Annotated in this window: 99 protein-coding genes, 1 tRNA gene and 1 pseudogene (2 of these 101 running past the window's edge); 64 read left to right on the top strand and 37 right to left on the bottom strand. The window is 71.6% G+C overall.

Annotated features, from left to right (window positions below):
* Positions 1-999: the 3' portion of an acyl-CoA dehydrogenase family protein gene (locus OG251_RS08150; protein WP_326676524.1), read on the top strand. Its footprint begins 240 nt before the window's first position; only the last 999 of its 1,239 coding nucleotides appear in the window; the start codon falls outside the window, past its left edge; it ends in the stop codon at positions 997-999.
* A 40-nt stretch (positions 1,000-1,039) separates the two neighbouring features.
* Here OG251_RS08150 and OG251_RS08145 read toward each other — a convergent pair whose 3' ends face one another.
* Entirely contained in the window at positions 1,040-1,486 is a 447-nt protein-coding gene (locus tag OG251_RS08145) for a cell division protein SepF (RefSeq protein ID WP_326676523.1), read from the bottom strand.
* A gap of 309 nt (positions 1,487-1,795) precedes the next feature.
* Between OG251_RS08145 and OG251_RS08140 the strand changes: the two genes are divergently transcribed.
* The gene (locus OG251_RS08140; RefSeq protein ID WP_326676521.1) at positions 1,796-2,971 is read left to right on the top strand and encodes a DUF5685 family protein; all 1,176 of its coding nucleotides are present in this window, start codon (positions 1,796-1,798) and stop codon (positions 2,969-2,971) included.
* Positions 2,972-3,022: 51 nt separating this feature from the next.
* On the opposite strand, the gene OG251_RS08135 is transcribed toward OG251_RS08140, so the two are convergent.
* Positions 3,023-3,970 carry an ABC transporter substrate-binding protein gene (locus tag OG251_RS08135; RefSeq protein ID WP_326676520.1) on the bottom strand — a complete coding sequence of 316 codons (948 nt, stop codon included), beginning with the start codon at positions 3,968-3,970 and terminating at the stop codon, positions 3,023-3,025.
* Positions 3,971-4,474: 504 nt separating this feature from the next.
* On the opposite strand from OG251_RS08135, the gene OG251_RS08130 reads away from it, so the two are divergent.
* The 10 genes from OG251_RS08130 (at position 4,475) to OG251_RS08085 (ending at position 14,893) form a co-directional block, all read left to right on the top strand.
* Complete coding sequence (locus OG251_RS08130) at positions 4,475-5,341, top strand: amino acid ABC transporter permease (RefSeq protein ID WP_326676519.1); 867 nt, start codon at positions 4,475-4,477, stop codon at positions 5,339-5,341.
* Positions 5,338-7,191 (top strand): FAD/NAD(P)-binding protein, encoded by a 1,854-nt coding sequence (locus OG251_RS08125; RefSeq protein ID WP_326676518.1) that lies wholly within the window; start codon positions 5,338-5,340, stop codon positions 7,189-7,191. Before OG251_RS08130 ends, OG251_RS08125 begins: the two co-directional genes overlap by 4 nt.
* 42 nt (positions 7,192-7,233) lie before the next feature.
* Positions 7,234-8,121: an amino acid ABC transporter permease gene (locus OG251_RS08120; protein ID WP_326676517.1), complete on the top strand. Its 888-nt coding sequence runs from the start codon at positions 7,234-7,236 to the stop codon at positions 8,119-8,121.
* A gap of 17 nt (positions 8,122-8,138) precedes the next feature.
* A complete protein-coding gene (locus OG251_RS08115) occupies positions 8,139-8,891 on the top strand; it encodes an amino acid ABC transporter ATP-binding protein (protein WP_326681185.1) in 753 nt (250 codons plus the stop codon).
* A gap of 33 nt (positions 8,892-8,924) precedes the next feature.
* Positions 8,925-9,899 carry an ABC transporter substrate-binding protein gene (locus tag OG251_RS08110; RefSeq protein WP_326676516.1) on the top strand — a complete coding sequence of 325 codons (975 nt, stop codon included), beginning with the start codon at positions 8,925-8,927 and terminating at the stop codon, positions 9,897-9,899.
* Positions 9,900-9,914: 15 nt separating this feature from the next.
* Positions 9,915-10,991: an LLM class flavin-dependent oxidoreductase gene (locus OG251_RS08105; protein WP_326676515.1), complete on the top strand. Its 1,077-nt coding sequence runs from the start codon at positions 9,915-9,917 to the stop codon at positions 10,989-10,991.
* A gap of 14 nt (positions 10,992-11,005) precedes the next feature.
* A complete protein-coding gene (locus tag OG251_RS08100; protein ID WP_326681184.1) occupies positions 11,006-12,286 on the top strand; it encodes an NtaA/DmoA family FMN-dependent monooxygenase in 1,281 nt (426 codons plus the stop codon).
* Positions 12,287-12,290: 4 nt separating this feature from the next.
* Positions 12,291-13,115 carry a DUF1684 domain-containing protein gene (locus tag OG251_RS08095; RefSeq protein WP_326676514.1) on the top strand — a complete coding sequence of 275 codons (825 nt, stop codon included), beginning with the start codon at positions 12,291-12,293 and terminating at the stop codon, positions 13,113-13,115.
* A 250-nt stretch (positions 13,116-13,365) separates the two neighbouring features.
* Entirely contained in the window at positions 13,366-14,280 is a 915-nt protein-coding gene (locus tag OG251_RS08090) for a S1 family peptidase (RefSeq protein WP_326676513.1), read from the top strand.
* Positions 14,281-14,413: 133 nt separating this feature from the next.
* On the top strand, positions 14,414-14,893 hold the full coding sequence (locus tag OG251_RS08085; RefSeq protein ID WP_326676512.1) for a hypothetical protein: 480 nt from the start codon (positions 14,414-14,416) through the stop codon (positions 14,891-14,893).
* Positions 14,894-14,920: 27 nt separating this feature from the next.
* Here OG251_RS08085 and OG251_RS08080 read toward each other — a convergent pair whose 3' ends face one another.
* On the bottom strand, positions 14,921-15,820 hold the full coding sequence (locus OG251_RS08080) for a DUF4231 domain-containing protein (RefSeq protein ID WP_326676511.1): 900 nt from the start codon (positions 15,818-15,820) through the stop codon (positions 14,921-14,923).
* A gap of 357 nt (positions 15,821-16,177) precedes the next feature.
* Between OG251_RS08080 and OG251_RS08075 the strand changes: the two genes are divergently transcribed.
* From OG251_RS08075 to fxsT, 5 genes are all read left to right on the top strand, one after another.
* Positions 16,178-16,834 carry a hypothetical protein gene (locus OG251_RS08075; RefSeq protein WP_326676510.1) on the top strand — a complete coding sequence of 219 codons (657 nt, stop codon included), beginning with the start codon at positions 16,178-16,180 and terminating at the stop codon, positions 16,832-16,834.
* A 428-nt stretch (positions 16,835-17,262) separates the two neighbouring features.
* A complete protein-coding gene (fxsA, locus tag OG251_RS08070; RefSeq protein ID WP_326676509.1) occupies positions 17,263-17,427 on the top strand; it encodes an FxSxx-COOH cyclophane-containing RiPP peptide in 165 nt (54 codons plus the stop codon).
* 30 nt (positions 17,428-17,457) lie between these two features.
* Positions 17,458-19,764, top strand: a complete 2,307-nt coding sequence (fxsBH, locus tag OG251_RS08065; RefSeq protein WP_326676508.1) for a radical SAM/SPASM protein FxsBH, inactivated beta-hydroxylase extension form — start codon at positions 17,458-17,460, stop codon at positions 19,762-19,764.
* A gap of 91 nt (positions 19,765-19,855) precedes the next feature.
* Entirely contained in the window at positions 19,856-21,202 is a 1,347-nt protein-coding gene (gene fsxC / locus OG251_RS08060) for an FxsC protein (protein WP_326676507.1), read from the top strand.
* A complete protein-coding gene (gene fxsT / locus OG251_RS08055) occupies positions 21,199-25,134 on the top strand; it encodes an FxSxx-COOH system tetratricopeptide repeat protein (RefSeq protein WP_326676506.1) in 3,936 nt (1,311 codons plus the stop codon). Before fsxC ends, fxsT begins: the two co-directional genes overlap by 4 nt.
* 36 nt (positions 25,135-25,170) lie before the next feature.
* On the opposite strand, the gene OG251_RS08050 is transcribed toward fxsT, so the two are convergent.
* Positions 25,171-26,055, bottom strand: coding sequence for an alpha/beta fold hydrolase (locus OG251_RS08050; protein ID WP_326676505.1), 885 nt, complete (start codon positions 26,053-26,055; stop codon positions 25,171-25,173).
* Positions 26,056-26,431: 376 nt separating this feature from the next.
* On the opposite strand from OG251_RS08050, the gene OG251_RS08045 reads away from it, so the two are divergent.
* The 3 genes from OG251_RS08045 to OG251_RS08035 all read left to right on the top strand — a co-directional run bounded on the left by OG251_RS08045 (position 26,432) and on the right by OG251_RS08035 (position 31,320).
* A complete protein-coding gene (locus tag OG251_RS08045; protein WP_326676504.1) occupies positions 26,432-27,517 on the top strand; it encodes a S1 family peptidase in 1,086 nt (361 codons plus the stop codon).
* 340 nt (positions 27,518-27,857) lie between these two features.
* Positions 27,858-30,455, top strand: a complete 2,598-nt coding sequence (gene adhE / locus OG251_RS08040; RefSeq protein WP_326676503.1) for a bifunctional acetaldehyde-CoA/alcohol dehydrogenase — start codon at positions 27,858-27,860, stop codon at positions 30,453-30,455.
* Positions 30,456-30,708: 253 nt separating this feature from the next.
* Positions 30,709-31,320: a hypothetical protein gene (locus tag OG251_RS08035; RefSeq protein ID WP_326676502.1), complete on the top strand. Its 612-nt coding sequence runs from the start codon at positions 30,709-30,711 to the stop codon at positions 31,318-31,320.
* Here OG251_RS08035 and OG251_RS08030 read toward each other — a convergent pair.
* Positions 31,313-32,365, bottom strand: coding sequence for a DUF3533 domain-containing protein (locus tag OG251_RS08030; protein WP_326676501.1), 1,053 nt, complete (start codon positions 32,363-32,365; stop codon positions 31,313-31,315). The genes OG251_RS08035 and OG251_RS08030 overlap by 8 nt on opposite strands.
* A gap of 173 nt (positions 32,366-32,538) precedes the next feature.
* Between OG251_RS08030 and OG251_RS08025 the strand changes: the two genes are divergently transcribed.
* From OG251_RS08025 to OG251_RS08015, 3 genes are all read left to right on the top strand, one after another.
* Positions 32,539-36,021: a DNA polymerase III subunit alpha gene (locus tag OG251_RS08025; protein ID WP_326676500.1), complete on the top strand. Its 3,483-nt coding sequence runs from the start codon at positions 32,539-32,541 to the stop codon at positions 36,019-36,021.
* The gene (locus tag OG251_RS08020) at positions 36,018-37,016 is read left to right on the top strand and encodes a DNA polymerase Y family protein (protein WP_326676499.1); all 999 of its coding nucleotides are present in this window, start codon (positions 36,018-36,020) and stop codon (positions 37,014-37,016) included. The genes OG251_RS08025 and OG251_RS08020 overlap by 4 nt, the downstream gene beginning before the upstream one ends.
* Positions 37,017-37,223: 207 nt before the next feature.
* A complete protein-coding gene (locus OG251_RS08015; protein ID WP_326676498.1) occupies positions 37,224-38,132 on the top strand; it encodes an esterase/lipase family protein in 909 nt (302 codons plus the stop codon).
* 119 nt (positions 38,133-38,251) lie between these two features.
* Here the strand turns inward: OG251_RS08015 and OG251_RS08010 are convergent, their stop codons facing one another.
* Both OG251_RS08010 and OG251_RS08005 read right to left on the bottom strand, forming a co-directional pair.
* A complete protein-coding gene (locus OG251_RS08010; RefSeq protein ID WP_442818314.1) occupies positions 38,252-38,725 on the bottom strand; it encodes a lytic polysaccharide monooxygenase in 474 nt (157 codons plus the stop codon).
* A gap of 52 nt (positions 38,726-38,777) precedes the next feature.
* The gene (locus OG251_RS08005; RefSeq protein WP_326676497.1) at positions 38,778-39,476 is read right to left on the bottom strand and encodes a response regulator; all 699 of its coding nucleotides are present in this window, start codon (positions 39,474-39,476) and stop codon (positions 38,778-38,780) included.
* Between the two features lie 115 nt (positions 39,477-39,591).
* Here OG251_RS08005 and OG251_RS08000 point away from each other — a divergent pair, with 115 nt between their 5' ends.
* The 4 genes from OG251_RS08000 to OG251_RS07985 all read left to right on the top strand — a co-directional run bounded on the left by OG251_RS08000 (position 39,592) and on the right by OG251_RS07985 (position 44,254).
* Entirely contained in the window at positions 39,592-40,575 is a 984-nt protein-coding gene (locus OG251_RS08000) for a Bug family tripartite tricarboxylate transporter substrate binding protein (protein ID WP_326676496.1), read from the top strand.
* A complete protein-coding gene (locus OG251_RS07995) occupies positions 40,572-41,138 on the top strand; it encodes a tripartite tricarboxylate transporter TctB family protein (RefSeq protein ID WP_442818313.1) in 567 nt (188 codons plus the stop codon). Before OG251_RS08000 ends, OG251_RS07995 begins: the two co-directional genes overlap by 4 nt.
* A 3-nt stretch (positions 41,139-41,141) precedes the next feature.
* Positions 41,142-42,641 (top strand): tripartite tricarboxylate transporter permease, encoded by a 1,500-nt coding sequence (locus OG251_RS07990; RefSeq protein ID WP_326676495.1) that lies wholly within the window; start codon positions 41,142-41,144, stop codon positions 42,639-42,641.
* Positions 42,642-42,727: 86 nt separating this feature from the next.
* The gene (locus OG251_RS07985) at positions 42,728-44,254 is read left to right on the top strand and encodes a trifunctional class I SAM-dependent methyltransferase/NUDIX hydrolase/VOC family protein (RefSeq protein WP_326676494.1); all 1,527 of its coding nucleotides are present in this window, start codon (positions 42,728-42,730) and stop codon (positions 44,252-44,254) included.
* Between the two features lie 25 nt (positions 44,255-44,279).
* Here OG251_RS07985 and OG251_RS07980 read toward each other — a convergent pair whose 3' ends face one another.
* Positions 44,280-44,777, bottom strand: coding sequence for a DUF402 domain-containing protein (locus OG251_RS07980; protein ID WP_326676493.1), 498 nt, complete (start codon positions 44,775-44,777; stop codon positions 44,280-44,282).
* Positions 44,758-45,678, bottom strand: a complete 921-nt coding sequence (locus OG251_RS07975; protein ID WP_326676492.1) for a GNAT family N-acetyltransferase — start codon at positions 45,676-45,678, stop codon at positions 44,758-44,760. Before OG251_RS07975 ends, OG251_RS07980 begins: the two co-directional genes overlap by 20 nt.
* A gap of 69 nt (positions 45,679-45,747) precedes the next feature.
* On the opposite strand from OG251_RS07975, the gene OG251_RS07970 reads away from it, so the two are divergent.
* The gene (locus tag OG251_RS07970) at positions 45,748-46,122 is read left to right on the top strand and encodes a GntR family transcriptional regulator (RefSeq protein WP_326676491.1); all 375 of its coding nucleotides are present in this window, start codon (positions 45,748-45,750) and stop codon (positions 46,120-46,122) included.
* Between the two features lie 186 nt (positions 46,123-46,308).
* On the opposite strand, the gene OG251_RS07965 is transcribed toward OG251_RS07970, so the two are convergent.
* Positions 46,309-47,403 carry a DUF5925 domain-containing protein gene (locus OG251_RS07965; protein WP_326676490.1) on the bottom strand — a complete coding sequence of 365 codons (1,095 nt, stop codon included), beginning with the start codon at positions 47,401-47,403 and terminating at the stop codon, positions 46,309-46,311.
* Positions 47,404-47,601: 198 nt separating this feature from the next.
* On the opposite strand from OG251_RS07965, the gene OG251_RS07960 reads away from it, so the two are divergent.
* Both OG251_RS07960 and OG251_RS07955 read left to right on the top strand, forming a co-directional pair.
* Positions 47,602-48,411, top strand: a complete 810-nt coding sequence (locus tag OG251_RS07960; protein WP_326676489.1) for an SGNH/GDSL hydrolase family protein — start codon at positions 47,602-47,604, stop codon at positions 48,409-48,411.
* 277 nt (positions 48,412-48,688) lie between these two features.
* The gene (locus OG251_RS07955; protein ID WP_266929423.1) at positions 48,689-48,952 is read left to right on the top strand and encodes a hypothetical protein; all 264 of its coding nucleotides are present in this window, start codon (positions 48,689-48,691) and stop codon (positions 48,950-48,952) included.
* 45 nt (positions 48,953-48,997) lie between these two features.
* Here OG251_RS07955 and OG251_RS07950 read toward each other — a convergent pair whose 3' ends face one another.
* The 4 genes from OG251_RS07950 to hmgA all read right to left on the bottom strand — a co-directional run bounded on the left by OG251_RS07950 (position 48,998) and on the right by hmgA (position 54,032).
* Positions 48,998-50,194, bottom strand: coding sequence for a CaiB/BaiF CoA transferase family protein (locus tag OG251_RS07950; protein ID WP_326676488.1), 1,197 nt, complete (start codon positions 50,192-50,194; stop codon positions 48,998-49,000).
* Positions 50,195-50,462: 268 nt separating this feature from the next.
* On the bottom strand, positions 50,463-51,746 hold the full coding sequence (locus OG251_RS07945) for a type ISP restriction/modification enzyme (protein ID WP_326676487.1): 1,284 nt from the start codon (positions 51,744-51,746) through the stop codon (positions 50,463-50,465).
* 76 nt (positions 51,747-51,822) lie between these two features.
* Positions 51,823-52,653 carry a GntR family transcriptional regulator gene (locus OG251_RS07940; RefSeq protein ID WP_326676486.1) on the bottom strand — a complete coding sequence of 277 codons (831 nt, stop codon included), beginning with the start codon at positions 52,651-52,653 and terminating at the stop codon, positions 51,823-51,825.
* Positions 52,654-52,712: 59 nt separating this feature from the next.
* Positions 52,713-54,032, bottom strand: a complete 1,320-nt coding sequence (gene hmgA, locus OG251_RS07935; RefSeq protein WP_326681182.1) for a homogentisate 1,2-dioxygenase — start codon at positions 54,030-54,032, stop codon at positions 52,713-52,715.
* A 146-nt stretch (positions 54,033-54,178) separates the two neighbouring features.
* Here hmgA and OG251_RS07930 point away from each other — a divergent pair, with 146 nt between their 5' ends.
* From OG251_RS07930 to OG251_RS07890, 9 genes are all read left to right on the top strand, one after another.
* Positions 54,179-56,341 (top strand): right-handed parallel beta-helix repeat-containing protein, encoded by a 2,163-nt coding sequence (locus OG251_RS07930; RefSeq protein ID WP_326676485.1) that lies wholly within the window; start codon positions 54,179-54,181, stop codon positions 56,339-56,341.
* The gene (locus tag OG251_RS07925; protein ID WP_326676484.1) at positions 56,338-57,237 is read left to right on the top strand and encodes a hypothetical protein; all 900 of its coding nucleotides are present in this window, start codon (positions 56,338-56,340) and stop codon (positions 57,235-57,237) included. Before OG251_RS07930 ends, OG251_RS07925 begins: the two co-directional genes overlap by 4 nt.
* 20 nt (positions 57,238-57,257) lie before the next feature.
* Positions 57,258-58,550 carry a hypothetical protein gene (locus tag OG251_RS07920; RefSeq protein WP_326676483.1) on the top strand — a complete coding sequence of 431 codons (1,293 nt, stop codon included), beginning with the start codon at positions 57,258-57,260 and terminating at the stop codon, positions 58,548-58,550.
* Positions 58,551-58,597: 47 nt separating this feature from the next.
* Positions 58,598-59,218: a TetR/AcrR family transcriptional regulator gene (locus OG251_RS07915; protein ID WP_326676482.1), complete on the top strand. Its 621-nt coding sequence runs from the start codon at positions 58,598-58,600 to the stop codon at positions 59,216-59,218.
* Positions 59,219-59,354: 136 nt separating this feature from the next.
* The gene (locus tag OG251_RS07910; protein ID WP_326676481.1) at positions 59,355-61,589 is read left to right on the top strand and encodes a molybdopterin-dependent oxidoreductase; all 2,235 of its coding nucleotides are present in this window, start codon (positions 59,355-59,357) and stop codon (positions 61,587-61,589) included.
* 122 nt (positions 61,590-61,711) lie between these two features.
* Positions 61,712-63,157: a CitMHS family transporter gene (locus tag OG251_RS07905; RefSeq protein WP_326676480.1), complete on the top strand. Its 1,446-nt coding sequence runs from the start codon at positions 61,712-61,714 to the stop codon at positions 63,155-63,157.
* Between the two features lie 3 nt (positions 63,158-63,160).
* Positions 63,161-64,351 (top strand): MFS transporter, encoded by a 1,191-nt coding sequence (locus OG251_RS07900; RefSeq protein ID WP_326676479.1) that lies wholly within the window; start codon positions 63,161-63,163, stop codon positions 64,349-64,351.
* 160 nt (positions 64,352-64,511) lie between these two features.
* Positions 64,512-65,906: an aldehyde dehydrogenase family protein gene (locus OG251_RS07895; RefSeq protein WP_326676478.1), complete on the top strand. Its 1,395-nt coding sequence runs from the start codon at positions 64,512-64,514 to the stop codon at positions 65,904-65,906.
* Between the two features lie 151 nt (positions 65,907-66,057).
* A complete protein-coding gene (locus tag OG251_RS07890) occupies positions 66,058-67,137 on the top strand; it encodes a zinc-binding dehydrogenase (RefSeq protein WP_326676477.1) in 1,080 nt (359 codons plus the stop codon).
* 52 nt (positions 67,138-67,189) lie between these two features.
* Here the strand turns inward: OG251_RS07890 and ppk2 are convergent, their stop codons facing one another.
* The 4 genes from ppk2 to OG251_RS07870 all read right to left on the bottom strand — a co-directional run bounded on the left by ppk2 (position 67,190) and on the right by OG251_RS07870 (position 70,706).
* Entirely contained in the window at positions 67,190-68,194 is a 1,005-nt protein-coding gene (gene ppk2, locus OG251_RS07885; RefSeq protein WP_326676476.1) for a polyphosphate kinase 2, read from the bottom strand.
* Positions 68,160-69,146, bottom strand: a complete 987-nt coding sequence (locus tag OG251_RS07880; RefSeq protein WP_326676475.1) for a DMT family transporter — start codon at positions 69,144-69,146, stop codon at positions 68,160-68,162. The genes ppk2 and OG251_RS07880 overlap by 35 nt, the downstream gene beginning before the upstream one ends.
* A 144-nt stretch (positions 69,147-69,290) precedes the next feature.
* Positions 69,291-70,010, bottom strand: coding sequence for an ArsR/SmtB family transcription factor (locus tag OG251_RS07875; RefSeq protein WP_326676474.1), 720 nt, complete (start codon positions 70,008-70,010; stop codon positions 69,291-69,293).
* Between the two features lie 15 nt (positions 70,011-70,025).
* On the bottom strand, positions 70,026-70,706 hold the full coding sequence (locus OG251_RS07870) for a TetR/AcrR family transcriptional regulator (protein ID WP_073729075.1): 681 nt from the start codon (positions 70,704-70,706) through the stop codon (positions 70,026-70,028).
* Positions 70,707-70,771: 65 nt separating this feature from the next.
* Here OG251_RS07870 and OG251_RS07865 point away from each other — a divergent pair, with 65 nt between their 5' ends.
* From OG251_RS07865 to OG251_RS07855, 3 genes are all read left to right on the top strand, one after another.
* Entirely contained in the window at positions 70,772-71,923 is a 1,152-nt protein-coding gene (locus OG251_RS07865) for an acyl-CoA dehydrogenase family protein (RefSeq protein WP_326676473.1), read from the top strand.
* Between the two features lie 97 nt (positions 71,924-72,020).
* Positions 72,021-72,311 carry a YiaA/YiaB family inner membrane protein gene (locus tag OG251_RS07860; RefSeq protein WP_326676472.1) on the top strand — a complete coding sequence of 97 codons (291 nt, stop codon included), beginning with the start codon at positions 72,021-72,023 and terminating at the stop codon, positions 72,309-72,311.
* 92 nt (positions 72,312-72,403) lie between these two features.
* Positions 72,404-73,027, top strand: coding sequence for a TetR/AcrR family transcriptional regulator (locus tag OG251_RS07855; RefSeq protein ID WP_266808591.1), 624 nt, complete (start codon positions 72,404-72,406; stop codon positions 73,025-73,027).
* Between the two features lie 34 nt (positions 73,028-73,061).
* Here OG251_RS07855 and OG251_RS07850 read toward each other — a convergent pair whose 3' ends face one another.
* Positions 73,062-73,523, bottom strand: a complete 462-nt coding sequence (locus OG251_RS07850) for a MaoC family dehydratase (protein WP_073729078.1) — start codon at positions 73,521-73,523, stop codon at positions 73,062-73,064.
* Between the two features lie 208 nt (positions 73,524-73,731).
* Here OG251_RS07850 and soxR point away from each other — a divergent pair.
* Positions 73,732-74,202 (top strand): annotated as a pseudogene (gene soxR / locus OG251_RS07845) (redox-sensitive transcriptional activator SoxR); the annotation flags it as partial.
* A gap of 255 nt (positions 74,203-74,457) precedes the next feature.
* Complete coding sequence (locus OG251_RS07840) at positions 74,458-75,225, top strand: hypothetical protein (RefSeq protein ID WP_326676471.1); 768 nt, start codon at positions 74,458-74,460, stop codon at positions 75,223-75,225.
* A gap of 55 nt (positions 75,226-75,280) precedes the next feature.
* Here the strand turns inward: OG251_RS07840 and OG251_RS07835 are convergent, their stop codons facing one another.
* Complete coding sequence (locus tag OG251_RS07835; RefSeq protein ID WP_326676470.1) at positions 75,281-75,892, bottom strand: hypothetical protein; 612 nt, start codon at positions 75,890-75,892, stop codon at positions 75,281-75,283.
* Positions 75,893-76,160: 268 nt separating this feature from the next.
* Here OG251_RS07835 and OG251_RS07830 point away from each other — a divergent pair, with 268 nt between their 5' ends.
* Together OG251_RS07830 and OG251_RS07825 are read left to right on the top strand one after the other, a co-directional pair.
* The gene (locus OG251_RS07830; protein ID WP_326676469.1) at positions 76,161-78,989 is read left to right on the top strand and encodes a penicillin acylase family protein; all 2,829 of its coding nucleotides are present in this window, start codon (positions 76,161-76,163) and stop codon (positions 78,987-78,989) included.
* Positions 78,990-79,085: 96 nt separating this feature from the next.
* A complete protein-coding gene (locus tag OG251_RS07825; protein WP_326676468.1) occupies positions 79,086-79,565 on the top strand; it encodes a GNAT family N-acetyltransferase in 480 nt (159 codons plus the stop codon).
* A gap of 138 nt (positions 79,566-79,703) precedes the next feature.
* Here the strand turns inward: OG251_RS07825 and OG251_RS07820 are convergent, their stop codons facing one another.
* The gene (locus OG251_RS07820; RefSeq protein WP_326676467.1) at positions 79,704-80,972 is read right to left on the bottom strand and encodes an exo-beta-N-acetylmuramidase NamZ family protein; all 1,269 of its coding nucleotides are present in this window, start codon (positions 80,970-80,972) and stop codon (positions 79,704-79,706) included.
* Positions 80,973-81,145: 173 nt separating this feature from the next.
* On the opposite strand from OG251_RS07820, the gene OG251_RS07815 reads away from it, so the two are divergent.
* The 4 genes from OG251_RS07815 (at position 81,146) to OG251_RS07800 (ending at position 85,819) form a co-directional block, all read left to right on the top strand.
* The gene (locus tag OG251_RS07815) at positions 81,146-81,910 is read left to right on the top strand and encodes an SDR family oxidoreductase (RefSeq protein ID WP_326676466.1); all 765 of its coding nucleotides are present in this window, start codon (positions 81,146-81,148) and stop codon (positions 81,908-81,910) included.
* Positions 81,907-83,574 carry an AMP-binding protein gene (locus OG251_RS07810; RefSeq protein WP_326676465.1) on the top strand — a complete coding sequence of 556 codons (1,668 nt, stop codon included), beginning with the start codon at positions 81,907-81,909 and terminating at the stop codon, positions 83,572-83,574. The genes OG251_RS07815 and OG251_RS07810 overlap by 4 nt, the downstream gene beginning before the upstream one ends.
* Before the next feature lie 39 nt (positions 83,575-83,613).
* The gene (locus OG251_RS07805; RefSeq protein WP_326676464.1) at positions 83,614-84,207 is read left to right on the top strand and encodes a TetR/AcrR family transcriptional regulator; all 594 of its coding nucleotides are present in this window, start codon (positions 83,614-83,616) and stop codon (positions 84,205-84,207) included.
* A gap of 271 nt (positions 84,208-84,478) precedes the next feature.
* Complete coding sequence (locus tag OG251_RS07800) at positions 84,479-85,819, top strand: M28 family metallopeptidase (RefSeq protein WP_326676463.1); 1,341 nt, start codon at positions 84,479-84,481, stop codon at positions 85,817-85,819.
* A gap of 199 nt (positions 85,820-86,018) precedes the next feature.
* Here the strand turns inward: OG251_RS07800 and OG251_RS07795 are convergent, their stop codons facing one another.
* Together OG251_RS07795 and OG251_RS07790 are read right to left on the bottom strand one after the other, a co-directional pair.
* Entirely contained in the window at positions 86,019-87,233 is a 1,215-nt protein-coding gene (locus OG251_RS07795) for an acyl-CoA dehydrogenase family protein (protein WP_326676462.1), read from the bottom strand.
* 8 nt (positions 87,234-87,241) lie between these two features.
* Entirely contained in the window at positions 87,242-88,264 is a 1,023-nt protein-coding gene (locus OG251_RS07790; RefSeq protein ID WP_326676461.1) for a phosphotransferase family protein, read from the bottom strand.
* A 142-nt stretch (positions 88,265-88,406) separates the two neighbouring features.
* On the opposite strand from OG251_RS07790, the gene OG251_RS07785 reads away from it, so the two are divergent.
* Complete coding sequence (locus OG251_RS07785; RefSeq protein WP_326676460.1) at positions 88,407-89,696, top strand: glucarate dehydratase family protein; 1,290 nt, start codon at positions 88,407-88,409, stop codon at positions 89,694-89,696.
* A gap of 81 nt (positions 89,697-89,777) precedes the next feature.
* A complete protein-coding gene (locus tag OG251_RS07780; protein ID WP_326676459.1) occupies positions 89,778-90,710 on the top strand; it encodes an NADP-dependent oxidoreductase in 933 nt (310 codons plus the stop codon).
* A gap of 141 nt (positions 90,711-90,851) precedes the next feature.
* Here OG251_RS07780 and OG251_RS07775 read toward each other — a convergent pair whose 3' ends face one another.
* The 6 genes from OG251_RS07775 to OG251_RS07750 form a co-directional block, all read right to left on the bottom strand.
* Positions 90,852-91,163, bottom strand: coding sequence for a DUF202 domain-containing protein (locus tag OG251_RS07775; protein WP_326676458.1), 312 nt, complete (start codon positions 91,161-91,163; stop codon positions 90,852-90,854).
* Positions 91,160-91,555, bottom strand: a complete 396-nt coding sequence (locus OG251_RS07770; protein ID WP_326676457.1) for a YidH family protein — start codon at positions 91,553-91,555, stop codon at positions 91,160-91,162. Before OG251_RS07770 ends, OG251_RS07775 begins: the two co-directional genes overlap by 4 nt.
* Positions 91,556-91,606: 51 nt before the next feature.
* The gene (locus OG251_RS07765) at positions 91,607-92,134 is read right to left on the bottom strand and encodes an NUDIX hydrolase (RefSeq protein WP_385899152.1); all 528 of its coding nucleotides are present in this window, start codon (positions 92,132-92,134) and stop codon (positions 91,607-91,609) included.
* Positions 92,135-92,202: 68 nt separating this feature from the next.
* On the bottom strand, positions 92,203-92,976 hold the full coding sequence (locus tag OG251_RS07760) for a glucose 1-dehydrogenase (protein WP_326676455.1): 774 nt from the start codon (positions 92,974-92,976) through the stop codon (positions 92,203-92,205).
* A gap of 11 nt (positions 92,977-92,987) precedes the next feature.
* On the bottom strand, positions 92,988-93,635 hold the full coding sequence (locus OG251_RS07755) for a TetR/AcrR family transcriptional regulator (protein ID WP_326676454.1): 648 nt from the start codon (positions 93,633-93,635) through the stop codon (positions 92,988-92,990).
* A gap of 80 nt (positions 93,636-93,715) precedes the next feature.
* Positions 93,716-94,621 carry a DMT family transporter gene (locus OG251_RS07750; RefSeq protein ID WP_326676453.1) on the bottom strand — a complete coding sequence of 302 codons (906 nt, stop codon included), beginning with the start codon at positions 94,619-94,621 and terminating at the stop codon, positions 93,716-93,718.
* A gap of 223 nt (positions 94,622-94,844) precedes the next feature.
* Here OG251_RS07750 and OG251_RS07745 point away from each other — a divergent pair, with 223 nt between their 5' ends.
* Positions 94,845-96,500, top strand: a complete 1,656-nt coding sequence (locus OG251_RS07745; RefSeq protein WP_326676452.1) for an FAD-binding dehydrogenase — start codon at positions 94,845-94,847, stop codon at positions 96,498-96,500.
* Positions 96,501-96,655: 155 nt separating this feature from the next.
* Here OG251_RS07745 and OG251_RS07740 read toward each other — a convergent pair whose 3' ends face one another.
* Positions 96,656-97,084, bottom strand: a complete 429-nt coding sequence (locus tag OG251_RS07740) for an ASCH domain-containing protein (protein ID WP_326676451.1) — start codon at positions 97,082-97,084, stop codon at positions 96,656-96,658.
* A 222-nt stretch (positions 97,085-97,306) separates the two neighbouring features.
* On the opposite strand from OG251_RS07740, the gene OG251_RS07735 reads away from it, so the two are divergent.
* Complete coding sequence (locus OG251_RS07735) at positions 97,307-98,278, top strand: hypothetical protein (RefSeq protein ID WP_326676450.1); 972 nt, start codon at positions 97,307-97,309, stop codon at positions 98,276-98,278.
* 74 nt (positions 98,279-98,352) lie between these two features.
* Complete coding sequence (locus OG251_RS07730; RefSeq protein ID WP_326676449.1) at positions 98,353-99,924, top strand: APC family permease; 1,572 nt, start codon at positions 98,353-98,355, stop codon at positions 99,922-99,924.
* 170 nt (positions 99,925-100,094) lie between these two features.
* Here the strand turns inward: OG251_RS07730 and OG251_RS07725 are convergent, their stop codons facing one another.
* Both OG251_RS07725 and OG251_RS07720 read right to left on the bottom strand, forming a co-directional pair.
* Entirely contained in the window at positions 100,095-101,492 is a 1,398-nt protein-coding gene (locus tag OG251_RS07725; RefSeq protein ID WP_326676448.1) for a GntP family permease, read from the bottom strand.
* A gap of 11 nt (positions 101,493-101,503) precedes the next feature.
* Positions 101,504-102,013, bottom strand: coding sequence for a gluconokinase (locus OG251_RS07720; protein WP_326676447.1), 510 nt, complete (start codon positions 102,011-102,013; stop codon positions 101,504-101,506).
* Positions 102,014-102,143: 130 nt separating this feature from the next.
* Between OG251_RS07720 and OG251_RS07715 the strand changes: the two genes are divergently transcribed.
* From OG251_RS07715 to OG251_RS07705, 3 genes are all read left to right on the top strand, one after another.
* A complete protein-coding gene (locus tag OG251_RS07715) occupies positions 102,144-102,845 on the top strand; it encodes a FadR/GntR family transcriptional regulator (protein ID WP_326676446.1) in 702 nt (233 codons plus the stop codon).
* A 145-nt stretch (positions 102,846-102,990) separates the two neighbouring features.
* Entirely contained in the window at positions 102,991-104,076 is a 1,086-nt protein-coding gene (locus tag OG251_RS07710) for an S-(hydroxymethyl)mycothiol dehydrogenase (RefSeq protein WP_326676445.1), read from the top strand.
* Positions 104,076-104,705 (top strand): MBL fold metallo-hydrolase, encoded by a 630-nt coding sequence (locus OG251_RS07705; protein ID WP_326676444.1) that lies wholly within the window; start codon positions 104,076-104,078, stop codon positions 104,703-104,705. The genes OG251_RS07710 and OG251_RS07705 overlap by 1 nt, the downstream gene beginning before the upstream one ends.
* 9 nt (positions 104,706-104,714) lie before the next feature.
* On the opposite strand, the gene OG251_RS07700 is transcribed toward OG251_RS07705, so the two are convergent.
* Positions 104,715-105,653, bottom strand: a complete 939-nt coding sequence (locus OG251_RS07700; protein WP_326676443.1) for an RluA family pseudouridine synthase — start codon at positions 105,651-105,653, stop codon at positions 104,715-104,717.
* Positions 105,654-105,912: 259 nt separating this feature from the next.
* Positions 105,913-105,997 (bottom strand) — tRNA-Leu (locus OG251_RS07695).
* Positions 105,998-106,141: 144 nt separating this feature from the next.
* Between OG251_RS07695 and OG251_RS07690 the strand changes: the two genes are divergently transcribed.
* From OG251_RS07690 to OG251_RS07680, 3 genes are all read left to right on the top strand, one after another.
* Positions 106,142-107,506 (top strand): M20/M25/M40 family metallo-hydrolase, encoded by a 1,365-nt coding sequence (locus tag OG251_RS07690; protein ID WP_385732050.1) that lies wholly within the window; start codon positions 106,142-106,144, stop codon positions 107,504-107,506.
* Between the two features lie 141 nt (positions 107,507-107,647).
* Positions 107,648-107,881: a chaplin gene (locus OG251_RS07685; protein WP_073729137.1), complete on the top strand. Its 234-nt coding sequence runs from the start codon at positions 107,648-107,650 to the stop codon at positions 107,879-107,881.
* A gap of 139 nt (positions 107,882-108,020) precedes the next feature.
* Positions 108,021-108,803 (top strand): chaplin, encoded by a 783-nt coding sequence (locus tag OG251_RS07680; RefSeq protein ID WP_326676442.1) that lies wholly within the window; start codon positions 108,021-108,023, stop codon positions 108,801-108,803.
* 116 nt (positions 108,804-108,919) lie between these two features.
* Here the strand turns inward: OG251_RS07680 and OG251_RS07675 are convergent, their stop codons facing one another.
* Positions 108,920-109,108, bottom strand: a complete 189-nt coding sequence (locus tag OG251_RS07675) for a DUF5703 family protein (protein WP_299537643.1) — start codon at positions 109,106-109,108, stop codon at positions 108,920-108,922.
* A 47-nt stretch (positions 109,109-109,155) separates the two neighbouring features.
* Between OG251_RS07675 and OG251_RS07670 the strand changes: the two genes are divergently transcribed.
* Positions 109,156-109,815: a hypothetical protein gene (locus OG251_RS07670; protein WP_326676441.1), complete on the top strand. Its 660-nt coding sequence runs from the start codon at positions 109,156-109,158 to the stop codon at positions 109,813-109,815.
* Between the two features lie 68 nt (positions 109,816-109,883).
* Here OG251_RS07670 and OG251_RS07665 read toward each other — a convergent pair whose 3' ends face one another.
* Together OG251_RS07665 and OG251_RS07660 are read right to left on the bottom strand one after the other, a co-directional pair.
* Complete coding sequence (locus OG251_RS07665; RefSeq protein WP_326676440.1) at positions 109,884-112,214, bottom strand: helix-hairpin-helix domain-containing protein; 2,331 nt, start codon at positions 112,212-112,214, stop codon at positions 109,884-109,886.
* The gene (locus OG251_RS07660; RefSeq protein WP_326676439.1) at positions 112,211-113,194 is read right to left on the bottom strand and encodes an aldo/keto reductase; all 984 of its coding nucleotides are present in this window, start codon (positions 113,192-113,194) and stop codon (positions 112,211-112,213) included. The genes OG251_RS07665 and OG251_RS07660 overlap by 4 nt, the downstream gene beginning before the upstream one ends.
* Positions 113,195-113,333: 139 nt before the next feature.
* Here OG251_RS07660 and OG251_RS07655 point away from each other — a divergent pair, with 139 nt between their 5' ends.
* Positions 113,334-114,383 carry an LLM class F420-dependent oxidoreductase gene (locus tag OG251_RS07655; protein ID WP_326676438.1) on the top strand — a complete coding sequence of 350 codons (1,050 nt, stop codon included), beginning with the start codon at positions 113,334-113,336 and terminating at the stop codon, positions 114,381-114,383.
* Positions 114,384-114,589: 206 nt separating this feature from the next.
* A protein-coding gene (locus OG251_RS07650) for a ferritin-like domain-containing protein (protein ID WP_326676437.1) crosses the window boundary here: on the top strand, positions 114,590-115,343 show its 5' portion. Its footprint extends 35 nt past the window's final position; only the first 754 of its 789 coding nucleotides appear in the window; the start codon lies at positions 114,590-114,592; the stop codon falls past the right edge of the window.

Raw genomic sequence — 115,343 nt, 5'->3', positions numbered from 1 at the left:
CTCGGCATGTCCCTGAAGGGCTACGGCTGCGCGGGCGCCACGGCCGTCCAGTACGGACTGGCCTGTCTGGAACTGGAGGCGGCGGACTCGGGCATCCGCTCCCTGGTCTCCGTACAGGGCTCCCTCGCCATGTACGCGATCCACCGCTTCGGCTCCGAGGAGCAGAAGCGGCAGTGGCTGCCCGGCATGGCGGCGGGCGAGATCATCGGCTGTTTCGGCCTGACCGAGCCGGACCACGGCTCCGACCCCGCCGGGATGCGGACGTACGCCAGGCGTGACGGCGGCGACTGGGTCCTCACCGGCCGCAAGATGTGGATCACCAACGGTTCGGTCGCCGGGGTCGCCGTCGTATGGGCGCAGACCGACGAGGACGACGGCGGCGGCGGAATCCGCGGCTTCGTCGTACCGACCGACAGCCCCGGCTTCACCGCGCCGGAGATCCGGCACAAGTGGTCCCTGCGCGCCTCGGTCACCAGCGAGCTGGTGATGGACGGCGTACGGCTGCCCGCCGATGCCGTGCTCCCCGGCGCTCTCGGGCTGCGCGGCCCGCTCAGCTGTCTCAGCCACGCCCGGTACGGCATCGTCTGGGGAGCCATGGGCGCGGCGCGCGCCAGTTTCGAGGCGGCCCTCGACTACGCGAGGACGCGGGAACAGTTCGGCAGGCCGATCGGCGGTTTCCAGCTCACCCAGGCCAAGCTCGCGGACATGGCCGTCGAACTGCACAAGGGCATTCTGCTCGCCCACCATCTGGGCCGCCGGCTGGACGCGGGCAGGCTCCGCCCGGAACAGGTCAGTTTCGGAAAGCTCAACAATGTGCGGGAGGCGATCGAGATCTGCCGTACCTCGCGCACGATTCTCGGTGCCAACGGGATCTCGCTGGAGTACCCGGTGATGCGGCACGCGACGAATCTGGAGTCGGTGCTCACGTACGAGGGCACCGTGGAGATGCACCAGCTGGTGCTGGGCAAGGCGCTCACCGGTCTGGACGCGTTCCGGTAAACGGGACGCCGCCGGACCACCTGCCCGGCGAGCGCCCTGCTCAGCTCTGGTTGAAGAAGCCGTCGGCCTTCCGGCCGGCGGCTTCGCCGTTGAGGACCTGGGTGTCGGCCGGGGTCAGCAGGAAGACCCGGGTGGCCACCCGGTCGATCGAGCCGCGCAGCCCGAAGATCAGCCCCGCGGCGAAGTCCACGACACGTTTGGCGTCGGCGGGGTCCATGGCGGTGAGGTTCACGATCACCGGGACGCCGTCCCGGAACAGCTCACCGATGGCCCGTGCGTCCCGGAAGCTGTCCGGGGTCACGGTGGCGATCCGGCGGTCCTGCTCCTCGGCCGTCTCGGCGGCCACCTGCACGCGCGGGTCGGTCACCCACGCCTGGCCACCCGTCCCGGTCTCCGCACCACCGGAGTACTCGTCGTCGTAGTACCGCTCGTCGTGGTTGTCCTCTACGAGGCCCAGCCAGGCACTTGCCTTGCGCACCGATCCCATGGACGCCTCCTCTCACCGCGGTTCCTTGGCGTTCCGCATCTCTCTCGTATCCCTATGGTCGTCCATGATGCGGATACCGCGCCAAGTGGATAGTCGGCGCGCAGGGGATTCGTGACGGTACTGGTGCAGAAGATGTGGCGGTTCGTCAAGGTTCCTCCTGCATAAGGGCGGTCGCGGAAGGAAAATATGATGCTCCGGTCCGTACGGGTGACATGGGGGACGTACGGGTGAACGGACCACTCGATACGATGCACGCCGCGCAGGTGCACGAGTGGCGCGTACCTGTCGAACGGCTCTCGGGGGATCGTCGTGTTCGGAATCGTCAGGCCCTGTACCCATCGGCTCACCGAGGGGCTCAGGACCGAGTGGATGGCGCATCTGTGCGGGCTCTGTCTCGCCCTGCGCGCGGACCACGGGCAATTCGCCCGGATCGTTACGAACTATGACGGCCTGATCGTCTCGGTCCTGACGGAGGCTCAGGCCGGGCGCACCCCCGCGGGGCGGCGTACCGCGGGGCCCTGTCCGCTGCGCTCCATGCGGACCGCCCCGGTCGCCCGGGGCGAGGGAGCCAGGCTCGCCGCTGCCGTCTCGCTCGTCCTGGCCTCGGCGAAGGTCCGCGACCACGTCGCCGACCGGGACGGGCTGTTGGCGCGCCGGCCGGTCGCCGCCGCCGCCCGCAGGGTCGCGGCGGGCTGGGACAGGGCCGGTGCCCGCACCGGCGCCGCGGTCGGCTTCGACACCTCCTCGCTGGTCGACGCGGTCGACCGGCAGACCCGGATCGAGGCGCTCGCCGGCCCCGGCACCCCGCTGCTGACGGTCACCGAACCCACCGAGACGGCCACCGCGGCGGCCTTCGCGCACACCGCCGTACTCGCGGGCGTACCGCGCAACGCCGCGCCGCTCGCCGAGGCGGGCCGGCTCTTCGGACGGCTCGCGCATCTGCTGGACGCCGTGGAGGACCGGGAAGCCGACGCGGCGTCAGGCGCCTGGAACCCGCTCACCGCGACCGGTACCCCGCTCTCCGAGGCCCGGCGGCTGTGCGACGACGCGCTGCACGGCGTACGGCTCGCGCTGCGCGACGCGGAGTTCACCGACAGCAGGCTCGCCCATGCGCTGCTCGTGCATGAACTGCGGCGCTCCGTGGACCGGGCGTTCGGCTCCTCCTCCTGCTCGCACCGGGGCGCGTTCGGGCCGCCGCCCGGCAATCCGTACGCGCCGACGCCCGGCGGTCCGGCCCTTCCGCCCCAGCCGCCGCCCGAGCCGCCGCGCGACCGGCGCGGGCTGATCACCGGGTGCCTGGTGTGGGCCGGGCTCGCCTGCACCTGCCAGATGTGCTGCGGGTCCTTCGAGGACCCCTGGTCCCGGCAGGAACGCGACGGGCTCTGCCGCCAGGCCGACTGCGGCGACTGCTGCGAGGCGTGCGACTGCTGCAGTTCCTGCGGCGACGGGTGCTGCTGCGACTGCGACTGCGGGTGCGACTGCTGAGGCGGGCCCCGGAGCCCCGCCGGGCCTCCGGGGCGGTCGCCTGACGGCAGGTCACTTCAGCTCGGGCGGCGAGATCCGCGACGAGGTGATCGCCGACTCGGCGGTGCCCCACTTCTTCAGGATGCGGTCGTACGTACCGTCGGCCCGCAGGCCGTTGACCGCGGCCCGGAAGGCGGGCGCCAACGGGGTTCCCTTCTTGAACGCGAAGCCGACGTCGAGCCGCTTGAACTCATTGAGGAAGCGCAGCCCCTCCTGCTGCGTCACCGCGTAGCGCAGTCCGTTGATGGTGGACATCACCACATCGCTGCGGCCCTGCTGGAGGGAGATCCAGATGGCCGCCTGGTCGCTGTACGTCTTCACGTCGTACGCCTTCTTGCCCGCGTCCGCGCACAGGTGCTTGTTCTCCTGGAGCGTCACCTCGAACGTGGTGCCCGCGCCGGTGCCCACGGTCAGGCCGCAGAGCTGGGTGAGGTCGGTCACCTTCTCCAGCTTGCTGTCGTCGCGGACCGCGAACCCCTGGCCGTCATTGATGTACGTGACGAAGTCGATCGTTCTGCGGCGCTCGTCGGTGACCCCGAAGTTCCCCGTGCCCAGGTCGTACTTCCCGCTGCCCAGCGCCGGGAGGATCGCCTCGAAGGACGCGATCTCGCGCTTCAGCCTCAGCCCGAGCGCCCTGGCCACGGCGTCCGCGAAGTCGATGTCCGCGCCCGCCGGTGTCCTGCCGTCCTCCAGGTAGAACGCCCCGGGCGGGGTGCCGACGCTGGAGGCGATCCTGAGCGTGCCCGAGGACCGGACGTCCGCGGGCAGCAGTTCCGCAGCGGCCTCGTCCTTCTTGACCGCCGACACCACGTCCGCCGTCGGGATCCTCCCCTTGCCGGCACCCGCCGCCACCGGTCCGCCGCCCGGCGCCGCCGCCGGGTCCCCCGATCCGCACGCGGTGAGCGCGAGCGCGGCGACGGTGATCAGGGCGAAGGCGGCGGTGTGCCGGGTTCGGGGCATGGCGGGGCTTCTCCGGGTTCGTCGGTGTTCGTCGTTCAGCAGGGTTCGCCGATGACGTCAGGGCGCGAGCGGGTACGCCGAGCGGACTCCGGTGCGAGGACGGCACGGAGCGCGGGGCGGGGAATCAGCGGTACGAGGGGAGGGCGAAGCGGTGTTGTGTACGTGAGGGCACGCGGGAAAGGGGCGCTCGAACGCGGACAGGGGCGTGAGCGGGTGAAGCCGGAAGCAGGGAGTCAGCTCAACAGGAAGAGGACCACACGCGACCGAAGTCGATGTGGGAGCGGGTGACCAGCCACTGCTGCGAATGCATGGCCCAAGTGGAACAGGCATCCGGTTGCGCGTCAACCGGCCTGAGACGTCGGGCTCACAGTGTGGACAGGCTTGACAACGGACCGCGCACAGCGCTTATCTCGGAGGCGGACCGGCGCTGAGGGGCCCGGTCCACGTTGTGTTTGGTGTGAAGGCACGCCCCGTGTTCGATCTCTGCATCCACGGAGCCTTCGCATGCCCGCGCAGACAGATGTCCTGCCTCCCCCGCTCCCCGCACCGCCCGTCAAGACCGACGGCGACGTGGTGCCACGCATCGTGCCGGTCCGCCGAACAGGCCAGTGGGCAGCGGCCGTTGCCGTCCTCCTGCTCCTCGCCCTGGCGCTGGTCTCCGTCATCCGCAACGACGCCTTCCAGTGGGACGTCGTCGGCGACTACCTCACCACCGCCTCCGTCCTGCGCGGACTCGGTCTCACCCTCTGGCTCACGGCGCTCGTCATGGTGCTCGGCTTCGCGCTCGGTACCCTCCTGGCCATCCTCAGGCTCTCCGGCAACCGCGTGCTCCAGGCGGTCAGCTGGGGATACGTCTGGCTGTTCAGATCCACCCCGATCCTTGTCCAGCTGCTGTTCTGGTTCAACATCGGCGCCCTGTACCCGCAGATCCTCGGTGTCAGCACGGTCAACCTCCTCGGGCCCGTCACCGTCGCCGTCGTCGGACTCACCCTGCACGAGGCCGCGTACGCCGCCGAAGTGGTGCGCGGCGGCATCCTCTCCGTCGAGCGCGGACAGCTGGAGGCGGCCCAGTCACTGGGCCTGGGCCCCTGGCGCCGGCTCCGCCGGATCGTGCTCCCGCAGGCCATGCGCTCCATCGTGCCGCCCGCCGGGAACATGCTGATCGGCACCCTCAAGGGCACCTCGATCGTCAGCATCATCGCGGTGCAGGACCTGCTCTACTCCGTCCAGCTCGTCTACCACCGCACCTATCAGGTCATCCCGCTGCTGCTCGTCGCCACCCTCTGGTACGTCGCCGTCACCTCGGTCCTCGGCATCGGACAGCACTACGTCGAACGGCACTACGCACGCGGCACGGCGGGCACCCGATGAGCACCGCATCCGCCGCCACGCCCAGCCTCGTCATCATCGGCGGCGGGCCGCGCGGCACCGGCGTCATCGAACGCATCGCCGCCAACGCCGCAGGTCTGTACCCCGGCGGGCGCCTCGACATCCATCTCGTCGACCCGCACCCGCCGGGCGGCGGCCGGATATGGCGGCAGGACCAGTCGCCGCTGCTCTGGATGAACTCCATGGCCGAGGACGTCACCATGTTCACCGACGACACGGTGCGGCAGGACGGCCCCGTACGGCCCGGACCCGCCCTGGACGCCTGGGCGGAGGACGTCCGCGCCGGGCGGATCACCGTCGACGCCGAACCCGCCGTGCTGGAGGAGATACGGCAGCTGTACGGCCAGGACTTCCCCAGCCGCCGGCTCCAGAGCGCCTACCTGCGCTGGGTGTACGAACAGGCGCTGGACGCACTCCCGCCCGGCATCACCGTGCGGGAGCACCGGACCCGCGCCCTGGGCGTCACCGGCCCGCGCGGCGGCCGGCAGCGCGTCCGGCTCCAGGGCCGCGCCGCCCCCCTGACCGCCGACCTCGTCGTCCTCACCGTCGGCCACCTCGACGCCGAACCCGACGCCGAGCAGCGGGAGCTGAGCGCGTTCGCCGGCCGGCACGGGCTCGTCCACCTGCAGCCCGACTTCACCGCCGACAGCGACCTGAGCGCCCTGCCCGCGGGCGAACCCGTCATCGTCCGCGGCTTCGGTCTCGCCTTCATCGACCTGATGGTGCTGCTCACCGAGGGGCGCGGCGGCCGGTACGAGAACGGCGTCTACCTGCCCTCGGGCCGGGAGCCCGTGCTGCACGTCGGCTCGCGGCGCGGTGTCCCCTACCACTCCAAGATCGGCTACGGCTGGACGGGTGAGCGGCCGCCGCTGCCGCGCTTCCTCGGCCCCGGCCTGGCCGGGGAGCTGCTGGGCCGGCCCGGACCGCTCGACTTCCGGCGCGATGTGTGGCCGCACGTCGAGAAGGAGCTCGGCCACGCCCACTACCACCGGCTGTTCACCGCCCACCCCGAGCGCACCACCGTCGGCCGCGACGTCTTCGAGGACAAGTACGCCGCCGCCGATCCGGGCAGCGCCGAACTGGCCGCCCTCGTCGCCGCCGCCGTGCCCGACCCCGCGGACCGGCTCGACCTGACAGCGCTCGACCACCCGCTGGACGGGGTGCGCCACCCCACGTACGAAGCGCTCCAGGGCAGTCTGCGCGACTACATCACCGCCGACCTGACACGCCGTCACGACCCGGGCCACAGCACCGACCTGGCGGTGTTCCTCGGGCTGCTCTCCGCCTACGGGCAGCTGATCACGTTGGGCGACATCGGCAACTGGTGGCACGGTTTCTTCAGCTACCTGGCCTCCGGCCCGCCCGGCCCCCGGCTGGAGCAGCTCCTCGCCCTCTCCCGGGCCGGGGTCGTCCGCTTCCTCGGCGCCTCGGTCACCGTCGAGGCCGACGAGGAAGCGGGAGTCTTCCGGGCCGGCAGCGCCACCGTCCCCGCCGAACGCGTCGAGGCGCGGGCACTGGTCGAGGCCCGGCTCCCGGACCCCTCGCTCCGCCACACCGCCAGCCCGCTGCTGCGCGGCCTGTACGAGGACGGCGCCGCCACCACCGACACGGGACTGCTCTCCGTCGACCCGGGCGACAGCCGGATCCTGGACCGCGACGGCCGCCCGCACCCGCGCCGCTTCGCGCTCGGCCCCTACACCACCGCGCGCAGCAGCGGTGCCTTCACCCGGCCCCGCACCGGCGGCCCGGCCTTCGGCCAGAACGACGCCACCGCGCGCACCGCGCTGACGTTCCTGCGCGACCTCTCCTGTCGCGGCCGCCTCAGCGCCTGACCGCGGCCCACCTCCCGTACATATGTCGTTTAAGGAACCCTCATGTCGCTCACCAGCGATCCACCCATCGACAAAGAGACCGTTCAGGACCCCGTCACCGACTACAGCGGCTTGACCGTCGTCCCGGTCCGCCACCCCTGGCGCTGGGTTGCCGTCGCCGCGACCGCAGTCCTGCTCGCCCAGTTCCTGCACGGACTGGTCACCAACCCCGGCTGGGAGTGGGACGTCTTCGCCCGGTTCTTCACCGCCGCGACCATCCTCAAGGCCGTCTGGGTCACCCTCCAGCTGACCTTCTACGGAACCGCTCTCGGCTTCGCGCTCGGCATCGTCCTCGCCTTCATGCGCCTGTCTGCCAGCCCCTTCCTCAGGGCGGTCGCCCACGCCTACATCTGGGCGTTCCGCTCGATCCCGCTGATCGTCCAGCTGCTGTTCTGGTTCAACCTCGCCTATCTCTACAAGGAGTTGCAGTTCGGCATCCCGTTCGGCCCCGGCTTCTTCACCTTCGACACGATGAACCTGGTCGGCGCGATGAGCGCGGCCGTGCTCGGGCTCGCGCTGCACCAGGCGGCGTACGCGGCGGAGATCGTGCGCGGCGGCGTACTGGCCGTGGACTCCGGGCAGCTGGAAGCCGCGGCGGCCCTCGGCATCCCGCGGCTGCGGCAGCTGCGGCGGATCGTGCTGCCGCAGGCGATGCGCTCCATCCTGCCGAACGCCGCCAACGAGATCATCTCCCTCTTCAAGGGCACCTCGATCGTCTCCGTCATGGCGATCGGCGAACTCTTCTACCAGGTCCAGGTCGTCTACGGCCGCAACGGCAGGGTCGTACCCCTGCTGATGGTCGCCACCGTCTGGTACATCCTCCTGACCACCGTGCTCTCCGTCCTCCAGTACTACGTCGAACGTCACTACGCCAAGGGGGCCGTGCGATGAGCGCACCCAGCGATGCCATGGTCGAGATCCGCTCCGTGCACAAGAGCTTCGGCTCGCTCCAGGTGCTGCGCGGCATCGATCTGTCCGTCCGTACCGGAGAGGTCACCGTCGTCCTGGGACCCTCCGGCTCCGGCAAGTCCACCCTGCTGCGCACCATCAACCACCTGGAGAAGGTCGACCAGGGCTGGATCAGCGTCGACGGCACCCTGGTCGGCTACCGCAGGGAGGGCGACAAGCTGTACGAGCTGCGCGAACGCGAGGTTCTGCGCCAGCGCACCCGGATCGGCTTCGTCTTCCAGAACTTCAACCTCTTCGGGCACCTCACCGTCCTGGAGAACATCATCGAGGCACCGGTCTCGGCCCTGCGCCGCCCCCGGAAGGACGCCGTCGCCGCGGCCGGGAAACTGCTCGCCCGGGTCGGGCTCGCCGACAAGGCGGGGGCGTACCCCAAGCAGCTCTCCGGCGGTCAGCAGCAGCGCGTCGCCATCGCCCGCGCGCTCGCCCTCGAACCGAAACTGCTGCTCTTCGACGAGCCGACCTCGGCGCTCGACCCCGAACTGGTCGGCGAGGTCCTCGACGTCATCAAGGACCTCGCCCACCAGGGCACCACGATGATCGTCGTCACGCACGAGATCGGCTTCGCCCGCGAGGTCGCCGACACCGTCGTCTTCATGGACGAGGGCCGCATCGTCGAGCAGGGCCCGCCCGCCGACGTACTCGACCGCCCCGTCCAGGAACGCACCCGCGCGTTCCTCTCCAAGGTTCTGTGATCCCCGCCCGTGTTCCCGTCAAGGAGTAGTCACGTGTCCGTCCACCGCGCCCTCGCCGTCGCCCTCGCCACCCTCACGGCCACCGGGCTGCTCACCGCCTGCGGCACCAGCGACGCCGCCACCGACGTGATCAGGCCCGAGGGGCAGAAGGACACCGGGGTCAACATCGGCCCGGACCAGAACCGGATCAGGGGCAAGGAGGTGGCCGCCATCGCCGACCGGGTACCGGAGGCCGTCCGCCGGAGAGGCACGCTCCGGATCGGGGCGAGCGCCGACGCCTCACCGCCCCTCGGCTTCTACGCGACCGACGACAGGACCCGCATCGGCTCCGAGATCGACCTCGCGACGCTGATCGCCGACACGCTCGGCCTGAAACCGCGGTTCGACGAGGTGTCCTGGGAGAACCTCTTCGTCGGCCTCGACAGCTCCAAGTTCGACGCCGTCCTGTCGAACGTCACCGTCACCGAGGAGCGCAAGGAGAAGTACGACTTCGCGACCTACCGGCTCGACAACATCGCCTTCGAGGCCAAGAAGGGATCCGGCTGGAAGGTGAAGGGGCCCGCCGATGCCGCGGGGAAGACGATCGCGGTGTCCTCCGGCACCAACCAGGAGAAGATCCTCGTCGACTGGAGCGAGCAGAACGTCAAGGCCGGGCGCGAGCCGGTGGAGATCAAGTACTTCCAGAAGGACACCGACTACTACCTCGCGCTCCAGTCCGGCCGGATCGACGCCTATCTCGGCCCGAGCCCCTCCGCCAACTACCACGTCGCCTCGGCCGGCCAGTCCGAGATCGTCGGCACCCTGTCGGGCGGCGGCGACGGGCTCCAGGGGAAGATCGCCGCCACCACCAAGAAGGACAGCGGACTGGTCGGGGCGTACGCCGCCGCGATCGACCACATCATCGGCAACGGTTCGTACGCCGAGGTGCTCAAGCGCTGGGGGCTGACCAGCGAGGCCATCGAGAAGGCCGAGATCAACCCGCCCGGCCTCCCCAAGACCGAGAACTGACCCGAGAGGTCCCGCATGTCCGCCAACAGGCCCCTCCACCTGGCCGCCGAGATCGGTGGCCCGCCCCACTACGACGCCGGGCACTACCTCGCCCTCGCCCGGCTCGCCGAACGCGGCGCCCTCGACTACGTCACCCTCGGCGACTCCTTCGCCCGCCCGGGACTCGACGCGCTCTCCGTACTGTCCCGCATCGCCCCCGACACCGACCGCGTCGGACTCGTACCGACCGTCACCACCACCCACACCGAGCCCTTCCACGTCTCGTCCGCCGTCGCCACCCTCGACTGGGTGAGCCGCGGACGGGCCGGCTGGAACGTGGAGGTGTCCACGACGGAGGCCGAGGCCCGGCTGTTCGGCAGACGCGGCGCCGCACCCGCCGACGCGCTGTGGCGGGAGGCGGGGGAGACGGCCGACGTGGCGGCCCGGCTCTGGGACAGCTGGGAGGACGACGCCGAGATCAGGGACGTCGCCACCGGGCGCTTCATCGACCGCGACAAACTGCACTACGTCGACTTCGCGGGCAGCACCTTCTCGGTCCGGGGGCCCGCCATCGTGCCGCGCCCGCCGCAGGGCCGCCCGGTCGTCGTCCTCGACGGCACCTCCGCCGCGGCCCGCGAGCCGGCCGCCCGCCACGCCGATGTCGTCCACGCACGGGCCACCACCCCCGAACAGGCCGCCGCGATCCGTGACGACGTACGCCGCCGGGCCGCCGCTCACGGCCGCGACCCCGACACCCTGCGGGTCCTCGTCGCGCTCACCGTCGATCTGGGGGACGCCGAAACGGCGCCGGAACCCGGTCTGGAGAGCGGCCCGCTCCTCGCCGGGCGGGGCTCCTACTTCCGGGGCGGCCCTGTCGACCTCGCCGAACTCATCACCCAGTGGCACCGGGCCGGGGCGGTGGACGGCTTCCACCTCACCCCCATCACCCCGGGACGCGACCTCGAAAGGATCGTCAACGGCACCGTGGCACTCCTCCAGCACCGCAGTCTCTTCCGTACCTTCCACCCGGGTGGCACCCTGCGCGAACACCTGGGTCTCGCCCGCCCCGCCGCCCGGTACGCCCTCGCCCGGACCGCCGGGGAGGAAGCGTGAGCGCACCGGCCCGGATGCATCTCGCCGCCTACTTCCCGGGCGTCAACAACACCACCGTGTGGGCCGATCCGCGCTCGGAGAGCCAGATCGACTTCTCCTCCTTCGAGCACCTGGCCAGAACGGCGGAGCGCGGCAGGTTCGACTTCTTCTTCCTCGCGGAGGGGCTGCGGCTGCGCGAGCACAACGGCCTCATCCACGACCTGGACGTGGTCGGCAGGCCCGAATCCCTGACCTTGCTGAACGCGCTGGCCGCCGTCACCGACCGCCTCGGGCTCGCCGCCACCGTCAACGCCACGTTCAACGAACCGTACGAACTGGCCCGCCGCCTCGCCACGCTCGACCACCTCAGCGAGGGCCGCGCCGCCTGGAACGTGGTGACCTCCTCCGACGCCTTCACCGGGGAGAACTTCCGTCGCGGCGGCTACCTCGACCGCGCCGACCGCTACACCCGGGCCGCGGAGTTCGTCGCCACGGCCCGGGAGCTCTGGGACTCCTGGACGCCGGACGGGCACTCCCGGCCGTTCGCGCACAGCGGCCGGCACTTCACCGTCTCCGGGGAGTTCACCGTCCCCCGCTCCCCGCAGGGCCACCCGGTCGTCATCCAGGCCGGGGACTCGGACGAGGGCAGGGAGTTCGCCGCCTCCGCCGCCGACATCATCTTCACCCGGCACGGCACGCCGGAGGCGGGCCGCGTCTTCTACGCCGACGTCAAGGCGAGGCTGGGGAAGTACGGCAGGCGGCCCGCGGACCTCAAGATCATGCCCGGGGTCACCTTCGTCCTCGGGGACACGGACGCCGAGGCCCAGGAGAACGCCTCGGAGATCCGCCGGCAGCAGGTCTCCCCGCAGAACGCCCTTCTCGCCCTGGAACAGGTCTGGGGCCGTGACCTCTCCGCGTACGACCCCGACGGGCCGCTGCCCGAGATCGACCCGGACCCGGACTCCGCCCTGGTCCAGGGGCGGGTCCGGCACGAGGACCCGTTCGTGGTGGCCGCCCGCTGGCGCGCGTTGTCCGAGGCCAAGGGACTGTCCATCCGGCAGACGGTCATCGAGACGACCGCGCGGCAGTCGTTCATCGGCTCCCCGCAGAGCGTCGCGGCGGAGCTGTCCGCGTTCGTCGCCGGTGGCGCGGCGGACGGCTTCATCCTCGTACCGCATCTGACCCCGGGCGGCCTCGACGACTTCGTCGACCGGGTCGTCCCGCTGCTCCAGGAACGCGGAGTCTTCCGCTCCGAATACACCGGGTCCACCCTGCGGTCGCACCTCGGCCTGGCGGAACCGGTATGGAAAGGTTGAACGCATGAGCACGGACGCACAGCACAACCCGCAGGAAGGCCAGGAGGACCGGGACGCCCGGCAGGACTGGCAGAGCTGGCACGAGGAGCGCGTCGTCGCGGTGGCGGCACCGTACGGTCCGCTCTCCCTGGCCGGTACCCACTGGCTCTCCGACTACCCGGAAGGGCGAATTCCGGCCGTCCCGGGGCACTGGCGCGAGGACGGCGACGAGCTGGTGCTCACCGCCACGCCGGCGGACGGCCTCACGGTCGACGGCAAGCCGCTGACCGGGGACATCAGGCTCGGACCGGACCGTGGACCGATCGACTCCTCCCGGCTGGAGCTCGGCGGACGGCGGCTGGTCGTGCTGCGGCGAGAGGGACTCTGGGCGGTCCGTGACTTCGACCCGGACTTTCCGGCCCGGCAGGCATTCCGGACCATCGAGGCGACGTACGACGCGCGCTGGACGCTGCCCGGTACCTTCCGCCCGTACGCCGCCGACCGCACCGTCCGGGTGGAGAACGCCGACGGGGTCGAGCGGGGTCTCGGACTGGCCGGTGAGATCGCCTTCGAGGTGGACGGCACCGCGCACACGCTCCAGGTCGCGGTCGAGCCCGACGGCTCGCTGTGGGCCGTATTCGCCGACGCCACCAGCGGAAACGGGAGTTACCGCTTCCGTTTCCTGCGGCCCGCCGCACCGGCCGAGGACGGCAGCGTGAACGTCGACTTCAACCGCGCGCTGCTGCCGCCCTGCGCCTTCGCCGACCACTTCATCTGCCCGTTCCCGCCGCCCGGCAACACCCTCACGACCGCCGTCGCGGCGGGGGAGCGGAACCGTATCGACGCCTGATCCGTCCTACCGGGACACGGGCGTCCCCTTCCCGCCCCGGCAGCCACCGAGCTGCCGGGGCCGACCCGTGTGCGACGCGCGCGCGGCCGAAAACGCGCCCTTGCGCGGCTGTTTGACGCCCCCTGATACTCCCGAGCAGCGCTTGTCAGGAGCACGGCGCCCGGAATGTCGGACGTGTTCCTCGACTGCGCCTCACGGGTCCGGCCACCCCACAGGCAGGGCCCCCGATTCCCCTCGGGAGGAACGAGAAGTGAGGATCAAGCGCACCACCCCCAAGGGCACCGCGAGACGCAGCAGGGCCACCGCCGTCTTCGCGGGCCTCGTCGCCGTCGCCGCCCTCGCCGTCCCCACCGCCACCGCCGACTCCACCGGTAGCGCCGACTCCACCGGCACCTACAGCGCCTCGCGGCTGACCGCGGCGGCCGACGCCGTCCTCGGCGCCGATGTCGCCGGCACCGCCTGGAACATCGACCCGAAGACCAACCGGCTCCTGGTCACCGTCGACAGCACGGTCTCCCAGGCGGAGATCAAGAAGATCAAGGAGTCCGCGGGAGCCGACGCGGGCGCCCTGCGGATCGAGCGCACGCCCGGTAAGTTCAGCAAGTTGATCTCCGGCGGCGACGCGATCTACGCCGACAGCTGGCGCTGCTCCCTCGGCTTCAACGTCCGCAGCGGCAGCACCTACTACTTCCTGACCGCCGGTCACTGCACCGACGGCGCGGGCACCTGGTGGGCGGATTCCTCGCACACCACCGTGCTCGGCACCACCACGGGATCCAGCTTCCCGACCAACGACTACGGCATCGTGCAGTACACCAACAGCTCCATCGTCAAGGACGGTACGGTCGGCAGCCAGGACATCACCAGCGCGGCCGACGCCACGGTCGGGATGTCCGTCACCCGCCGCGGTTCCACCACCGGCACCCACGGCGGAACGGTCACCGGTCTCAACGCCACCGTCAACTACGGCGGCGGGGACATCGTCTACGGCATGATCCGCACCAACGTGTGCGCCGAACCCGGCGACTCCGGCGGCCCGCTCTACTCCGGCACCAGGGCGATCGGTCTCACCTCCGGCGGCAGCGGCAACTGCAGCTCCGGCGGTACGACGTTCTTCCAGCCGGTCACCGAGGCACTCAGCGCGTACGGCGTCAGCGTCTACTGACCCCGGCCCGTTCCCGATGTACCACATGGCGAGCCCCTGTCCGGATTTTCCGGGCGGGGGCTCCCGCTCGACCCGCGGCTTTTGAGAGGATGTCAGGACGGTCGGGCGCAGACACGCAGGGGGTTCCAGGTCCGTGAATCGCATCGGAGTGACCGGTCACCGTTCCATCCCCGCGGAGGCCCAGGCGCATGTGCTGGCCGGGATGCGGGCGGCACTGCGTGGCCCGCAGGGTTCCATGGAAGCACTCTCCAGCCTGGCGGTCGGAGCGGACCAGCTCTTCGCTGGCCTCGCGCTCGCCTTCGGGGCGAAGCTGACGGCGGTGATCCCCAGCGGCGACTACGAGGCGTGCTTCGACGACGAAGCCGACCTGGCCCGCTACCGGATGCTCAAGTCCCGCGCGGCCCAGGAGGTCCGGCTGGACTTCGCGCACTCCACCGACGAGGCGTACTACGCGGCGGGTGCCTACATCGCCGACCACTGCGACCGGCTGCTCGCCGTCTGGGACGGCCGCCCGGCGAGGGGCCTGGGCGGTACGGGCGACATCGTGACGTACGCCCGTACCCTCGGCCGGCCGGTCACCATCATCTGGCGCGAGGGCGTGGAGCGCGCCTGACGTCGACGGCACCCGACCGATGGAGCGTCACATTCGGTGCCTGGCAAGCCAGTCGGTGTGCTCCGGTGAGACGATCCGCTCGGTCTCGAAGACCGCGACCGGCCACTGCCGTTCGGTCAGGGTGGTCTCCATCGCGGCCTGCATGGACTCCAGGTCCTTCTCGACCAGCGAGTGCGCGGAGATCAGCGGGTGGTGGCGGCGCATCTCGTTCCAGGCGAGACAGGCGGCCGCGGCCGCGGACAGCGTCCCGGTCAGGGCGAAGGACCGCGCCGCCCCGAACGTCTGGAGCACACCGAGCACCAGGGCGGGGGTGGTCAGCGCGGCTATGGTGCTCGACCAGAGGAGCGCTCCGTGCCGCGACACCTGCTGGCGCCTGCGGTACCAACGCCGTTGCTCGATCAGCCGGTCCCGTATGTACGTCTCCTTGCGCACGGTGAAGGCCTTGTTCCGTAACTCGCGCATCGACTCCGTGATGAGACCGCCGCCGGAGTCGTCCGGATCGTCGCGGGGATCGGCCCACCCCACCTTCCGCAGCTCCTGAAGTCCCTCTTCGAGCCGGTTGGCGAACACCGCCTCCGGGTGCGGGGCGGTGGTGTCGAAGGGGGAGCCGTGGACCGCGTACCGCCAGCAGATCGACTTGATGAACTCCGCCGCGGACCGGTTGAGCTGCCAGTGGGACTTCGCCTTGCGGCGGGAGGCGGCGAAGGTCGTGACCAGGACGCCGAAGTAGGCCAGCACACCTATGGCGTCGAGCAGTTGGAAGGAGCCGCCGATCCGGGTGTGCCAGGGGAGGGCGGCGGGCACGGTGCCCACGACGAGCAGGGCCAGTTGGCCTCGGGTGGTGTTGACCGCTTCGCGCTGGCGTGCGATGGCGATGGCGTCCGTGCGGTGGAAGAGCGCGGGAAGGTCCTCGTTCCTGAAGACCATGGACCGAAGGGGTCCGGGAAGCGCCGTCATGTTCACCCCCGTCTGCAGTTATGAGCATGCTCGATCGCGCCGCCGGTCAGGGCACGCCTCACAGGTCCACGCCCGGCCGGGGCCACGAGAGTAGGGGGGCCCACCGGGGACGGCAATGCCGCCCCTCGGCGCGGGGGGTTTTCCGGACGTGATTCGGCCACTCTCGTGCGTACCCGTGAAGAGTGGGAAAGTGACACAACTGTGCTGGCTGGTAGGGGAGTTGCCCGGGGGAGTGCCGGTGGCTCGCCTCTTGGTGGGGGCGGGGCGATCCAGACGGACCGGAGTGACGGGGACGGCGGCGTACCGCTGTCCGACATCCAGCGCAGGGTGCGCCGCAGCCCCCTGCTGTTCACCGCACCCCTGGTGCTGCTGTGTCTGCTGACCCTCGTACTGATCTGGGAGGCGGTCCGGGCCAATGTCACGGCCGAGGCGCGCACCGACTGGCCCTGGCGTCTGCAACTGCTCGACATGGAGGCGCTGGGCAGCCTGCTGGCCGTCGCCGCCGGCGCGGTCCTGGCCAGGGCCCAGTACGCCCGTACGGTGCGTCCGTACCTCGGCTGGCGGGGGGCCTGGACGAAGGGCCTGCTGAAGGGGGACCGGTCCGCGTGGCGCGTGGGCGTACTCAACGGCGGTCAGCACATCGCGGTCATCGAGAGCTGGGACTGCCGGCTGGTCCGCCGAGGTGAACCCGATGCCGCCGACGCGCCGTGGACCGATGTCTCCGACGTCCTGAGCGAACTGACGGCGTCCGGTCTGCTCGTCACCGAGGACTTCCAGCTCATCGCCTTCGGCCCGGGATTCCCCCTGGTGGGCACCGGAGGGTACGAATCGGTCCTGGTGGGCGCCTTCTCGCAGCGATTCGTCGAGCAGGTCGAGGCGCTGTACGTGCGCGTCAGGGTGACCGACGTGGTGGGGGACAGCCATGAACGGATCCTGGACTGCGTGCGCGGCGCGCGGGCGGGCCACAACGCTCCGGTCGACTGAGGGCGGCCGGGGTCCGTTCGCGGACGGGACCGGTGCGGGGGAGTGTTCGCGGGGCCAACGGGACGGTCGCGGAGGGACATTGCCGGGCGAGGTACCGGGAGGTGTGATTCCGGGACACCCGGCAATCCGGGAGTTGCGCGCCGCGGCGGTCCGTGCGTGGACCTCGTCCGGGTCCGCGCACGGCCCCGCCGGGCCGTGTTCCCCGTCACTCCTGTCCGACCCGCTCCCACCCCTGCCGCCTGCGGGTTCCCACCTCACCCGGCCGGTCCAGCGCGCACGATGTTCCGCCTGAGGATCCGGGGCGTCAATGGCAGGCCGGTCAGCGTGTGTGAGGGGCCGGATGGGAGTAAAGTCATGCCGCCGGACGCTGCAATTATGCAGATACCGGTGGCATTCAAATGTCCGGAAACAATCCATCAAGGACGGCCGTGAAGATCTACGAATCCTCCCCCGCCTTCGCCAATGCGAAGAGTCGTGCACCGCTCACCGAGATCGACGTCCGGGACGTCGACACCACCAGGAAGGTCAGCCGCGTATTCGGCGCGTCCACGGGCCGCAACACGCGTACTTCGAACTTCAGTTCGGCGCTCTGAACCGGACCGACAGGTGGCTAGACTGGGGGAATGACAGGACCCCTGGTCCCCTTTCGCGAAATCGTGCTCAAGGTGCACAGCCGGTGCGATCTCGCCTGTGACCATTGCTATGTCTACGAACATGCAGATCAGAGCTGGCGTACCCGCCCGAGAACAATCTCTGACGACGCTATTTCCTGGACCGCCCGACGCTTGGCCGAGCATGCGGCGACTCATGCGCTCTCTTCCCTTTCAGTGATCCTGCACGGTGGAGAACCGCTTCTGGCAGGACCGGCGCGGCTGCGCCGTGTCTGCGAGGAGCTCGGCTCAGCTATGCACGGCATCGCTGAGCTGGACCTGCGGATTCACACCAATGGCGTCCAGCTCAGCCCCCGATACCTCGACCTCTTCGACGAGTTCGGCGTCAAGGTCGGGATCTCGCTGGACGGGGACCGTACGGCGAACGACCGGCACCGCCGCTTCGCGAACGGACGCACCAGCCACCCGCAGGTCCTCAAGGCCGTCGAGCTGCTCCAGCAGGAGCGGTACCGCCATCTCAACCTCGGCCTGCTGTGCACCGTCGACATCCACAACGACCCCGTCGCGGTGTACGAGGCACTCGCGGAGCTCGAACCGCCGCTCGTCGACTTCCTCCTCCCGCACGCCACCTGGGACGACCCCCCGCCACGCCCGGACGGATCACCCACCGCCTACGCCGACTGGCTCCTCGCGATCTTCGACCGCTGGACGGAGCAGGGCAGGCCGGTGCCGGTGCGGATCTTCTCCTCGGTCCTGTCCAGCCTGAGCGGCGGCCCCAGCCTGACCGAGTCCCTCGGACTGGCCCCCACCGATCTGGTCGTCGTCGAGACCGACGGGCAACTGGAACAGGTCGACTCCCTCAAGAGCGCCTACGAGGGGGCCGCGGCCACCGGATTCGACGTGTTCACGAACTCCTTCGACGAGGTGGCCGCCCACCCCGGCGTCCGGGCGCGGCAGCTCGGTCTGGCGGGGGTCAGCGACACCTGCCGGAGCTGCCCCGTCGTACGGTCGTGCGGCGGCGGGCTCTACACCCACCGCTACCGCTCCGACAGCGCCTTCGACAACCCCTCGGTCTACTGCGCGGATCTGAAGGCGCTCGTGGAGGGCATCGAGGAGCGCACGGCGGCGGCCACCGGGTCGCCCGCGGTCTCCGAGCCGCAGGAACTCCTCGCGGCGCAGCAGGACCTGACGCGCACCCTGCTCGCGGTGCTCAACGAGGACCTCGGCGGGCGGGGCGGGGAGAGCTGGGACCGGGCGTGGGAACTGGCGGCGCGGGCCGAGGGGACGGCGGCGGGCGCCGCCGCACTGGACGGTGTGCTGGCCCATCCGTTCACCCGCGGCCGGCTGCTGGACGCGCTGGAGGGGGTGCGCGACGGGCGGCCCGACGCCGGGCGGGCCGCGGAGCGGCTGGCCTCGTCGGTGGCCGCCGCCGCCGTGCTCGCCGGACTCGACCTGACCGTCCCGGTGGACTACCGGGACGGCCGGCTCTTCCTGCCCACCCTGGGCGCCGTGCGCATCGGCGGGCCGGGGGACCGGGGTACGGCTCTGGTACGCGCCACCGGCGACGGGTTCGCGGTCCGCGGCGAAGGGCCCGGCGGCCACCCGGAGCTGCGGGTCCCGCGCGGTGCCGACGACAACACTCACTGGCAGCCGGTGCGCCGGGTGGAGGCGGCCGGGGTGCCCGCCTTCGTGCTCGACGATCTCGACCCGTACCGCGACTGCTTCGGCGCCCCCGTCGCACCGCGGCTCGGGCGGGCCGAGGCCGACGCCTGGGGCGCACGCCTCGCCGCCGCGTGGGCGCTGCTGGAGGAGGCCGTACCGGAGCAGGCGGCCGAGGCGGCGGCGACGCTGACCACGCTGACCCCGCTGGCCGCGGCCGGGGCCGCCGCGGGGCGGCACGGCTACGGGGCGCTCGGAATCGGCACGGCGAACGACGCCCGGGAACTGGCGCTCGCACTGCTGGGCGGATTCCGGCGGGCGAAACTGCGCGCGCTGGCCGAAGTCACGGATCTATACGCGTCGGACGGTTCCTGGGATCATTGGCTGCCCTGGCGGGAAGAGTCCGTTCCCTTCTCCCGATTGCTGGCGGAGACCTTCGAACGGGTGGGACTCGGCCTCTTCGCACCACAGTTCCTCCAGGGCGTACCAGAAGCACTCGACATGATCGAAAAAGCTGCCGAACCGACCGTCGACGGAAAGCGGCTGCTGGCCGTAGTCCGTAAAGAGATCAGCGGTACACACGGGACATCTGGGGGGAACAGTCGCAAGCCTGTTCTTGATCAGGAAAAACATGTGCCGAACTGGGAGACGGTTGACTGAAAAGCGGCGTTCAATGACCGAACGCCAGGGGGGTGGAGCATGGTCTGCTCCGGAATGATGAATTCGCTCGCATTCTTTCCCTACTCCTCGGATGCGAGTGCTCACACAGGACGGGGGTCGTGTGCACGCATCGACGCAGCAGCGAGCGGCGGACCATCGGCCGTACTTCTTTCTGAGTTACGCACACACACCGGGGTACGGCGGTGGAACGGACCCCGATATGTGGGTCGAAAGGCTTTTTCAGGATCTGTGCGGCCATGTGATGGCCATGACCGATCTTCCCGCGGGCGCGCCCGCGGGGTTCATGGACCGGGAGATACGCTCCGGTGAGGGCTGGTCGGAACGGCTCGGCGGAGTGCTCGCCACCTGCCGGGTGTTCGTCCCCCTGTTCTCACCGCGCTACTTCGCCAGCGAGATGTGCGGCAAGGAGTGGTACGCGTTCGAACAGCGCGCCATCCATCACCGGGCCCGCTCGAACCAGCCGGCCGAAGCGATCGTACCGGCGCTCTGGGTTCCGGTGCCCCCCAGCCAACTGCCCGGATCGGCCGAGCGGTTGCAGTTCAATCACCGTGACTTCGGAGACCGCTACGTCAGCGACGGACTCTACGGGCTGATCAAACTCAGGCTGTTCCACCAGGACTACGAACGGGCCGTCTACGAACTGGCCAAGCGCATCGTCAGCGTCGCCGACACCGTGCGCATCGACACCGGACGACCGGTCGACTACCGCATCGCCCCCAGTGCCTTCGGCTCGCCCAGCAGCGGGGTGGGCGCCCCCCGCCCGATGCGGATCACCATCTGCGCTCCCACACGCCACGACCTCCCCGAAGGGCGGAACTCCGACTACTACGGAGACAACCCGCAGGAGTGGAACCCCTACCACCCGGCCGCCGCGAGACCGCTCGCCTATGTCGCCGAGGAGCTGGTGCGCTCGCTCAACTACCAGGCCGCCATCTCCTCGTTCGACGAGGAGTCCGGGCACCAGGAGGGCAAACAGCCGCCCAGTACCCCCGAGATCCTGCTCGTCGACCGCTGGGCCCTCCAGGACGAGGACCGGCGGCGTCGGCTCGCCGCCTTCGACGCCGAGAACCGGCCCTGGGTGACCATGGTCGTCCCGTGGAACCGCGACGACCACCAGAGCCGGGCGGCCGAGGCCGAACTGACCGAGAAACTCGAACAGACGATGCCGGCGAAAATGCGGCAGGGACGGGCCTTCTGCCGCGCCGCGGCCAAAGGAGTGCCGAGCATGGAGGCATTCGGGCAGGTCCTGCCCCAGGTGGTCGAGGTGGCCGCCCAGCAGTATCTGCGGCACGCGACGGCCTATCCGCCGGCCACCGGTGGAGGACACAGCGAACGGACGCGACTGATGGGGCCGATGGGCAACACCAGCTTCCTACCCGACCCGAACGACCCTGCGACGCAAGCGGAGGACGTATGACAGCCGGTCGTGACGGGCGCATCGTCACTTTCTACTCGTACAAGGGCGGAACGGGCCGCACGATGGCCCTGGCGAACACCGCCTGGATCCTCGCCGCCAACGGCAAACGGGTACTGGCCGTCGACTGGGACCTGGAGGCGCCCGGTCTCCACCGGTTCTTCCACCCCTTCCTCGACCCCTCCACCCTCGGTGCCACCACCGGTGTGATCGACCTGATCACCGAGTACGCGTGGGCCGCGACCAGCCCCGCCCAGCGGTCCGACGACTGGCACCGCGACTACGCCCGCATCCAGCCGCACGCGGTCTCCCTCACCCCCGAGGCGCTGGGCTGGGCATTCCCGCAGGGCGGCACCCTCGACTTCGTCTCCGCCGGACGGCAGAACCGCGAGTACTCCGCGACCGTCTCCACCTTCGACTGGGACAACTTCTACGACCGGCTCGGCGGCGGCCACTTCTTCGACGCCCTGCGCGAGGACATGAAGGCCAACTACGACTACGTCCTCATCGACAGCCGTACCGGGCTCAGCGACATCGCCGACATCTGCACCGTCCACCTCCCGGACGTGCTCGTCGACTGCTTCACCCTCAGCGACCAGTCCATCGACGGCGCGGCCTCCGTCGCCCGGCAGATCTCCGAGCGCTACACCGGCCGCCCCATCTCCATCTTCCCCGTCCCGATGCGCATCGACGAGGGCGAGAAGGAGAAGGCCGACGCCGGACGCGCACTCGCCCGGCTCAAGTTCGACCGGCTGCCGCGCGACCTGTCCGGTGACGAACTCACCGCCTACTGGGGCGCGGTGGAGATTCCGTACCGCCCCTACTACGCCTACGAGGAGACGCTCGCCACCTTCGGGGACGAGGCCGGGCTCACCAACTCGCTGCTCTCCGCCTTCGAACGGCTCACCACGGTCCTCACCGACCGGCAGATCACCTCCATGCCCCCGGTGGGTGAAGAGGTGCGCCTGCGGATCCGCGACGCCTTCACCCGGCGCAGGCCCGCACTGCCCGCCGACCTCTTCCTCAGCTATGTGGCGGAGAACCGGATGTGGGCCGACTGGATCGAATCCGTCCTCACCCGGGCCGGCTTCCGGGTCGTCCCGCGCGACGTCTCCGCCGAACGGGGCCCGCAGGAACCCGTCGCCGTCACCGCCGAGAACGCGGCCAGGACCGTCGTCCTGCTCTCCAGCGCCTACCTCAAGTCACAGCGCGCGGTGGGCGTGTGGGACAGAGCGGTCGCCGAGGACCCCGGCGGCGGCAGGCGCCAGCTGCTGCCCCTCAGGGTCGGGGACGTACGCCTCAGCGCGCCCTACATCGACCGCAACCCCGTCGACCTCTTCCGCCTCGACGAGGTGCACGCCACCTCGGCCCTGATGCGGGCCCTGGACCGGCCGGTGCAGCTGGTCGACGGGACGTCACCGGGGCCCCGCTTCCCCGGCACCGTGCCGAGGATCTGGAACGCGCCCCCGCGCAACCCCGGATTCACCGGCCGCTCCCTCGTCCTGGAGCGGATGCGCGACCAGCTCGGCGGCGGCATGGCCGTCGTCCTGCCGCAGCCGCAGACGCTGTACGGACTCGGCGGCGTCGGCAAGACCCAGGTGGCGCTGGAATACGTGCACCGGTTCATGGCCGACTACGACCTGGTGTGGTGGATATCGTCCGAGCAGACCGACGACGTGGTCGCCTCACTGGCCGAACTCGCCGTCCGGCTCGGTGCCCAGGGCGGCGAGGACATGGCTGCCGCCTCGCAGGAGGCCGTCGACCTGCTGCGGCGCGGAGTGCCCTCGGACCGCTGGCTGCTGGTCTTCGACAACGCCGACGACCCGGAACAGCTCCGCCGCTACTTCCCGCAGGGCGGCTCCGGCCACATCCTGGTGACCTCCAGGAACCAGACCTGGTCCCAGCACGGTGACGCGCTGCCCGTCGATGTCTTCCTGCGGGAGGAGTCCATCGAGCACCTCCAGCGGCGCGCCCCGGGCCTCGGCGACGACGACGCCGCCCAGGTGGCCACCGCCGTCGGTGACCTGCCGCTCGCCGTCGAGCAGGCGGCGGCCTGGATCGCGGAGACCGCCACTCCCATCGGCGCCTATCTGGAACAGCTCGCCCAGCAGGCACCCCAGGTGCTCGCGCTCAACCAGCCCGCCGGCTACCCGGAGCCGGTGGCCGCGACCTGGAACATCTCCATCGCCCGCCTGAAGGAGCGCTCGCCCGCGGCGGTGCGGCTGCTCCAGCTCTGTGCCTTCTTCGCTCCCGAGCCGATCTCCGCGAATCTCCTCTACAGCAAGGAGATGATCGAGGCGCTGAAGCCGTACGACTCCTCGCTCCAGGAGAAGCTGGTGCTGGGCCGGGTCATCCGGGAGATCGGCCGGTTCGCCCTCGCCAAGGTCGACCAGGTGTCCAACTCGATCCAGGTGCACCGCCTGGTGCAGGCGGTGATCAGGGCCCAGCTCAGCGAGGAGGAGCAGCGCGAGGCCCGGCATGTGGTGCACCGCATCCTGGCGGGCGCGCGGCCCGACGACGACGAGCCGATCGACAACCCGGAGACCTGGCAGACCTTCGCCACCATCTGGCCCCACCTCGGCCCGTCCGACGCGCGCAACTGCAAGGAGCCGGAGGCCCGCAGGCTCCTGATCGACCGGGTGCGCTACCTGTGGAAGCGCGGAGACGTCCGGACCGCGGCCACCCTCGGGGGCGAACTGCGCGAGACCTGGCTGGAGACGCTGGGGGAGCGGGATCTCCAGTACCTCTACCTCTGCTTCCACATCTCCAACATCCTGCGTACGCGCGGACGGTACGTGGAGGCGAAGGAGCTCGACGAGTTCACCCTCCAGCGGCAGCGGGAGGTACTGGGCCCGGAGCACCCGCACACGTACATGACCACCAGCAGCCTGGCCATCGACCTCGGGCTGCTCGGCGACTACACGCAGGCGATCGAGCTGGCGACCGACGCCCGCGACGGATTCAGCCAGATCTTCCACGACTCGCACCCCAGGACGCTGGCGGCGGCCAACAACCTGGCCCTGAACCTGCGGAGCGTCGGGCAGTACGCCAAGGCGCGCGAGATCGACCAGGACGTCTACGACCTGCGCTCCGACGTGCTCGGCCCGGAGCACCCGTACAGTCTCTCCTCCGCGATGAACCTGGCCCGTGACCTGCGCGAGGTCGGACGGTACGAGGACTCCGTGGGGCTGCTCAGCCGCACGTACGACAGTTTCAAGCACACGCTCGGCCGGAGTTTCCCCGCCACGCTCAGCGCCGCGAAGAGCCTGGCGGTGTCGCTGCGCAGAGCGGGCCGGCTGGAGGACGCCCACCGGCTGACGGTGGCCACCCGCGCCAGGTACCGGGCGAAGTACACGATCGCCAACCCCGATTCGCTGGCCTGCGACCTCAACCTGGCGGCGGACCTGTTCGCGGCGGGCGAGGCGGCCGAGGCCAGGGACACCGCCCAGGAGGTCGTCGACCAGTACATGAAGGTGCCGGGGGAGAAGCACCCGTACACCCTGGCGGCCCAGAACAATCTCGGCATCTATCTGTCGGGCACCGGGGAGGTGGACCAGTCGGAGAAGGTGCTGACGATGGTGGTCGCCTCGATGCGGGAGCGGTTCGGCCGCGAGCACCCCAACACCCTGTTCTGCGTGATGAATCTCGCCGGCACGACCGCGGACCGGGGGAATCTCGCACTGGTGCTGGAGACCGAGGAGCGCTTGACCACGCAGCTGCGGGAGGCCCTGGGGGCACATCACCCAGAGACCCTGGCCATGATCTCGAACAGGGCGGTCACCCTCGACGCGCTGGGCCGCGAGGACGAGGCGGTGCAACTGCGTGCGGAGGTGGTCGCGGAGCTGTCCCGGCAACTCGGGGACGACCATCCGCTGACCCGGATAGCCCGTGACGAGCGCCGGTTCCGGCGCGAACTGGAACCGCTCACGGTGTGAGCCGGACCGGGCCCGCCGCGGCGGGCCCGGCCGTGCTCACGCGTCCGTGCGCTCCCGGTCGTCCAGCAGCCAGTTGAGGATTCCGGGGAGCGCGGACAGTGCGTCGAAGTGTGCCGCCGCCGGTTCCAGTACGGCGGTGACCCCCGGGATCCGTCCGGCCAGCCAGCGGGTGTGGCCGACCGGGGTGAACACGTCCTTCTCCCCGTGCCAGAGCATCACGGGTCCGGTGATCGACGCCGGATCGAAGCCCCAGGGTCGGCAGAGGGCGATGGCGTCGTCGATCCATCCGTACGCCGAGGTGCGCAGCCCCTCGCGGTAGTTGCGCAGCAGCATCGAACGGATACCGGCGTCGTTGACCACCACCCGGTCGGAGTCGGTCAGCTCCCGGCGCAGATCGTCCAGGAGTCGGACGGGGTTCTGCCGGATCTCCGCCGAGCGGATGATGAAGGACTCCGCGAGCCCGTCCGGGTCGGCGGCAGCGGTGGAGTAGGCGAGCACATTGGACGCCGCCATCCCCTCGAACCAGTCGAGACCCTCCGCGTCCCAGGGGGCGAGGCCGACCAGGGCGGCGGTGCGGGTGACCCGGTCCGGCATCAGCGCCGCGCAGGCCAGGGCGTGCGGGGCGCCACCGGAGCGGCCCACGACGGCGAACCGCTCCAGCCCCAGCGAGTCGGCGATCGCCCGTACGTCCTCGACACCGTCGATCACCCGGCGGCCCGCGTGCCGGTCGGAACCGCCGTATCCCGGGCGGTCGTAGGCGATCAGCTGTGTGTGGCGCTGGTAGAGCACCATGCCGCGGGGAGCGGGGCCCAGCCTGCTGCCCGGCATTCCGTGGAGCAGGAAGACCGGTCTGCCGCGCGGATCACCCAGGCGCTCCACCATCAGATGCCGCCCGTCCGCCGCGCGCACCCGACTTCGCACCCGTGCCTCCTCCGCTCGGTTCCCCGGCCGGTCCGGGCACGGTGTGCCCGCGTGTGCTGCCTTTTCGATGATGACCCATCAGGGGCGCGACCGGGACTCCTCGCCGGAAGGAACCGTGAAGGTATTGAGCAGGGCATTCCGCGGGGGCCCCGGCCCGTATCCGCAGACGTTCGCTGGTTGTACGGGTGTTCGCACATGGAACGGCCGTTGCATCCCCTTCCCGTAGGTGAACGCGAAAGGGGCGAAGTGTCGGTGTCGTGTGTGCGTCCGGGCGTCGGTCTTGTGCGCTGTCCGGCGGCCTCGCCATAGTGGGCGGCCCCATCCTCCGTGTACGGGCACCCCACTTGTCCGTGCGCGGCCCCACAGGAGGTCGAAGTTGAAGCATCGACGCATATCCAGGAAGCGCGCGACGGTGACCGGGTCGGCCGTCGTCGCCCTGGTCGCAGCGGGAATGACGTTTCAGACTGCGAACGCCAGTGACGATGTGCCGCAGTTCTCCGCGCGGACGCTCACCGCGAACGCGGCCGGAAAGCTCGCCACCACCCTGGACAAGGACCTGGGCGGTGACACGGCCGGCGCGTACTACGACGCCGGGGCGAGGAGCCTCGTCGTGAACGTGGTCGACGAGGCCGCCGCCGAGCGGGTGCGCCAGGCGGGTGCCGAGGCCAGGGTCGTACGGAACTCCCTCGCCGAGCTGAAGTCCGCCCGCGCGACCCTCACCGACCGGGCCGCGGTGCCCGGTACCGCCTGGGCCGTCGACCCGGTGAGCAACAAGGTGGTCGTCACCGCCGACCGCACGGTCGACGGTGCGGCCTGGGACAAGGTCTCCGCGGTGGTCGCCGGGCTCGGCGAGAAGGCCGAACTGAGGAGGACCGCAGGAGAGTTCAAGCCCCTCATCGCGGGCGGCGACGCGATCTGGGGCTCCGGCTCCCGTTGTTCGCTCGGCTTCAACGTGGTCAAGGACGGCGCTCCGTACTTCCTGACCGCCGGGCACTGCACCGAGGCCGTCACCAGCTGGTCGGACTCGCAGGGCGGCGCGGAGATCGGGGCGAACGAGGGCTCCAGCTTCCCGGACAACGACTACGGCCTGGTCAAGTACACCTCGGAGGTGGAGCACCCGAGCGAGGTCGACCTCTACGACGGGACGACCCAGCCGATCACCCGGGCGGGCGAGGCGACGGTCGGCATGTCGGTGACCCGCAGCGGTTCCACCACCCAGGTGCACGACGGCGAGGTCACCGCCGTGGACGCCACGGTCAACTACGGCAACGGTGACATCGTCAACGGTCTCATCCAGACGACGGTCTGCGCCGAACCGGGCGACAGCGGCGGCTCGCTCTTCTCGGGTGACACCGCGATCGGTCTGACCTCGGGCGGCAGCGGCGACTGCTCCTCGGGCGGGGAGACCTTCTTCCAGCCGGTACCGGAGGCGCTGGCCGCCTTCGGGGCCGAGATCGGCTGACCGGTCCCGGCGGAACAATGCGCAGGAGCGCGCGATAGCGCGGGACGACGCGGAACAACGCGGAACACCGAGGCCCCCGGCTGAGCCGGGGGCCTTTCCGGCGTGTCTCGGACCCCGGGTCCGGGGAGCCGCGCGATTATTTGTGAAATCTTTCACAAGGCAGGGTAGGGCTTTGGTCCTTTGATGTCTTCGCAGGTGGGAGCAGGTGCGCCGGGAGAATGGTGCACCCGGTGAAGGACTTTGGGCCCTGCGTTCGGGGCCTTTGGCGACAGCCTCCGAGTGATCATCGGTGTCGAATGGAAGGGCGGAGGAACACAGACTCGATGAAGGAGTTCCTGCCATGAAGGCCGATGAGATGGTGGACGGAATGGTCCAGAGGGCCCTGAACGCGCTGGACGCCTATGGGGCGTTCACGCAGGAACAGGTCGACCACATCGTCAAGAGGGCATCGCTCGCGGCACTCGCCCGGCACGGCGAGCTCGCGCGGATGGCGGTCGAGGAGACCGGGCGCGGGATCTTCGAGGACAAGGCCGTCAAGAACCTGTTCGCCTGCGAGCACGTCACGCATTCGATGGAAGGGCTGAAGACCGTCGGGGTCATCAGCCGCGACGAGGTGAACGGCATCACCGAAATCGCCGAACCGGTCGGGGTCGTCTGCGCGATGACCCCGGTGACCAACCCGACCTCCACCACCGTCTTCAAGGCGCTGATCGCGCTGAAGACCCGTAATCCGATCGTCTTCGCCTTCCATCCCTCCGCGCAGCGGTGCTCGGCCGAGGCCGCCAGGACGGTCCGCGACGCGGCGGTCGCGGCCGGCGCGCCCGAGGACTGCGTGCAGTGGATCGAGGAACCCTCGATGGAGGCGACGGGCCTCCTGATGAACCACGACGGCGTCTCCACCATCCTGGCGACGGGCGGGAACGCCATGGTCAAGGCCGCCTATTCGTGCGGCAAGCCCGCCATCGGTGTCGGCGCGGGAAACGTGCCCGCCTATGTCACCGCAAGCGGCCGGCTCCGGCGCGCGGTGCATGACATCGTGCTCTCGAAGTCCTTCGACCACGGGATGATCTGCGCCTCCGAGCAGGCCGTCATTCTCGACCACGAGGTGTACGACCAGGGCCTCGCGGAATTCGAGCGCCTGGGCGCGTATGTCGTCACCGCCGCCGAGAAGACCAAGCTGGAGGAGTTCGTCTTCGGCACCACGGCCTTCGCCGCCAACTGCTCCGGCGCGAAGCTGAACGCGGACGTCGTCGGGAGGTCGCCGCAGTGGATCGCCGAACAGGCCGGATTCCAGGTCCCCGACAACACCTCGCTGCTCATCGCCGAATGCGCGGAGGTGGGCGAAGGCGAACCGCTCACCCGGGAGAAGCTCTCCCCGGTGCTGGCCGCCCTGAAGGCCGACTCCACCGAGCACGGACTCGGACTCGCCGCCCGGATGGTCGAGTTCCACGGGCTGGGACACAGCGCGGCCATCCACACCGAGGACGAGGAGCTGGCCGAGGAGTTCGGCAGGCGCGTCAAGGCGGTCCGGATCATCGTCAACGCCCCCTCGACCTTCGGCGGCATCGGCGACGTCTACAACGCCTTCCTGCCCTCCCTCACCCTCGGCTGCGGCAGCTACGGGCACAACTCGGTCTCCGACAACGTCTCCGCGGTCAACCTCGTCAACATCAAGCGGATCGGACGGCGCAACAACAACATGCAGTGGTTCAAGGTGCCGCCGAAGATCTACTTCGAGCGCAACGCGCTGCGCCACCTCGCCGAGATGGACGGTCTGAGCCGGGTCACCGTCGTCACCGACAAGACCATGGGCAGGCTGGGCTACGTACAGAAGGTCATCGACATCCTGCACTCCCGTCCGGGCGCCGGGGTGACCCTCCAGGTGATCGACCAGGTCGAGCCCAACCCGGAGCTGGAGACCGTACGGGCCGGGGCGGCGCTGATGCGCGACTTCGAACCGGACACGATCATCGCGCTCGGCGGAGGCTCCGCGATGGACGCGGCGAAGATCATGTGGCTGATGTACGAGCACCCCGAGGTCGAGTTCGCGGACACCAAGGAGAAGTTCTTCGACATCCGCAAGCGCGCCTACACCTTCCCCTCGCTGGGCGAGAAGGCGCAGCTCGTCGCCGTCCCGACCACCTCGGGCACCGGCAGTGAGGTCACCCCGTTCGCGGTGATCTCCGACCCGGCGGCGGCGCAGAAGTACCCGCTCGCCGACTACGCCCTCACCCCGAACGTCGCCATCGTCGACCCGGTGCTGCCGATGGGGCTGCCGCCGAACGTCACCGCGGACTCCGGGTTCGACGCGCTGACCCACGCCACCGAGGCGTACGTCTCCGTCTACGCCAACGACTACACCGACGGGCTCTGCCTCCAGGCCATCAAGCTGATCTTCGGGAACCTGGAGCGGTGCGTGGTGGACGGGGCGCGGGACCCCGAGGCGCGGGAGAAGATGCACAACGCGTCGACCGTCGCCGGGATGGCCTTCGCCAACGCCTTCCTCGGCCTGGTGCACGCCATGGCCCACACCCTGGGCAACACCTTCCACGTCCCGCACGGCCGCACCAACGCGCTGCTCCTGCCGCATGTCATCCGGCACAACGGCCAGGTCACCGGCAAGGCCACCCCGTGGCCGAAGGCCGAGGTCTACCGGGCCCCGGAGCGGTTCCAGGAGATCGCCGGGATGCTGGGGCTGCCCGCGTCGACCCCGGCCGAGGGCGTGGAGTCCTACGCGCGGGCCGTCGAGGAACTGCGCGCCAAGTGCGGGATCCCGGCGTCCTTCGCCGAGGAGGGCGTCGACGAGACGGCGTTCATCGAGGCGCTGCCCCAGCAGGCGATGAACGCGTACGCCGACCAGTGCGCCCCCGCCAACCCGCGGATGCCGATGATCGACGACATGGTCCGGCTGATGCGGCGGGCGTACTACGGCAGCTGAGCGGAGACCCGCGTACCCCGTCCGGATGCCCGGTGCCGAACAGGCGCCGGGCATCCGGACGTTCGGATTTCCGGCCATCCGGGCGCCCTGCTGTCCGGGGCGAAACTCGTGAAGAGTGGTGGTATTCGGCACAACTCATGTGCATATCCAGCCTTTCTGTGCACATAAGGTGTGCGCTCCGGCCGCATCGGCACATGCTCATCGCGTCGGCGCCCGAGGGGCGGGCGCCGCGTCACCCGCAGGGGGAAGTGCGATGAGACGTGGACGTCGTCCGGCCGGAGGGATCGTGGTGGCTGCCGTCGCCGCGGCGTTGGTGACGGGAGCGGTGCCGGCCTCGGCCGCCGGTGCGGCAGAGGCGGCGATGCCGGGGTTCCTGGAGCCGTCGGACATGCCGCCGGATCCCTTCTCGGCGTGGTACTGGTCGTCCGGTCCCTCCGAGGGGCCGTACCAGGCGATCTGCGCGGAGGCGCTCGTTCTGCCCGAGGGGGATGTCTGGAACGCCACCTACGGCACCCCGGAGACGGCCGGGGGCTCGCAGGTGTCCGTGGTCTTCCCCACCGAGGCCGCGGCCGCCGGATTCGGCGCCCAGGCCGAGGCGTCGATCGCGGGCTGCGAGGCGCGTATGGAGCAGGAGCAGCCGAGCCGTCCCGTGACGTTCTGGGACCACGGCGCGGTCGCCGCCGAGGAGGGCGCCCATGTCTACGGCATCGGCTTCCAGGGCGGCTGGGGGTATCAGAACCAGCTGGTCTCGGTGGGCCGCGACGGCGACACCGTGACGATCGTCAGCTGGGAGAGCAACTGGGGCGACCCGCCCGTCGCCGCCTTCAAGGAGACCACCCGGGTGGCCGTGAACAAGCTCAGGTGAGGGTCGACCCGCCCGGTGCCGCCGCCGTGGGCGCCGGGCCGGGCGGGGCCGCCTCCGGCTTGTGCCGCATCGACAGCAGCAGGGTGAAGACCGTACCCACGACCGCCCAGGCGGAGAGCACCAGCAGCGGTCCGGTGATCGCGTTGCCCTTGAAGTACGCGATCGAGCGGGCCACCCAGGTGCCCGCGCCCGGTGGCAGGGCGGGGCCGATCGCCCGCCAGAAGTCCGGCAGCATCGGCAGCGGGAAGGCGCCGCCCGCGCTCGGGTTGCCCGCGATGACGATGATCAGGACGGCCAGGCCGATGCCGACGATGCCGGTCAGCGCCTCCAGGGCGAGCGTGATCATGCCGACCGCGAAGACGACCAGCGCGCCCAGGCCGGCCAGGCCCCACACGCTGCCGGGCAGGGCGCCGAGGATCGGTCCGATGATGATCGCGCCGCCGATCCCGCCCGCGATCGAGTACAGCGCCATGACGCCGGTCCGGATCACCGCGCGCTGCCGGTTGGCGGGCTTGGAGCCGGCGCTGATCGCCAGGATCGAGGCGCAGAGGTAGCCGCCCACGCACCAGCCCACGACGAGGTAGAACGACGAGAGCCCGTCGAAGTCCTCGCGGGAGGCGGGGGCCACGTCCACGGTGCGCACGGTCCGGCGCTGGGTGGCCTCGACCCCGGTGAGGATCTTCTCCAGGGAGGAGGCCAGGACGGTGCCGCCGCCGGAGGCGACCAGCAGGGTGTCGGTCCTTCCCGCCGGGTCGACGATCAGGGCGCCGTCGATGTCGCGGTTCAGGATCTGCTCGCGGGCCTCGGCGGCGTCGCCGACCTCGCGGGGGTCCAGGGGGCCGCCGGGCAGCTCGTCCAGCTGGGTGACGAGTCGCTGGGACACCTGCTGGGGGGCCACGACCCCGAACGCGACATCGGTCGGCTTCGGCTTGTGCAGCGCCCCGACGTAGGACGCGATGAACAGCAGCTGCAGCCCGAGCACCCCGATGACGAGCAGGGCGGCCCGTGGAGTGACGGCGTTCTTCACCTCGTCGACGAAAGTCATGCCCCCACGGTCCGGGCGGCCCGTTGTTTACGCAGGTGGGGCAGGGCCGAATGGCTGACGGAACGGTCGGAGGGGTGCCTCGCCCCTCGGTTATCGCACGAGTGTTCGAACTTGGTCTATGGTGGAGAGCCAGGGGGTGGTGAGTACAGAGCGGATCGGTCCAGGAGGTGCGGATGCCCGGGTTCACGCATCTGCGCACCGTTTCCGGGTTCTCCCTGCGGTACGGGGCCTCGCACCCGGAGCGGCTGGCCGGGCGTGCCGCGGAGCGGGGGATGGACGCCCTCGCGCTGACCGACCGCGACACCCTCGCGGGCACGGTCCGTTTCGCCAGGGCCTGCGAGAAGGCCGGGATCCGGCCGCTCTTCGGGGCGGACCTCGCGGTGGCGCGGCGTACGAGGGAAGAGGGTCGTACGCATCGGCTCCGCGCGCCCGTCCGCGGTGGTGCCTTTGTCGATGAATCCGCACCCCGGGTCACCTTTCTCGCCCGTGACGGCGCCCGCGGCTGGGCGGAGCTGTGCCGGCTCGTCACCGCCGCCCATGCCGTACCCGCGGACCCGTCCGCCGCGGGCGGGCCGCCCCTGGTGGACTGGCCCGCGCTGCCCGCCGAAGGGCTCACCGTGCTGCTCGGGCCCGCCTCCGAGGTGGGCAGGGCGCTGGCCGCGGGCCGCCCCGACCGGGCCGCCGCGCTGCTCGCGCCCTGGCGGGAGATGTACGGCGACGACCTGCGCCTCGAAGCCGTCCACCACGGACGCGAGGGCACCGGACCCGGATCGCTGCGGCTCGCCGCCCGTACCGTCGGCTTCGCCGCCGAACAAGGGGTGCGGGCCGTGCTGACCAACGCCGTCCGGTACGCCGACCGCGAGCAGGGCCCGGTCGCCGATGTGCTCGACTCGGCCCGCAGGCTCGTTCCCGTCGACCCGCGCCGCTCGCCCCTCGACAGTGGTGAGCGCTGGCTCAAGGACGCCCGCGCGATGGCGGAGACCGCCGGGCGGATCACCGCCGCCGCCGGTCTCGGCCCCGACGCCGGGGCGCGACTGCTGGCGGAGACCCGGCGCACCGCCGACGCCTGTCTCGTCGACCCCGAGGACGACCTCGGTCTCGGCGCCGTCCACTTCCCCGAACCGCGTCTCGTCGGAGCCGGGCGGCGCACCGCCCAGCGGGTGCTGGCCTCCCGGGCCGCCGCGGGCATGGTGCTGCGCGGGTACGACCGCAGGCGCGACCACTGGGAGCGGATGCATCACGAACTGGACATCATCGCCCACCACGGCTTCGCCTCGTACTTCCTCACGGTCGCCCAAGTCGTCGACGACGTACGGGACATGGGGGTCCGGGTCGCCGCCCGTGGCTCCGGGGCGGGCTCCCTGGTCAACCATCTCCTCGGGATCGCGCACGCCGACCCGGTCGAGCACGGGCTGCTGATGGAGCGCTTCCTGTCCAAGCGGCGCTTCGTGCTGCCCGACATCGACATCGACGTCGAGTCGGCCCGCCGCCTGGACGTCTACCGCAGGATCATCGGGCGCTTCGGTGCCGAGCGGGTCGCCACCGTCGCCATGCCCGAGACCTACCGGGTGCGCCACGCGATCCGGGACGTCGGGGCCGCGCTCTCCATGGACCCGGCCGAGACCGACCGGCTCGCCAAGGCGTTCCCGCACATCCGGGCCCGCGACGCCCGCGCCGCCATGGAGGAACTGCCCGAACTGAAGGAGGTGGCCCGGCACAAGGAGAGGTACGGCCGGCTCTGGGAACTGGTGGAGGCGCTGGACGCGCTGCCCCGCGGCATCGCCATGCACCCGTGCGGGGTGCTGCTCTCGGACGCCACGCTGCTGAGCCGTACCCCGGTCATGCCCACCAGCGGCGAGGGCTTCCCGATGGCGCAGTTCGACAAGGAGGACGTGGAGCACCTCGGGCTGCTCAAGCTCGATGTGCTGGGCGTACGGATGCAGTCGGCGATGGCGCACGCGGTCACGGAGGTGAAGCGGGCCTCGGGGGAGGAGGTGGACCTCGATGCCGTACCGCCCGGCGACCCGGAGACGTACCGGCTGATCAGGACCGCCGAGACGCTGGGCTGCTTCCAGATCGAATCGCCGGGCCAGCGCGATCTGGTCGGCAGGCTCCAGCCCGCCACCTTCCACGACCTGGTCGTCGACATCTCGCTGTTCCGGCCCGGACCGGTCGCCGCCGACATGGTGCGGCCGTTCATCGAGGCCCGGCACGGCAGGGCGCCCGTCCGCTACCCGCATCCCGACCTGGAAGGGCCGCTGCGGGACACCTACGGGGTGGTCGTCTTCCACGAACAGATCATCGAGATGGTCGACATCATGACCGGCTGCGGCCGGGGCGAGGCCGACCGGGTGCGGCGCGGGCTCTCCGACCCCGAGTCGCAGGGCCGGATCAGGATCTGGTTCGCGCGGCAGGCGGCGGCGAAGGGGTACGGCGTCGAGGTGATCGCCCGTACCTGGGAGATCATCGAGGCGTTCGGCAGTTACGGCTTCTGCAAGGCGCACGCGGTCGCCTTCGCCGTACCGACGTACCAGTCGGCCTGGCTCAAGGCGCACCATCCGGCGGCCTTCTACGCCGGGCTGCTCACCCACGACCCGGGGATGTATCCGAAGCGGCTGCTGCTCGCGGACGCGCGGCGGCGCGGAGTGCCGGTACTGCCGCTGGACGTCAACCGGTCGGCTGCCGCTCACCGAATCGAACTGGTGTCCGGTGAGGAGGGTGGTGCCGGGAAGTGGGGGCTGCGGCTGGCGCTCCCGGACGTCCACGGCATCAGCGAGGCGGAGGTCGCCCGGATCGAGGCCGGGCAGCCGTACACCTCGCTGCTGGACTTCTGGCAGCGTGCCCGGCCGGGCCGGCCGGTGGCCGAACGGCTTGCCCAGGTGGGCGCGTTGGACGCCTTCGGCGCCAACCGCCGCGATCTGCTGCTGCACCTCTCCGAACTCCACCGCGCCCGGCGGAGCGCCGGACCGGGCACCCACGGGGCCCAGCTCCCGCTGGGGGAGGGCCGGAAGTCCGGCTCCATCGGTCTGCCGGACCTCAATGACGCGGAGCGGCTCAGCGCCGAGCTCGGTGTGCTGAGCATGGATGTCTCGCGCCATCTGATGGGGGACCACCATGCCTTCCTGGAGGAGCTGGGCGCGGTCTCCGCCAAGCGGCTGCGGGAGGCACGGCACGGGGAGACGGTGCTGGTCGCGGGCGCCAAGGCGGCCACCCAGACCCCGCCGGTCCGCTCCGGGCGCCGGGTCATCTTCACCACCCTGGACGACGGCACCGGCCTGGTGGACCTGGCCTTCTTCGACGACAGCCACGCGGCCTGCGCGCACACGGTCTTCCACTCCTGGCTGCTGCTGGTGCGCGGTGTGGTGCAACGGCGTGGCCCGCGGAGCCTGAGCGTGGTCGGTGCCGCGGCCTGGAACCTGGCGGAACTGGCGGAGCTGCGCCGCACCGGCGGACTCGACGCGGTCGCGGCCCGGCTGGCGGAGGTGCCGGACGAGGACACCGCTTCGGAGGAGGCGGCCCCCGGGGGCGCCGGCGGCCGGCGTATCCAGCTGTCCACCGGCTACGAGATGAATCCCTGGTCCGACCTCCAGCCGCCCGGCGAAGGGGCCCCCACCGGAAGGAAGTTGTGGCACCGGAGCCCCGGGAGCGCGGGATGAGTGACCGGGAGACGGTTCTGTGCCTGCGCTTTCGCCGGATCGGCGGCGGGCCGGTGGACAGCGCCGGTTACGAGGGGATGCTCGCCCTCCTCGGCGCGTTCACCCCGGTCGTCGAGGCCGCACCGCCCGACGGGGCGCTCGCCGATGTGAGCGGCGCGCTGCGCTACTTCGGGCAGGACGCGGCGGGCCTGGCCGCGGTGATCCGGGTCCGGGCGCTCGCCCTGCACGGCGTGGAATGCGCGATCGGGGCGGCCCGCACCCCCATGCCGGCCCGGATGGCGGCGCGGCGGGCGGCGCCCGGCGCGACCTTCGTGGTGCCCGGCGGCCAGGAGGCCGCGTTCCTCGCGCCCCTGCCGGCCGCCGCGCTGGAGGGGGTCGGGGCGGCGACGGCACGCACCCTGTGCGGATACGGGCTCGACTCCGTCGGCCGGATCGCCGCGGCGCCGCTCGCCACCCTGCAGCGGATCACCGGGGTGCGGACCGGCCGTGAGCTGTGGGAGCGGGCGAACGGCATCGACCGCACCCGGGTCCTGCCGAACGCCGCCGCCCGGTCCATCGCCGCCGAACGTTCCTTCCCGCACGACGAACTGGACCGGGAACGGCACCGCCGCGCGCTCCTCTCGCTCACCGAGGAGCTCGGCGCCCGGCTGCGCGCCGAGGGGCAGGTGTGCCGTGCGCTCGCGGTCTCCGTGCGGTACGCCGACCGGACCGGCTACGCGACGCTGACCCGCAGCCGTACGCTCCGGGAGCCCACCGCCCACTCGGCGGCGCTCACCGCGCTCGCGTACCGGATCCAGGACTCGCTCGGCCTGCAACGGGCCCGGGTCCGGGGGATCGCGCTGCGGGCCGAGGGGCTCGGCGACGCGGAAAGGGCGTCCTGTCAGCTCAGCCTCGATCCGGCGGACGAGCGGGCGCGCCGGATCGAGGAGGTGTCGGACCGGCTGCGGGCGAAGTTCGGGCCGCAGGCGGTGAAGCCGGGGCGGCTCGCCGCCTGACGTGCCGTGATGTCCGCCCGGTGCGGCCCGCGGTGGTGCGGCAGCAGTTTTTACCGACGCGTAACTTCCCTCTCGACCTTACTCGTGCGTAATTTGGCATGAGCACGAAAAAAAGAGAGACCGAAGGAAGAGCGACAGAAGACTTGTGGTCCGGGCCGCAGGGCGCACCGACATCCCCACTCCCTCGAGCCGCAAGGAGACCACACGATGCTGCCCCGGACACGTGCGTCGCGCACCCCTCGTGCGCGCAGGACACTCGCCGCACTGCTCCTCGCCGTCGCGGCCCTCGCCACCCCCACGGCGACCGCCGCCGCGGCCACCCCCGCCGCCTCCACGGTCGCCGCGGAGGCCGCCACCTCCCGTGGCTGGAACGACTACTCCTGCAAGCCCTCCGCCGCCCACCCCCGTCCGGTCGTCCTGGTCCACGGAACCTTCGGGAACTCGATCGACAACTGGCTCGTCCTCGCCCCCTACCTCGTCAACCGGGGCTACTGCGTCTACTCGCTCGACTACGGCCAGCTCCCCGGCGTGCCGTTCTTCAACGGACTCGGCCCCATCGACAAGTCCGCCGGACAGCTCGACACGTTCGTCGACAAGGTGCTCGCCGCCACCGGAGCGCCCAAGGCCGACCTGGTCGGCCACTCGCAGGGCGGCATGATGCCGAACTACTACCTGAAGTTCCTCGGCGGCGCCGGCAAGGTGAACGCCCTCATCGGGATCGCCCCCGACAACCACGGCACCACGCTCCTGGGGCTGACCAAGCTGCTGCCGTACTTCCCCGGCGCCGAGGACCTGCTCACCGCGAAGACCCCCGGCCTCGCCGACCAGATCGCGGGCTCGCCGTTCATCACCAAGCTCAACGCGGGCGGGGACACCGTGCCGGGCGTCCGCTACACCGTCATCGCGACCAGGTACGACGAGGTCGTCACCCCGTACCGCACGCAGTACCTCGACGGCCCGAACGTACGCAACGTCCTGCTCCAGGACCTGTGCCCGGTCGACCTGTCCGAGCACGTGGCGATCGGGACCATCGACCGGATCGCCTTCCACGAGGTCGCGAACGCCCTCGACCCGGCGCGCGCCACCCCGACGACCTGCGCCTCGGTGGTCGGCTGACCCGGAGGCCGCACCGGTCATCACACCGAGGGACCGCTGCCCGGTGGGGCGGCAGCGGTCCCTCGGCAGCGGAAGGGGCGGAAGGGGCGGAACGGCGGAGGGCAGGCTGGGTCTGTCCGTCAGCGGCGGTGCCGGGCGGCGGACACGCCCCGGCGGCGCACCGAGGCGAACAGCACGGCCGCGCCGACGGCGAGCGCGGTGGTCCCGCCCATCACCAGGTACGCGTTGCTGCCGCCGCTCGTGCTCCCGGTCCCGGCGAGCACCTGCCGCCCCGAACGCTCGGGCACGGTGCCTCGGAAGACGTACGAACCGCCCTCCAGCTTCGGATCGGTGGCCTCGGCGAACGGCTTCTCCGCCAGGTCCGACCGGGCCAGGGGCTTCGCCGGGTCGTAGCCCGCCCTGGTGAGGCAGGGCGCGAAGAAACCCCTGTGCGGTGCCGTGGCCCGGAAGCGGAAGGCGTGGCCGCCCGCCGGCATCCCGGTCGCCGGCCGGTCGGCGCGCGGCAGATCGGGTCCCCTTAACCTGCCGTTGCCCGCGCTGCACAGCTTGCCGTCAGGGATCAACTCCCGTTGCCTGCCCGCCGCATCGGCCATGTTCACCCCGTTCCAGTCGTGCGGCACCTGGACCCCGCCCGCCGCGACCGGGTCAGCTCAGGGCCCGGTAGCGGCGCTCGGGCCGTCCCGTGCCCCCGTACCGCAGCGTCACCTCGGCCCGCCCCGTCTCCGCGAAGTATTCGAGGTAGCGGCGGGTGCTGACCCGGGAGAGCGCCCCCGCCTGCGCGCACTCGGACGCGGACAGCCCCTGGGGGTGCTCCCGCAGGATGCGCTCCACCAGATCGGCCGTGTGCGCCGCGAGCCCCTTGGGCAGTTCGCGGGAGCCCGGCGGGCGGGTGCCGAATATGTGGTCCACGTCCTCCTGGCGGGCCTCCTGCCGCGCCTCGTCCAGGGCGTCGAGCCGGTTGCGCAGCGAGGCCACATGGTGCAACTGCTCCACCAGCGCCGACCGGTGGAACGGCTTGATCAGATAGTGCAGCGCACCGGCCCGCAACGCCGCCCTGACCACGCCCGCGTCGCGGGCGGCGGTGATGAAGAGGGCGTCGGCACTGTGCCCGTCCGCGTCCCGCTCCTCCGCCGCACGCAGCTCCCGCAGCACGCTGATCCCGTCGATATCGGGCAGATAGATGTCGAGCAGTACCAGATCGGGGCGCAACCGCCGGGCCGCGCGCAGCGCTTCGGCGCCGCTGTGGGCCACCCCGACGACCGTAAATCCGGCCATCGCGGACACATAGCGGCTGTGCAGCTTCGCGACCATGAAGTCGTCGTCCACCACCAGCACCTTTGTCACGCGGCCACCGTAGAGCGCGACCACAACGACCACAACGTCCGTTGATTCCGGAACGGAGACAGGCCGTTCACACGCGGGCAACATGTGGGCCACTTCACGGCGAAAGGCGGAACCCGTGCGATTGCGCACTCCACTCGCCCTGCTCGGGGCGGCGGTGCTGGTGCTCGTGGGGCCGCCGCTGCTCTCCACGGGCAGCGGCTCGGACAGCGGCACGCAGATCCCCGGACTGCGCCTCATGGTCCCCAACACCCCCGGCGGCGGTTACGACATCACGGCGCGCACCGCCGCCAAGAACGCCGAGGACGCCGGACTCACCCACAACGTCGAGGTGTTCAACCTCCCCGGCGCGGGCGGCACCGTCGGCCTGACCCGGCTCGTCGGCGAACACGGCAACGGCAGGCTCGCGATGTCCATGGGCCTCGGTGTGGTCGGCGCGGTCCACACCAACAAGTCCCCCAAGACCCTGGGTGACACGACTCCGATCGCCCGGCTCACGGAGGAGCAGGACATCGTCGTCGTCGCCAAGGACTCTCCGTACAGGAGCATCGGCCAACTGCTCACCGCGTGGAAGGCCGACCCGGCCGGACTCCCGGTCGGCGGCGGGTCCTCGCCCGGCGGCCCCGACCACCTCGCCCCGATGCTGATGGCGAAGGCCGCGGGCATCGCCCCGAAACAGGTCAACTACATCCCGTTCGACGGCGGCGGCGAGCTGCTCGCCTCGATCCTCGGCGACAAGGTCGCCTTCGGCGTCTCCGGGGTCGGCGAATACCTCGACCAGATCAAGGCGGGCGAGCTGCGGCTGCTCGCCGTCACCGGTCCCAGGAGGGTCCCCGGACTCGACGCCCCCACCCTCCGCGAGGCCGGGCTGGACACCGACTTCACCAACTGGCGCGGCATCGTCGCCCCGCCCGGTCTCTCCGACGCCGAACGCGACAAGCTCGTCGGCCTGGTCCGGAAACTGCACGGCTCGAAGCAGTGGAAGGACTCGATGAAGAAGAACGGCTGGGACGACGCCTTCCTCACCGGCGACGCCTTCGGCGACTTCCTGGACGCCCAGGACCGGCGCGTCGCCACGGTCCTCAAGGAGCTGGGACTGTGACCACCGACGACACGGCGCCCACCGCCTCTGCCCCCGGCCCTGTCCCCGGCCCTGTCCCCGCCCCCGGGCGCGGCTCCTGGCTGCGCGACCACTCCGAACTCGGCGTCTGCGTCCTGCTCCTCGCTCTCGGCGTCCTGGTCCTCACCGACGCCCTCACCATGAGCGTCACCCTCACCCAGCGCGGCCCGGTCGGCCCCAGGACCGTCCCGCTCGTCATCGGCACCGGACTGCTCGTGGTCGCCGTACTCCTCGCCGTGGACGTCCTGCGCGGCGGTCGCGGCGAGGCGGAGGGAGGCGAGGACATCGACCTCGCCGAGCCCGCCGACCGGAAGACCGTGCTCCTGCTCGCCGGGGTCTTCCTCGCGAGTGCCGTACTGATCGACCCGCTCGGCTTCCCGGTCGTCGGCGCGCTGCTCTTCTGGGGCTCCGCCTACGCGCTCGGCAGCCGGCACCACGACCGCGACCCGCTCATCGCGGCCGGACTCTCCCTCGTCACCTATTTCGTCTTCGACAGCCTGCTCGGGGTCCCGCTTCCGGGCGGCCCGCTGATGGGGGTGCTCTGACCGATGGATTCCCTCAACTCCCTCATCGACGGCTTCGGTACGGCGCTCACGCCGGCCAATCTGCTCTGGGCCGCGCTCGGTGTCCTGCTGGGCACGGCGATCGGTGTGCTCCCCGGCATCGGACCCGCCATGGCGGTGGCACTGCTGCTGCCGGTCACCTACGGACTCGAACCGACCGGCGCGTTCATCATGTTCGCCGGGATCTACTACGGCGCGATGTTCGGCGGCTCCACCACCTCGATCCTCCTCAACACCCCCGGCGAGAGCGCGGCCGTCGTCGCCGCGATCGAGGGCAACCCGATGGCGAAGTCCGGCCGCGGAGCGCAGGCGCTGGCCGCCGCGGCGATCGGACACTTCGCGGGCGGCATGATCGGCACGATCCTGCTGGTCGTCCTCGCTCCGACGGTGGCCTCCCTGGCCGTCGACATCGGGGCCCCCGACTACTTCGCCATCATGGTGCTGGCCTTCGTCGCCGTCACCTCCGTCCTCGGCTCCTCCCGCGTCCGCGGCCTCGCCTCCCTCCTGATCGGTCTCACCATCGGCCTCGTGGGCCTGGACCAGATGACCGGCCAGCAACGCCTCACCTTCGGCTCGCTCCAACTGGCCGACGGCATCGACGTGGTGATCGTCGCCGTCGGGCTCTTCGCCATCGGCGAAGCCCTCTGGGTCGCCGCCCATCTGCGCCGCTCCACCGGCGAGCCGATCCCCGTCGGCCGCCCCTGGCTCGGCCGGGCGGACCTCGGGCGCACCTGGAAGCCCTGGCTGCGCGGCCCCCTCATCGGCTTCCCGTTCGGCGCGATCCCGGCGGGCGGCGCGGAGATCCCCACCTTCCTCTCGTACGTCACGGAGAAGCGGCTCTCCAAGCACCGGGCACAGTTCGGCAAGGGCGCCATCGAAGGGGTCGCGGGGCCGGAGGCGGCGGCCTCCGCCTCCGCCGCGGGCACGCTCGTCTCGATGCTCACCCTCGGCCTGCCCACCACCGCGGTCGCCGCCGTGATGCTGGCCGCCTTCCAGCAGTACGGCATCCAGCCCGGCCCCCTCCTGTTCGAACGTGAACCCGAGCTGGTCTGGGGCCTCATCGCCTCGCTCTTCGTCGGCATGGTGCTGCTGCTCGCCCTCAACCTGCCGCTGGCACCCGTGTGGGCGAAGCTGCTGCGGATCCCGCGCCCGTATCTGTACGCGGGCATCCTGTTCTTCGCCGCGGTCGGCGCGTACGCGGTCGGCGGCGAGTCGCTCGACCTGGTGATCCTGCTGGTGATCGGTCTGATCGGGTTCGGGATGCGGCGGTACGGGCTGCCGGTGCTCCCCGCCGTGATCGGGGTGATCCTCGGACCGGCCGCCGAACAGCAGCTGCGGCGCGCGCTCCAGATCAGCGACGGCAGCCTCTCGGGCCTGGTCAACACCCCGTTCTCGGTGACGGTCTACGCGATCGTGGTGCTGATCGTGGCCTGGCCGCTGGTGCGCGGGCTGGTGGTACGCCGGCGAGCGACGGAGCGGAAGTAGCACAGGGGGCCGCCCGGCGGGATCCGGGCGGCCCGTGCGTCCCCGGGGGCTCCGCGCTGTCGGTGGCGGCTGGGATTATCGACGGTATGACGACGATCGACTGGGACGCCGCCGCCGACTCCTTCGACGAGGAACCCGACCACGGACTGCTCGATCCGGCGGTCCGCGACGCCTGGGCCGGACGGCTGGAGAACTGGCTGCCCGCCACCGGCTCCGAGGTGCTCGACCTGGGGTGCGGCACCGGCAGCCTCGCGCTGCTCGCCGCCGGACAGGGACACCGGGTCACCGCCGTCGACCGGTCGCCGCGGATGGCCGAGCAGGCGCGGGCCAAGCTCGCGGGGACCGGCTCCGAGGTGCTCGTCGGGGACGCCGCCGATCCGCCTCTGGGCGACCGGCGGTTCGATGTGATCGTCGCGCGGCACGTGGTGTGGCTGCTGCCCGATCCGGCGGCGGCCCTTCGCCACTGGTTCGGTCTGCTGAAGCCCGGCGGGCGGCTGGTGCTGGTCGAAGGGGTGTGGGGCGGGGTCGGCCTCCCCGCGGCCCGCCTCACCGCGCTGCTCGCCCCGCACACCGAGCGCATCCACCACGAGGCCCTGTCCGGTGACGCCCGGCTCTGGGGCAAGGAGGTGGACGACGAGCGGTACGCCCTGGTGGCCCGCGCGGAGCCGCCGCGGCGGCACACGGAGGTCGTCGACGTCCATCTGATCCTCCGCCGCGGCCCCGATGTCCTGCTCGCCCGCCGGGCCGGTACGGGATACGCGGACGGGCTGTTCAACATGCCCTCCGGCCACGCGGAGGACGGCGAGGACGTCCGGGAGGCGATGATCCGGGAGACGGCCGAGGAGATCGGTGTGGAGCTGGACCCCGAGGAGCTGCGGGTCGCCCTCGTGATGCAGCACCGGGGTCCCGCCGGTGCCCCGCGCATGGGCTGGTTCTTCGAGGCGGAGTACGACGCGGCCCGCCCGCCCCGCAACGCCGAACCGGGTAAGTGCTCCGAACTGGCCTGGTTCCCGCTGGACGCCCTGCCGGACGACATCGTCGCCTACTGCCGCGCCGGCCTCGACGGATACCGGGCGGACGAGCACTTCCTGATCCACTGGCACGAGGACGGCGACCCCATCGCCTACGACCCGGCGGGCATCGCGCGGGCCGTCCCGCTCCGGCCCGCCGGGGCCGGCACCGGCCGGGTCCACCACATCGAACTGTGGGTGAGCGACCTGGCCGGGGCCGAGAAGTGCTGGGGCTGGCTGCTCGGCCGCCTCGGCCATGTTCCGTACCAGCGCTGGCAGCACGGCCGCAGCTGGCGGCGCGGCAGCGCCTATCTCGTCCTGGAGCAGTCGCCCGACCTGGCCCGTGGCCCGCACGACCGCCGCCGCCCCGGCCTCAACCACCTGGCCTTCCACGTCCGTGACCGGGCCACCCTCGACGCCCTGGTGGCCGAGGCCCCCGCGCACGGCTGGCGGCTGCTCTTCCCCGACCGCCATCCGTACGCGGGCGGCGGCGAGCACTACGCCGCGTATCTGGAGGACACGGCGGGACACGAGGTGGAGCTGGTGGCGGGCACCCGTCCGCACGCCGATCCCTCAGGGACGACGGCACGGCGCTGGGCGTGAGCGAGAGGCCCCGGGACAGCCCTCATCAGGCGAGCAGCGGGGCCAGGCCTTCGGTACGGGCGAGGTGTTCCAGTTCGTCCAGCGCCCGGACCGCCGCTCCGGCCGCGTCCGGGTCATGCCCGGCGAGGCCGCTCCGTGCGAACTCGTCCTCGTCCAGCCGCAGTACGGACGTGCCGTCCGCCGACACCCACAGGTCCAGGTCCAGATCCTCGACCGACAGCACACCGTCCGCCAGGACGGCGGGCCGGGTGATGTCGCAGTACCAGCCCTTCAGCTCGCCGTCCCCCGTACGCACCTCCTTCACCGCGAACCACCGGTCCCGCCAGTAGTGCTCGGTGAAGACATCGCCCGGCTCGAACCGTACGAAGCCGAAGTCCCGGACACCGGGCGCCGCCCAGGGGGCCCGTACGGTCACCCGGGTGCCGTCGTCGCGCAGCAGTGCGGCGGGGTAGCGGATCTTGGTGCGGCCCGCCTTGGTCAGGGCGACGAGGACGTCCACCGGTTCAGACGAGGGTGCGGACATGGCGTACCTCCGTGGCGCAGATCCGGTAGCCGAACCAGTCGTTGATCGCCAGCATCGGACCGTTGCCCGCGTCGTTCCCGGTGTACGCGTCCGTGTACCCGGCGGCGCGCGCCCGGTGCAGGGAGTCGTTCTTCGCGAGCTTCGCCAGACCCCGGCCGCGGTATGCCCTGCGGGTTCCGGTCATACCCGTCGAGTAGGTGGTCCGCCCGTCGGTCGTGGCCGCGCTGAAGGCCGCCACCTCGCCGTCCACCATCGCGACCGAGGTCAGCCCGCTGTCGAAGCAGGGATGGCGCCACGTGCTGTTCAGCCAGTCCTCGTAGTCCGCGAGTTCGCTGGGGGTGTCGCTGGGCTCGTCCGCCGTCGTCTCCGCGTCGGCCTCGAACAGCGGCCGCGGATCGTCGGCGAAGTCGGCCGCCGTACGCAGCTCGATGCCCGCGGGGACCTCCTGACGCGGCGGCAGCGTGCCGTTCGCCAGGTCGAGGTGCAGGAAGTGGGCGGGCCGCCTCGCCGTGTAACCGCGCTTGCGGGCGAACTCCCGGTTGGCCGGTTCGTCGAGGACCCAGGTGTAGACGGCGACGGCCCCGATCCCGGCCAGATACTCCTCGGCGGTGGTCAGCAGCAGCGAGCCCGCCCCACGGCCCAGCCGGTCCGGACGGGTGTACGGATTGCAGAACCCCTGCCCCGGCTCGGGGCTCTCGTGGGCGATGCCGACCTGTGCCGTGCCGATGATCTCCCCGTCCTCCTCGGCGACCAGCAGCCGGTAGCGCCGGTCGGGGTGGGAGGCGTCCAGATCGAAGGTGATCTGTTCGGCGGTGGCCACCATGTACGGAAGTGCGGCCCGGCGCACCCGGACCCACCCCTGCGCGTCGGTGGGCCGGAAGTCGCGAACGATGACAGTCATGCGCCGGACGCTACGTGGAGCCCGGCCCGAACCGCTCCCCAATTTCCCGCGGTGGGGGAGAATCGGCCCGTGACCCTGAAGATCGCCATTGACCCGGATGCCGGCATCGCCCCGTACGAGCAGCTGCGCACGCAGCTCTCCGAACTGGCCCGCTCCGGCGCCCTGCCCGTCGGCCACCGGCTCCCGACCGTACGCGGCTTCGCCGATGAGCTCGGCCTCGCCGCCAACACCGTGGCCAAGGCGTACCGCGCGCTGGAGGCCGACGGGGTGATCGAGACCCGCGGCCGGAACGGCACGTTCGTCGCGGCCGCCGGGGACGCGGCCGAGCGGAAGGCCGCGACCGCCGCACAGGAGTACGCCGAGCTGGCCCAGCGGCTCGGCCTGTCCCGGGCGCAGGCGGTCGCGCTCGCCCAGGACGCGGTACGGGCCGCGTACGCACGATGACGGCACCCCGGAGGTGACCGGCGGGCACGGGCCGGTGGACAGAGGCACGGGCCGACGGAGGCGGGCGCGCGCGCCGCCCCGGAGCCGGACCCCGAGACCGAGACGGACCCCGAGACCGAGACGGACCTGGGGACCGAGACGGACCCGGAGTCAGAGACGGACCCGGGGACCGAGACGGACCCGGAGTCAGAGGTAGAGGCCCGCGTCCGCACCCGCGTCCTGCTTCGGCACCGACGCGGGACCGCTGCCGCGCCGCAGCGCGTACAGCTCCGCCAGCGTCGCGCCCTCCCGGCCGAGCCCCTCCTCCGTACCCAGCCAGGACACCGACTCCTGGCGGGTCAGCGCGCCCACCTCGATCCGGGCCAGACAGCGGCCCGGCCTGACGACCGCCGGGTGGAGCCGCTCCAGGTCCTCGTTGGTGGTGACCCCCACCAGGACGTTGCGTCCCTGACCGAGCAGGCCGTCCGTCAGATTCAGCAGCCGGGACAGCGCCTGGCCCGCCGTGTGCTTGGCCTCGCCGCGGATCAGTTCGTCGCAGTCCTCCAGGAGCAGCAGGCGCCAGCGCCCCTTCGCCGTGCCGTCGTCCTCGCCGATCGCGATGTCCATCAGATAGCCGACGTCGTTGAACAGCCGCTCGGGATCCAGCACACAGTCGACCTGGCACCAGTCGCGCCAGGACCGGGCCAGGGTGCGCAGCGCGGACGTCTTGCCGGTGCCGGGCGGACCGTGCAGCAGGAGCAGCCGGCCCGCGATGTCGTCCGGGGTCACCTTCATCAGCCGGTCCATGGCCCGAGCCACCGGAGCCGTGTAGTTGGGGCGGACCTCGTCCCAGGTCCCGGCGGCGATCTGCCGGGTGGTGCGGTACGGGCCGCGGCGCGGGGAGACGTACCAGAAGCCCATGGTCACGTTGTCGGGCTGTGGTTCCGGTTCGTCCTGGGCGCCGTCCGTCGCCTGCCCGAGCATCTTCTCCGCCAGCTCGGGGCTGGTCGCGGTGACGGTGACGTCGGCGCCCCGGTTCCAGCGGGAGACCAGCAGGGTCCAGCCGTCGCCCTCGGCGAGGACGGCGCTGCGGTCGTCGTCGCGGGCGGCCCGCAGCACCTTGGCGGCCGGGGGCAGCAGGGTCGCACCGGACTTGACGCGGTCGAGGGAGGAGCTGTGGGAGTACGGCTGCTCGCCCGTCGCGAAGCGGCCGAGGAACAGCGCGTCGACGACGTCGGAGGGTGAATCACTGTCGTCGACGGTGAGCCGGATCGGCAGAGCGGACTCAGGGTTGGCAGACATGGCGCCCATGATCCGGTACGGGGCGACCCCGCGCACCCAGGTTTCACCACCTCGTGCGGGGCGGCCGTACCCGGCTCCCGTTGAACTCAAGGGGGCGGTAAGGCGCATTCGCCAAGAATCTTTGACATGGACACTTCCTGTCCCATGGGTGCTGCTGCTACCACGGACGGAGCAGACATCCCTGCTCAAGGAGGTCCCATGAATATGTCCAGACTCGTGGCGTTCTCGTCCTCTCTCCTGCTCGGTACCGTGCTCGCCCTCACCGGGGCAGGCGCGGCCGACGCCGCCGAAACCGTCAAGGCCGTCGACTACGTGGCCCTCGGCGACTCGTACTCCTCGGGCGTCGGGTCCGGCAGCTACGACAGTGCCAGTGGCGACTGCAAGCGCAGCACCCGCGCCTACCCGGCGCTCTGGGCCGCCGCCAACTCCCCGTCCTCGTTCGCCTTCACCGCCTGCTCCGGTGCTCGTACCGGGGATGTCACGGGTGGTCAGCTCGGCCCGCTGAACTCCTCGACGGACCTGGTCTCGATCTCCATCGGCGGCAACGACGCGGGCTTCGCCGACGTCATGACGACCTGTGTCCTCCAGTCGGAGTCGACCTGCCTCAGCCGGATCGCCACGGCGCGCGCCTACGTCGACTCGACCCTGCCCGGCAAACTCGACTCCGTGTACACGGCGATCAGCGCCAAGGCTCCCTCCGCCAGGGTCGTCGTCCTCGGCTACCCCCGCTTCTACAAGCTCGGCGGCAGCTGCCTCGCCGGTCTGAACGAGAAGGAGCGCGCCGCCATCAACGGCGCCGCCGACTACCTCAACGCGGCCACCGCCAAGCGTGCCGCCGACCACGGCTTCACCTTCGGTGATGTCGCGAAGACCTTCGCCGGGCATGAGATCTGCTCAAGCAGCGTATGGCTGCACAGCGTGAACTGGACCAACATCGGTGAGTCCTACCACCCCACCGCCGCCGGGCAGTCGGGCGGCTATCTGCCCGTCCTGAAGTCGGCCGCCTGACCGCGTCCGCCCCGTGGACCAGGAGGCCCGCCGGTCGGGGTCTCCTGGTCCACGGGACCGGAATGGGCCGGCACGGACCGGCACGGACCGGATCGGACCGGGGGATCGGCACCGGCCCGATCTGTCCAAGTCGCCCTGGAATCGGACAGATTCGGTAACTGGTCGTCAACCTCCGTATGTGTGTGCTCAATCCTGCAACCGGGATACACGAGTGTCATCGCGGGGCGATAGGGTTAACCTGCCCGGGCCGGGTGCCCTCGTACGGGTGGGGAGTGACATGGAACAGATAACGGTGCGAAGCAGGCCGCGAGTGCCTGCCATTACCTGCGGCAGCAGCGCGACCAGTTCGCGCCTCGACCGCCATCTCGCGGTGCTCGGCGGCCCTGCCGTCCCGCAGCGCGACGCGGCGGAAGCGACCCTGCTGATGCGTGAGCTGACCTCGCGCGATGCCGCGCACCGCCGCCGGAGCAAGAGCGCGCGTGTCTCGCTCTTCGCACCGCTGCGGCGACTGCGGCGCTCGCTCTTCGGCAGCCGCCGCTGATCAGACGGCACGTCACCACTGATCCGGCCCGTCACCCGGGGCGGCTCAGGCGATCACACCGTCCCGGCGTAGCACTGCTGTCTGCCCGTCCGTCATTCCCAGGGCTCGCAGCAGTGCGTCGGTGTGCTCGCCCAGCGCCGGTACGGCACCCATCCGCAGCTCCGCCCCGCCCGGCAGCGAGATCGGCGGAAGCAGCGCCCGCAGCGCCCCGACCGGTGAGTCCACTTCCCGCCACCGGTCCCGTGCCGCCAGCTGCGGATGGGCCGCGACGTCCGCCACGCTGTTCAGGCGGGCACAGGCGATGCCCGCCTTCTCCAGCCCGGCCAACGCCTCTTCGCAGCTCAGCCCGGCCAGTGCCCGCGCCACCGCGTCGTCGGTCCGCTTCCGGTTGGCGGTCCGGGCGGTGTTCGTGGCGAAGTCCGGATCGTCCGCCAGCTCCGGCCGTCGCAGCACCTGCTCGGCGAGGCGGCGCCACTCCCGGTCGTTCTGCACGGACAGCAGCACCCGCTGCCCGTCCACGGTCGGGTAGGCGTCGTACGGGGCGATGACCGAGTGCGCGAGCCCCGTGCGCGCCGGGGTCGTGCCTCCATGCATCACCTGGTGCAACGGATGCCCCATCCACTCGCTCAGCGAGTCCAGCATGGAGATCTCCACCCGTCCGCCGCGCCCGGTGGTGGCGCGCCGCAGCAGCGCCGCGAGCACACCGGAGAACGCGTACATCGCCGCCGCGATATCGGCCGCCGGGATGCCGGACTTCACCGGCTGCCCGGGGGTGCCGGTGACGGAGACCAGACCCGCCTCGCACTGGACGAGCATGTCGTAGGCCCGCTTGTGGGCGTACGGTCCCGCCGGCCCGTACCCGGAGATGTCCACGGCCACCAGACGCGGGTGGGCGGCACAGAGCGTCGCGGCGTCGAGACCGAGGCGGGCGGCCGCGCCCTGGGCCAGATTCTGTACGAACACATCGGCGTCCGCGACGAGCCGGCGCACCACGGCGAGCCCGCGGGCGTCCTTGAGGTCGACCGCCAGGGACTCCTTGCCCCGGTTGCACCAGACGAAATGCGAGGCGAGGCCGCGGGCCGCGGTGTCGTAGCCGCGTGCGAAGTCACCGCCGTCCGGGCGCTCCACCTTGATGACCCTGGCGCCGAGGTCGGCGAGCTGTCGGGTGGCGAAGGGGGCGGCGACGGCCTGTTCGACGGCGACCACCGTCATACCGTCGAGGGGAAGCGGCTGAGTGCTCATGAGCACGGTACTTATCGTGTACGCGGCAGCTTTGTCACCCCTGCCCCAAGGCGCGCCCCTGCCTCAACGTGAGCTCTTGCCTCAACGTGGGCTCTTGCCTCAACGTGGGCTCTTGCCCCAAGGCGCGCCCCTGTCCCACGGTGCACCGCTGCCTCACGGTGCGGACCCTGTCCCACGGCACCCCCTGTCCCACGGTCACCACCCGCCTCGCGGCCGCTCCCGCCCCACGCCGCGTCCCCGCCGCAGCGTCCAGCCCCTTCGCGGCCGGTCACAGCAGCGCGAACTGTCCGTCCGGGCCCTCCTCGTGGTGATCGAGCACGGAGGCGGGCCGCCGCGACGCCGCCGCGACCGGCAGCACCCCGGCGCTCAGCAGCTCCTCGCGGGAGAGCAGCGGCGCCCCGAGCAGCCGCGCCCGCAGCGCCCGCTGCCCGGCCCGGAGCCCGTCGAGGAGCGCGAGGACGGTGATGAGTTCGAGCAGCTCCGAGGTCCATTCCCGGGGCCAGCCGGGCGGGCCGACCGTCTCCAGACCGCCGCCTCCGGGCTCGCCTCCGGCCCCGGTGGCCGTTCTGGCTGCCGCCGCCGTACGCCGCTCGATCCAGAGCTCCAGCATCCGTACGCCGCTCACCCGGAACTCCCACGCCCCGGCGGGCACGGGGGAGATGCGGCCCTCACCGATGGCGAGCACCTCCTCGCCGGGGTCGTACTCCAGCGTGAGCGGCCGGGGCGGGATCGCCGCCCGCACATAGGGACGACGGCCGCCCGGCAGCCGGGGACGTTCACCGCCGCGTGCTCCACGCAGCTGTGCCCGCATCAGCTCCCGGCCCAGCTCCACCCCGGCCGACCACAGCGGTCCGTCGGCGGGCAGCGGTACGGAGCAGCCCGCGGGGGAAGGGCGGGCGACGGCGAGCACCCAGGCCAGTACGGACTCGGCGGTGGGCGCGTCCGGGCCGGTGCGGCCCTCGCCCCCGATCCGGCGGCGCAGCAGATCGAGCAGGCCCGGTGCGAGGTTGGGTTCGCTGCCGCCGGGCCGCCGGTACAGCGGCCGGATGCGGCCGGGCCGCCCGGCGGGGGAGTGCCCGTCGGGGAGCAGCGCCGTCACCGAGAGGGCGGGTCCCGGGGCCTGCGGTACGTACCCGTGCTCGACGGCGAAGAGCTGGTGCTCGTCCGCGACCCGCCACAGCTCGGGGCGGGCGGCGTCGATCAGCCGGTGGTCGGGGATCAGCCACTGTTCGTCGTAGGGGCCGTGCAGGATGCGTACGGGTTCGGGGAAGGGCCCGGGGTCCCGGGCGAACCTGCCCGTCGCGGTGTTCCGGCCGGGCAGCGCGGCGACCGGGGTGTGCGGCGTACGGGAGCGGCTGGGCCCGAACAGCCTTTCCTGCTCGGCGCCTTCGGCCCGGACCAGCAGCTCCCACCGTGCCTTGAGCGTCGTCCGGTCGGGGCCGGTCACCCAGGAGCGCCCGGTTCTGAGCGGTCGCACCGACCATGGCATCAACTCGTCGAGCAGCGGGAAATCCGCGTCCCCGCCGGCCCCGGCCGCCCTCCGCGCTGCCACCGTGTCGTCCTCCCCCTCGCCACGTCCGCCGAACCTCCGGCATCGTAACGGCGGGGCACGCCCCCAGGGGGCGGTGTCAGTGCGCCTCGACCGTCACGGAGAAGGAGAAACGGTCGCCCCGGTACCTGATCCGCGCCACGTCCACGACCCGGCCGCCGTCGTCGTAGGTCACCCCCGTGTAGTGCAGGATCGGGCTCAGCAGCGGAATCCGGAGCAGTTCGGAGGTGACCGGGTCGGCGAGGCGGGCCTCCACGGTGTCGGTGATCCGGGAGATCCGCACCCCGAGGGCGTCGCGCAGCACCTTCGTCATCGGCCAGCGTTCGAGATCGGCCACATCGAGGCGGGCCGCGACCTCGGGACGCAGGGCGTTCTCCGCCCAGTTGGTGGGCTCGCCCGTCTCGTCGTCGCAGCGCAGCCGCCGGTAGCTGACCACCTCGGCGCAGTCCGGGAAGAACTCGGCGAGGTCGCCCGGGACCGCGCCCGGACCGTGGCCCAGGACGGTGGTCCGCTCGCCCGACTGCTGGGCCACGATCGCGTCGACCGAGCCCAGCAGCCGGACCGGCGAGACACGGCGGGCGCGCGGCTCGATGAACGTGCCGCGCCGCCGGTGCCTGCTGATCAGCCCTTCCGTCTCCAGCTCCTTCAGGGCCTGGCGCATGGTCAGGACGCTGACGCCGTAGTGCACGGCGAGTTGTTCCTCGGTGGGCAGCCGCGGCGAGGCGTCCTGCGGGCGGCCGAGTATCGAGGCCCGCAGCGACTGCGAGACCTGGTACCAGAGGGGGAGCTTCCGGTTCAGCACCAGCGAGTCGGGGGCGAAGGCAGGTGTGTGGCGCACCTCGTCCACCCGGAGCGCCCGGCCCGCGCTGTCCGCTCCGCCCGGCTCACCCACCTCGTTCACCCCGCTCACCCGGTCACCTCGGTCGTTTCTCTCCGCCGGCGCCCCGCGCGCCGTGTTCCGCTCCGCGCCTACGGGCGGAAGTTGCGGGTCAGACCCTGCCATACGTCGTCGTACCGGCGTTGCAGGTGGTCGGCGGTCGCGGCCTGCGCGGTCGCCGTGACGGGCCAACGGGTCTCGAACATGAAGGCAAGACCGTCGTCGATCTTCTGTGGCTTCAGCTCCGCCGCGCTCGCCCGTTCGAAGGTCGCGTGGTCCGGGCCGTGCGCGGACATCATGTTGTGCAGCGATCCGCCGCCGGGGACGAAACCGTCCGCCTTCGCGTCGTACGCCCCCTCGATCAGACCCATGTACTCGCTCATCACATTGCGGTGGAAGTACGGCGGGCGGAAGGTGTCCTCGCCGACCAGCCAGCGCGGGGCGAAGACGACGAAGTCCACCCCGGCGAGACCGGGGGTGTCGGACGGCGAGGTCAGCACCGTGAAGATCGAGGGGTCGGGGTGGTCGTAGCTGATCGATCCGATGACATTGAAACGGCGCAGGTCGTAGACGTACGGGGTGTGGTTGCCGTGCCAGGCGACGACATCGAGCGGGGAGTGGTCGTAGGTCGCCGACCAGAGGTTGCCGCAGAACTTGTTGACGACTTCGACGGGGCCTTCGCGGTCCTCGTACGCGGCGACGGGGGCCAGGAAGTCCCGCGCGTTCGCCAGGCCGTTGGCGCCGATCGGCCCGAGGTCGGGGAGGACGAACGGCTGACCGTAGTTCTCGCAGACGTAGCCGCGGGCGGTGGTGTCCAGCAGCTCCACCCGGAATCGGACGCCGCGCGGGATGAGCGCGATGTGCCCCGGTTCGGCGCGCAGCAGGCCCAGTTCGGTGCGCAGCAGCAGGCCGCCGCGTTCCGGGACGATCAGCAGTTCGCCGTCCGAATCGCTGAACACCCGGTCCGTCATGGAGGAGTTGGCGTGGTAGAGGTGCACGGCCATGCCGGTGCGCTGCCCGGCGTCGCCGTTGCCGCCCAGCGTCCACAGACCGGACAGGAAGTCGGTGCCGGGGGAGGGGGCGGGCAGCGGGTTCCAGCGGAGCCGGTTGGGGTCGGGGACCGACTCGGTGAACGGCGCGGTGCGCACGGCGCCGTTGTCGACGCGGACGAACGGCGGGTGGGCGGCCGAGGGGCGGATCCGGTAGAGCCAGGAACGGCGGTTGTGGGCCCGCGGTTCGGTGAACGCGGAGCCGCTCAGCTGCTCCGCGTACAGCCCGAGAGGGGCACGCTGGGGCGAGTTGCGGCCGTGCGGCAGGGCGCCCGGAACCGCCTCCGTGCTGTGCTGATTGCCGAAGCCGGATGAGTACGCCGGCTCCTTTGCCGTCTTCCCCGCCTGCTCGATGCCGCTCATCATGCGCTCCCGGTGCTGAGAATCCCTGAAATCCGCCGGACAACGAATCCTATGGGTAACCGTAGGAATCGGAACAGGGCGCGTCAACGGCATTCGTGGTGCGCAAGGGGGTTCCAAAAGTTGAACAATGCTCTACTCTCCCGCACATGTCGTGGACACGCAAAGTTCTGGTGGTTCTCGCGGCGCTCGTCGCCGCGTTGCTCGCGGCCCCGGCCGCCCAGGCGCACGAAGAGCGGCCCCTCACCCTTCCCGACGGCACCGGCAGCGTCCCCCAGTACCGCGCCGGTGCTCCGGACCTACTGGTCTGCAAGAGCGACCGTGCGGACTTCGAACGCCGGATATCGGGCTTCCCGGCGCAGCTGCGGACCCGGAACCTGGCCCTCTTCGAACAGTGCAGGACATCCGGCTACCGGCATCTGCAACAGGCCGTCGACGCCGCAGTCCGGCCCGGCACCACCATCGCGATCCTGCCCGGCCTGTACGAGGAGGAGCCCTCGCTCCCGAAACCGGCCGGGGAGTGCGCCCGGCTCAAGGCCCCCGACTCGCAGCTCGGCTACCAGATCCTCACCTACGCACAGCAGAAGCAGTGCCCGCACAACCAGAACCTGGTCGCGATCCTCGGCAAGAAGGACCTCCAGATCGAGGGGACGGGCGCGAAGCGCACGGACGTCGTCATCGACGCCAAGTACCAGAAGCTCAACGCGATCCGCGCCGACAAGTCCGACGGGATCTACTTCAGGAACTTCACCGCGCAGCGCACCACCTTCAACTCCCTGTACGTCCTGGCCCAGGACGGCTTCGTCATCGACGACGTCCTCACCCGGTGGAACGACGAGTACGGCTTCCTGACCTTCGCCAGCGACCACGGGCTCTACAAGAACTGCGAGTCGTACGGGAACGGCGACTCCGGCATCTACCCCGGCAGCGCCTCGGACATCAACGACGGCCGGGGCTACGACGTCCCCCGCTACTCCATCGAGATCACCGGCTGCCGCAGCCACCACAACATGGTCGGCTACTCCGGCACGGCGGGCGACTCCGTCTATGTCCACGACAACGAGTTCGACCACAACATGGGCGGCGCCTCGATGGACAGCGCCTTCCCCGGACACCCCGGCCTGCCGCAGAACCACGCCCGTTTCGAACGCAACCTGATCCACGACAACAACGCCGACTACTACCGGTACGTGGCCGACGGCACCTGCGCCAAGCCGCCCGTGGAGCGCGGCTACGAACAGGGGGTCGTCTGCCCGCAGATCTCCATGCCGCCGGGCACCGGAATCATCACCGCGGGAGGCAACTGGAACCTGTACGAGAACAACTGGGTCTACGGGCACCGGCGCGCCGCCTTCTTCCTGAGCGCCGCCCCCGCGTTCATCCGGGGCGAGAACTCCCTCGCCAAGCAGGCCGACACCTCCCACCACAACCGGTACGCCGGCAATCACCTCGGCACGGACAAGGAGGGCAGGTCCCGGCCCAACCGCACCGACGTGTGGTGGGACGGGCAGGGCGACTCCAACTGCTGGCAGCCCGGAACTGGAGCCGCCACCCCGCGCACCCTGCCCGAGTGCGGCGCGCGACGCGGTGAGGTGTCCTGGCCGACCGACCGGCTGGCGGGCGAGCCGGTGAAACTCGCCCATCTGCTGGTCTGCGCCGACTACAACGTGCAGGCGCGACGGCTGCCGGCCGGCTGCGACTGGTACGGGGCACGGGGCATCGAACGCATCGAGGTGCAGGCGGCCCTCGGGCTGGCCGCGGTCCTCGCCCTGGTCGGCGGGGTGCTGTGGTGGCGCAGGCTGCGCCACAGCCGGACCCTGACCGTGCTGACCCTGCTGGGCGGTGCCGGTCTCGCCCTGGACGTGGCCGGTTCCACCATGGGGCTCGCCTCCTCCTATCTGCCCGCCGCGGCCCTGTTGCTGACGGGTGTGTGGTGGACCGGTACCGGGCTCGCGCTGCGCCGGGAGCGGCCGGGCTTCGGCTGGACCACCGTCGTCCTGGGCGCGCTCACCCTGCTGGACGCCTTCGACAAGGCGGTCCTGATGATCCCGTGGATCCCGCTGAGTCCGGCGTGGGCGCGGGGGCTGCTCGGGGTGGTGTGGGTGCTGTGGGCGGTCGTCGTCGCCGCGCGCCACGGTGCGGAGCCGGAGCCCGCGACCGCGAAGGACGCCGGTGAGCACGCCGAAGAGGCCACCGGTGAGCACGCGGCCGAGCACTCCGCCGGACAGGCGGCCGGGCGCACGGGGGCCGCCGGTGTTCCGGAGGGGCAGCCCTCCACGACCCGCACTCCGCCGAACGGAGACGCCTCATGAAGCCGCCCCCCGCCTGCACCCGCCCCCGCGCCCGTCTCCGTGGCGGCGGCGGCCCCGCGAAGGCCCGTCCCGTCCGCGGCGGTCTGCTCGCCCTTCTCGCCGCGGCCGTCCTCGTCCTCGCGGCGAGCGGCTGCGGCGGGCGCGCCACCACGCATCACAAGCCCGGGACCGGCCACGAGCAGGCGAGCGGTGCCGTCGGGCGGCTGCTGGCCACCGAGGACGGCAGCGGTCACCGACTGCGCCAGGTCGGCGCCGACCGGGCGCCGGAGGTGGCACTCTCCGTACGGCCCGACTCCGAGGACGGCTGGAACGTCCATGTCTCCGTACGGAACTTCCGCTTCACCCCGGACAGCGTGGGCGGCGCCGCACTCGCCGGGCGCGGCCATGTCCGCCTGTTCCTCGACGGGCGCCCGCTCGCCCGTCTCTACGGTCCCTGGTACCACCTTCCCAGCGCACTCGCCCGCTCCACCACCGGCGAGGGCCGTTCCCTCACCGCCCGGCTCTACGCCGACGACCACACCGCCTGGGCCGTCGCCGCCGAGCCCATCCAGACCACCGCACCTCTCGCTCCCGGCACTTCCGCGACGTCCGGTACCACCGGGAGTCCCGCGCACCCGTCGCCCCGGCCCGCCGCCGACCGCACCCTGGACATCACCGTCTCCCACGGCGAGGTCAGCCCCGCCCCCGGCCGCACCGAGGTCCGGAAGGGCGAACGCATCACCCTCCGCGTCCGCACCGACCGCGCCGACACCCTCCACGTCCACGGCTACGACAAGGCGGCCGAACTGCCCGCCGGTCGCACCACCACCCTCACCTTCACCGCCGACCGCACCGGGCTCTTCGAGGTCGAGACACACGAGTCCGACCTGCTCCTGACCCAACTCGTCGTACGGTGACGGCGGATCCCGGAGGCGCGGTGAGCCCGGCGACCGTCCTCGCCCACGGCGTCGGCTCCGCGCACGACCTGCCTCTCTCGCCCTTCTACGCCTTCGCGGGAGCCTTCGCCGCGCTCTTCGTCTCCTTCCTCGCGCTCGGCCTGCTCTGGTCCGCCTCCCGATTCCGGGGCGAGCGGGCGGGCCGCCCGATCCCCGGCGCCGTACAACGCCTCGCCGACGCCCGGCCCACCCGCCTCGCGGCGCGCGTACTCGCCCTGGCCGCCGCCCTGTCCGTGCTGCTGCACCTCCTCCTCGGCCCGGACGACCCGGAACGCAATCCCGCCCCCGGCGCCCTCTATGTGCTCCTCTGGGTCGGACTCGTCCCCGCCTCCCTGCTCCTGGGACCCGTCTGGCGACTGCTCAATCCGCTGCGCACCGTGCACCTCCTCCTCTGCCGCGCCCTGCGCCGCGACCCCGCCACCGGCCGCCCCCTCCCCGCCCGCCTCGGGATGTGGCCCGCCGCGGCCGGACTCCTCGCCTTCACCTGGCTCGAACTGGCCTCGCCCGACCCCGCGTCGTCCGCCGCCCTCCTCCTCTTCCTCGCCCTCTACTCCGCGGTCCACCTGGCGGGGGCCGCCCGCCACGGGGCCCACTGGTTCGACCGTGCCGACGCCTTCGAGGTCTACTCCGGCCTGCTGGCCCGCCTGTCCCCGCTCGGCCGCCGCCCGTCCGACCGCCGCCTCGTCCTGCGCTCCCCGTTCAACGGACTGGACGCCACCGAGCAGGGCCCCGGACTCGTCGCCACCGTCTGCGTGATGCTCGGATCCACCGCGTACGACGGCTTCTCCGACTCCCCCTCCTGGATCACCACCGTGCAGACGTCACCCCTGGGCCGCACGCCGACCGCCACGCTCGGACTGCTCGGCGCCGTCGCCCTCGTCGCCGCCCTCTACGTCCTGTGCGCCGGAGCCACCCGGCTGATCTCCGGCACCCTCGCGCACCCGCTCACCGCCTTCGCGCACTCGCTCGTCCCGATCGCCCTCGGCTATCTCGTCGCCCACTACTTCACACTCTTCGTCACCGAAGGCCCACGCACCGTCATGGTGGCACTCGGCACTGACAATCCCGCTCCGCCCCCGCCGGTGCTGGGGCCGGGCGCTCTCGCCACGCTCCAGGTCGCCGCCATCGTCCTGGGCCATGTCCTGGGGGTCGTCGCCGCGCACGACCGGTCCGTCCGGCTGTTCCCGCCGGCCCGTGCCGTCGCCGGGCAACTGCCCCTGCTGGCGCTGATGATCGCGTACACCCTCGGCGGGCTCGCCCTGCTCATCGCCTGACGGACCGGCCTCCACCACCCCTGCCCGCAGAGGAGACCCACGGCATCATGGAGCCCGTGCCCCATGCGAACCCGAACCTCCGCCGTGCCCCGGTGCAGCAGCGCAGCACCGAACGTCTCGCCCGGATACTCGACGCCTGCGCCGAACTGCTCGACGAGACCGGCTACGAACAGCTCTCCACCCGTGCCGTCGCCGTCCGGGCGGAGGTGCCCATCGGCTCCGTCTACCGCTTCTTCTCCAACAAGCGGGCGCTGGTCGACGCCCTGGCCCTGCGCAACCTGAACAGCTACGCCGACCGCATCACGGCGCGGCTGACCGATATCGGGGCCACCGACTGGCGCGGGGTCATCGACGCCGTACTCGACGAGTACCTGGCGATGAAGCGGACCGTCCCCGGCTTCGCCCTCGTCGACTTCGGCGCCCCGTCCCCGGTCGACGACCCGTTGGACGACGCCAACCGGCGGGTCGCGGGCCGGCTCGCCGAACTGCTCGCGGGCCACCTCGGCCGCAGCTTTGACCAGGACCTGCTCCGGGCGATCCTGGTCAGCGTCGAGGCCGCCGACGCCCTCTTCCAACTCGCCTTCCGCACCGACCCGTCGGGCGACCCGGCCATCGTCGCCGAGACCCGGATCCTGATCAGGGCCTACCTCGGGCAGGTCCTCGGCTGACCGGTGCCACCAACCCCTCCCCGCCATGCGTACCGGTCGGTATGCTCGGCCGGGCCGGTGCGGGGGCCGGGGCAGCCGCCCTGCCCGCCCGGCCCATGTTCGCGCGCCACTTCTGTCGCCGCCCCGGGGAGGGCCCATGTCCCACGACGCCCATGACTCCCACGACGCCCTTGAGCCCCGCAACTCCCGTACCGCGCCGCGTATCTGCCCCCTCTGCGAGGCCACCTGCGGTCTCACGCTCACCATCGAGGGGACCAGGGTCACCGGAGCCCGCGGCGACCGGGACGATGTGTTCAGCCGGGGATTCATCTGCCCCAAGGGCGCGTCCTTCGGCGGCCTCGACGCCGACCCGGACCGCCTGCGCACCCCGCTCGTGCGCCGGGACGGTGTGCTGCGGGAGGCGACCTGGGGCGAGGCGTTCGACCTGATCGCCGCGCGGGTCCCCGCGCTGATCGAGGCGCACGGGCGGCAGAGCGCCGGTGTCGTCCTCGGCAACCCCAACGTGCACACGATGGCCGGCGCCCTCTATCCGCCGCTCCTGCTCGCCACGCTCCGTACCCGCAATCTGTTCACCGCGAGCACCCTCGACCAGATGCCCAAGCACGTCTCCAGCGGGCTGCTCTTCGGTGATCCGAACGCCATCGCCGTGCCCGACCTGGACCGCACCGACCACCTGCTGCTGCTCGGCGCCAACCCCCTCGAATCCAACGGCAGCCTCTGTACCGCCCCCGACTTCCCGGGCAGACTCAAGGCGCTGCGCCGCCGCGGCGGCACGCTCACCGTCATCGACCCGCGCCGCACCCGCACCGCCCGCCTCGCCGACCGGCACGCGGTGATCCGGCCCGGCACCGACGCCCTGCTGCTGGCCGCACTCGCCCAGGTCCTGTTCGAGGAGAAGCTCACCGCGCCGGGCGCCCTGGCCGAGCACCTGGACGGACTCGACGAACTCGCCCGCGCGATGGGGGACTTCACCCCCGAAGCGGTCGCCGGGAGCTGCGGCATCGACGCCGCCACCATCCGGACGATCGCCCGCGAGCTCGCCGCCGCCCCCACCGCCGCCGTCTACGGGCGCATCGGCAGCTGCACCGTGGAGCACGGCACCCTCGCGAGCTGGCTGGTCGACGTCCTCAACATCCTCACCGGCAACCTCGACCGCCCCGGCGGCGCCCTCTTCCCGCTCTCCGCCACCGGCCGCGCCCCCCGCCCCGCCGCACCCGGCAAGGGCTTCACCCTCGGCCGCTGGACCAGCCGGGTCTCCGCGCACCCCGAGGCCAAGGGCGAACTGCCCATCGCCGCACTCGCCGAAGAGATCCAGACGCCGGGCGACGACCGCATCCGGGCGCTGATCGTGCTCGCCGCCAACCCCGTGCTCTCGGCACCGGACGGCGACCGCCTCGACCGGGCCCTCGCCGACGGGCTCGACTTCATGGTCAGCGTCGACCCGTACCTCAACGAGACCTCGCGCCACGCCGATGTGGTGCTGCCCCCGCCGCCGCCGTCGCAGAGCGGCCACTTCGACTTCGCGTTCAACTCCTTCGCCGTCCACAACCAGGTCCGCTACACCCGCCCCGCGATACCGCTGGAGGACGGACTGATGGACGAGAGCGAGATCCTCGCCCGCCTCGTCCTGGCCGTGGGCGGGACGCACGGAACGCCCCCGGAGGCCGTCGACGACCTGGCCATCGGCACCGCGCTCACCAAGGCGGGCGCCCCGAAGGAACTCGCCGCCGAACTGTCCGGTCTCACCGGCCCCGAACGCCGGCTCGACCTGATGCTGCGCCTCGGCCCGTACGACCTCACGCTGGACACACTCCTCGCCCACCCGCACGGCATCGACCTCGGTCCGCTCCGGTCGCGCCTCCCGGAGATCCTGCGCACCCGCAGCGGCCGCGTCGAGCTCCTCCCGGCACCGATCGCCGCCGACCTGCCCAGGCTGCGCGGCGCCCTGGCCCAGCGGCGGGGCAAGGACGGGCGGCCCGCGCCGCTCCTCCTCGTGGGCCGCCGCCATCTGCGCTCCAACAACAGCTGGATGCACAACGTGGCCGCCCTGCGCGGCGGCACCAACGTCTGCACCCTCCAGATCCACCCCGACGACGCGGCCCGCCTCGGGCTGGAGGACGGCGCCATGGCCCGTATCAAGGCCGACGGAGGTGAGGTCGAGGCCCCGGCGGAGATCACGGAGACGGTGGGGACCGGAGTGGTGAGCCTGCCGCACGGCTGGGGGCACAGCCGCCCCGGCGCCCGGATGTCCGTCGCGGCGGCGGACCCCGGCGTCAACGTCAATCAGCTGCTCGACGGCTCGCTGCTCGACCCGCTCTCCGGCACCGCAGTGCTCAACGCCTTCCCCGTGTCCGTAGCACCTGCCCATTGACCTGGGGTTTTGCTCGTATTGCTCGCGCGTCAACATCTTGTTAACGCCGCGACGGGGCACCTAACGTCATCCGGACCGCCGACTCCGGTGGGAGTTCAAAGGTGAACGGTTAGGTGTCCCACATGCTGACAATCCTCGGCTTTGCCATGATTGCCACCTTCTTGGTGCTGATCATGACGAAGAAGATGTCGCCGATCGCGGCGCTGGTCCTGATCCCCGCACTCTTCTGCGTCGCCGTCGGCCAGGGGGCCGAGCTCGGCGACTACGTCATCGAGGGCGTCGGCAACCTGGCACCGACCGCCGCCATGCTCATGTTCGCCATCGTGTACTTCGGCGTGATGATCGACGTCGGCCTCTTCGACCCGATCGTCCGGGGCATCCTGCGCTTCTGCAGGGCCGACCCGCTGCGGATCGTCGTCGGTACGGCGGTCCTCGCCGCGATCGTCTCGCTGGACGGCGACGGCTCCACCACCTTCATGATCACCGTCTCGGCGATGTATCCGCTCTACAAGCGCCTGAAGATGAGCCTGGTCGTGATGACCGGTGTCGCCGCCACGGCGAACGGGGTCATGAACACCCTGCCCTGGGGCGGTCCCACCGCCCGCGCCGCCACCGCGCTCAAGGTGGACGCGGCCGACATCTTCGTCCCCATGATCCCGGCGCTCGCCGTCGGACTGCTCGCCGTCCTCATCCTCGCGTACGTCCTCGGCCTGCGTGAGCGCAAGCGGCTCGGCATCCTCACCCTGGACGAGGCCCTCGTCCGGGACCCGGCGACCGGGACGGTGCTCGTCGGTGCGGGTGACGGTGACCGTACCCGCGAGGTCCCCGGCGGAGCCGGTACGGGGACGGGCGCAGGCACGGGCACGGATGCCGACGCCGCACCCGCCACCGGGAACGACGCGGACGACGACGGGGACGACGAGGAGTTCAAGGGCCTCGACCCGAACCGGTCCACCCTGCGCCCCAGGCTCTACTGGTTCAACGCCGGTCTCACCGTGGCCCTGCTGGCCGCGATGATCATGGAACTGATGCCGATCCCGGTCCTCTTCCTGCTCGGCGCGGCCCTCGCCCTCACCGTCAACTTCCCGCACATGCCCGACCAGCGGGCCCGTATCGCGGCCCACGCGGACAACGTCCTCAATGTCTCCGGCATGGTCTTCGCCGCCGCCGTCTTCACCGGTGTCCTCACCGGCACCGGAATGGTCGAGCACATGGCCGACTGGCTCGTCGGCGCCATCCCCGACGGGATGGGCCCGCACATGGCCATCGTCACCGGTCTGCTCAGCCTGCCGCTCACGTACTTCATGTCCAACGACGGCTTCTACTTCGGTGTCGTCCCCGTCCTCGCCGAGGCCGGAGCCGCCCACGGCGTCTCTCCCCTGGAGATCGCCCGCGCCTCCCTGGCCGGGCAGGCCCTCCACATGTCGTCCCCGCTCGTCCCCGCCGTCTACGTCCTCGTCGGCATGGCGAAGGTCGAGTTCGGCGACCACACCCGGTTCACCGTCAAGTGGGCCGTGCTCACCTCCCTCGTGGTGCTCTGCGCCGGAATCCTCTTCGGCACCATCTGATCCATGGCTGCCACCAACGGCCCCGGCAGGGGCTGGCTGCTGCGCCTCGTCATCGCCTTCGCGTTCGCGCAAGGAGCGGTGTCGATGGCGCGGCCCGCCGTCTCCTACCGGGCCCTGTCCCTGGGCGCGGACGAGCGGGCCATCGGCGTCATCGCCGGGGTGTACGCACTCCTCCCGCTGTTCGCCGCCGTGCCACTGGGGCGCAGGACCGACCACGGCCGCTGCGCACCCCTGCTGCCGCTCGGCGTCGCCCTGATCGTCGGCGGCTGCGCCCTGAGCGGCCTCGCCGGTTCCCTCCCCGAGATGGCGGCCTGGAGCGGAGTGATGGGCCTGGGCCACCTCTGCTTCGTGATCGGCGCCCAGTCGATCGTCGCCCGGCAGTCCGCGCCCGACGAACAGGACCGCGACTTCGGCCACTTCACCATCGGCGCCTCGCTCGGCCAGCTCATCGGCCCGATCGCCGCCGGCTGTGTCGTCTCCGGGCGGGACGGCGCCATGGACCGTACGAGCGCGCTGGCCCTCCTCGTCGCGGCGGCCGTCGCCGCCGTCTCCTTCGCCTCCCTCCGGCGCATCGAACACCGGGCCCCCGCCCGGCCCGCCGGACCGTCGGCGCGGAAGGTCCCCGTCGGCTCCATCCTGCGCACCCGCGGGGTTCCGGCGGGCATCTTCATCAGCCTGGCCGTGCTCTCCGCCACCGACATCCTCACCGCGTACCTGCCCGTCGTCGGCGAACACCGCGGTATCGCCCCCGCCACCGTCGGACTGCTGCTGAGCCTGCGGGCCGCCGCCACCATCGCCTGCCGGCTGGCGATGACACCGATGCTCCGCGTCCTCGGCCGGACCGCCCTGCTCACCAGCACCTGCCTGCTCGCCGCCCTGCTCTGCGCGGGTATCGCGCTGCCCCTGCCCGTATGGGCGCTGGCCGTGCTGCTCGCCGTGCTCGGGTTCTGCCTGGGCGTCGGCCAGCCCCTGTCCATGACCACCGTCGTGCGGGCCGCGCCCGCCGGGTCCCGCTCCACCGCCCTCGCCCTGCGGCTGACCGGCAACCGCCTCGGCCAGGTCGCGGCCCCGGCCTCCGCCGGACTGATCGCCGGTTTCGCGGGCACCGCGGCCCCGTTCGTGATGCTCGGCGCGCTGCTCCTGGGCGCCGCGGGTCTCGGCGCCCGCGGCGAAGGGCCCCGCACCGCCCGGTGAGCGGCCCTCGGGACCGCGTCCGGGCCCGCTCCACCAGGGACGCCCCGGCGGGACAGGGGAGTTCATCCGTGAGCGCCTGCGCCCCTGGCGCCCAAAAACTAACGGCGCTAGTTTGGGGTCCGGACGACAACGGCAGCACCCATGCCCTGGAGGACATGCCATGAAGGCCCATGACGGGATGTACATCGGCGGTACGTGGCGGACGGCCGAGGGCCCGGACACGATCGCGGTCGTGAACCCCGCGGACGAGCAGGTCATCGCCCGGGTCCCGGCCGGCACGGCGGCCGACATCGACGCCGCGGTACGTGCCGCCCGCGCCGCGTTCCCGGGCTGGGCGGCGACGCCGTCCAGCGAGCGCGCGGCCCGGATCGCCGCCCTGCGCGACGCCTTGGACGCCCGCAAGGACGACATCGCCGAGACCGTCACCGCGGAACTGGGCGCGCCCCTTCCGCTCTCGCGGAAGGTGCACGCGGCCCTGCCGGTGGTCGTCGCCGGTTCGTACGCCGAACTCGCCGCCACGTACGCCTTCGAGGAGAAGCTCGGCAGCTCCACCGTCCTGCTGGAGCCCGTCGGTGTGGTCGGCGCCATCACCCCCTGGAACTACCCGCTCCACCAGATCGTCGCCAAGGTGGCACCCGCGCTCGCCGCGGGCTGCACGATCGTCCTCAAGCCCGCCGAGGACACCCCGCTCACCGCTCAGCTGTTCGCCGAGGCCACCGAGGCGGCGGGGCTGCCCGCCGGGGTCTTCAACCTCGTCACCGGTCTAGGCCCGGTCGCCGGACAGGCCCTCGCCGAGCACGAGGGCGTCGACCTGGTCTCGTTCACCGGATCGACCGCCGTGGGCAGGCGGATCGGGGCGACCGCGGGTGCCGCCGTCAAGCGCGTCGCCCTGGAACTGGGCGGCAAGTCCGCCAACGTGATCCTGCCCGGCGCCGATCTGGCCAAGGCCGTCAACGTCGGCGTCGCCAACGTGATGTCCAACTCCGGCCAGACGTGCAGCGCCTGGACCCGGATGCTGGTCGACGCCGAGCGGTACGAGGAGGCGGTGGCCCTCGCCGCGGCGGCCGTCGCCAAGTACGTACCGGGGGAGCGGGTCGGCCCCGTGGTCAACGCCAAGCAGCGCGACCGGGTGCGCGGCTACATCGAACAGGGCATCGCGGAGGGCGCCAGGCTCGTCGCCGGCGGCCCCGAGGCCCCGAAGGAGGAGGGCTACTACATCAGCCCCACGGTGTTCGCCGACGTCACCCCGGACATGGCCATCGCCCGCGAGGAGATCTTCGGCCCGGTCCTGGCGATCCTCCGTTACGAGGACGTGGACGACGCCCTCCGGATCGCCAACGACACCGTGTACGGCCTGGCCGGAGCCGTCTGGGCCGCCGATGACGCCGAAGCCGTGGCGTTCGCCCGCCGGATGGACACCGGCCAGGTCGACATCAACGGCGGACGCTTCAACCCGCTGGCCCCCTTCGGCGGCTACAAGCAGTCGGGCGTCGGGCGCGAACTGGGCCCGCACGGTCTGGCGGAGTACCTCCAGACCAAGTCGCTCCAGTTCTGAGCGGACTTTCGCCGTCCGAGCCGCTCCGGTTCCGAGCGGGCCTCCCCGTCCCAGCCGCTCCGGGGCGGAGCGCGCCTCGCCGTCCCAGCCGCGCTACGTATCCGAACGCATCCGAACGCCTTCGAACCAGCCCCAACCAAGGAGCCTGCACGTGGTCCGCGCCGCCGTACTGCCCGCCGTCGGAGCTCCCCTGGAGATCACCGACATCGCACTCCCGCAACCCGGCCCCGGCCAGGTGCGCGTCGCCCTCGCCGCCGCAGGGGTCTGCCACTCCGACCTGTCCCTGTCGAACGGCACCATGCGGGTCCCGGTGCCCGCCGTCCTCGGCCACGAGGGCGCCGGAACCGTCATCTCCGTCGGCGAGGGCGTCACCCATGTCGCCCCCGGCGACGGTGTCGTCCTCAACTGGGCACCGTCCTGCGGGACCTGCTTCCACTGCGGGATCGGCGAGGTCTGGCTCTGCGCCGACGCCCTCAAGGGCGCAGGCAACATCCATGCCCGTACCGCCGACGGCACCGAACTCCACCCCGGTCTGAACGTCGCGGCCTTCGCCCAGGAGACCGTCGTCGCCGGGAAATGCGTGCTCCCCGCCCCGGCCGGCATCCCGCTCACCGACGCCGCCCTGCTCGGCTGCGCCGTCCTCACCGGCTACGGCGCGATCCACCACTCCGCCCGGGTCCGCGCGGGCGAGAGCGTCGTCGTGTTCGGGATCGGCGGGGTCGGCCTCGCCGTCCTCCAGTCCGCCCGGATCGCGGGTGCCCCGCGGATCATCGCGGTCGACGTCTCCCCCGAGAAGGAGGAGCTGGCCCGGCGGGCCGGGGCCACCGACTTCGTCCTCGCCTCCGCCACCACCCCGCGCGAGATCCGCAAACTCACCGGAGGCCAGGGCGCGGACGTCGCCGTGGAGTGCGTCGGACGGCCCGCCACGATCCGCGGAGCCTGGGAGTCCACCCGGCGCGGTGGGCGTACCACGGTGGTCGGCATCGGCGGAAAGGATCAGGAAGTCACCTTCAACGCCCTGGAGATCTTCCACTGGGGCCGGTCACTGACGGGCTGCGTCTACGGCAACAGCGACCCGGAGCGGGATCTGCCGGTACTCGCCGAACACATCCTCGCGGGCCGCTTCGACGTCTCGATGATGGTCACCGAACGGATCGGGCTGGACGGTATCCCGGCGGCCTTCGACAACATGATCGCGGGCAGGGGCGGCCGTGCGCTGGTGGTGTTCTAGGCACACCGCCCCGTGACACCGGAGCCCGCCGGGACCCCCGGGGGCGGCGGGCTCAGTTGTCCGGGGTCAGCAGCCGGGCGTCCATCTCGCCCTGCTCGAACAGCCGGGAGGCCGGGCCCACGATCAGCGGGTCCGGCTCCCCGACCAGTTCCAGGTCCTTGCCCGGATAGTCGAAGCGGTGCAGGACATGGCGCATCGCCTCCAGCCGGGCCCGCTTCTTGTCGTTGCTCTTCACCACGGTCCAGGGCGAGTCGGCCGTGTCCGTGTGGAACAGCATCAGCTCCTTGGCCTCGGTGTACGCGTCCCACTTGTCGAGCGAGGCGAGGTCGACCGGGCTCAGCTTCCACCGTCGTACCGGATCGATCTGCCGGATCATGAACCGGTTGCGCTGCTCATTGCGCGAGACGGAGAACCAGAACTTCACCAGACGGATGCCGTCGCGGGCGAGCATCCGCTCGAAGTCCGGCGCCTGGTGCATGAATTCGAGGTACTCGCGGGTCGTGCAGAACCCCATCACCCGTTCCACCCCGGCCCGGTTGTACCAGGAGCGGTCGAACAGCACGATCTCCCCGGCGCTCGGCAGATGGGCCACGTACCGCTGGAAGTACCACTGGGTGCGCTCGCGCTCGGTCGGCTTCTCCAGCGCCACCACCCGCGCACCACGCGGATTGAGATGCTCGGTGAACCGCTTGATCGTGCCGCCCTTGCCCGCCGCGTCACGCCCCTCGAAGAGGATCACCAGCCGTTCGTCGCGCTCCTTCACCCAGTGCTGGAGCTTCAGCAGCTCGATCTGAAGGGCGCGCTTGGCCTTGTCGTAGTCACGCCGGCGTAGCTTGCGCTCGTACGGGTAGTCCTCGCGCCAGGCGTCCCGGGCGTGGCCCTTCGGCGTCACCAGGACCGGGTCGTCGTCCCCGCTGTCGACCACACCGAATCCGCCGAGATACGGGCCCCCGTACCGTGCCGCCCGCTTCTCGGACTCCGGAGCGGAATCGCGCTTCGGGTCGGTCCCGCGCCGCGTCCCGCTACGGTCGCCCCGCTGATTGCCGTTCTTCGCCATGACGGGATCCCTCCACGGGCAGCGCTGGATTCTTCCGCGTCAGGCCAGTGTGCTGACGGGTCCGGGAGACCGCCACCCCGGCCAGGCAGAGCAGCCCGCCGCCGATGCTGAGCAGCGCGGGAACCTCGTCCAGCAGCAGCCAGGCCATCACCACCACCAGTGCGGGCACCGCGTACGTGGTGGCGCCCATCCTGCCCGCGGTGGTGCGGGCCAGGGCGTAGGCCCAGGTGGTGAAGGCGAGAGCGGTCGGGAAGACGCCCAGGTAGACCATGTTCAGCGTGGCGGACAGCGGCGCGTCGGCGGCCTCGGAGACCAGCGCCCCGGAGAACGGCAGACACGCGACCGTACCGATCAGGCAGCCGAAGGTGGTGACCTGAAGGGCGGAACCGTGCCGCAGAGCGGGCTTCTGGCTCACCACCCCGGCCGCGTACGCCACGGCGGCCAGCAGGCAGAGCAGGACCCCCAGCACCGAGGATCCGCCGTGACCTGACAGGGAGAGCCCGACCACCGCCGCTCCCGCGAACGAGACCGCCATCCCCGCCAGCAGTCTGCGCGGCAGCCCTTCACCGAGCAGCCGGGCGCCGAGCAGGGCGATCAGGATCGGCCCGATGTTCACCACCATCGCGGCCGTCCCGGCGTCCACCTCCTGCTCACCCCAGTTGAGCACCACCATGTAGAGCCCGAACCAGAGCAGCCCGGAGGTGACGATGCCGGGCCAGGCGGCCCTGGCGGGCAGCCCCTCGCGGCGTACGAGACAGATCGCACCGAGCACGAGCGTGCCCGCCAGCAGCCGGCCGAGGGCCAGCGCACCGGGCGAATACGCCTCGCCCGCGCTGCGGATGGAGACAAAGGCGGAGGCCCACAGCACCACCGTGGTGCAGGCGGCGGCGGGGGCCCGCCAGTCGCGCGCCGATGCGGATCGCGCGGGTGATCCCGGTGTCGTCGTCGTCATGACCACGACGCTACGGCCGTGACGTTGCGGCCCCCACCGAATTGTCGTCCTCGGTCAATCGTCGGCCGGCCGGTCGCTCGGCTCGTCACGCGGCGGCCCGTCGTGGGCCGGCCGGTCACGCGGCCGCCGGTCCCGCGCCGGTCGTCAGTCGAGCGCCGACGCCTCGATGCCGAGCAGCCCCGACAGCGCCCGCTGTCCGTCCGGCGTCGCCCGTACCGCGCGCCCCGACCCGATCCGTACGCACCACCCGTTGTCCAGCGCGTGCCGGCACAGCGCGGCGCCCGCGACGCCCGCCAGGTGCGGGCGGCGTTCCGTCCAGTCCAGACAGCTGCGTACGAGCGGCCGCCGGGACGTCGAACGGAGGCTGATGCCCAGCGCGTCGAACCAGCCCAGGCCCTCGTCGGTGAGGGCGAAGCCGGTGTCCTGACGCAGCAGCCCGCGTTCGGCCATCGCCTCGGTGATCCTGATGCCGAGCCGGCCCGCGAGATGGTCGTAGCAGGTGCGCCCCCGGGCCAGGGCACTGCTCATGCTCGCCGCGCGCAGGGTGCGCGGCTGTTCCGGCGCGTCGGGCATCACCTGGGCGGCCAGCTCCTCGACGAGGTGCGCGACGCGTTCGTCGGCCAGCCGTACATAGCGGTGACGGCCCTGCCGTTCCTCGGCCAGCAGCCCGCCCGCCACCAGCTTGCCCAGGTGCTCGCTGGCGGTCGAAGGGGCGACCCGGGCGTACCGGGCCAGCTCACCGGCCGTCCAGGCGCGCCCGTCGAGCAGGGCGAGGCAGAAGGAGGCGCGGGTCTCGTCGGCGAGCAGCGTGGCCAGCGCGGCGAGGCGCGGAGCGGCCGGATCGTGCGGTGTCGGGCGTGCCATACGGTCCAGGATGCGTCAGGAACGGTTCGGTGTGGGCCGAACCGTCGCCGCCCCGGCGCGGACCACCTGCTCGTACTGGAGCGCGAGCCCGTCCAGCAGGGCCCGCAGCCCGGTCCCGAAGGCGCCCTCGTCCACCTGCTGGCGGCGGTCCGCCAGCAGGTGGGCCTGGCCGAGGTGCGGGTAGTCCGCCGGGTCGTACGCGGTCTCGTCGTCGACGAAACCGCGGGCGAAGGAGCCCAGTGCCGAACCGGTGATGAAGTAGCGCATCAGTGCCCCGATGTACGTGGCCTGGGCGGGCGGCCAGCCCGCCCCGACCATCCCGCCGAACACCGCGTCGGCGACCCGCAGACCGGCCGGCCGACGGCCGGGGCCCTGCGCGAGGACCGGGACGATGTGCGGGTGCTCGGTGAGCGCCGCGCGGTAGGAGACGGCCCAGTCGTGCAGGGCCTCGCGCCAGTCCCGGGGGTCGGACGCGTCGAACATCGACAGGTCGACCTGGGCGGAGACGGCGTCGGCGACCGCGTCCAGGATCTCGTCCTTGTTGCGGAAGTGGTTGTAGAGCGAGGGTCCGCTGACCCCCAGCTCGGCCGCCAGACGGCGGGTGGAGACGGCGTCCAGCCCCTCGGAGTCCACGAGTGCGCTCGCCGTCCCGACGATGCGGTCTCTGCTGAGGAGGGGCTTGCGCGGTCGGGCCATGCGGCTCATAGTAGGGCCTGCGAGCAAGAAACTAGCAGTGCTAATTAAAAGTGGGGTGCCGTCCGATGAACCTGGAGCTCAGCGAGGAGCAGGAAGCCGTCCGGCGGCTGGCCGAGGACTTCGTCGCCCGTGAGGTCACTCCTCATGCCGTCGAGTGGGACCGCGCCGAGAGCGTCGACAAGTCGATCGTGGGGAAGCTGGGTGCGCTCGGCTTCCTCGGGCTCACCGTTCCCGAGGAGTACGGCGGCTCGGGCGGTGACCATCTCTCGTACTGCCTGGTCACCGAGGAGCTGGGGCGTGGGGACTCCGCGGTCCGCGGCATCGTGTCCGTCTCGCTCGGCCTGGTCGCCAAGACCATCGCGTCCTGGGGGTCCGAGGAGCAGAAGCGCCGGTGGCTCCCGCCTCTCACCGCGGGCGAGGCGATCGGCTGCTTCGCCCTCACCGAGCCGGGGACCGGCTCCGACGCCGGGAACCTCACGACGAGGGCCGTCCGCGACGGCGGCGACTACGTCATCAACGGCACCAAGATGTTCATCACCAACGGAACCTGGGCCGATGTGGTGCTGCTCTTCGCCCGCACCAACGACACCCCTGGCCACAAGGGGATCTCCGCCTTCCTGGTCCCCGCGGACAGCCCCGGCCTCACCCGCCGCACCATCCACGGCAAGCTCGGTCTGCGTGGCCAGGCCACGGCCGAGCTGGTGCTGGAGGGCGTCCGGGTGCCCGCCGCCGCGCTCATGGGGCCGGAGGGCAAGGGCTTCTCCCTCGCCATGTCCGCCCTGGCCAAGGGGCGGATGTCGGTCGCGGCGGGCTGCGTCGGCATCGCCCGGGCGGCACTCGACGCCGCCCTGCGGTACGCGGGCGAGCGCGAGCAGTTCGGCAAGTCCATCGCGAGCTATCAGCTGGTCCAGGAGCTGATCAGCGACATCTCCGTGGACGTCGACGCCGCCCGGCTGCTGACCTGGCGGGTCGCCGACCTCATCGACCGGGGCGAGGAATTCGCCACGGCCGCCTCCACGGCGAAGCTCTTCGCCTCCGAGGCGGCCGTACGCGCCGCCAACAACGCCCTCCAGGTCTTCGGCGGCTACGGCTACATCGACGAGTACCCGGTCGGCAAGCTGCTGCGCGACGCCCGTGTGATGACGCTCTACGAGGGCACCAGCCAGATCCAGAAGCTGATCATCGGCCGGGCGCTGACCGGGGTCTCCGCCTTCTGACCGATTCCGGACGGCCATCACTCGAACGGGCGTCTGAGTACCGGGCTGAGTACGGATGCGGATGTGGCGAACGCCATGCCGGCGGATGCTGTGCGGCATGAGTGAGACGACATCGGTCAAGCAGCACAGCACCGCGGCCTTCTACGGCCAGGCCGTCGCATCCTTCGGGGTGGCGATGGGTGCGGTGGCCCTCGGCATCTACTTCCTCGACGCCGACGCGTGGGTGCGCGGTTTCCTCGCCATCTGCGTGCTCTACCTCGTCACGTCGTGCTTCACACTGGCCAAGGTCATCAGGGACCGCCAGGAGGCGGGGCAGCTCATCAGCCGCGTCGACCAGGCGCGACTGGAGAAGATCCTCGCCGAGCACGACCCCTTCCAGAAGCTCTGACCTCGGCCTCGGCATCCGGAGCCCCGGACTCTAAGCGCTTGCTCAGGTTCGGGGTATGGTGTTCGTCCGCTGACGGAGAGGGGTACGTGGCGATGAGTACGGCGCAGGAGATGGACGGTGACGACACCCCGTGGGGTGAGGTGACGCCCGAGGCGGCCAGGCGGCTCCTCGTCGCCGCCGTCGACGCGTTCGCCGAGCGCGGGTACCACGCGACCACCACCCGCGACATCGCCGGCCGTGCCGGGATGAGCCCGGCCGCGCTCTACATCCACTACAAGACCAAGGAGGAGCTGCTCCACCGGATCAGCAAGATCGGCCATGACCGGGCCCTGTACGTCCTGGAGGCGGAGGCCGACCGGGACGGCACCGCGGCCGAGCGGCTCGCCGGAGCGGTCCGCTCCTTCGTCCGCTGGCACGCCGAACGGCACACCACCGCACGCGTCGTGCAGTACGAGCTGGACGCCCTCGGTGACGAGCACCGCACCGAGATCGTCGAGCTGCGCCGCAAGAGCGACGCCGTGGTGCGCCGGATCATCAGCGAGGGCGTACGGGCGGGGGAGTTCGACGTTCCCGATGTCCCCGGCACCACGCTCGCGGTGCTGTCGCTCTGCATCGACGTGGCGCGCTGGTTCAACGCGCAGGGGAGCCGGACGCCCGACGAGGTCGGCGAGCTCTACGCCGACCTCGTGCTGCGCATGGTCGGTGCCCAGAAGTAGTGGTTCCGCGACCCCGGCGGGTGTGCGCGGTGGCTCAGAAGTAGTAGCGCGACACCGACTCGGCGACGCAGGCCGGCTTGTCGCCGCCCTCGCGCTCGACGGTGACCAGCGCGGTGACCTGGACGCCCCCGCCCGCCTCCTCGACGCTCTTGAGCACGGCCGTGGCGCGCAGTCGTGAGCCCACCGGGACGGTCGAGGGGAAGCGGACCTTGTTGGATCCGTAGTTGATGCCCATCTTCATGCCCTCGACCCGCATGACCTGCGGTACGAGGGCGGGCAGCAGGGACAGTGTCAGATAGCCGTGCGCGATCGTCGTGCCGAACGGCCCGCCCGCGGCCCGCTCGGGGTCCACATGGATCCACTGGTGGTCACCGGTCGCCTCGGCGAACCGGTCGATCCGCTTCTGGTCGATCTCCAGCCAGTCGCTGTGACCCAGCTGCTCGCCCACCCCGTCGCGCAGCTCCTGTGCGGATGTGAAGATCTTCGGCTCTGCCATGGTTCCGGTCCCTGCCTTCCGGCTCTGTGCCTTCATGCGGCGCCTCGCGGCTCGATGTCTAAGCGCTTGCTCAGCATCCTTCGGGTGGTGCGGTCCTGTCAACGACGGCGCGTCCGGAGTGCGGGGCGCCGTCGGCGACTCGCGGTTGATCGGCAGGGTTTTCGAAGAGGGAGGCGAGGTTCGAGGTGGGACCAGTAGGGTTTGAGGAGTGCCACAGATCCCACAGACACTCCATGAACTCACGGTCGGCCAGCTCTCCGCGCGCAGCGGGGCCGCGGTTTCCGCCCTGCACTTCTACGAGTCCAAGGGCCTGATCAGCAGCCGCCGTACCAGTGGCAATCAGCGCCGCTACACCAGGGACGCCCTGCGCCGGGTGGCGTTCGTGCGCGCCTCGCAACGCGTCGGCATCCCGCTCGCCACCATCAGGGACGCACTGGCCGAACTGCCCGAGGGGCGAACCCCGAACCGGGACGACTGGGCCAGGCTCTCCCGGGCGTGGCACGGCGAACTGGACGAGCGCATCGCCCAGTTGGCCCGGCTGCGCGACCATCTGACCGACTGCATCGGCTGCGGATGTCTGTCCTTGGAGACCTGTGTGCTCTCCAATCCCAACGACATCTCCGGTGACCGGATCACCGGTTCGCGTCTGATGCCCGAGCGCAAGCCGTCCGACGGCGGGGAGAAGCCCGGCGGCGGGGACGAGCCCGCTGGTGAGGCGGAGCCCGGTGGTGACGCGGAGCCCGGCGGGAGCACGCAGCGGGGCGGCGGCACGGCGTCGGAGGGCGGCCAGGATCAGAACTGCCCGCAACCGCCGGACTGTTAGGGGCAGTCGGAGCCTGGGGGCGCGGGGGAGCGCGAAGGGGTGCGCGTCCGGTAGTGTCGCGCTCTTCGGCCGGCGCATGCCGCGTACCGGAGTCCCCTCCGGAGGGTCCCAGTGACCTCGCGCCCCCTCGACCTGGCCGTCGCCCGGGTACGCACGGTCTTCGCCGGAATGACGAGTCCGACGGAGACCGGTTGCGGTCGGTGCCATCTGCCTGGGGAGACCGCGCTGTTGCGCACCCCTGACGTACCGGTACCGCCCGACGTCCTGAGCAGGTACGCGGCCGAGGTGGCCGACCATTTCGACGATCTGGACGCGTCGATGCGCCGTCTGCTGCCCGACCTGGTGGAACTCCTCGTGGCGGGTGGGGTGGACGGCGCCTACGGCGGGCTGAACGCCCTGGGCCGTACCCGCTGGGGCCGCTGGCCGGCCGAGCAGCGGGAGGCCGTCCACGGCTTCTTCGAGGCGTGGTTCACCCAGGTGCTGCGGACCCCGCCGGAGGAGTCCGGCGGGGGAACCACCTGCCACGACGTGCTCCAGTCCTGTGTCACCTCGCTCAGCACCCTCACTCCCTTTCTCGCGATCTGGGCGGCCGAGGGGTACGGCGGGTCCGCCGACGCCCATCTGCTCGTCTGTGTGGAGCGGTACATCGACGACCTCATCGTCGACGAGTGGCCGCTGGGCTGGTGGGCCGATCACGGACGGGACGAGCCCGTCGCGGAGCTGCGGGCATGGGTGCATGAGCAGGCCCCGGACCGACTGCGCGCAGTGGGCGCCGACCCGGCACTCCTCCTCCGGGTCGAAGTGCTCGGACTGCCCTGCGACGACCGGTGGCCCGCCCTGGAGGCGCTCGACCACCCCAGCGGCGCCGGGGACGGGTGAGCGCCGCGTCGCTTCCCGGACCGTCGCTTCCCGGACCGCCCGGCCCGGGTGCGCCTCACGCCGCCGACGCCAGGTCCCGGTGACGCATCCGCCGGGCCCTCGCCAGCGCACCGGCCGTCAGCACGGGCCGCGGCACCACGATGCCGCATCCGGTGCAGACCGGCCCCGACCACGGCTCCCGGCCGGCGTCCTGCCGCCAGGCGAAACCGGTCGCCGTGCAGACCGGGCAGGCCGCCCCGGGCTCCGACCCCAGTGCCGCGATCAGCCGGCGCAGCACCTCGGCGAGCGGTGCGGACGGATGGACCCCGGGGTCGGCGCAACGGGCGACACCGTTGCCGCCCCAGGTGCGGCGGTGCCAGTCGTCGAACGCGGCCGGCCGGCGCCGCCCGTCGTGCTTCTCGCGCCGCCTGCGCTCCGCGAACCCCGTCTCGTACGCGAGCCAGATGGCCCGCGCCTCCTCCAGCTCCTCCAGCGCGCGCATCAGGCGCACCGGATCGGGGGCCCGGTCCTCGGGTCCGATCCCGTGCCGGGCGCACAGATGGTGCCACGTCGCCCGGTGGCCGTAAGGGGCGAACCTCTCCAGGCACTTGCGCAGCGAGTACCGCCGCAATGCCAGATCGCCCAGCGGATCGCGGACCTGTCTCGCAAGACTCCGGAAACCAGCCATGACACTGCCACCTCCGTCACTCGTACTTCGGCGTCAAGGAATGGACGTACGACTGCCCGTTTCGGCTCCATCGAAAGATGAGAAACGTCCAATGGCTGAGACACCCCACGTGGGGCCGGGGTGATGACCGGTTGCGTGGCGGCGCGCGCCCCGGTGGTGAGAGGGCGTGCGCACATGTGGTGATTCGGAGAAGGTGACCGATGTTCACCTTACTGATGGGTGATACCGCCAGTAACCTCCGGCGCATCGGCCTCTCGGAGGAGCACGCATGCCCCCACGCACCGGCACATTCAGGGCCGCCGCAGTCGCGGCCGCCCTCGCCCTCGGTACCTTCCTGCCGACGGCCTCGCCACCGGCCCGGGCCGCGGCGGCGGAACCCGTACCCGTCACCGATCACTGCCAGGGGCAGTGCGCCGACATCCTCCCCCCGGGCGAGAACGGCAACGCCACCCTCGTCGAGATCCTCGGCAACAAGGCGTTCGGCACGCACCCGGCCCACAGCGACGACCAACTCGACCGCTACAACGGCCTGGTGGCCGGGCACACCGCTCTCACCGACCGGAAGCTGACCGACTTCTTCAACGACGCCTCCTTCGGGGTCGCGAAGGACCGGATCGAATCCGTCATCTCGCCCCGCGAGGACGTCACCATCACCCGGGACAAGGCCAGCGGTGTCCCCCACATCAAGGGCACCACCCGTTACGGCACCGAATTCGGCGCCGGGTTCGCCGCCGGCCAGGACCGGCTCTGGCTGATGGACCTCTTCCGGCACATCGGGCGCGGCGAACTGACCTCGTTCGCGGGCGGCGCCCTCGCCAACCAGGGCCTGGAGCAGCAGTTCTGGCCGCAGGCCCCGTACACCGAGGCCGACCTCGAAGCCCAGGTCGAGCGGATCAGGACCACCGAGGGCCCGCAGGGCGAGCAGGCCATGGCCGACGCCCAGGCGTATGTCGACGGGATCAACGCCTACCGGGAGAAGTCCAAGAAGGGCCGCTACTTCCCCGGCGAGTACGTCCTCACCGGCAAGATCGACGCCATCACCAACATCGGCGAGATCCAGCCCTTCCGGCTGACCGACCTGATCTCGATCGCGTCCGTCGTCGGCGGGCAGTTCGGCGGTGGCGGAGGCGGTGAGGTGCAGGCCGCCCTCTCCCTGCTGGCCGCCCAGGAGAAGTACGGCGTCGCCGAAGGAACCAAGGTCTGGGAGTCGTTCCGGCAGCGCGAGGATCCCGAGGCCGTGCTCACCGTCCACGACGGCACCGCGTTCCCGTACGCGGGCAAGCCGGACAACGCCCGCGGCACCGCCCTTCCCGACCGGGGCTCCGTCACACCCGAACCACTGATCCACGACCGGACCGGCTCGGCGGGAACAGACCGGAAGGACCCGGTCGAGGCCCCGGCCGCCCTCGAACCGCTCCAGGGCATGTACGACAAGGGCGTCATCCCCGAGGGCTCGCTCCCGGGCTCCGGCACCGGCGCCGAGAAGCGCGGCATGTCCAACGCCCTGCTGGTCTCCGGCAAGCACACCGCGAGCGGAAACCCGATCGCCGTCTTCGGACCGCAGACCGGCTATTTCGCACCCCAGTTGATGATGCTCCAGGAACTCCAGGGTCCCGGCATCAGCGCCCGGGGCGTCTCCTTCGCCGGAGTCGGCATGTACATCCAGATGGGCCGCGGTCAGGACTACGCCTGGAGCGCCACCTCGGCCGGCCAGGACATCACCGACACGTACGCCATCGAGCTGTGCGAACCCGGAGGCGGCGCCCCCACCAAGGACTCCACGCACTACCTCTACCGGGGCACCTGCACCGCGATGGAGAAACTGGAGCGCGCCAACTCCTGGAAGCCGACCGTCGCCGACTCCACCGCCGCGGGCTCCTACCTCATGCGGGTGTGGCGCACGAACTACGGCATCGTCACCCATCGCGCCACGGTGGCCGGCAAGCCCGTCGCGTACACCTCGCTGCGCACCACCTACCGCCACGAGGCCGACTCGATCATCGGCTTCCAGCTGCTCAACGACCCCGAACAGGTCAAGGACGCCGCCTCCTTCCAGCGCGCGGCAAGCCATATCGACTACGCCTTCAACTGGTTCTACGCCGACTCCCGCACCGCCGCCTACTTCAACAGCGGCATGAACCCGGTCCGGGCGCAGGGCGTCGACCCGGCCCTGCCGATCAGCGCCGAGCGGGCGTACGAGTGGCGGGGCTACGACCCGGCGGCCAACACCGCCGACTACACCCCGTACGCCGAGCACCCGCAGTCCAGCGGCCAGGACTACTACGTCTCCTGGAACAACCGGCAGGCCGAGGGCTACGCGAGCGCGGGCTTCGGCTTCGGGGCCGTGCACCGGGGCGACCTGCTGGACGACCGGGTGGCGAGGCTCGTCGAGGAGGGCGGGGTCACCCGCGCCTCCCTGACCCGGGCCATGGCCGATGCCGCGCTCACCGATCTGCGGGGCGAGCGGCTGCTGCCCGAACTGCTGAAGGTGGTGCGCTCCCGGCCCGTCTCCGACCCGGAGGTCAGTGCGGCGGTGCAGCAGCTGGAGTCCTGGCGGGCGGCCGGATCGCAGCGCAGGGAGAGCGGTGAGGGCTCCCACACGTACACCCACGCGGACGCGGTACGGATCATGGACGCCTGGTGGCCGAAACTGATCGAGGCCGAATTCCGGCCCGGCCTGGGCGACGGCCTCTACAACGCCCTGACCGGCAGCCTCGCCGTCGACGAATCCCCGGCGGCCGCCCACGGGCCGAGCGGGGCGCACAGCGGTTCCGCCTTCCAGTACGGCTGGTGGGGCTTCGCCGACAAGGATCTGCGCCAGGTCCTCGGGCAGCCCGTCAAGGGCCCGCTGGCGAAGACGTACTGCGGCAACGGCGACCTGAGCAGCTGCCGTGACGCCCTGCTCGCCACCCTGAAGCAGGCGGCGGCCGAACCGGCCACCGAGGTCTATCCCGGTGACGACAGTTGCGGGCCCGGCGAGCAGTGGTGCTCCGACGCGATCATCCACCGCCCGCTGGGCGGGATCTCGCAGAAGTCGATCCACTGGCAGAACCGGCCGACCTATCAGCAGGTCGTGGAGTTCCCCTCCCACCGGTAGGGATCTCGTGGAGGGGCCCGGCCGCCCGGTATCGCCGACCTGACCAGGCGATATTCGGTGGCCGGGCCTCCCCGGTCCGGGGATAGGGTGCCGTACATGACAGCGTCCTTGCGCCTGGAGAAGGTCACCCCCGACAACGTGATCGCCGCCTGCCGTCTTCAGGTCCGCCCGGACCAGACGACGTTCGTGGCGCCGGTCGCCCAGTCGCTGGCCGAGGCGTATGTGCACCCCGGCATGGCCTGGCCCCGGCTGATCTGCGACGGCGAGCGGATCGTGGGCTTCGTGATGGCCTTCTTCGACGTCCCCTTCGACTACGACGCGGACGTACCGGACGCCCCGCCGCGCTCCGGGCTCTGGCGCCTGGCCATCGACGCCGGTGAACAGGGCCGCGGCTACGGGCGCTTCGCGGTGCGCGCGGTGAACGAGGAGCTCCGCAGGCGCGGCGGGACGCTCTCCACGGTGACCTGGCATCCCGGCGAGGGCGGCCCGGAGAACTTCTACCTGGGGCTCGGTTACCTCAAGCGCGGGCTGACGAACGACGGCGAGTACCTCGGCGAACTGGACCTGACCGTCTGACCGCCCGGCGGCTCCGCCGGCCCCGACTGTCCGCTGCCCGACCGCCCGACGGGGGTCTGCCCCCCCGTGGGCGCCCCGACGGGCCGGGCGCCGCCCGCCCGCGGGGGACGGCACCCACGGGGACGGCACCCGCCCGTCCTACCCGCCGTACCGCAGATACTTCTTCCGCTTCGCCCGGAACGCCGCCAGGTCCTCGCGCCAGGCACCCACCACCTCGTCGGTGTCCGCGCCCGCGTCGATCATGGTGCGGACCCGGGTGTTCCCGGTGAGCTTGTCGATCCAGTTGTCCGGGCGCCAGGCGAAGCCGCTCCAGGACCGCTTCGCCGTCACCAGCAGGGCGATGCCGGTGCGGACCGGGTCGAAGACCTCCCGGTCCTGGACGTGCAGCTGCACCCCGCCGACCGTCTTCCCCTGGAACTTGGAGAACGTCGGGGCGAAGTACGCCTCGCGGAACGCCACCCCGGGCAGTTCCAGCGCGTTGGCGGCGGCCGCCCAGCGGTGGTCGATGCCCTCCGCCCCCAGCAGCTCGAACGGCCGCGTGGTGCCCCGGCCCTCGGAGAGGTTCGTGCCCTCGAAGAGGCAGGTGCCGGAGTAGACGAGGGCCGTCTCGGCGGTCGGCATGTTCGGGCTCGGCGGCACCCACGGCAGCCCGGTCCCGTCGAAGAAGTCCGAGCGCCGCCACCCCGACATCGTGACCACGTCCAGCTCCGCCGGCCGCTCGGCCAGGAACTCCGCGTTGAAGAACAGGGCCAGCTCGGCGACGGTCATGCCATGGGCCTGGGCGATCTCCCGGCGGCCCACGAACGTCGCGAACGCCGGATCGAGGACCGGCCCGAGCGCCGCGCGCCCGGTCACCGGGTTCGGCCGGTCCAGGACGACGAAACGTCTGCCCGCGAGCGCGGCGGCCTCCATGCAGTCGTACAGCGTCCAGATGTACGTGTAGAAACGGGCCCCCGCGTCCTGGATGTCGAAGACGACCGTGTCCACCCCGGAGGCGGTGAAGATGTCCGCGAGCGGCTGACCGCTCTTCAGATACGTGTCGTAGACCGGCAGCCCGGTCGCCGGGTCGTCGTACCGGCCCTCCGAGCCTCCCGCCTGCGCGGTGCCCCGGAAGCCGTGCTCCGGGCCGAAGACGGCGGTCAGGTTCACCCGCGGGTCCGGATGCATCACATCGACGATGTGGCGCACATCGGCGGTGACACCGGTCGGATTGGTGACGATCCCGACCTTCTGGCCCCGCAGCGTCCGGTAGCCGTCGGCGGCCAGCCGGTCGAACCCGGTGCGGACCCTGCCGTGCCCGCCGCCGTGCCCCGGACGGGCGGCCGCGGGACCGGTCCCGGCCGCCGTTGCCGCGAGGGCGCCCACAGCGCTCCCGGCGGCCAGCAAACCACGTCTGGACAGGCTCATTCCGCTACCTCCATGATCGCGCTGACTGTCATGGTCACGCACGCTAGCGTCCGCGCGGGCCGCGCGGAACGACTCGGACCGGGCAGTTTCCCCGTCCTGGCCCCGGCCTCTTCCCCGGCGACATACCGACCGGTTAGTCTGCCGGGGCAGTCGGCTGAGAGAGGCGGGACCCGATGAGTACGGTGCAGGGCGCTGGCGTGGTGGTCACAGGAGCCGGAGGCGGTATCGGCGCCGCGCTGGCCCGCAGATTCGCCGCGGAAGGTGCGCGGGTCGTCGTCAACGACCTCGACCTCGGCCGGATCGAGCCGCTCGCCGAGGAGATCGGCGCCACCGCCGTCGCCGGCGACGCCTCCCGCATCGTGGACGCCGCCCGTGACGCCCTCGACGGCACGGTGGACATCTACTGCGCCAACGCGGGCCTCGCCTCGCCCGGCGACGTCTTCGCCGACGAGGAGATCTGGGCCGCCGCCTGGGACGTCAACGTCATGGCCCATGTCCGCGCCGCCAGGGCCCTGCTCCCGGACTGGCTGGAGCGCGGCAGCGGCCGCTTCGTCACCACCGCCTCCGCCGCCGGACTCCTGACGATGATCGGCGCGGCACCGTACAGCGTCACCAAGCACGGCGCCGTCGCCTTCGCCGAGTGGCTGTCCCTGACCTACCGCCACCGCGGCCTCAAGGTCCACGCGATCTGCCCGCAGGGCGTGCGTACGGACATGCTCACCGCCGCGGGCTCCGCGGGCGAACTGGTCCTCGCCCCCGGCGCCATCGAGCCGGAGGCGGTCGCCGACGCGCTGTTCGACGCCATGGCCGAGGACCGCTTCCTGGTCCTGCCACACCCCGAGGTCGCCGGGTACTACCGGGCCCGCGCCAAGGACCCCGACCACTGGCTGGGCAGTATGAACCACCTCCAGCGGAAGTGGGAGGGGGCCGGCGCATGATCTCCTCCCCGTACGCGGCCAAGCCCTGGGTGGCCCTGCTCAGCGCGGCCCAGCGCGCCCCCGTCACCCCGGCCGAGACCCTGGTGCACGCCTTCCGCGCATCCGTCGCCCGCGCCCCCGGGCACCCCGCCCTCGCCTACTTCGACGGGCGCCTCACCTACCGGGAGACCGACCGGCTCTCCGACTCCGTGGCCGGGCATCTCGCGGCCGAGGGGCTCCGGCGCGGCGACCGCGTCGCGATCATGCTCCAGAACACCCCGCACTTCGTCCTGGCGCTGCTCGGCGCCTGGAAGGCCGGCGCCACCGTCGTGCCGCTCAACCCGATGTACAAGTCCGGCGAGGTCGGGCACGTACTGAAGGACGCCCAGGTCCGCGCCCTGATCTGCTCGGACCGGGCCTGGGAGTCCTATCTGCGGGACACCGCCGGACAGGCCCCGTCCGTCACGATCGCCATCACCGCCTGCGAGCTGGACCTCCAGACGGAGAACGACCCCCGGGTCCTCGCCTTCGAACGGCTCCCGGCCCCCGGCCCCGACGACCGGGCGGCCGATCTGGTCACCGTCGCCCGAAGGGGCCTGGACGCCCCCGCCGGCCGGGACCTCACGGCCCTGGACGTGGCGCTGATCAGCTACACCTCCGGGACCAGCGGCACCCCCAAGGGCGCCATGAACTCCCACGGCAACATCATGATCAACGCAGAGCGGCAGCGCACCGGGCACCCCATCGCCGAGGGCTCCTCCTACTTCGCGCTCGCCCCGCTCTTCCACATCACCGGCATGGTCTGCCAGCTCGCCGTCTGCCTCACCAACGCGGGCACCCTCGTCCTCGCCCACCGCTTCGAGGCGAGCGTCGTCCTGGAAGCCTTCGCCACCCACCGCCCCGCCTACACCGTCGGCCCGTCGACCGCCTTCATGGCGCTCGCCGCCCACCCCGACGCCACCCCCGCGCACTTCGCCTCCTTCCAGGTGATCTCCTCGGGCGGCGCGCCCCTGCCGCCCGCACTGGTGGAGAGGTTCCGGGCGGGCTTCGGCCCGTACATCCGCAACGGTTACGGACTCACCGAGTGCACGGCCCCCTGCGCCTCCGTGCCGCCGGACCGGGAGGCTCCCGTCGACCCGGCCTCGGGCACCCTCTCGGTCGGTGTCCCCGGACCCGACACCGTGGTGCGGATCATCGACGACCACGGCGACGACGTGCCCTTCGGGGAACAGGGCGAGATCGCGGTGCGCGGCCCGCAGGTCGTCTCCGGTTACTGGAACCTGCCCGAGGCCACCGCCGCCGCCTTCCCCGACGGCGAGCTGCGCACCGGAGACATCGGCTTCATGGACGCGGCGGGCTGGCTCTACGTCGTCGACCGCAAGAAGGACATGATCAACGCCTCCGGATTCAAGGTCTGGCCCCGTGAGGTGGAGGACGTGCTCCACACCCACCCGGCGGTCCGGGAGGCGGCTGTCGTGGGGGTGCCGGACGCGTACCGCGGCGAGAGCGTCCGGGCCTATGTGAGCCTGCGCCCGGGAGCCGCTGTCACCCCCGGTGAACTGAGCGCGTACTGCAAGGAGCGCCTCGCCGCGTACAAGTATCCGCGCGAGGTGGAGATCCTGGCCGAGCTCCCCAAGACGGCGAGTGGGAAGATCCTCAGGCGGGAACTGCGTTCCCCTCGGTAGACCGGTTCACGCACAGTACGGAAGGCAGGTGGCGGCAACATGGCCAAGGCGACGGACGGGGACGGTACACCCGTCCCTCAACGGCTGCTGGCCGCCGCCACCAGGCTCTTCGCCGAGCGCGGCTACGACCGCACCTCGGTCCAGGAGATCGTGGAGACGGCGGGCGTCACCAAGGGGGCGCTCTACCACTACTTCGGCTCCAAGGAGGATCTCCTCCAGGAGGTCTACGCCCGGATGCTGAGGCTCCAGCAGGAGCGGCTGGACGCCTTCGCGGACGCCGACGCGCCGGTCGAGCAGCGGCTGCGCGACGCCGCCGCCGATGTGGTCGTCACGACCATCGACAACCTCGACGACGCCGCGATCTTCTTCCGCTCGATGCACCATCTGAGCCCGGAGAAGAACAAGCAGGTGCGGGGCGAGCGGCGCCGCTACCACGAGCGCTTCCGGGCGCTCATCGAGGAGGGGCAGAGAAGCGGGGTGTTCTCCACCGCCACCCCCGCGGACCTGGTGGTCGACTACCACTTCGGCTCCATCCACCACCTGTCCACCTGGTACCGCCCGGACGGCCCGCTGAGCCGCCAGGAGGTCGCCGACCATCTGGCGGACCTGCTGCTGCGGGCCCTGCGCCCGTAGCCACCCCGCCCGGTTCCGCCCCGCCCGCCTCCGCCACCGAGAGCCGTCCCACGCGCTCCGGCGGGTGCGGGATTCTGCGGGCTTACGGGCATATTCGAAGGGCTGTCCGTTTATAGAACGTACATGTCCGGTTCCCGCTCTTGACGGTGCGCGGTCATCTCGCTGAACATCGGTCACGCATCTCGCACCAGTAGCTCCAGTACCCGGCCGGCACGGCCGGGTAGCCCCCCGCACGTTCCGTCAGTCCCCGAACGGAATCCGGAGCCCCTCGATGAGCCTGAACCGCTTCGCCCTGCGCAGATCCCCGGCCCTTCCGGCCGCCGCCGCGCTCGCTCTCGGCGCCCTGCTCGCCACCGCCGCACCCGCCGCCCAGGCGGCCGGGACCACCGCGGCACCGGCAGCGGTGGCCGCCCCCGACATCCCGCTCGCCAACGTCAAGGCGCATCTCACCCAGTTCCAGTCGATCGCCACCGCCAACGGTGGCAACCGCGCCCACGGCCGACCCGGCTACAAGGCGTCCATCGACTATGTGAAGGCCAAGCTGGACGCGGCCGGATACACCACGTCCCTCCAGCAGTTCACCTCGGGCGGTGCCGTCGGCTACAACCTCATCGCCGACTGGCCCGGCGGGGACGCGAACAAGGTCCTCATGGCCGGGGCCCATCTGGACTCGGTGACCTCCGGCGCCGGCATCAACGACAACGGCTCCGGCTCCGCCGCCGTGCTCGAAACGGCACTGGCCGTCTCCCGGGCCCAGCTCCAGCCGGACAAGCACCTGCGCTTCGCCTGGTGGGGCGCGGAGGAACTCGGCCTCGTCGGGTCGCGGTACTACGTCAACAACCTGCCCTCCACCGAGCGTTCCAAGCTCTCCGGCTACCTCAACTTCGACATGATCGGCTCGCCCAACGCCGGTTACTTCGTCTACGACGACGACCCGGTCATCGAGAAGACCTTCAAGGACTACTACGCCGGTCTCTCCATACCCACCGAGATAGAGACGGAAGGGGACGGCCGCTCCGACCACGCCCCGTTCAAGAACGTGGGCATACCCGTCGGCGGACTGTTCTCGGGCGCGGACTACACCAAGACCGCCGCCCAGGCCCAGAAGTGGGGCGGCACGGCGGGACAGGCCTTCGACCGCTGCTACCACTCGTCCTGCGACAACACGAGCAACATCAACGACACGGCCCTCGACCGCAACAGCGACGCCATCGCCCACGCGATCTGGACCCTGTCCGCCGGGACCGGCGAACCGCCCACGGGTGAAGGCGTCTTCAGCAACGCCACCGATGTGGCCGTCCCCGACAACGGGGCCGCGGTGACCTCGTCGATCGCGGTCACCGGCCGTACCGGCAACGCCCCCGCCGCGCTCCAGGTGGGCGTCGACATCAAGCACACCTATCGCGGCGACGTGGTCATCGACCTCCTCGCCCCCGACGGGACCGCCTACCGGCTGAAGAACTCCAGCAGCGGCGACTCGGCCGACAACGTCATCGCGACCTACCCGGTCAACGCGTCGAGCGAGACCGCCAACGGCACCTGGAAGCTGCGGGTGCAGGACGTGGCCGCGCAGGACACCGGCTACATCGACAGCTGGAAGCTCACCTTCTGAGCCCTGAGCCCTGAGCCCTGAGCCCTGAGCCCTGAGCCCTGAGCCCCGAGCCCCGAGCCCCGAGCCCTGGGGCCGGGGCAGGTCACCGAGCCCCGGTCCCCGAGCCCCGGTCTCCGAGCCAGGAAACGGCTCCCGGCCACGGCCCCGGCGGCGCGGGGCGGACCCACCCGGTCCGCCCCGCGCCGCCGGGGCTTCCGGATCAGCGGTACTTCTTGATCTCCCGCCGGGCCAGCGACCGCTGGTGCACCTCGTCCGGTCCGTCCGCCAGCCGCAGCGTCCGTGCCGCCGCCCACAGCTCCGCCAGCGGGAAGTCCTGACTGACCCCGCCCGCGCCGTGCAGCTGGACCGCCCGGTCGAGGATGTCCACCACCGCCCGCGGGGTCGCGATCTTGATGGACTGGATCTCGGTGTGCGCGCCCCGGTTCCCCACGGTGTCCATCAGCCAGGCGGTCTTCAGCACCAGCAGCCGCAGCTGCTCCACCGTGACCCGGGCGTCCGCGATCCAGTTCTGCACGACGCCCTGCTGGGCGAGCGGCTTGCCGAAGGCCGTACGGGAGACGGCTCGCCGGCACATCAGCTCGATGGCCCGCTCGGCCATGCCGATCAGCCGCATGCAGTGGTGGATCCGGCCCGGACCCAGCCGCGCCTGCGCGATGGCGAAACCGCCGCCCTCCTCGCCGATCAGGTGGGTGACGGGCACCCGTACGTCGGTGAAGACGACCTCGGCATGACCGCCGTGGGAGTGGTCCTCGTAGCCGTACACCCGCATGGCGCGGCGCACTTCGAGGCCCGGGGTGTCCCTCGGGACGAGGATCTGCGACTGCTGACGGCGGATGTCCTCGCCGTCCGGGTCGGTCTTGCCCATCACGATGAAGACCTGGCACTCCGGGTTCATCGCCCCGGAGATGAACCACTTGCGGCCGTTGATGACGTAGTGGTCGCCGTCCCGCGTGATCCGGGTCTCGATGTTGGTCGCGTCCGAGGAGGCGACCTCGGGCTCGGTCATGGCGAACGCCGACCGGATCTCCCCCGCGAGCAGCGGCTCCAGCCACCGCTTCTTCTGCTCGTCCGTGCCGAACTGGAAGAGCACCTCCATGTTCCCGGTGTCCGGCGCCGCGCAGTTCAGCGCGGTCGGCGCCAAGTGCGGGCTGCGGCCCAGGATCTCGGCCAGCGGGGCGTACTGGAGGTTGGTCAGCCCGGCACCGTACCCGGCATCGGGAAGGAAGAGGTTCCACAGGCCCTGCCTGCGCGCCTCGGCCTTCAGGTCCTCCACGATCCGCGGGGTGTCCCACGGGGAGGAGAGGAGGGCGCGCTGCTCGTCCGCGGTCCGCTCGGCCGGGTACACATGCTCGTCCATGAAGGTGAGCAGCTTGGTACGCAGCTCTTCGGTACGGGCGTCGAATGCGAAGTCCATGGGGGTGATCAGCCTTCCTGGAGGGTGGTGAGGCCGTGCTCGATGAAGACCGGGACGAGATCGCCGATGCGGTCGAAACCGGGGCCCACGGTCTGGCCGCGGGTGTAGCGGTAGTGGATGCCCTCCAGGATCACGGCGAGCTTGAACCAGGCGAACGCGGTGTACCAGGAGATGGCGGAGGTGTCCCGGCCGGACCGGGCGGCGTAGCGCCCGATCAGCTCGGCGGGCGCGGGGTGACCGGCCGCGCCGCTGGTGGTGGACACCGGGGACCCGGGCAGCCCGAGGTCGGAGCTGTACATGACGAGCAGCCCGAGGTCGGTCAGCGGGTCGCCGAGGGTCGACATCTCCCAGTCGAGAACGGCCTTGATCCGGTCGTCCGGGCCGATCAGGACGTTGTCCAGGCGGTAGTCGCCGTGCACCACGGTGGGCGCGGGGGAGCGGGGCAGATCGCGGCCGAGCGCGGCGTGCAGTTCGTCGATCCCGGCGAGTTCACGGTTGCGGGAGGCGTCGAGCTGCTTGCCCCAGCGGCGCAACTGCCGGTCCAGGAAACCCTCCGGGCGTCCGAAGTCGCCGAGCCCGACGGCCTCGGCGTCCACGGCGTGCAGATCGACCAGGGTGTCGACGAGGCCGAGGACCGCGCCCCGGGTGCGTTCGGCGCCCAGCGGGGCGAGCTGCTCGGCCGTGCGGAACGGGGTGCCCTCGACGTACTCCATCACGTAGAAGGGCGAGCCGATGACCGCGTCGTCCTCGCAGAGCAGCACGGGCTCCGGCACCGGCACGGCGGTCGGGTGCAGGGCGCTGATGACCCGGAACTCGCGCTTCATGTCGTGCGCGGTGGCCAGGACATGGCCGAGCGGAGGTCTGCGCACGACCCACCGGCCGGTGCCGTCGGTGACGGTGTACGTGAGGTTCGACCGGCCGCCCTCGATCAGCCGGGCTTCGAGCGGTCCGCCCACCAGCCCCGGCCGCTCGCGGTCGAGATGCGCGCGCAGCGGGTCGGGGTCGAGACCTGGCGGGTGGACTGGGCTCATGGTGCGCACCTCCGGGACGGCAGAACGATCGCTGCCCATGATGCCGACCAGTCGGTATGTCGTCCAGTGAACTCCCTGAATCGAGGGCGGGAACTCCCTCCGCCCTCTGGTCTTCAGTCGCATCCCTGAATAGAGTTCACGTATGGATACAGCCTTGTTGATCGACGAAGTCCGGCTCACCCCGATCCTCATAGCGGACCCGCCCCTTCTGAACACCCAGGGCGTCCATCAGCCGTACACCCCCCGGCTCGTCGTGGAGGTCGTCACGCGCGGTGGGGTGACGGGCATCGGGGAGACCTACGGGGACGGCACCTATCTGGAGCTCGCCCGGCCGCTGGCCGAGGCGCTGCCCGGTCGCCCGGTCAGCGATCTGAACGCGCTGTTCGCGCTCGCCGAGGAGGTGTGCGGCGACTCACGGGCCGCCGACGACCGGGTCGACGCCGGGGGACTGCGCGGTGTCCGGACCGCCGACAAGCTCCGGCTCTCCGTCGTCTCGGGCTTCGAGGTCGCCTGCCTGGACGCGCTCGGCAAGACCCTCGGCCTGCCCGTGCACGCCCTGCTCGGCGGCAAGGTCCGCGACACCGTCGACTACAGCGCGTACCTCTTCTACCGCTGGGCCGCCCACCCGGAGGGCGGCGAGCGGGACGACTGGGGTGCGGCTCTCGACCCGGCCGGCATCGTCGCCCAGGCCCGGCGCTTCGCCCGCGAGTACGGCTTCACCTCCTTCAAGCTCAAGGGTGGTGTCTTCGAGCCCGACCAGGAGATCGCCGCGGTCCGGGCCCTCGCCGAGGAGTTCGGCGGGCAGCCGCTGCGGCTGGACCCCAACGGTGCCTGGTCCGTGGAGACCTCGCTGTACGTCGCCGAGCAGCTCAAGGACGTACTCGAATATCTGGAGGACCCGGCGAGCGGTACGGCGGCGATGGCCGCCGTGTCCGCCGGGACGGATGTGCCGCTGGCCACCAACATGTGCGTCACGACCCTCGCCGAGGTGCCCGAGGCGTTCGCCCGGGACGCGGTCCAGGTCGTCCTCAGCGACCACCACTACTGGGGCGGCCTGCACCGCACCCGCGAACTGGCCGGGATCTGCCGCACCTTCGGCGTCGGACTCTCCATGCACTCCAACACCCACCTCGGCATCAGCCTCGCCGCGATGACCCATGTCGCGGCCACCGTGCCCAACCTCGATTTCGCCTGCGACAGCCACTACCCGTGGCAGACGGAGGACGTCATCACCACCCGGCACGTCTTCTCCGACGGCGCTCTCGCCGTCTCCGACGCCCCCGGGCTCGGTGTCGAACTCGACCGCGAGCGGCTGGCCGCGCTGCACCGGCGCTGGCTGGACGACGACGGCACGATGCGCGAGCGCGACGACGCCGCCGCGATGCGCAAGGCCGACCCGGAGTGGGTGACACCGCCGATCCCGCGCTGGTGAGCCCGCCCGGCCCCCGCCCGGAGCCCCGCCCCGCTCCCACCCTGAGTTGCGCCGGCCGCGGCCCGCGCCGAAGGTCGGAGGATGAAGGCGATCAGCTACAGCAGGTACGGCTCGGCCGACGTCATGGAGTACGGCGAGCGGCCCGACCCGAAGGTCGGCCCGGACACGGTCCTGGTGAAGGTGCGGGCCGCGGCCGTCAACCCCGTCGACTGGAAGGCCCGTGAGGGCTACCTCCAGTCGGGCCTCGAAGCCGTCTTCCCGGTGATCCCGGGCTGGGACGTCTCCGGAGTCGTCGTGCAACCCGGTGTCGCGGTGGACGAGTTCGCCGTGGGCGACGAGGTCATCGGCTATGTGCGGGAGGACTTCCTCTCCCGCGGCACGTTCGCCGAATACGTCGCCGCGCCTGTGCGCACCCTCGCCCGCAAGCCGATGGGCCTGAGCTTCGAGGAGGCGGCGGGGCTGCCGCTGGCCGGGCTCACCGCCTACCAGGTGCTGCACCGCACCCTGAGGATCCGGAGCGGCGATACGGTCCTCGTCCACGCGGCGGCGGGCGGCGTCGGCTCGCTCGCGGTACAGCTCGCCCGGCACGCGGGCTGCCGGGTCATCGGCACGGCGAGTGCCCACAACCACGACCATGTGCGCAGCCTCGGCGGCGAACCGGTGGAGTACGGCGACGGGCTCGTCGACCGGCTGCGGGCCCTGGCCCCCGACGGCATCGACGCCGCGTTCGACACGGTGGGCGGGGAAGCCCTGCGGGCCTCGGCGGACACCCTCGCCGAGGGCGGCAGGCTCGCCTCCATCGCGGACGGGGAGGTCTTCTCGTACGGCGGCCGCTACGCCTTCGTACGGCCCGACGCCAAGGATCTGGCCCACCTGGCGGAACTGGCCGAGCAGGGCATCATCACGGTCAACGTGGACCGGGTCTTCCCACTGGAACGGGCCGCGGACGCGTACCGGCTCAACGAGGAGGGACGCACCCGCGGAAAGGTCGTCGTCACCGTGGCCTGGGACTGACACCGGGCGCCCGGAGGCCACGTCGTACGGAAACGACCGTCGTACGGAAGCGGCAGGACCCGGAGGCGAGCGTCGTACGGAAGCGGCCGGACCCGGAGGCGAGCGGCGTACGGACGCGACCGCGCGGACGCCCGCCGACGGTCAGAACAGCATGGCCGCGGCGAACACCGCGAGCGCCACGGTGCACACCGTCGCCGCCAGTGCGTGGCGGGGCGACAGCGGCTGGGGCCGGGCGACGTCCATCCCCAGTACCCGCCGGTGGGCCACCCGCAGAAACCCCAGCCAGGCCAGCGCGCTCAGTGCCACCGCGACCACGGCGGCGGGGGTCGCGCCGGCGTGCAGTGCCTGCCTGCCCGCCAGCAGCGCCACCACCGTGCAGGACAGCGTGGTGCGCCGCCAGGCCAGCCTGGTCCGCTCCGGCTGGAGGCCGGGATCCCGTGGGGGCCCGGTCACCGGCCCTCCCAGCCGAAGAGGACGACCACCACCATCGCGACGGCGACGACGGCGACCGCGAGACTCAGCAGCGTCGGGAAGCGCGAGACCGGCAGATCCTCACCGCGCCGCATCGCCCGCTCGCACCGCACCCAGTGATTCACCGCCCTGAGCGCACAGAGCACACCGGCGGCCAGCAGCGCGAGCGCCAGACCGGCCCGGACGCCCCAGGCCAGTTCCGGCAGGAACTGATCGACGGCGAAACCGCCGCCGATGAGGGCCAGGGCCGTCCGGATCCAGGCGAGGAACGTGCGCTCATTGGCCAGCGAGAACCGGTAGTCGGGCGTGTCGCCCTCTTCGCGGATCCGCTGCGGGGCGAACCACAACCGAAGGCTCTGTACGAAATCGTTCACGCCCGGAACCCTATCTGTCGGTTTGTGGCCGTTTACGACCCGGAGCCGGGTTCAACGGGACCGGAACTCCCGCAACCGGTGGTACGCCTCCAGTCCGTCGGGCACCCAGGGCCATTCGGTGAGCCGCGGTTCCAGTCCGGCGTCGGTGAGGAAGGTGTGCCACGCGACCTCTTCCGTCTGAGGATTCACCGGCAGCTCGCACCGCACCTGGTACACGGCCGACCACCAGGAGTGCTCGGCGCTCGTGTACAGGAAGGTGAAGAGCGGTTCGGGGCGGGGGAGCCCGCTGACCCCGAGTTCCTCCTCCGCCTCGCGCAGCGCGGCCTCGTCGTAGGACTCGCCCGCGCCCACGACCCCGCCGACGAACATGTCGTAGTGCGAGGGGAAGACCAGTTTGGTGGCGGTCCTGCGGTGCACGAAGAGCCTGCCCCGCGCGTCCCGCACCTCGATGAACACACAGCGATGCCGCAGGCCCCGCGCGGTCGCCTCACCGCGCGGGGCCTGACCGACGACCTCGTCGTTCTCGTCGACGATGTCCAGGATCTCCTCGGTCTGGTCAGTGGGTTTCATACGGCCCATCCAACCTCACGCCATCGGCGGTGATCCCGGCCCCACGGCGTGGGCGAGCGGCGTCCCGCCGTACGCGGTCACTGCCCCATGACGTACTTGACGGTCGGGCCGGTCGTCCAGCCGCCGTCCACCGCCAGCTCGGCGCCCGTGATGTACGAGGCGGCGTCCGAGAGCAGGAACACCACGGCCTCCGCGATCTCGGGAGCCTCGCCGACCCGGCCCATGGGCGTGTTCGGGTAGTTGCCGTCGCCCTGCTGGATGCCGACGGCGGCGGTCATCGGGGTGTAGGTCATGCCGGGGTGGACGGAGTTGACCCGGACCTTGGCCGTGCCCAGCTCCACCGCGCCGACCTTGGTCAGACCGCGTACGCCCCACTTGGAGGCGCCGTAGCTGGAGGTCATGGCGAGGCCCATCAGACCGGCGGCCGAGGAGATGTTGACGATCGAACCGCCGCCGTTCTCCTTCATCACGGGGATCACGGTCTTCATGCCGATGAACACGGCGGTCAGGTTGATGTCGATCACCTTGCGGAAGTGCTCGACCGTCTCGGTCTCCAGCGGCTGACCGGTGGAGACGCCGGCGTTGTTCACCAGGCCGTCGATCCGGCCGAACTCGGCGAGCGTGAACTCCGCGACGCGCTGCCAGTCCTCCTCGGAGGTCACGTCGTGGTGCAGGAACCGGGCGTTGTCGCCGAGCGCGGCGGCGGTGGCGGCGCCCTCGTCGTCGAGGACGTCGGTGATCACGACGTTGCCGCCGCCCGCGACGGCGAGGCGGGCGGCCTCGGCGCCGAGGCCGCGGGCGCCGCCGGTGACGATGACGGTCCTGCCGGTGAGGCTGGTCTTGTCGCTCATGGTGCTGTCCTTCATATGGTGCGGGTGGTTCCGGAGCGGCCCGGCACGGGTGCGTGCAGAAACGCGGTGGTGGTCTCGACGAGATCGGCGCGGAACAGGTCCTCGCCGGTCAGCGGCACGGTGCCGTCGAGGTACTGGCGGGCGCGGTCGGCCATGGCCGCGCCGATCAGGGTGAGCGCCAGATCGAGCCGCTCCAGGCGCACCGCCTCGGGCAGTGCGCCCAGGCGGTCCGCGATCCGGCCGATCAGCCGCCCGTAGGCGGTGGCGTCGACCGCGGGGTGCAGCTCGCCCGTGCGCAGCCCGGTCTCATGGGTGAGCTGGGCCGACACGCGCAGACAGCGCCGGCCCCGGTCGTCGGTCAGCAGACCGGCCTCGGCCGTCACCAGGGCCGTGAGCAGCTCCCGTACGCCCGCGTCCGCGCCCAGCGCGTCCAGGAGCGGGGCCAGCAGCTGCTCGGCACGGGACTGCCGGCCGGCCATGACCGCGTCGAGCAGTCCGGCCCGGGAGCCGAAGTGGTACTGCACGGCGGAGGGATTGCTCTGCCCGGCCAGAGCGACGATGTCCCTGATCTGGGCGCCTTCGACGCCCTGCGCCGCGAAGATCTCCTCGGCGGCGCGGATGAGCTTGTCCCGGGTCTCGGGCCCTGACGTTCTCGCCATGCGCCCATACTAATGCTGGCCATTATTAATAACCAGGGGCCAAAGGCCCGGGAAGCCCGTACAGGGCTGTTCCGCGGGTGTCACCGCCCGTTCAGTGAGGCCGCGGACGCTCGGTCCGCCGCCCGGCCACCGGCCCCCGCGGGCATCGCGGGATGCAGCCCGAGCAGCACGATCCCGGTGACGATCGCCGCCAGCCCCGCCGCCTCCCAGGCCAGCGCGCCCGTGTCGGTACGCACCCGGTCGCCGAGGAAGCCGATCCCGCAGGCGATCCCGGCCAGCGGCTGGGCGGCGGTCAGCGCCGGCAGCGACATCCGCAGCGGACCCGTCTCGAAGGCGCTCTGGACCAGGATCAGCCCGGTCACGCCCAGGACGGCGACGCCGTACGGCTGCCAGGCCGTCATCAGCGCCTCCCAGCCGCCCTCGGTCAGCCGCTCGCCGCTCGCCCGGGTCAGGGCGTCCTGGAGTCCGTACAGCAGCCCGGCCGCCACCGCCAAGAGCACGGGGGCCGCCCTGATCCGGGAGTGCCTCGCGGAGGCCGTCAGCAGCACGGCGAGGCCGACCACCACGCCGATCACCAGCCAGTGGCGCACGGGGTCGGTCACCGGCCCGCCCCCGCGCGGCTCGCCCGCCACCAGGAACGCCGTGACACCGCCCGCCAGCAGCCAGAGCCCGGCCCAGCCCTGGCGGCCCAGCGGCTGCTTGGTGCGGTGCCGGGACAGGGCCATGGCGAAGAGCAGATTGGTCGCCAGGAGCGGTTCCACGACCGAGACCTCGCCCCGGCCCAGAGCCAGCGCGCCCAGCACCATCCCGCAGACCATCAGCCCGAGCCCGGCCAGCCAGCTCTTCACCCGCATCAGGTCGAGCAGCAGCCTGGGGGAGAGGAAGTCGCTCATCGGGGCACGCCGGGCGGCGGCCTGCTGAAGGACGAAGCCGAAGCCCAGACAGCAGGCGGCGCTCACGGAGAGAACCAGGACCAGCACCGACACGATCTCTTCCTCAAGTCAGGCCGGGAGGGAGTGATGTGGTTCGACGATAGTCCCTGCGCCGTACAGGAGCGGTGAGAATGCGGCCGACCGGGCGGTTGACGCCACCGCGACCGGTACCGAAGATCTAACGCACGGGTAACTTCGCGCACGGCCCCGGCTCCCCGCCCTGCCCTCCGTCCCGCTCCCGCACCACCCGGCACCGCCCCCGACAAGGATGGAACCCATGGCCTACGACGCTGATGTCATCGTGATCGGGGCGGGCCTCGCGGGTCTCGTGGCCACCGCCGAGCTGGTCGACGCCGGCCGTTCGGTGATCGTGCTCGACCAGGAGCCCGAGCAGTCCATCGGCGGCCAGGCGCACTGGTCCTTCGGCGGCCTGTTCCTCGTCGACTCGCCCGAACAGCGCCGGCTGCGCGTCAAGGACAGCCGCGAGCTGGCCCTCCAGGACTGGTACGGCACGGCGGGCTTCGACCGCAAGGAGGACCACTGGCCGCGCAAGTGGGCCGAGGCGTACGTCGACTTCGCCGCCGGTGAGAAGAGGTCCTGGCTGTACGGGCAGGGGCTGCGGCTCTTCCCCGTCGTCGGCTGGGCCGAACGCGGCGGCTACGACGCCAACGGCCACGGCAACTCGGTCCCCCGCTTCCACATCACCTGGGGCACCGGCCCCGGCGTCGTCGCCCCCTTCGAACGCCGGGTGCGCGAGGGCGTCGCCAAGGGCCTCGTCCAGCTGAGGTTCCGCCACCGGGTCACCGGCCTCGGCCGCTCGGCGGGGGCCCTCGACACGGTCACCGGCGAGATCCTGGAGCCGAGCGGCGCCGGGCGCGGCACCGCGAGCGGCCGTGAGGTCGCAGGCGCGTTCGAGCTGAAGGCCCAGGCGGTGATCGTCACCTCGGGCGGCATCGGCGGCAACCACGACCTCGTACGCTCCCAGTGGCCGGCGCGGCTCGGCACGCCGCCCGAGAAGATGCTCTCCGGGGTACCCGCCCATGTCGACGGGCTGATGCTGGGCATCGCCGAGGACGCGGGCGCCCACCACATCAACCGCGACCGGATGTGGCACTACACCGAGGGCATCGAGAACTGGAACCCGATCTGGGCCGAGCACGGCATCCGGATCCTGCCCGGTCCCTCCTCCCTCTGGCTGGACGCCCGCGGCAAACGGCTGCCCGTGCCGCTCTTCCCCGGCTTCGACACGCTCGGCACCCTCGAACACATCATGAAGTCCGGATACGGGTACACCTGGTTCGTCCTGGACCAGCGGATCATCGGCAAGGAGTTCGCGCTCTCCGGCTCCGAGCAGAACCCGGACCTCACCGGCAAGTCGGTCCGCGACGTGATCGGCCGGGCCCGCGCCGATGTGCCGGCACCGGTCAAGGCGTTCATGGACAACGGTGTGGACTTCGTCGTCGAGAACGACCTCGGCGCCCTCGTCCGCGGCATGAACGCGCTCACCGGAGACACCCTGATCGACGAGGACGACCTGCGCCACGAGATCACCGCGCGCGACCGCGAGATCGCCAACCCCTTCACCAAGGACCTCCAGGTCACGGCCATCCACGGGGCCCGCGCCTATCTGGGTGACCGGCTGATCCGTACGGCGAAGCCGCACCGCATCCTCGACCCGAAGGCGGGCCCGCTGATCGCGGTGCGCCTCAACATCCTCACCCGTAAGTCCCTGGGCGGTCTGGAGACCGATCTCTCCTCACGGGTGCTCGCCGCGGACGGCAACCCGCTGCCCGGGATGTACGCGGCGGGGGAGGCGGCGGGCTTCGGCGGCGGCGGCGTGCACGGCTACCGGTCGCTGGAGGGGACGTTCCTCGGCGGCTGCATCTTCTCGGGCCGCGCGGCGGGCCGGGCGGCTGCCGAGGCGGTCGGCTGAGACAGCCGGCCGAGTCGGTCGGCAGAGGGGGCAGGGGGGGGCGGCCGAGTCGGCGGTCCGGGGAAGCCGGCCGAGGCAGTCGGGGGAGGGCCGGTCGGGGGAAAGGGCACTTCCCGTCATCCTGCGGGCCTTCTCCGGCGGCCGCACCACCCGGTTCACCCGGGCAGCAGCTCCACCACCCGGAACCGCTCGGCCACGATCATCGTGTCGTCGTCGACGGTGAACTCCGGGTCCCCCAGGCCCTCCCGCATCTCCGCGCTGTGCCAGAACCGCTCGTGCTCCAGCCGCCACTCGGCCACCGACGCATAACCCTCGCCCTCGTCGAGCGCGTGCTGGAGTCCGACCTCGCCCAGCGGCAGCACCCGTACCCCGGTCACCTCGACCACGGCGACCTCCCGGCCCTGCGAGTCGATCAGCGCGGACCGCTCGCCCACCGGCGGCAGTTCCTCCTTCTCCGCCTCGTATTCGGCCAGCAGCCCGGAGGTGGACACCTTCTCCCCGGAGAGCACGGCCGCGACCAACGTGTCGCGCAGCGGGCCGGGGAAGCCCAGAAGGAGGGGTTTGAGGGGTTCGCGGTTCTCCATGACGTCAGTCTGGCACGCACCGGTCGGCGGCCGGGGGCCGCGCGGTGCCCGTACCGGACGGCGGAAGCACGCTGTGCGAACATCCGCCGAATGTGGTCTCATTCCGGCCAACTATAAGGAAGCCGAGAGGAGTTGACGGAGGGCTGCCCTTGACTCGGAGCCGCGCCTGCCGGTTGGCTGTGCGCGATCATTTGCCCACACCGCGTCGAAAGAAGCCTGCGGATGTCCCCGCCTCCGCCGCCCCTGGGCCGCCCCCGCAGACGGGGCGGCCGCTCGGACCACTCCTTCGACCCGGCCCTGGGTGACAGCGAACTCATCGACGCCCGCAACCAGTTCACCCAGGGCAGGTGGACCGTGGCCCGCGCGCTGCTCGTCGCCACCACCACCGACTGGGACCGCCGCGGCCACCGGGTCCTCGCCCTCGCCGAGACGGGGTCCGCCGTCGAATGGGCCCGCGACTGGCTGCTCGCCGAACCCGACAGCGCCGATGCCGCCACGCTCCTCGGCTGCGCCGCCGTCGCCCGCGCCCGGCGCCCCAAGGCCGCAGCCGACGCCGTGCCCCTGGCCCGCGAAGCCTGCCTGGCCGCCGCCGGGCGCGCCCCCGCCGACCCGACCCCCTGGCTCGGCCTGCTCCTGCTGGACCGTGCCGTCGGCGGTGACAGCGCGGAGACCGGCAGGCTCTTCGAGGAGATCCGTTCCCGGCACCCCGAACACCACCACGCGCACCATCTGATGGCGGCCCATCTCGCCGAGAGCCGCCCCGACAGCGGTCAGGACCCGCTCCACGAGGTCTACGACTTCGCCGCCTGGGCCGCCGAACAGGCCCCCGCGGACTCCCCGCTCGCCGTGCTCCCGGTCATCGCCCATGCCGAGCGCTACCGCGTGCTCGTCGCCGCGGGCACCGAGTCCGACGATCCGGCGGCCTCCGGGCACTGGGCCGGGAGGCGAGCCCGCCAGGTCATGAAGGCCGCTTTCGACTGGTGGCTGGAGTGGGAGCGCGAGGACCACCCCCGCCACCGCGCCGACCTCAACTTCCTGGCACACGCCAAGGTCTGCGAGGGGCGCCCCGCCGAGGCCGCCGCCCTCTTCCACCGCATCGGCCCGCACGCCACACCCGCCCCCTGGGCCTACTCCGGCCGCGAACCGTACCCCGCCTTCCTCACCGCGCGACGCTTCGCGCTCGGCACCCCCTGAAAGACACCGCATCCGGACACCACCGCACGGACGTCGCCACAGAGGACGTCACCACAGAAGGGACCAACCCCGCCATGTCGACGGGCAGTTCATATTCGAGCGATACCGGTACCACGAAGGTGACCGGCGATACCGGCGGGATCAACACGTACAAGGGTGAGGAACGCGCCCTGCGGGCGAACCGGCTCGGCACCCCCGGCCTGCTGCTCTCGGTGCTCGCCGCCAGCGCCCCGCTGATGGTCGTCGCCGGGGTGATGCCCACGGTCTTCGGCGTGATGGGCATCGTCGGGCAGCCCCTGCTCTACGTCATCCTCGGCATCGTCCTGATGCTGTTCGGCGTCGGCTACGCCGAGATGAGCCGGCACGTCCACAACGCCGGGGCCTTCTACGCCTACATCGCCCGCGGTCTCGGCCCGACGGCCGGCGCGGGCGCCTCGCTCGTCGCGCTGGTCGCGTACAGCGCCATGCAGGTCGGCATCTACGGCATCCTCGGCTTCGAGGTCTCCGGCCTCTTCTCCACGTACCTCGACATCGATCTGCACTGGTGGATACCGGCGCTGGTCGCGGTGGCGGTCGTCGGTGCCCTGGGATGGCTGAAGATCGACCTCAACGCCAAGGTGCTCGGTGTCCTGCTGGTCGTGGAATGCGCCCTCGTCGTGATCTTCGACATCGCGGCCGTCAGCAAGCCCGGACCCGAGGGCCTGTCCCTGCACGCCTTCAACCCGGAGACCCTCACCGGCGCCGGACTCGGCACCGCCCTGTGCTTCTGCATCGCCGCGTTCGTCGGCTTCGAGCAGGCCCCGGTGTACGCGGAGGAGACCAGCCGCCCGCAGATCGTCGTGTCCCGGGTGATGTTCCTGGCCGTCGGCTACGCGGCGCTGTTCCTCGCCGTCAGCTCCTGGGCCCTGACCGTCGCCACCGGCCCCGGATTCATCGCGGACACCTCCCTCAAGGAGGGCCCCGGCATGCTCTTCGGCCTCACCGAGGAGCGGCTCGGCACCACCTTCACCGACGTACTGCACGTGCTCTTCGTCACCGGCATGTTCGCCGCACTGCTGAGCTTCCACAACGTCGTCGCCCGCTACGCCTTCGCGATGGGCCGCGAGGGCCTGCTGCCCGCCGGGTTCGGCCGCACCAACAAGGCGAGCGGCGCCCCCGCCACCGGATCACTGCTCCAGTCCGTCGTCTCCGCAGTGATCGTGCTGGCCTTCGCGCTCACCGACGACAACCCGGTCGGTGACCCCACCGCGCCCGTGCTGCACCTGTTCACCTGGATGGGCAACGTCGGGGCGCTCGGCGTCATCGTGCTGATGGCCGCCGCCTCGTTCGCCGTCATCGCCTTCTTCGTACGCCGCGGCGCCGGCCGGGCCCAGGCCCCGCGGCTCGTCGCGTCCGCCCTCGCCGGTGTCGCCCTGCTGGCCATCGCCGTCTTCACCGTCAGGGACTTCGGCATCCTCGTCGGCTCGGGTCCCGGTTCGGTGCTCAACTGGCTGCTGCCCGGCGTGATCGTCGCCGCGCTCGTCGGCGGCCTGGTGTACGGGGCGGTGCTGCGCTCCACCAAGCCGGAGGTGCACGCGAGGATCGGCCTCGGCAACGAGGCGTTCCAGCTGGAGAAGGCGGCCGGGGACACCCCCGCCCGGCGCTGAGCGGCGCACCCGCACCGGCCGGGGCGCACGATCGGGACCGTGCCCTTCCGGCACATGACGATGGCGCCCGCCGGCCCGGAGGCATGCCGTGGCATGCGCACCGGGCCGACGGGCGCCATGGGGCACGGTCCCACGGGCCGTGGGGGGAGGACCGTGCGGGCGGCTGCCCGCTAGAGAACCAGCGACAGCAGCAGGATGAAGGCCAGCGAGACGACGGAGATGATCGTCTCCATCACCGACCAGGTCTTGACGGTCTGACCGACGTCCATGCCGAAGTACTCCTTCACCAGCCAGAACCCGGCGTCGTTGACATGGCTGAAGAAGAGCGAGCCCGCGCCGACGGCGAGAACCAGCAGCGCCGCGTGCGAGGTGGACATGTCGGCGGCCAGCGGGGCGACCAGACCGGCCGCCGAGATGGTGGCGACGGTCGCCGAACCCGTCGCGAGCCGGATCCCGACGGCGATCAGCCAGCCGAGCAGCAGCGCGGGGATCGACCAGTTCTCGGAGAACTCCAGGATCATCTGGCCCACACCGGCGTCGATGAGGGTCTGCTTGAAGCCGCCGCCCGCGCCCACGATCAGCAGGACACCGGCGATCGGTGCGAGGGACTTCTCGACGGTGCTGGAGAGCCGGCCCTTGGTGAACCCGGCCGCCCGGCCCAACGTGAACATGCCGACGACGACAGCCGCGAGCAGAGCGATCAGCGGCGAGCCGATCACATCGGTGACCCGCTGGACGCTGTGCTCCGGGTCGTCCACGACGATGTCGACCAGTGCCTTGACCAGCATCAGGACGACCGGAAGCAGAATGGTCGCCAGGGTGGCGCCGAAGCTGGGACGACGGTCCAGTTCCTCGGACGGGCGCTGCGGGATCATCTTCTCCGGCGCCTTGATGTCCACCCAGCGGGCGGCGTAACGGGAGAAGAGCGGACCCGCGATGATCACCGTCGGGATCGCGACCAGCACACCCAGAGCCAGGGTGACACCGAGATTGGCGCCGAGGGCGTCGATCGCGACCAGCGGGCCGGGGTGCGGCGGGATCAGCCCGTGCATCACGGAGAGACCGGCCAGCGCAGGGATACCGATCCGCATCAGGGAGTAGTTGCCGCGCTTGGCGACCAGCAGCACCACCGGGATCATCAGCACGATCCCGACCTCGAAGAACAGCGGCAGACCGATGATCGAGGCGATCAGGACCATCGCCCACGGCATGGCCCGCCTGCTCGCCTTCGCGAGGATCGTGTCGACGATCTGGTCCGCGCCCCCGGAATCGGCGAGCAGCTTGCCCAGGATGGCGCCGAGCGCGATGAGGACGCCGACGCCCGCGACGGTCGAGCCGAGACCGGCGGTGAAGCTGGCGATCGTGTCGGCCGGTGCGGCACCCGCGAACGAACCGAGCGCGAGTGACCCGATGGTCAGCGCGAGGAACGCGTGCATCTTGAACTTGGTGATGAGCAGAACGATGACGGCGATGCCCGCCAGAACGGCGATGCCCAACTGCGCGTTGCCGGCCGAAGTGATCGGTTCGACGGCGTCCGCTGCCAGCATCTCGACGCTGAGACTGGTCACGGTGATGATCCTTAGATGTCGAGCCGGCGCAACGCGGCGACGGCTCGCTGGGTGATTTCCTCGGGGGTGCCGGACACATCGACCGCTACGCCGGCCTCATCGGCCTGGAGCGGCTGGAGGGTGGCGAACTGCGAATCGAGCAGCGCGGTCGGCATGAAGTGGCCCGTGCGGTCCGCCATCCGCTCCTCGATCAGGGCCCGGTCGCCGGTCAGATGAAGGAAGACGGCACCGGGGGCCTCGGCCCGCAGCCGGTCGCGGTAGACCCGCTTGAGCGCCGAACTGCTGACGACACCGCCGAGACCGGCCCGGCCGTGCGCCCACCGGCCGATCGCGTCCAGCCAGGGCCGGCGGTCCGTGTCGTCCAGCGGGGTGCCGGCCGACATCTTGGCGATGTTCGCCGCGGGATGGAAGTCGTCTCCCTCGGCGTACGGAACGCCCAGTGCGGCGGCGAGCAGGGGACCGATCGTGGTCTTGCCGGTTCCTGCTACGCCCATCACCACGACGACGTGGGGGGTGCTCATTGGTGCCTCGCTGTCTTCTTCGACATCGGTCCGTCGCGCTACTGAAACCCATTAGGTACGACTTATTCAAGTGGCTGTGACACAAACGTCGTACTTTTTGTTCCCGAGGGGTGCCCCGTAGGCTTGCCCCATGACCACACAGAGCCAGGGGCTGCATACACATGTGCTGGACACCCTGGGTCTGGAGATCGCCTCCGGCCAGTGCCCGCCGGGCCGGGTGCTGCGCAGTGACGAGCTGGTCCAGCGCTTCGACGTCTCCCGTACGGTCGTCCGCGAAGTGGTCCGGGTCCTGGAGTCCATGCACCTGGTCGAGTCCCGGCGCCGGGTCGGAGTGACCGTGCAGCCCGCCGAGGCGTGGAACGTCTACGACCCGCAGGTCATCCGCTGGCGGCTGGCAGGCAGCGACCGCCCGCGCCAGCTCCGCTCGCTGACCGTTCTGCGCTCGGCGATCGAACCGGTCGCGGCCCGTCTCGCCGCCCGCCACGCCACCCCCCAGCAGTGCGCACAGCTCACCGAACGCGCCCTGGGCATGGTCGCCACCTCGCGCGGCCAGCAGCTGGAGGGCTATCTGGAACACGACACCGCGTTCCACCGGATCATCCTCAACGCCTCCGGCAACGAGATGTTCGCGCGCCTGGGGGACGTGGTGGCCGAGGTCCTCGCGGGCCGTACCCATCACCAGGTGATGTTCGAGGACCCCGACCCGGCCGCGGTCACCCTCCACGTGCGGCTCGCCGAGGCGGTCCGCGAGAGGGACGAGGAGGGGGCCGAGCGCCTCACCAAGGAGATCGCGGTCGGCGCCCTCCATGAACTGGACGTCCTCGCGCCGTAGCCCGGCCGTTCGTACGAAGGGGCATCGCTCCGGCCCCCGCCGGGCGGCCCACGCCGCCGCGGATGACCGCGCGGCACCTCATGGGGCGTACCGTTGTCGTCGGCGTTCGATCATGACAAAAGCTCAGAAACAGGGAGACCACGATATGCCGCAGCAGGTGCAAGGGGTCATCGCACCGGGGAAGAACGAGCCGGTACGGGTCGAGACGATCGTGATCCCGGACCCCGGTCCCGGTGAGGCCGTCGTGAAGATCCAGGCATGCGGTGTCTGCCACACCGACCTGCACTACAAGCAGGGCGGCATCAACGACGACTTCCCGTTCCTGCTGGGCCACGAGGCCGCGGGCATCGTGGAGTCCGTCGGCGACGGCGTCACCGACGTCGTGCCGGGAGACTTCGTCATCCTCAACTGGCGTGCGGTGTGCGGACAGTGCCGCGCCTGTCTCCGCGGCCGCCCCTGGTACTGCTTCGACACCCACAACGCCAAGCAGAGGATGACACTGCTGGACGGCACGGAACTGTCGCCCGCGCTCGGAATCGGCGCGTTCGCCGAGAAGACGCTGGTCGCCGCCGGTCAGTGCACCAAGGTCGACCCCGAGGTCTCCCCGGCCGTCGCCGGACTCCTCGGCTGCGGCGTCATGGCGGGCATCGGCGCGGCCATCAACACCGGCGAGGTCGGCCGCGGCGACTCGGTCGCCGTCATCGGCTGCGGCGGCGTCGGTGACGCCGCCATCGCCGGTGCCCGGCTGGCGGGCGCGGCGAAGATCATCGCCGTCGACATCGACGACCGGAAGCTGGAGACGGCGAAGAGGATGGGTGCCACGCACACCGTCAACTCCCGTTCCACCGACCCGGTCGAGGCGATCCGCGGCCTGACCGGCGGCAACGGCGCGGACGTCGTCATCGAGGCGGTCGGCCGGCCGGAGACGTACAAGCAGGCCTTCTACGCCCGCGACCTGGCCGGCACCGTCGTCCTGGTCGGCGTGCCGACCCCCGAGATGCAGCTCGAACTGCCGCTCATCGACGTGTTCGGCCGCGGCGGCTCCCTCAAGTCCTCCTGGTACGGCGACTGTCTGCCCTCGCGCGACTTCCCGATGCTGATCGACCTGCACCAGCAGGGCCGTATCGACCTCGGCGCCTTCGTCACCGAGACCATCGGGCTCGGCGACATCGAGCAGGCGTTCGCCCGGATGCACGACGGCGACGTCCTGCGCTCGGTGGTGGTCTTCTGATGACCGCCCGCATCGACCACCTCGTCACCTCCGGGACCTTCGCCCTCGACGGCGGCGAGTGGGACGTCGACAACAACGTCTGGATCGTCGGCGACGACTCCGAAGCGGTCGTCATCGACGCCGCCCACGACGCCGACGCCATCCGTGCCGCGCTCGGCGGCCGTACGCTGCGCGCCATCATCTGCACGCACGCGCACAACGACCACATCGACGCGGCCCCGGCCCTCGCCGCCGCCACCGGCGCACCGATCCTGCTGCACCCGGACGATCTGCCGCTGTGGAAGCGGACGCACCCGGACCGCGCGCCCGACGGTGAACTGGCCGACGGCCAGGAGCTGGAGATCGCCGGGACGGTCCTGAAGGTGCTGCACACCCCGGGGCACGCCCCGGGCGCCGTCAGCCTGTACGCCCCCGAGCTGTCCACGGTCTTCACCGGCGACACGCTCTTCCAGGGCGGACCGGGCGCCACCGGCCGGTCCTTCTCGCACTTCCCGACGATCGTCGACTCCATCAGGGACCGGCTGTTCGCCCTGCCGGAGGCGACCACCGTCCGGACCGGGCACGGCGATTCCACCACCATCGGCGCGGAGGCCCCGCACCTGGACGAGTGGATCGCCCGCGGCCACTGACCCGGCCGCTCACCCCTCCGGCCACGCGGAGAGCCGCAGCCCGCTCGTGAAGCGGCGCGGCTCTCCCGTGACCGGATCAGTGAACTCCAGCCTGACGGCGAGCAGTTGGAGCGGGCGCGCCCAGTCCTCCGGCGCGCCGTCCGGCTCCACCACCGGGTAGAGCGGATCGTGGACGAGCGGCAGGCCCAGGCTGTTCATATGGACCCGCAGCTGATGCGTCCGCCCGGTGGCGGGCAGCAGCCGGTAGCGGCCCAGCCCGCCCCGCTGCTCCAGCAGCTCGATCCTGCTCTCGCTGTTCGCCTCCCCCGGCTCCTCCCGCGCGGCGAGCACACCACGCTCCTTGACGATCCGGCTGCGTACGGTGCGGGGGAGGGCCAGGGCCGGATCGTACGGGGCGACCGCCTCGTACTCCTTGCGGACGAGCCGGTCCCGGAACAGCGTCTGGTACGCGCCCCGCTCCTCGGGCCGCACGACGAAGAGCACGAGCCCCGCGGTCAGCCGGTCCAGCCGGTGGGCGGGCTGCAACCCCGGCAGGCCGAGATCGCGACGCAGCCGGGCGACCGCGGTCTCGGTGATGTGCCGGCCGCGCGGGGTGGTGGCCAGGAAGTGCGGCTTGTCGGCGACGACGAGATGCGCGTCGTGGTACACGACACCGACGGGGAACGGCACCGGCTCCTCCGGCGCGAAGTCCCGGTGGAACCAGAGGAAGCGCCCGGCCGTATACGGCTCGTCGCCACGCACCGCACCGCCGTCCGCGCCGACGAACCCGCCCTCGTCGAGCATCGCGGCCACGCGCTCCACCCCCACGGCCCCGCCGAACCGGGCGGTCAGATGCTCCCCGACCGACGCCCAGACCCCCGCCGGATCCTCCGGCAACCGCACCCGCACCGCGTCGACGCCGCGGCGCTGGGGCAGCGGCGCGGCGGGCGGCCTCCCGCGCCCCCTCACCGGCCGGTCCGGAACGGGCCGGGGGCGCGGTGGGGGCGGTCGGCAGCGGTACGGGTCATGCGGTGGTCCTCCCGGCGGGCGAGGTGCGGGGCCCGCGTCATCGGACATTCTTGTGCACCGGAGCCGATTCCGGCGAACAGGTCCCCGCCCGCTTGTTCCGCCGGCCTGACGCGGTCCGACCGCAGGGCTGAGGCGTCCGGGCACAGCGAAACGGCCTCCACCGTGATCACGATGAAGGCCGCCCCGCTGTACTGCTCTGTGTCCGAGGGGGGACTTGAACCCCCACGCCCGATAAAGGGCACTAGCACCTCAAGCTAGCGCGTCTGCCATTCCGCCACCCGGACCGGGTGTCTGTCTCGCGGGCCGTGCCCGTTCCGACGTGGAAAACCATAGCAAACAATCGGGGGTGCTCGATCACGCCCCGGTACGCGTGAACGGCGCATGACGAGGGGTGGGTGCCCTTGGGTGTGCGCGCCGGGCGCGGGAGGATGAGGGGGAGCACCACAGCGACAGTGGAAGGAAGCAGTGTGAGCGAGACCAACGTGGCCCGGACCGTATCCGGCGAGGACGAGGTCGTGGACCTCTGCCGTGAGCTGATCCGGATCGACACCAGCAACTACGGAGACCACTCGGGCCCCGGTGAGCGGCTCGCTGCCGAGTACGTCGCGGAGAAGCTCGCCGAGGTCGGGCTCGAACCGAAGATCTTCGAGTCCCACAAGGGCCGTGCCTCCACCGTGGCCCGCATCGAGGGCGAGGACCCGTCCAGGCCCGCGCTGCTCATTCACGGGCACACCGACGTCGTCCCGGCCAACGCGGCCGACTGGACGCACGACCCGTTCTCCGGGGAGATCGCGGACGGCTGTGTGTGGGGCCGTGGCGCGGTCGACATGAAGGACATGGACGCCATGACCCTCGCGGTCGTCCGCGACCGCATGCGCAGCGGCCGCAAGCCCCCGCGCGACATCGTGCTGGCCTTCGTCGCGGACGAGGAGGCGGGCGGCACCTACGGCGCCCGTTACCTGGTGGACAACCACCCCGGGCTGTTCGAGGGCGTCAACGAGGCGATCAGCGAGGTCGGCGGGTTCTCCTTCACCGTCAACGAGAAGCTGAGGCTCTACCTCGTGGAGACGGCCCAGAAGGGCATGCACTGGATGAAGCTGACCGTGGACGGCACCGCCGGGCACGGCTCGATGATCCACAAGGACAACGCCATCACCGAGCTGTCCGAGGCCGTCGGGCGCCTGGGCCGGCACAAGTTCCCGGTGCGGGTGACCAAGACCCTGCGGCACTTCCTCGACGAGCTCTCGGACGCCCTGGGCACCGAGCTCGACCCCGAGAACATGGAGGAGACCCTCGCCAAGCTGGGCGGTATCTCCAAGCTCATCGGCGCCTCGCTGCAGAACACCGCGAACCCGACCCAGCTCGGCGCGGGCTACAAGGTCAACGTCATTCCGGGACAGGCGACCGCCCATGTGGACGGCCGGTTCCTGCCGGGGTACGAGGAGGAGTTCCTGGCCGACCTGGACCGGATCCTGGGTCCCAACGTGAGGCGCGAGGACGTGCACGCGGACAAGGCGCTGGAGACCACGTTCGACGGCGCCCTCGTCGACGCGATGCAGACCGCGCTGGTCGCCGAGGACCCGATCGCGCGGGCCGTGCCGTACATGCTCTCGGCCGGTACGGACGCCAAGTCCTTCGACGACCTCGGCATCCGCGGCTTCGGTTTCGCTCCGCTGAAGCTGCCGCCGGAGCTCGACTTCGCCGGGATGTTCCACGGTGTGGACGAGCGGGTGCCGGTCGACGGTCTGCAGTTCGGCGTGCGCGTGCTCGACCGGTTCATCGACAATTGCTGAAGCCCGAGGCATGAATCGACCGCCTGTGCGTATGTGACCGGAAAGAGTGAATCGGCTCATTCGCTCGTAGCCCCGCTAAACCCTCCTCGTTACAAGTGATGCGGTCCGCGGCTGGGACCGCATTTCCAACTAGGAGGAATAATGATCAAGAAGGTCGTCGCAGTTGCGGCTGCTACCGGTGGTCTCGTGCTCGCGGGTGCGGGTATGGCCGCCGCCGACGCGGGTGCCCAGGGTGCCGCCATCGGCAGCCCCGGCGTGCTCTCGGGCAACGTCATCCAGGTTCCGGTCCACGTGCCGATCAACCTGTGCGGCAACACGGTCAACGTGATCGGGCTGCTGAACCCCTCCTTCGGCAACACCTGCGTCAACGCGTGACGTTGCGCGTCAACCCGTAAGGGTTTGAGCCAGGCCGGTCCCGGAGTGCGTGCCATGCACTCCGGGACCGGTCGGCATTCGGCCCTCGCACGGTCGTGTCCGGGGGTATTTCGGTAGGCAGAAGGCAGGAAACGAACCTATGCGACAGGTCACTCGTAAAGGCCTGATCACCATGGCGGCGGCGGGCGGCGTGCTCGCGCTCAGCGGTGGCTACGCGCACGCCGACGCCGGGGCGGCCGGGGGTGCGTCGAATTCTCCCGGGGTGCTGTCCGGGAATTCGGTCCAGATTCCGGTCGAGGTACCGATCAACGCGTGCGGGAACTCCGTGAGCGTCGTCGGACTGCTCAACCCGACGTTCGGCAACGACTGCGAGAACGGACCGTCGGGGAACGCGCCGGGTCCCGGTGCGGCCGACAGCGGCAGCTCCGGCAACCACGCGGCCGCGGGCAGTACCACCGCGCAGGCTCCGGGCGGTGACGCCGGGAAGGCCGGCCACAGCGGGGCCGGGACCGGCAGGCACCGTGCCCCCGGCGCCTCGGCCGAGGGCACGGCGCAGGGGTCGCCCGGGATCCTCTCCGGCAACAACGTCGCGGTGCCGATCGACATCCCGGTGAACGCCTGTGGCAACAGCATCACCATCGGCGGGCTGCTCAACCCGACGTTCGGCAACAGCTGCGCCAACGACCCCGTGGTCAGCCCGCCGCACGAGGAGCCGGAGGTGCCGGTCACGCCCGGTACGCCCGTCACCCCGCCGGTCAACAGCCCGCCCGAGGCCAACGTTCCCGCGCCCCAGCTCCACCCCGGCGAGCAGCTCGCACAGACCGGCGGAGGCGGGCTCGACCTGCTGATCCCGGCGGGCGCGGGTCTGCTCCTCGCCGGTGCGGGCGCCGTGCTGTACCGCCGCTCCCGCAGCGCCGCATAGCGGCTTCGCGCCTGTCGCGAACCACGCTGTGAGAGGAGCGGGCCCCGCGGCCGCGGGGCCCGCTCCGATGTCATCGGGCGGCGCGTTCCGCCGTCATCCGGATCTCCGTTCCGCGGTCACCAGGTGGCCCGGAGCTGGCGGATGATCCGTCTGCGCAACCGCACTCTGCGGCTGCCGTCGCGGCGCAGGGTCAGGCGGTCCAACTCCCAGTGCCCGTACTCGGCGTGGTCGGTCAGCAGTCGGGCCGCATCCTTGCGGGACACCCCGCGCGGCACGTACACGTCGACAAATTCGTATTCCGGCATCGCATCTATTGTGCGGGCACAGCCCCGGTACGGATAGCGTCTGCACTATGTCTGATGCTGCGCAGCCCACCGCTGCCGAGGTACGTGCCGCCGCCGAAGCGGTCAAAGCCGCGCTCGACCGTCACCTCGAGGCGGTCGAACGCCGTACCGGGGACGACGACCCCGCCGTCTATGACGCGTTCAACGCACTGGCCGCTGCGGCCGAGGTCTACGACGAACTGCTCTACGACCGCTACGACGAGGTCACGCCCTTCGAGATCCCCGGCGCGGACGACTCCCTGCCGCCCTATGCCGGTCCCGGGGAGCCCAGCGCGCTGAGCGTGCTGATCCGGCGCGACTACACGGTCGCGGAACCCCCGCGACTGCTCGCCCAGGCACAGCGCCTCGCCGACCTCGAATCGGACGACCGGGGCGTCGGGAACAACCCCGTGGTCGGCACCAGCGTCCATGCCGCGCTGGGGGTGCTGTTCGGTGAGTACGAACCGGACGAGATCGCCTCCCGGCACACCGAGTTCGGCCTGGAGGAGGGGGACTCCACCCTCTGGGTCGCGGCCGGTGACGTGCCCCCCGAGCCCGGTGAGTGGCTGGGCGCACCGTTCGACCAGGCCGATCCCCAGCTCGTGGTCTGCCGCTTCGACGTCAGCTCCGTCTTCGACGAGGAGGAGCTGGACGAGGACCTGGACGACCTGACAGCGGGCAGATCCTGACCTTCCGGTGAGATCCGGCGAACCGTGGCCCCGGTGTAGCCGGGGCCACAGTGCTGTCCGGGCGGCGGTTACGAGGCGGCGTCGGGGGTCGGCAGGGCCTCCAGCAGCGCGCGCAGACGGGTCGTCCGCTCCTGGGCGGGGATCTGCGCCACCGCGTGCGGGAGCGCCTGGTCCACGCCGTGCACGACGGACAGGTGCCGTTCCCCGCGGCTGAACGCGGTGTACACCCAGGGGCGGCTGAGCCCCTGCGCCGCGTCGCCGGGCAGCACCACGACCACGGCGGGCCAGCGCATCCCGGCCGCCTGGTGGGCGCTGAGGGCCCAGCCGTGCCGTACGGCCGTCTCGACCCGGTCCTGGGGCACGACGACGGCGGTGCCCGCACAGTCCAGGCGCAGGCCCTCCGCGTCGGCCGAGAGCACCACCCCGGGCACGGTCCGGCCGGGTGCGGGGACATGGACGACGCGGTCGCCCGGGTCGAAGCCGCCGAACCGGCCGGGGCCCGGGTTGAGACGCTGCTTCAGCGCCGCGTTCAACGCCCGGGTGCCCGCCGAGCCGCCGTGGCCGACAGTGATCACCTGGGTGTCGGCCGAAGGGATGCCGAAGGCGCGCGGCACCGAGTCCGCGACCAGCTGCACGGTGCGGTGGACCGCCTCGCCCGCGTCGCGCACGGGGACGATCACCACCTCCTTGCCCGGTGCCTCGACCTGGTTCAGCTCACCGATGCCGATGCCGGAGACCAGCTCGCCGATCGGTCCGGGGTCCGGTGTACGGGACACGACCTGCGGGCACGCACGAGCGGCCAGCACATCCGCGAAGACCCGGCCCGCGCCCGCGGAGCCCAGCACGCCGGGATCGCCGCTCAGCACCAGACGGGCGCCGTCGGCGAGGAACTCGACCAGGATCGCGGCGGCCTCCACGTCCAGCTGCGGGGCGTCCAGCACCACCAGCAGGTCGAGGGCGAGCGCACCGTCCTCGTCCCGGCCGGGTCCTTCGGCGCCGGACAGCAGCCCGGCGAGGGTGACCGCCGACTCGGGATCACCGACCGCCTCGGCCAGTCCGCGGCGGCCGTCCGTGCTGTGCGTGGTACCGAGGGCGCGCAGCCCCAGGCCCTGCGCCGCCGCGATCAGGGCCGCGGGCTCGGCGCGGGCCGCCTCGCCGCCGCTGTGGGCGACCAGGCCGCCCGTGGCGACCGTACGGATCAGCTCGGCCGCCGACGGGGACGGGGCCAAGGCGGCGGCCTCGGTCCAGTCGGCGCCCTTCTCGCAGGCGTTGACCAGCCGGGCCAGACCGTCGGCGAGGCTCTCCTCCGCCAGTGCGTACCGATCGAGGCCCAGCAGCACCTGGACCGGCTCCCGCACCTCCTCGGCGCTGTCGGCGCCGTCCACGCCGTCCACGCCGTTCGTGCCGTCGCTCTCCTCGGCGGATCCGGTCGCCTCCGCCGATTCCGCCGGGTCCAGGCCCTCCTGGAAGACCAGCACGACACCCTCGGCGACGGCGTGTTCCACGGCGGCGTCGGGATCGGTCACCGCCCGCTCGGCCAGCGACGCCCGTACGGCCGTGGCGTCCAGTGCCGTGTGGCCCTGGCGGGCGGCCCGCTCCAGCAGCCAGCCCACCAGCGCCGCGGTCCTGCGCTCGTCGTCCGGACCGCAGGCGGCACCCAGCAGGGCCCGCGCGAAGTCGTCCGCCTGCTCCGGGTGGACCCCGGGGACGGCGAGCAGCTGCCAGGGGTCCTCGCGCAGGATCTCGGCGGCCTGCTCGCCCAGCGTCCCGGTGGCCGGGCGGGCCAGTGCCTCGGGAGCCCCGCCCTCGACGAGCAGCGCCCGCACCGAGGCCGCGGCCTCGGGTGACGCGCCCTGCGCGGCCGGGGACGGCTCGGGCGGCCGGGGACGCGCGGAGGGCTGCGCGGTGGCCGGCGCGGCGCGGCGGGGGGCGGGCGCGGTGGCGGGGGAGTCGAAGAACGTGGTGCCCGCCTTCTCACCGCTCTCCACGGCCCGGACCGCGGCGAGCAGATCGGCGGCGGTGCCGCTGAGCTTCGTACCGGCCGGGATGGGGCCGTCCTTCTCGGCCTTGCGCTTCTCGATCCGCTCCCGCAGCTCACGCTGGGCGGCGAGCTCGGCCTCCGCCTCGGAGGGCGCGGCTGCGGCCGGTGCCTCGTCGCCGGTCGGCTCGTCCTCGGCCGTGTCCTCGGCGGTGGCTCCGTCCTCGGCCGCGTCCTCGTCGGCCGTGGTCCCGGTCCCGGCCGCCCCGTCGGGCGTGGCCGGGGCGTCCGGCGCCGACGGCCCGTCCTCGGCGGGCGTGCCGGTACCCGGTGTGGGCGCGCCGACGGTGCCGGGGGCCGCGTCGGTCTCGCGGTCTTCGGCCGAGGGGCCTGGGGTTTCCCCCCGGGGAAGCGCAGTCACAGCGTGCTCCAGTCCTGGTCGGGATAGCGGTGCACGGGCGCCGACACATCGTCGAGCGCCTGGCAGATCTCGTCAGGAAGACTAAGCGCCTCCACTGACAAAGCCTCCCTGAGCTGCCGCGCGTTGCGCGCGCCGACGATCGGGGCGGTCACGCCCGGCCGGTCGCGGACCCAGGCGAGCGCCACCTGGAGGGCCGTCGTGGCCAGGCCGTCCGCCGCGGTCGCCACCGCGTCCACGATCCTGCTCGCCGGGTCGTCGAGATAGGGCTCCACGAAGGGGGCCAGCTGCTCGGACGCGCCCCGGGAACCGGACGGGGTGCCCAGGCGGTACTTGCCGGTCAGCACACCGCGGCCCAGCGGCGACGAGGGCAGCAGCCCCATGCCGAGGTCGAGCGCGGCCGGCAGCACCTCCCGCTCGACGCCGCGCTGGAGCAGCGAGTACTCCATCTGTGTGCTGGCCAGCCGGGTGCGTACGCCGGGGGCGGCGAGCTGCCAGGTGGCCGCCTTGGCCAGCTGCCAGCCGCAGAAGTTCGACACGCCCGCGTACCGGACGCGGCCGGACGAGACCGCCAGGTCCAGCGCCTGGAGGGTCTCCTCCATCGGGGTCTCCGGATCGAACGCGTGAACCTGCCACAGGTCCACGTAGTCCGTGCCGAGCCGTTCCAGGGACGCGTCGAGCGCGGCCAGCAGATGTCCGCGCGACCCGTTGAAGCGGCGGTACGGGTCGGCGACGCTGCCCGCCTTCGTGGCGATGACCAGGTCCTGGCGCGGCACGAGGCTGTCCACGAGCTGCCCGAGCAGATACTCGGCCTCCCCGCCCCCGTACACATCGGCGGTGTCGACCAGGGTGCCGCCCGCGTCCCAGAAGGCCTTCAGCTGGTCGGCGGCGTCGTGTTCGTCGGTGTCCCGGCCCCAGGTGAGGGTGCCGAGCCCGATCCGGGACACGCGTAGGCCGGTACGGCCGAGATGCCTCTGCTCCATGGGCGCTGAGATTACTGGCCATGGCTCCACGGAGGGGGAGCCTGTGGACAACCGAGGGGCCACCGCGCCTGCCGGATCGCGCCGACGCGCGCTAGAGTCCGGACCACAGGGACGTTACTGATCAGTAAGGGGAGCGGATATGCGGCTCGGCATCAATCTCGGTTACTGGGGCGCCGGCATGGACAGCGACAACCTCGCCGTCGCCCAGGAGGCCGACCGGCTCGGATACGACGTGTGCTGGGCGGCCGAGGCCTACGGCTCCGACGCACCGACCGTGCTGTCCTGGGTCGCCGCGCAGACGGAGTCCATCGACGTCGGCTCCGCGATCATGCAGATCCCGGCCCGCCAGCCCGCCATGACGGCGATGACGGCGGCCACCCTCGACTCGCTCTCCGGGGGCCGTTTCCGCCTCGGTCTCGGGGTGTCCGGCCCGCAGGTCTCCGAGGGCTGGTACGGCGTCAAGTTCGACAAGCCGCTGGCCCGCACGCGCGAGTACGTCGAGATCGTCCGCAAGGCGATGTCCCGCGAGCGCCTCAGCTACGAGGGACAGCACTGGACGCTGCCGCTGCCGGACGGTCCGGGCAAGCCGATCAAGCTCACCGTCCACCCGCAGCGCGAGCACATCCCGCTCTACATCGCGGCCATCGGGCCCAAGAACCTGGAGCAGACCGGCGAGATCGCCGACGGCGCCCTGCTGATCTTCCCGTCCGCCGACCACCTGGAGGACACCGCGGTGACGTACCTGCGGGCGGGCCGTGAGAAGGCCGGGAAGACCATGGACGGCTTCGACGTGTGCCCCACCCTGCCGCTGGCCGTCGGCGACGACGTCAACGGCCTGGCCGACATGTTCCGCCCGTACACCGCGCTGTACGTCGGTGGCATGGGCAGCCGCAAGCAGAACTTCTACAACCAGCTCGCCCAGCGCATGGGCTACGAGAAGGAAGCGGCCGAGATCCAGGACAAGTACCTCTCCGGCGACAAGAACGGCGCCGCCGCCGCCGTACCGCACCGGCTCATCGACCAGACCACGCTGCTCGGCCCGGTGGAGCGGATCGCCGAGCGGATGCAGGCCTACGCCGCCGCCGGAGTCACCACCCTCACCCTCGCCCCGGCGGGCTTCACGCTCGACGAGCGGATCGTCGCCCTGCGCGCCGGTACGGACGCCCTGGAGCGCTCCGGCCTCGCGTAGGGCCCGGGTCCGGAGGACCGGGCAGCACTACGGCCGTGGTGGGGGCTCGGGGGTCATCCCGCCACGGCCGTCACCCAGCACAACGCGCCGTACGGCCGACGGTTACGCGGCACCCGCCCGGCGCCGCTCCACGCGCCTCCGGTTGCCGACTGTTCCGCAGCGCATTTGACTTTGGCTCTGCGGACACCGGTACGGAGGTGGCAGTGATGCTCTCGGCAAAAAGCCTGTTCGAGGAGATCCTCGACGACGACGAATCGTTCCGGCTCTTCTGCTCCATCGCCGCCAGCGGGGAGTCCCAGGGCGGCTGGGAGAACGCCCGGATCGCCGCGCTCGTTCCCGCGAGTCAGCGCGACCTCGCCCCCAAGATCGTCCGGCACGGGGCCGACGAGGACAAGCACGGCCGGATCTTCAACGCGCTCCTGAAGAAGCGCGGACTGCCGCCCGTCGAGGTCCCCTCGGAGACCGACTACACGATGCTGCTCGAAGGGCACGGCATCGGCCTGGCACATTTCCGGCTCAGCGGCGAGGAGCCGCTCTCGGAGCGCGACATCATCACCTACCTGGCTCACAGCCGGGTCACCGAGCAGCGCGCCTCCGAGCAGATGCGGCTCCTGCGCAAGCACTTCGCCGACCATCCCGACCTCGGCCGCGCGGTGAAGATGATCTCCAACGACGAGGACAACCACCTCGCGTACTGCCACGAGGAACTGCTCCGCTTCGCCCGCGCCGGACACGGCCGCAGGATCCAGCGCGTCCTGCGCGAGTGCGCCCTGGCCGAGATCCGGGTCTACCGCGATGTCAGCCTGGCCGTGATGGCACACATGGGGGCGCTGCTGCACTGGTCCCGGGCCAGGGCGGCCGTCCTGGCGGCGGGCATCCACGCGATGTACGCGTACGAGCGCCTCGTCGGCTGGCGGCGCATGGTGAGCCTGGCGCAGCCGGAGCGGCGTGACCCGCTGG

It is taken from the genome of Streptomyces sp. NBC_01237 (assembly GCF_035917275.1).
Lineage (GTDB): Bacteria > Actinomycetota > Actinomycetes > Streptomycetales > Streptomycetaceae > Streptomyces.
Note: the sequence above shows the minus strand (reverse complement) of the source record. Positions and strands in the feature narration are given on the sequence as shown.

Excerpts from the sequence above, each read along its gene's own strand:
- OG251_RS08145 (WP_326676523.1), bottom strand. The coding sequence starts at position 1,486 with ATGGGATCGGTGCGCAAGGCAAGTGCCTGGCTGGGCCTCGTAGAGGAC.
- OG251_RS08135 (WP_326676520.1), bottom strand. The coding sequence starts at position 3,970 with ATGCCCCGAACCCGGCACACCGCCGCCTTCGCCCTGATCACCGTCGCC.
- OG251_RS08130 (WP_326676519.1), top strand. The coding sequence starts at position 4,475 with ATGCCCGCGCAGACAGATGTCCTGCCTCCCCCGCTCCCCGCACCGCCC.
- OG251_RS08125 (WP_326676518.1), top strand. The coding sequence starts at position 5,338 with ATGAGCACCGCATCCGCCGCCACGCCCAGCCTCGTCATCATCGGCGGC.
- OG251_RS08120 (WP_326676517.1), top strand. The coding sequence starts at position 7,234 with ATGTCGCTCACCAGCGATCCACCCATCGACAAAGAGACCGTTCAGGAC.
- OG251_RS08115 (WP_326681185.1), top strand. The coding sequence starts at position 8,139 with ATGGTCGAGATCCGCTCCGTGCACAAGAGCTTCGGCTCGCTCCAGGTG.
- OG251_RS08105 (WP_326676515.1), top strand. The coding sequence starts at position 9,915 with ATGTCCGCCAACAGGCCCCTCCACCTGGCCGCCGAGATCGGTGGCCCG.
- OG251_RS08100 (WP_326681184.1), top strand. The coding sequence starts at position 11,006 with ATGCATCTCGCCGCCTACTTCCCGGGCGTCAACAACACCACCGTGTGG.
- OG251_RS08095 (WP_326676514.1), top strand. The coding sequence starts at position 12,291 with ATGAGCACGGACGCACAGCACAACCCGCAGGAAGGCCAGGAGGACCGG.
- OG251_RS08080 (WP_326676511.1), bottom strand. The coding sequence starts at position 15,820 with ATGGTCTTCAGGAACGAGGACCTTCCCGCGCTCTTCCACCGCACGGAC.
- fxsBH (WP_326676508.1), top strand. The coding sequence starts at position 17,458 with ATGACAGGACCCCTGGTCCCCTTTCGCGAAATCGTGCTCAAGGTGCAC.
- fsxC (WP_326676507.1), top strand. The coding sequence starts at position 19,856 with ATGCGAGTGCTCACACAGGACGGGGGTCGTGTGCACGCATCGACGCAG.
- fxsT (WP_326676506.1), top strand. The coding sequence starts at position 21,199 with ATGACAGCCGGTCGTGACGGGCGCATCGTCACTTTCTACTCGTACAAG.
- adhE (WP_326676503.1), top strand. The coding sequence starts at position 27,858 with ATGAAGGCCGATGAGATGGTGGACGGAATGGTCCAGAGGGCCCTGAAC.
- OG251_RS08035 (WP_326676502.1), top strand. The coding sequence starts at position 30,709 with ATGAGACGTGGACGTCGTCCGGCCGGAGGGATCGTGGTGGCTGCCGTC.
- OG251_RS08030 (WP_326676501.1), bottom strand. The coding sequence starts at position 32,365 with ATGACTTTCGTCGACGAGGTGAAGAACGCCGTCACTCCACGGGCCGCC.
- OG251_RS08025 (WP_326676500.1), top strand. The coding sequence starts at position 32,539 with ATGCCCGGGTTCACGCATCTGCGCACCGTTTCCGGGTTCTCCCTGCGG.
- OG251_RS08020 (WP_326676499.1), top strand. The coding sequence starts at position 36,018 with ATGAGTGACCGGGAGACGGTTCTGTGCCTGCGCTTTCGCCGGATCGGC.
- OG251_RS08015 (WP_326676498.1), top strand. The coding sequence starts at position 37,224 with ATGCTGCCCCGGACACGTGCGTCGCGCACCCCTCGTGCGCGCAGGACA.
- OG251_RS08010 (WP_442818314.1), bottom strand. The coding sequence starts at position 38,725 with ATGGCCGATGCGGCGGGCAGGCAACGGGAGTTGATCCCTGACGGCAAG.
- OG251_RS07990 (WP_326676495.1), top strand. The coding sequence starts at position 41,142 with ATGGATTCCCTCAACTCCCTCATCGACGGCTTCGGTACGGCGCTCACG.
- OG251_RS07985 (WP_326676494.1), top strand. The coding sequence starts at position 42,728 with ATGACGACGATCGACTGGGACGCCGCCGCCGACTCCTTCGACGAGGAA.
- OG251_RS07980 (WP_326676493.1), bottom strand. The coding sequence starts at position 44,777 with ATGTCCGCACCCTCGTCTGAACCGGTGGACGTCCTCGTCGCCCTGACC.
- OG251_RS07975 (WP_326676492.1), bottom strand. The coding sequence starts at position 45,678 with ATGACTGTCATCGTTCGCGACTTCCGGCCCACCGACGCGCAGGGGTGG.
- OG251_RS07965 (WP_326676490.1), bottom strand. The coding sequence starts at position 47,403 with ATGTCTGCCAACCCTGAGTCCGCTCTGCCGATCCGGCTCACCGTCGAC.
- OG251_RS07960 (WP_326676489.1), top strand. The coding sequence starts at position 47,602 with ATGAATATGTCCAGACTCGTGGCGTTCTCGTCCTCTCTCCTGCTCGGT.
- OG251_RS07955 (WP_266929423.1), top strand. The coding sequence starts at position 48,689 with ATGGAACAGATAACGGTGCGAAGCAGGCCGCGAGTGCCTGCCATTACC.
- OG251_RS07950 (WP_326676488.1), bottom strand. The coding sequence starts at position 50,194 with ATGAGCACTCAGCCGCTTCCCCTCGACGGTATGACGGTGGTCGCCGTC.
- hmgA (WP_326681182.1), bottom strand. The coding sequence starts at position 54,032 with ATGAGCGGCATCGAGCAGGCGGGGAAGACGGCAAAGGAGCCGGCGTAC.
- OG251_RS07930 (WP_326676485.1), top strand. The coding sequence starts at position 54,179 with ATGTCGTGGACACGCAAAGTTCTGGTGGTTCTCGCGGCGCTCGTCGCC.
- OG251_RS07925 (WP_326676484.1), top strand. The coding sequence starts at position 56,338 with ATGAAGCCGCCCCCCGCCTGCACCCGCCCCCGCGCCCGTCTCCGTGGC.
- OG251_RS07915 (WP_326676482.1), top strand. The coding sequence starts at position 58,598 with ATGGAGCCCGTGCCCCATGCGAACCCGAACCTCCGCCGTGCCCCGGTG.
- OG251_RS07910 (WP_326676481.1), top strand. The coding sequence starts at position 59,355 with ATGTCCCACGACGCCCATGACTCCCACGACGCCCTTGAGCCCCGCAAC.
- OG251_RS07905 (WP_326676480.1), top strand. The coding sequence starts at position 61,712 with ATGCTGACAATCCTCGGCTTTGCCATGATTGCCACCTTCTTGGTGCTG.
- OG251_RS07900 (WP_326676479.1), top strand. The coding sequence starts at position 63,161 with ATGGCTGCCACCAACGGCCCCGGCAGGGGCTGGCTGCTGCGCCTCGTC.
- OG251_RS07895 (WP_326676478.1), top strand. The coding sequence starts at position 64,512 with ATGAAGGCCCATGACGGGATGTACATCGGCGGTACGTGGCGGACGGCC.
- ppk2 (WP_326676476.1), bottom strand. The coding sequence starts at position 68,194 with ATGGCGAAGAACGGCAATCAGCGGGGCGACCGTAGCGGGACGCGGCGC.
- OG251_RS07880 (WP_326676475.1), bottom strand. The coding sequence starts at position 69,146 with ATGACGACGACGACACCGGGATCACCCGCGCGATCCGCATCGGCGCGC.
- OG251_RS07875 (WP_326676474.1), bottom strand. The coding sequence starts at position 70,010 with ATGGCACGCCCGACACCGCACGATCCGGCCGCTCCGCGCCTCGCCGCG.
- OG251_RS07870 (WP_073729075.1), bottom strand. The coding sequence starts at position 70,706 with ATGGCCCGACCGCGCAAGCCCCTCCTCAGCAGAGACCGCATCGTCGGG.
- OG251_RS07865 (WP_326676473.1), top strand. The coding sequence starts at position 70,772 with ATGAACCTGGAGCTCAGCGAGGAGCAGGAAGCCGTCCGGCGGCTGGCC.
- OG251_RS07860 (WP_326676472.1), top strand. The coding sequence starts at position 72,021 with ATGAGTGAGACGACATCGGTCAAGCAGCACAGCACCGCGGCCTTCTAC.
- OG251_RS07855 (WP_266808591.1), top strand. The coding sequence starts at position 72,404 with ATGAGTACGGCGCAGGAGATGGACGGTGACGACACCCCGTGGGGTGAG.
- OG251_RS07850 (WP_073729078.1), bottom strand. The coding sequence starts at position 73,523 with ATGGCAGAGCCGAAGATCTTCACATCCGCACAGGAGCTGCGCGACGGG.
- OG251_RS07835 (WP_326676470.1), bottom strand. The coding sequence starts at position 75,892 with ATGGCTGGTTTCCGGAGTCTTGCGAGACAGGTCCGCGATCCGCTGGGC.
- OG251_RS07830 (WP_326676469.1), top strand. The coding sequence starts at position 76,161 with ATGCCCCCACGCACCGGCACATTCAGGGCCGCCGCAGTCGCGGCCGCC.
- OG251_RS07825 (WP_326676468.1), top strand. The coding sequence starts at position 79,086 with ATGACAGCGTCCTTGCGCCTGGAGAAGGTCACCCCCGACAACGTGATC.
- OG251_RS07820 (WP_326676467.1), bottom strand. The coding sequence starts at position 80,972 with ATGAGCCTGTCCAGACGTGGTTTGCTGGCCGCCGGGAGCGCTGTGGGC.
- OG251_RS07815 (WP_326676466.1), top strand. The coding sequence starts at position 81,146 with ATGAGTACGGTGCAGGGCGCTGGCGTGGTGGTCACAGGAGCCGGAGGC.
- OG251_RS07810 (WP_326676465.1), top strand. The coding sequence starts at position 81,907 with ATGATCTCCTCCCCGTACGCGGCCAAGCCCTGGGTGGCCCTGCTCAGC.
- OG251_RS07805 (WP_326676464.1), top strand. The coding sequence starts at position 83,614 with ATGGCCAAGGCGACGGACGGGGACGGTACACCCGTCCCTCAACGGCTG.
- OG251_RS07800 (WP_326676463.1), top strand. The coding sequence starts at position 84,479 with ATGAGCCTGAACCGCTTCGCCCTGCGCAGATCCCCGGCCCTTCCGGCC.
- OG251_RS07795 (WP_326676462.1), bottom strand. The coding sequence starts at position 87,233 with ATGGACTTCGCATTCGACGCCCGTACCGAAGAGCTGCGTACCAAGCTG.
- OG251_RS07790 (WP_326676461.1), bottom strand. The coding sequence starts at position 88,264 with ATGAGCCCAGTCCACCCGCCAGGTCTCGACCCCGACCCGCTGCGCGCG.
- OG251_RS07785 (WP_326676460.1), top strand. The coding sequence starts at position 88,407 with ATGGATACAGCCTTGTTGATCGACGAAGTCCGGCTCACCCCGATCCTC.
- OG251_RS07780 (WP_326676459.1), top strand. The coding sequence starts at position 89,778 with ATGAAGGCGATCAGCTACAGCAGGTACGGCTCGGCCGACGTCATGGAG.
- OG251_RS07765 (WP_385899152.1), bottom strand. The coding sequence starts at position 92,134 with ATGGGCCGTATGAAACCCACTGACCAGACCGAGGAGATCCTGGACATC.
- OG251_RS07760 (WP_326676455.1), bottom strand. The coding sequence starts at position 92,976 with ATGAGCGACAAGACCAGCCTCACCGGCAGGACCGTCATCGTCACCGGC.
- OG251_RS07755 (WP_326676454.1), bottom strand. The coding sequence starts at position 93,635 with ATGGCGAGAACGTCAGGGCCCGAGACCCGGGACAAGCTCATCCGCGCC.
- OG251_RS07745 (WP_326676452.1), top strand. The coding sequence starts at position 94,845 with ATGGCCTACGACGCTGATGTCATCGTGATCGGGGCGGGCCTCGCGGGT.
- OG251_RS07740 (WP_326676451.1), bottom strand. The coding sequence starts at position 97,084 with ATGGAGAACCGCGAACCCCTCAAACCCCTCCTTCTGGGCTTCCCCGGC.
- OG251_RS07735 (WP_326676450.1), top strand. The coding sequence starts at position 97,307 with ATGTCCCCGCCTCCGCCGCCCCTGGGCCGCCCCCGCAGACGGGGCGGC.
- OG251_RS07730 (WP_326676449.1), top strand. The coding sequence starts at position 98,353 with ATGTCGACGGGCAGTTCATATTCGAGCGATACCGGTACCACGAAGGTG.
- OG251_RS07720 (WP_326676447.1), bottom strand. The coding sequence starts at position 102,013 with ATGAGCACCCCCCACGTCGTCGTGGTGATGGGCGTAGCAGGAACCGGC.
- OG251_RS07715 (WP_326676446.1), top strand. The coding sequence starts at position 102,144 with ATGACCACACAGAGCCAGGGGCTGCATACACATGTGCTGGACACCCTG.
- OG251_RS07710 (WP_326676445.1), top strand. The coding sequence starts at position 102,991 with ATGCCGCAGCAGGTGCAAGGGGTCATCGCACCGGGGAAGAACGAGCCG.
- OG251_RS07705 (WP_326676444.1), top strand. The coding sequence starts at position 104,076 with ATGACCGCCCGCATCGACCACCTCGTCACCTCCGGGACCTTCGCCCTC.
- OG251_RS07690 (WP_385732050.1), top strand. The coding sequence starts at position 106,142 with ATGAGGGGGAGCACCACAGCGACAGTGGAAGGAAGCAGTGTGAGCGAG.
- OG251_RS07685 (WP_073729137.1), top strand. The coding sequence starts at position 107,648 with ATGATCAAGAAGGTCGTCGCAGTTGCGGCTGCTACCGGTGGTCTCGTG.
- OG251_RS07680 (WP_326676442.1), top strand. The coding sequence starts at position 108,021 with ATGCGACAGGTCACTCGTAAAGGCCTGATCACCATGGCGGCGGCGGGC.
- OG251_RS07675 (WP_299537643.1), bottom strand. The coding sequence starts at position 109,108 with ATGCCGGAATACGAATTTGTCGACGTGTACGTGCCGCGCGGGGTGTCC.
- OG251_RS07670 (WP_326676441.1), top strand. The coding sequence starts at position 109,156 with ATGTCTGATGCTGCGCAGCCCACCGCTGCCGAGGTACGTGCCGCCGCC.
- OG251_RS07660 (WP_326676439.1), bottom strand. The coding sequence starts at position 113,194 with ATGGAGCAGAGGCATCTCGGCCGTACCGGCCTACGCGTGTCCCGGATC.
- OG251_RS07655 (WP_326676438.1), top strand. The coding sequence starts at position 113,334 with ATGCGGCTCGGCATCAATCTCGGTTACTGGGGCGCCGGCATGGACAGC.